Annotated in this window: 110 protein-coding genes and 2 tRNA genes (2 of these 112 cut by a window edge); 49 read left to right on the plus strand and 63 right to left on the minus strand. The window is 68.7% G+C overall.

Translation table 11 applies throughout. The features are described from left to right. The 6 genes from trpB to pyk form a co-directional block, all read left to right on the plus strand. Nucleotides 1-141 carry the final stretch of a tryptophan synthase subunit beta gene (gene trpB, locus ACT53O_RS07740; protein WP_476151695.1) on the plus strand. Its footprint begins 1,068 nt before the window's first position, so 141 of the gene's 1,209 nt are visible here — the last part of the coding sequence; its start codon lies beyond the left edge, outside the window; the stop codon is at nt 139-141. After that, entirely contained in the window at nt 138-923 is a 786-nt protein-coding gene (gene trpA / locus ACT53O_RS07745; protein ID WP_036314909.1) for a tryptophan synthase subunit alpha, read from the plus strand. The genes trpB and trpA overlap by 4 nt, the downstream gene beginning before the upstream one ends. Before the next feature lie 51 nt (nt 924-974). Further along, nucleotides 975-1,955, plus strand: a complete 981-nt coding sequence (lgt, locus tag ACT53O_RS07750) for a prolipoprotein diacylglyceryl transferase (RefSeq protein ID WP_036289488.1) — start codon at nt 975-977, stop codon at nt 1,953-1,955. A 110-nt stretch (nt 1,956-2,065) separates the two neighbouring features. Then, entirely contained in the window at nt 2,066-6,667 is a 4,602-nt protein-coding gene (gltB, locus tag ACT53O_RS07755) for a glutamate synthase large subunit (RefSeq protein WP_476151696.1), read from the plus strand. Further along, complete coding sequence (locus ACT53O_RS07760; RefSeq protein WP_204946977.1) at nt 6,660-8,129, plus strand: glutamate synthase subunit beta; 1,470 nt, start codon at nt 6,660-6,662, stop codon at nt 8,127-8,129. The genes gltB and ACT53O_RS07760 overlap by 8 nt, the downstream gene beginning before the upstream one ends. A 45-nt stretch (nt 8,130-8,174) precedes the next feature. Continuing rightward, nucleotides 8,175-9,623 carry a pyruvate kinase gene (gene pyk / locus ACT53O_RS07765; protein ID WP_112931578.1) on the plus strand — a complete coding sequence of 483 codons (1,449 nt, stop codon included), beginning with the start codon at nt 8,175-8,177 and terminating at the stop codon, nt 9,621-9,623. A gap of 212 nt (nt 9,624-9,835) precedes the next feature. Here the strand turns inward: pyk and ACT53O_RS07770 are convergent. After that, nucleotides 9,836-9,916: transfer RNA gene (locus ACT53O_RS07770), tRNA-Leu, on the minus strand. 56 nt (nt 9,917-9,972) lie between these two features. Here ACT53O_RS07770 and ACT53O_RS07775 point away from each other — a divergent pair. Continuing rightward, on the plus strand, nt 9,973-10,593 hold the full coding sequence (locus tag ACT53O_RS07775; RefSeq protein ID WP_036315320.1) for an ANTAR domain-containing response regulator: 621 nt from the start codon (nt 9,973-9,975) through the stop codon (nt 10,591-10,593). Between the two features lie 29 nt (nt 10,594-10,622). Here the strand turns inward: ACT53O_RS07775 and ACT53O_RS07780 are convergent, their stop codons facing one another. After that, complete coding sequence (locus ACT53O_RS07780) at nt 10,623-11,054, minus strand: hotdog fold thioesterase (RefSeq protein ID WP_036315323.1); 432 nt, start codon at nt 11,052-11,054, stop codon at nt 10,623-10,625. A gap of 65 nt (nt 11,055-11,119) precedes the next feature. Here ACT53O_RS07780 and polA point away from each other — a divergent pair, with 65 nt between their 5' ends. The 6 genes from polA to ACT53O_RS07810 all read left to right on the plus strand — a co-directional run bounded on the left by polA (nt 11,120) and on the right by ACT53O_RS07810 (nt 19,268). After that, a complete protein-coding gene (gene polA, locus ACT53O_RS07785; protein ID WP_476151697.1) occupies nt 11,120-13,792 on the plus strand; it encodes a DNA polymerase I in 2,673 nt (890 codons plus the stop codon). A gap of 109 nt (nt 13,793-13,901) precedes the next feature. Beyond that, nucleotides 13,902-15,578, plus strand: coding sequence for a DUF885 domain-containing protein (locus ACT53O_RS07790; RefSeq protein ID WP_061683438.1), 1,677 nt, complete (start codon nt 13,902-13,904; stop codon nt 15,576-15,578). A 54-nt stretch (nt 15,579-15,632) separates the two neighbouring features. Continuing rightward, nucleotides 15,633-16,667 carry an LLM class flavin-dependent oxidoreductase gene (locus ACT53O_RS07795; RefSeq protein ID WP_295778560.1) on the plus strand — a complete coding sequence of 345 codons (1,035 nt, stop codon included), beginning with the start codon at nt 15,633-15,635 and terminating at the stop codon, nt 16,665-16,667. A 13-nt stretch (nt 16,668-16,680) separates the two neighbouring features. Further along, a complete protein-coding gene (locus ACT53O_RS07800) occupies nt 16,681-18,051 on the plus strand; it encodes an MFS transporter (protein WP_112931584.1) in 1,371 nt (456 codons plus the stop codon). 105 nt (nt 18,052-18,156) lie between these two features. Further along, on the plus strand, nt 18,157-18,918 hold the full coding sequence (locus ACT53O_RS07805) for an SGNH/GDSL hydrolase family protein (protein WP_112931585.1): 762 nt from the start codon (nt 18,157-18,159) through the stop codon (nt 18,916-18,918). Nucleotides 18,919-19,010: 92 nt separating this feature from the next. Continuing rightward, the gene (locus tag ACT53O_RS07810) at nt 19,011-19,268 is read left to right on the plus strand and encodes a DUF6458 family protein (RefSeq protein ID WP_036317737.1); all 258 of its coding nucleotides are present in this window, start codon (nt 19,011-19,013) and stop codon (nt 19,266-19,268) included. 27 nt (nt 19,269-19,295) lie between these two features. Here the strand turns inward: ACT53O_RS07810 and ACT53O_RS07815 are convergent, their stop codons facing one another. Beyond that, entirely contained in the window at nt 19,296-20,549 is a 1,254-nt protein-coding gene (locus ACT53O_RS07815) for an MFS transporter (protein ID WP_476151971.1), read from the minus strand. A gap of 93 nt (nt 20,550-20,642) precedes the next feature. Next, on the minus strand, nt 20,643-21,125 hold the full coding sequence (locus ACT53O_RS07820; RefSeq protein ID WP_239498596.1) for a DUF2087 domain-containing protein: 483 nt from the start codon (nt 21,123-21,125) through the stop codon (nt 20,643-20,645). A gap of 236 nt (nt 21,126-21,361) precedes the next feature. Between ACT53O_RS07820 and ACT53O_RS07825 the strand changes: the two genes are divergently transcribed. The 5 genes from ACT53O_RS07825 (at nt 21,362) to ACT53O_RS07845 (ending at nt 24,704) form a co-directional block, all read left to right on the plus strand. Then, nucleotides 21,362-21,856 (plus strand): hypothetical protein, encoded by a 495-nt coding sequence (locus ACT53O_RS07825; RefSeq protein ID WP_112931587.1) that lies wholly within the window; start codon nt 21,362-21,364, stop codon nt 21,854-21,856. Nucleotides 21,857-21,976: 120 nt separating this feature from the next. Next, entirely contained in the window at nt 21,977-22,807 is an 831-nt protein-coding gene (locus tag ACT53O_RS07830) for a hypothetical protein (RefSeq protein ID WP_476151698.1), read from the plus strand. 43 nt (nt 22,808-22,850) lie between these two features. Next, the gene (locus ACT53O_RS07835) at nt 22,851-23,195 is read left to right on the plus strand and encodes an ArsR/SmtB family transcription factor (RefSeq protein WP_476151700.1); all 345 of its coding nucleotides are present in this window, start codon (nt 22,851-22,853) and stop codon (nt 23,193-23,195) included. After that, the gene (locus tag ACT53O_RS07840; RefSeq protein ID WP_476151973.1) at nt 23,186-23,884 is read left to right on the plus strand and encodes a cation diffusion facilitator family transporter; all 699 of its coding nucleotides are present in this window, start codon (nt 23,186-23,188) and stop codon (nt 23,882-23,884) included. The genes ACT53O_RS07835 and ACT53O_RS07840 overlap by 10 nt, the downstream gene beginning before the upstream one ends. A gap of 268 nt (nt 23,885-24,152) precedes the next feature. Further along, nucleotides 24,153-24,704, plus strand: a complete 552-nt coding sequence (locus ACT53O_RS07845) for an HdeD family acid-resistance protein (protein ID WP_347417082.1) — start codon at nt 24,153-24,155, stop codon at nt 24,702-24,704. A gap of 65 nt (nt 24,705-24,769) precedes the next feature. Here the strand turns inward: ACT53O_RS07845 and ACT53O_RS07850 are convergent, their stop codons facing one another. Beyond that, nucleotides 24,770-26,752: a S9 family peptidase gene (locus tag ACT53O_RS07850; protein WP_476151702.1), complete on the minus strand. Its 1,983-nt coding sequence runs from the start codon at nt 26,750-26,752 to the stop codon at nt 24,770-24,772. Nucleotides 26,753-26,754: 2 nt separating this feature from the next. After that, nucleotides 26,755-27,519, minus strand: a complete 765-nt coding sequence (locus tag ACT53O_RS07855; RefSeq protein ID WP_039416052.1) for an SDR family oxidoreductase — start codon at nt 27,517-27,519, stop codon at nt 26,755-26,757. Between the two features lie 151 nt (nt 27,520-27,670). On the opposite strand from ACT53O_RS07855, the gene ACT53O_RS07860 reads away from it, so the two are divergent. From ACT53O_RS07860 to ACT53O_RS07875, 4 genes are all read left to right on the plus strand, one after another. Beyond that, nucleotides 27,671-28,186, plus strand: a complete 516-nt coding sequence (locus ACT53O_RS07860; protein ID WP_036316504.1) for an NfeD family protein — start codon at nt 27,671-27,673, stop codon at nt 28,184-28,186. Beyond that, on the plus strand, nt 28,186-29,145 hold the full coding sequence (locus ACT53O_RS07865) for an SPFH domain-containing protein (protein ID WP_112931589.1): 960 nt from the start codon (nt 28,186-28,188) through the stop codon (nt 29,143-29,145). The genes ACT53O_RS07860 and ACT53O_RS07865 overlap by 1 nt, the downstream gene beginning before the upstream one ends. Beyond that, nucleotides 29,142-29,915, plus strand: coding sequence for a glycerophosphodiester phosphodiesterase family protein (locus tag ACT53O_RS07870; RefSeq protein ID WP_476151705.1), 774 nt, complete (start codon nt 29,142-29,144; stop codon nt 29,913-29,915). Before ACT53O_RS07865 ends, ACT53O_RS07870 begins: the two co-directional genes overlap by 4 nt. Before the next feature lie 101 nt (nt 29,916-30,016). Further along, nucleotides 30,017-30,391 (plus strand): RNA polymerase-binding protein RbpA, encoded by a 375-nt coding sequence (locus tag ACT53O_RS07875; protein ID WP_036316509.1) that lies wholly within the window; start codon nt 30,017-30,019, stop codon nt 30,389-30,391. A gap of 3 nt (nt 30,392-30,394) precedes the next feature. Here ACT53O_RS07875 and lnt read toward each other — a convergent pair whose 3' ends face one another. From lnt to ACT53O_RS07920, 9 genes are all read right to left on the minus strand, one after another. After that, on the minus strand, nt 30,395-31,996 hold the full coding sequence (gene lnt / locus ACT53O_RS07880; protein WP_476151708.1) for an apolipoprotein N-acyltransferase: 1,602 nt from the start codon (nt 31,994-31,996) through the stop codon (nt 30,395-30,397). A 23-nt stretch (nt 31,997-32,019) separates the two neighbouring features. Continuing rightward, nucleotides 32,020-34,500: a DEAD/DEAH box helicase gene (locus ACT53O_RS07885; protein WP_112931592.1), complete on the minus strand. Its 2,481-nt coding sequence runs from the start codon at nt 34,498-34,500 to the stop codon at nt 32,020-32,022. Next, nucleotides 34,497-35,249 (minus strand): twin-arginine translocase subunit TatC, encoded by a 753-nt coding sequence (gene tatC / locus ACT53O_RS07890; protein ID WP_036320888.1) that lies wholly within the window; start codon nt 35,247-35,249, stop codon nt 34,497-34,499. The genes ACT53O_RS07885 and tatC overlap by 4 nt, the downstream gene beginning before the upstream one ends. A 65-nt stretch (nt 35,250-35,314) precedes the next feature. Further along, on the minus strand, nt 35,315-35,563 hold the full coding sequence (locus ACT53O_RS07895) for a twin-arginine translocase TatA/TatE family subunit (RefSeq protein WP_036320886.1): 249 nt from the start codon (nt 35,561-35,563) through the stop codon (nt 35,315-35,317). A gap of 59 nt (nt 35,564-35,622) precedes the next feature. Continuing rightward, a complete protein-coding gene (locus ACT53O_RS07900) occupies nt 35,623-36,591 on the minus strand; it encodes a helix-turn-helix transcriptional regulator (protein ID WP_294943494.1) in 969 nt (322 codons plus the stop codon). Continuing rightward, entirely contained in the window at nt 36,588-37,592 is a 1,005-nt protein-coding gene (locus ACT53O_RS07905; protein WP_135949254.1) for a helix-turn-helix transcriptional regulator, read from the minus strand. Before ACT53O_RS07905 ends, ACT53O_RS07900 begins: the two co-directional genes overlap by 4 nt. 49 nt (nt 37,593-37,641) lie before the next feature. Further along, the gene (locus tag ACT53O_RS07910; protein ID WP_036287765.1) at nt 37,642-38,592 is read right to left on the minus strand and encodes an FKBP-type peptidyl-prolyl cis-trans isomerase; all 951 of its coding nucleotides are present in this window, start codon (nt 38,590-38,592) and stop codon (nt 37,642-37,644) included. A 4-nt stretch (nt 38,593-38,596) separates the two neighbouring features. Continuing rightward, on the minus strand, nt 38,597-39,643 hold the full coding sequence (locus ACT53O_RS07915; protein WP_039416061.1) for a tRNA (adenine-N1)-methyltransferase: 1,047 nt from the start codon (nt 39,641-39,643) through the stop codon (nt 38,597-38,599). Next, a complete protein-coding gene (locus tag ACT53O_RS07920; RefSeq protein WP_112931596.1) occupies nt 39,640-40,326 on the minus strand; it encodes an HAD family hydrolase in 687 nt (228 codons plus the stop codon). Before ACT53O_RS07920 ends, ACT53O_RS07915 begins: the two co-directional genes overlap by 4 nt. A 113-nt stretch (nt 40,327-40,439) precedes the next feature. Here ACT53O_RS07920 and ACT53O_RS07925 point away from each other — a divergent pair, with 113 nt between their 5' ends. Next, nucleotides 40,440-41,306, plus strand: a complete 867-nt coding sequence (locus tag ACT53O_RS07925; RefSeq protein WP_112931597.1) for a PAC2 family protein — start codon at nt 40,440-40,442, stop codon at nt 41,304-41,306. On the opposite strand, the gene ACT53O_RS07930 is transcribed toward ACT53O_RS07925, so the two are convergent. From ACT53O_RS07930 to ACT53O_RS07955, 6 genes are all read right to left on the minus strand, one after another. After that, the gene (locus ACT53O_RS07930) at nt 41,307-42,140 is read right to left on the minus strand and encodes an undecaprenyl-diphosphate phosphatase (RefSeq protein WP_039416063.1); all 834 of its coding nucleotides are present in this window, start codon (nt 42,138-42,140) and stop codon (nt 41,307-41,309) included. 10 nt (nt 42,141-42,150) lie between these two features. Continuing rightward, nucleotides 42,151-43,446 carry a M20/M25/M40 family metallo-hydrolase gene (locus ACT53O_RS07935; protein ID WP_476151713.1) on the minus strand — a complete coding sequence of 432 codons (1,296 nt, stop codon included), beginning with the start codon at nt 43,444-43,446 and terminating at the stop codon, nt 42,151-42,153. Between the two features lie 96 nt (nt 43,447-43,542). After that, nucleotides 43,543-43,627: transfer RNA gene (locus ACT53O_RS07940), tRNA-Leu, on the minus strand. A 73-nt stretch (nt 43,628-43,700) separates the two neighbouring features. Next, on the minus strand, nt 43,701-44,789 hold the full coding sequence (locus ACT53O_RS07945) for a VIT1/CCC1 transporter family protein (RefSeq protein ID WP_112931599.1): 1,089 nt from the start codon (nt 44,787-44,789) through the stop codon (nt 43,701-43,703). Nucleotides 44,790-44,800: 11 nt separating this feature from the next. Beyond that, complete coding sequence (locus ACT53O_RS07950) at nt 44,801-45,328, minus strand: SRPBCC family protein (protein ID WP_112931600.1); 528 nt, start codon at nt 45,326-45,328, stop codon at nt 44,801-44,803. Between the two features lie 31 nt (nt 45,329-45,359). Continuing rightward, nucleotides 45,360-47,198: a DEAD/DEAH box helicase gene (locus ACT53O_RS07955; protein ID WP_039416067.1), complete on the minus strand. Its 1,839-nt coding sequence runs from the start codon at nt 47,196-47,198 to the stop codon at nt 45,360-45,362. Between the two features lie 95 nt (nt 47,199-47,293). Between ACT53O_RS07955 and ACT53O_RS07960 the strand changes: the two genes are divergently transcribed. Further along, nucleotides 47,294-48,166, plus strand: coding sequence for an SGNH/GDSL hydrolase family protein (locus tag ACT53O_RS07960; protein ID WP_476151716.1), 873 nt, complete (start codon nt 47,294-47,296; stop codon nt 48,164-48,166). Here the strand turns inward: ACT53O_RS07960 and ACT53O_RS07965 are convergent. Further along, nucleotides 48,163-48,969, minus strand: a complete 807-nt coding sequence (locus ACT53O_RS07965) for a TrmH family RNA methyltransferase (protein ID WP_476151718.1) — start codon at nt 48,967-48,969, stop codon at nt 48,163-48,165. The genes ACT53O_RS07960 and ACT53O_RS07965 overlap by 4 nt on opposite strands. A gap of 107 nt (nt 48,970-49,076) precedes the next feature. Between ACT53O_RS07965 and ACT53O_RS07970 the strand changes: the two genes are divergently transcribed. Together ACT53O_RS07970 and ACT53O_RS07975 are read left to right on the plus strand one after the other, a co-directional pair. Next, nucleotides 49,077-49,952 carry a Sir2 family NAD-dependent protein deacetylase gene (locus ACT53O_RS07970; protein WP_112931603.1) on the plus strand — a complete coding sequence of 292 codons (876 nt, stop codon included), beginning with the start codon at nt 49,077-49,079 and terminating at the stop codon, nt 49,950-49,952. Nucleotides 49,953-49,982: 30 nt separating this feature from the next. Beyond that, nucleotides 49,983-50,591 (plus strand): histidine phosphatase family protein, encoded by a 609-nt coding sequence (locus ACT53O_RS07975; protein ID WP_112931604.1) that lies wholly within the window; start codon nt 49,983-49,985, stop codon nt 50,589-50,591. A gap of 33 nt (nt 50,592-50,624) precedes the next feature. On the opposite strand, the gene ACT53O_RS07980 is transcribed toward ACT53O_RS07975, so the two are convergent. Together ACT53O_RS07980 and ACT53O_RS07985 are read right to left on the minus strand one after the other, a co-directional pair. Then, nucleotides 50,625-51,437, minus strand: coding sequence for an HpcH/HpaI aldolase/citrate lyase family protein (locus tag ACT53O_RS07980; RefSeq protein ID WP_476151721.1), 813 nt, complete (start codon nt 51,435-51,437; stop codon nt 50,625-50,627). 9 nt (nt 51,438-51,446) lie between these two features. Further along, nucleotides 51,447-52,643, minus strand: coding sequence for an acyl-CoA dehydrogenase family protein (locus ACT53O_RS07985; protein ID WP_112931606.1), 1,197 nt, complete (start codon nt 52,641-52,643; stop codon nt 51,447-51,449). A 117-nt stretch (nt 52,644-52,760) separates the two neighbouring features. On the opposite strand from ACT53O_RS07985, the gene ACT53O_RS07990 reads away from it, so the two are divergent. After that, on the plus strand, nt 52,761-53,384 hold the full coding sequence (locus tag ACT53O_RS07990) for a TetR/AcrR family transcriptional regulator (protein ID WP_476151724.1): 624 nt from the start codon (nt 52,761-52,763) through the stop codon (nt 53,382-53,384). 16 nt (nt 53,385-53,400) lie between these two features. Here the strand turns inward: ACT53O_RS07990 and ACT53O_RS07995 are convergent, their stop codons facing one another. The 3 genes from ACT53O_RS07995 to ACT53O_RS08005 are packed head-to-tail and all read right to left on the minus strand — an operon-like array spanning nt 53,401 to nt 56,932. Next, nucleotides 53,401-54,798: a dihydrolipoamide acetyltransferase family protein gene (locus ACT53O_RS07995; RefSeq protein ID WP_135949267.1), complete on the minus strand. Its 1,398-nt coding sequence runs from the start codon at nt 54,796-54,798 to the stop codon at nt 53,401-53,403. Then, the gene (locus ACT53O_RS08000) at nt 54,795-55,814 is read right to left on the minus strand and encodes an alpha-ketoacid dehydrogenase subunit beta (RefSeq protein WP_112931608.1); all 1,020 of its coding nucleotides are present in this window, start codon (nt 55,812-55,814) and stop codon (nt 54,795-54,797) included. The genes ACT53O_RS07995 and ACT53O_RS08000 overlap by 4 nt, the downstream gene beginning before the upstream one ends. Further along, nucleotides 55,811-56,932, minus strand: coding sequence for a thiamine pyrophosphate-dependent dehydrogenase E1 component subunit alpha (locus ACT53O_RS08005; protein ID WP_135949356.1), 1,122 nt, complete (start codon nt 56,930-56,932; stop codon nt 55,811-55,813). The genes ACT53O_RS08000 and ACT53O_RS08005 overlap by 4 nt, the downstream gene beginning before the upstream one ends. Nucleotides 56,933-57,109: 177 nt before the next feature. On the opposite strand from ACT53O_RS08005, the gene ACT53O_RS08010 reads away from it, so the two are divergent. Further along, nucleotides 57,110-57,589 (plus strand): Lrp/AsnC family transcriptional regulator, encoded by a 480-nt coding sequence (locus ACT53O_RS08010; RefSeq protein ID WP_039416182.1) that lies wholly within the window; start codon nt 57,110-57,112, stop codon nt 57,587-57,589. On the opposite strand, the gene ACT53O_RS08015 is transcribed toward ACT53O_RS08010, so the two are convergent. After that, a complete protein-coding gene (locus ACT53O_RS08015) occupies nt 57,519-58,526 on the minus strand; it encodes a DMT family transporter (RefSeq protein ID WP_476151976.1) in 1,008 nt (335 codons plus the stop codon). The genes ACT53O_RS08010 and ACT53O_RS08015 overlap by 71 nt on opposite strands. A 130-nt stretch (nt 58,527-58,656) precedes the next feature. Here ACT53O_RS08015 and ACT53O_RS08020 point away from each other — a divergent pair, with 130 nt between their 5' ends. Next, entirely contained in the window at nt 58,657-59,217 is a 561-nt protein-coding gene (locus tag ACT53O_RS08020; protein WP_039416078.1) for a CGNR zinc finger domain-containing protein, read from the plus strand. On the opposite strand, the gene ACT53O_RS08025 is transcribed toward ACT53O_RS08020, so the two are convergent. After that, entirely contained in the window at nt 59,177-60,076 is a 900-nt protein-coding gene (locus tag ACT53O_RS08025; RefSeq protein ID WP_039416079.1) for an alpha/beta fold hydrolase, read from the minus strand. The genes ACT53O_RS08020 and ACT53O_RS08025 overlap by 41 nt on opposite strands. A gap of 59 nt (nt 60,077-60,135) precedes the next feature. Here ACT53O_RS08025 and ACT53O_RS08030 point away from each other — a divergent pair, with 59 nt between their 5' ends. Beyond that, nucleotides 60,136-60,924: an exonuclease domain-containing protein gene (locus ACT53O_RS08030; RefSeq protein WP_476151727.1), complete on the plus strand. Its 789-nt coding sequence runs from the start codon at nt 60,136-60,138 to the stop codon at nt 60,922-60,924. 81 nt (nt 60,925-61,005) lie between these two features. On the opposite strand, the gene ACT53O_RS08035 is transcribed toward ACT53O_RS08030, so the two are convergent. From ACT53O_RS08035 to glgA, 3 genes are all read right to left on the minus strand, one after another. Next, on the minus strand, nt 61,006-61,263 hold the full coding sequence (locus tag ACT53O_RS08035; protein WP_036289266.1) for a type B 50S ribosomal protein L31: 258 nt from the start codon (nt 61,261-61,263) through the stop codon (nt 61,006-61,008). A gap of 122 nt (nt 61,264-61,385) precedes the next feature. Further along, entirely contained in the window at nt 61,386-62,177 is a 792-nt protein-coding gene (locus tag ACT53O_RS08040; protein ID WP_039416081.1) for an ABC transporter ATP-binding protein, read from the minus strand. Between the two features lie 70 nt (nt 62,178-62,247). Beyond that, a complete protein-coding gene (gene glgA, locus ACT53O_RS08045; protein WP_476151730.1) occupies nt 62,248-63,441 on the minus strand; it encodes a glycogen synthase in 1,194 nt (397 codons plus the stop codon). Between the two features lie 46 nt (nt 63,442-63,487). Here glgA and glgC point away from each other — a divergent pair, with 46 nt between their 5' ends. The 3 genes from glgC (at nt 63,488) to ACT53O_RS08060 (ending at nt 66,172) form a co-directional block, all read left to right on the plus strand. Further along, the gene (glgC, locus tag ACT53O_RS08050; RefSeq protein ID WP_039416083.1) at nt 63,488-64,732 is read left to right on the plus strand and encodes a glucose-1-phosphate adenylyltransferase; all 1,245 of its coding nucleotides are present in this window, start codon (nt 63,488-63,490) and stop codon (nt 64,730-64,732) included. A gap of 19 nt (nt 64,733-64,751) precedes the next feature. Beyond that, nucleotides 64,752-65,387 carry a phosphoserine phosphatase SerB gene (gene serB, locus ACT53O_RS08055; protein ID WP_476151732.1) on the plus strand — a complete coding sequence of 212 codons (636 nt, stop codon included), beginning with the start codon at nt 64,752-64,754 and terminating at the stop codon, nt 65,385-65,387. A 65-nt stretch (nt 65,388-65,452) separates the two neighbouring features. Further along, complete coding sequence (locus ACT53O_RS08060) at nt 65,453-66,172, plus strand: alpha/beta fold hydrolase (RefSeq protein WP_239498599.1); 720 nt, start codon at nt 65,453-65,455, stop codon at nt 66,170-66,172. A 63-nt stretch (nt 66,173-66,235) separates the two neighbouring features. Here the strand turns inward: ACT53O_RS08060 and ACT53O_RS08065 are convergent, their stop codons facing one another. After that, nucleotides 66,236-66,946, minus strand: a complete 711-nt coding sequence (locus ACT53O_RS08065) for a beta-ketoacyl-ACP reductase (protein ID WP_039416086.1) — start codon at nt 66,944-66,946, stop codon at nt 66,236-66,238. Nucleotides 66,947-67,056: 110 nt separating this feature from the next. On the opposite strand from ACT53O_RS08065, the gene ACT53O_RS08070 reads away from it, so the two are divergent. From ACT53O_RS08070 to ACT53O_RS08085, 4 genes are read left to right on the plus strand one after another with little or no spacing between them, the layout of a single operon-like run. Then, complete coding sequence (locus tag ACT53O_RS08070) at nt 67,057-67,581, plus strand: DUF4190 domain-containing protein (protein ID WP_476151735.1); 525 nt, start codon at nt 67,057-67,059, stop codon at nt 67,579-67,581. 50 nt (nt 67,582-67,631) lie between these two features. Beyond that, the gene (locus ACT53O_RS08075; protein ID WP_036318107.1) at nt 67,632-68,021 is read left to right on the plus strand and encodes a DUF3099 domain-containing protein; all 390 of its coding nucleotides are present in this window, start codon (nt 67,632-67,634) and stop codon (nt 68,019-68,021) included. After that, nucleotides 68,018-68,221 (plus strand): hypothetical protein, encoded by a 204-nt coding sequence (locus tag ACT53O_RS08080; RefSeq protein WP_036318109.1) that lies wholly within the window; start codon nt 68,018-68,020, stop codon nt 68,219-68,221. Before ACT53O_RS08075 ends, ACT53O_RS08080 begins: the two co-directional genes overlap by 4 nt. Beyond that, nucleotides 68,218-69,126 (plus strand): SURF1 family cytochrome oxidase biogenesis protein, encoded by a 909-nt coding sequence (locus tag ACT53O_RS08085; protein WP_036318110.1) that lies wholly within the window; start codon nt 68,218-68,220, stop codon nt 69,124-69,126. The genes ACT53O_RS08080 and ACT53O_RS08085 overlap by 4 nt, the downstream gene beginning before the upstream one ends. 22 nt (nt 69,127-69,148) lie before the next feature. Here the strand turns inward: ACT53O_RS08085 and abc-f are convergent, their stop codons facing one another. After that, a complete protein-coding gene (gene abc-f / locus ACT53O_RS08090; protein WP_476151738.1) occupies nt 69,149-70,747 on the minus strand; it encodes a ribosomal protection-like ABC-F family protein in 1,599 nt (532 codons plus the stop codon). 117 nt (nt 70,748-70,864) lie between these two features. Between abc-f and ACT53O_RS08095 the strand changes: the two genes are divergently transcribed. Beyond that, nucleotides 70,865-71,704, plus strand: a complete 840-nt coding sequence (locus ACT53O_RS08095) for a GNAT family N-acetyltransferase (protein WP_135949274.1) — start codon at nt 70,865-70,867, stop codon at nt 71,702-71,704. On the opposite strand, the gene ACT53O_RS08100 is transcribed toward ACT53O_RS08095, so the two are convergent. Next, nucleotides 71,651-72,214: an N-acetyltransferase family protein gene (locus ACT53O_RS08100; protein ID WP_476151740.1), complete on the minus strand. Its 564-nt coding sequence runs from the start codon at nt 72,212-72,214 to the stop codon at nt 71,651-71,653. The genes ACT53O_RS08095 and ACT53O_RS08100 overlap by 54 nt on opposite strands. 169 nt (nt 72,215-72,383) lie before the next feature. Here ACT53O_RS08100 and ACT53O_RS08105 point away from each other — a divergent pair, with 169 nt between their 5' ends. Beyond that, entirely contained in the window at nt 72,384-73,016 is a 633-nt protein-coding gene (locus ACT53O_RS08105; protein WP_135949360.1) for a biotin transporter BioY, read from the plus strand. Nucleotides 73,017-73,086: 70 nt separating this feature from the next. Here the strand turns inward: ACT53O_RS08105 and ACT53O_RS08110 are convergent, their stop codons facing one another. The 11 genes from ACT53O_RS08110 to sufB form a co-directional block, all read right to left on the minus strand. Next, nucleotides 73,087-74,112, minus strand: a complete 1,026-nt coding sequence (locus ACT53O_RS08110) for an iron-siderophore ABC transporter substrate-binding protein (protein ID WP_036318094.1) — start codon at nt 74,110-74,112, stop codon at nt 73,087-73,089. Between the two features lie 13 nt (nt 74,113-74,125). Beyond that, nucleotides 74,126-74,968, minus strand: a complete 843-nt coding sequence (locus ACT53O_RS08115; protein WP_476151743.1) for an ABC transporter ATP-binding protein — start codon at nt 74,966-74,968, stop codon at nt 74,126-74,128. Beyond that, nucleotides 74,965-75,981 (minus strand): FecCD family ABC transporter permease, encoded by a 1,017-nt coding sequence (locus tag ACT53O_RS08120; RefSeq protein WP_476151745.1) that lies wholly within the window; start codon nt 75,979-75,981, stop codon nt 74,965-74,967. Before ACT53O_RS08120 ends, ACT53O_RS08115 begins: the two co-directional genes overlap by 4 nt. Beyond that, nucleotides 75,978-76,988, minus strand: a complete 1,011-nt coding sequence (locus ACT53O_RS08125; protein ID WP_476151747.1) for a FecCD family ABC transporter permease — start codon at nt 76,986-76,988, stop codon at nt 75,978-75,980. Before ACT53O_RS08125 ends, ACT53O_RS08120 begins: the two co-directional genes overlap by 4 nt. Continuing rightward, nucleotides 76,988-77,926: a siderophore-interacting protein gene (locus ACT53O_RS08130; protein WP_476151749.1), complete on the minus strand. Its 939-nt coding sequence runs from the start codon at nt 77,924-77,926 to the stop codon at nt 76,988-76,990. The genes ACT53O_RS08125 and ACT53O_RS08130 overlap by 1 nt, the downstream gene beginning before the upstream one ends. A gap of 72 nt (nt 77,927-77,998) precedes the next feature. After that, nucleotides 77,999-79,159, minus strand: a complete 1,161-nt coding sequence (locus ACT53O_RS08135; protein ID WP_476151751.1) for a MalY/PatB family protein — start codon at nt 79,157-79,159, stop codon at nt 77,999-78,001. 58 nt (nt 79,160-79,217) lie between these two features. Beyond that, nucleotides 79,218-79,547: a metal-sulfur cluster assembly factor gene (locus tag ACT53O_RS08140; RefSeq protein WP_036318394.1), complete on the minus strand. Its 330-nt coding sequence runs from the start codon at nt 79,545-79,547 to the stop codon at nt 79,218-79,220. A 10-nt stretch (nt 79,548-79,557) separates the two neighbouring features. Next, nucleotides 79,558-80,328, minus strand: a complete 771-nt coding sequence (gene sufC, locus ACT53O_RS08145; RefSeq protein WP_039416096.1) for a Fe-S cluster assembly ATPase SufC — start codon at nt 80,326-80,328, stop codon at nt 79,558-79,560. A 14-nt stretch (nt 80,329-80,342) separates the two neighbouring features. After that, nucleotides 80,343-80,672 carry a non-heme iron oxygenase ferredoxin subunit gene (locus ACT53O_RS08150; RefSeq protein WP_061681565.1) on the minus strand — a complete coding sequence of 110 codons (330 nt, stop codon included), beginning with the start codon at nt 80,670-80,672 and terminating at the stop codon, nt 80,343-80,345. Then, nucleotides 80,669-81,889: a Fe-S cluster assembly protein SufD gene (gene sufD, locus ACT53O_RS08155; protein WP_476151754.1), complete on the minus strand. Its 1,221-nt coding sequence runs from the start codon at nt 81,887-81,889 to the stop codon at nt 80,669-80,671. The genes ACT53O_RS08150 and sufD overlap by 4 nt, the downstream gene beginning before the upstream one ends. After that, on the minus strand, nt 81,889-83,307 hold the full coding sequence (gene sufB / locus ACT53O_RS08160; RefSeq protein WP_112931624.1) for a Fe-S cluster assembly protein SufB: 1,419 nt from the start codon (nt 83,305-83,307) through the stop codon (nt 81,889-81,891). The genes sufD and sufB overlap by 1 nt, the downstream gene beginning before the upstream one ends. 292 nt (nt 83,308-83,599) lie before the next feature. Here sufB and ACT53O_RS08165 point away from each other — a divergent pair, with 292 nt between their 5' ends. Continuing rightward, a complete protein-coding gene (locus ACT53O_RS08165) occupies nt 83,600-84,595 on the plus strand; it encodes a COX15/CtaA family protein (RefSeq protein WP_295778695.1) in 996 nt (331 codons plus the stop codon). An 84-nt stretch (nt 84,596-84,679) separates the two neighbouring features. Continuing rightward, nucleotides 84,680-85,093 carry a dinucleotide-utilizing enzyme gene (locus tag ACT53O_RS08170; protein ID WP_295778698.1) on the plus strand — a complete coding sequence of 138 codons (414 nt, stop codon included), beginning with the start codon at nt 84,680-84,682 and terminating at the stop codon, nt 85,091-85,093. A gap of 61 nt (nt 85,094-85,154) precedes the next feature. Here the strand turns inward: ACT53O_RS08170 and ACT53O_RS08175 are convergent, their stop codons facing one another. Next, a complete protein-coding gene (locus ACT53O_RS08175; protein WP_295778700.1) occupies nt 85,155-86,081 on the minus strand; it encodes a heme o synthase in 927 nt (308 codons plus the stop codon). A gap of 265 nt (nt 86,082-86,346) precedes the next feature. Here ACT53O_RS08175 and tkt point away from each other — a divergent pair, with 265 nt between their 5' ends. Genes tkt through pgl form a run of 6 tightly spaced genes read left to right on the plus strand, consistent with a single transcriptional unit; the run spans nt 86,347 to nt 94,481 of the window. After that, complete coding sequence (gene tkt / locus ACT53O_RS08180) at nt 86,347-88,425, plus strand: transketolase (protein ID WP_476151757.1); 2,079 nt, start codon at nt 86,347-86,349, stop codon at nt 88,423-88,425. Further along, on the plus strand, nt 88,422-89,564 hold the full coding sequence (gene tal, locus ACT53O_RS08185) for a transaldolase (RefSeq protein ID WP_476151759.1): 1,143 nt from the start codon (nt 88,422-88,424) through the stop codon (nt 89,562-89,564). Before tkt ends, tal begins: the two co-directional genes overlap by 4 nt. Continuing rightward, the gene (locus ACT53O_RS08190) at nt 89,561-91,180 is read left to right on the plus strand and encodes a glucose-6-phosphate isomerase (protein WP_476151761.1); all 1,620 of its coding nucleotides are present in this window, start codon (nt 89,561-89,563) and stop codon (nt 91,178-91,180) included. The genes tal and ACT53O_RS08190 overlap by 4 nt, the downstream gene beginning before the upstream one ends. Nucleotides 91,181-91,204: 24 nt before the next feature. Then, a complete protein-coding gene (gene zwf, locus ACT53O_RS08195; protein WP_036287896.1) occupies nt 91,205-92,755 on the plus strand; it encodes a glucose-6-phosphate dehydrogenase in 1,551 nt (516 codons plus the stop codon). Then, nucleotides 92,752-93,693: a glucose-6-phosphate dehydrogenase assembly protein OpcA gene (locus ACT53O_RS08200; RefSeq protein WP_039416105.1), complete on the plus strand. Its 942-nt coding sequence runs from the start codon at nt 92,752-92,754 to the stop codon at nt 93,691-93,693. Before zwf ends, ACT53O_RS08200 begins: the two co-directional genes overlap by 4 nt. An 8-nt stretch (nt 93,694-93,701) precedes the next feature. After that, the gene (gene pgl, locus ACT53O_RS08205) at nt 93,702-94,481 is read left to right on the plus strand and encodes a 6-phosphogluconolactonase (protein WP_061681588.1); all 780 of its coding nucleotides are present in this window, start codon (nt 93,702-93,704) and stop codon (nt 94,479-94,481) included. A gap of 88 nt (nt 94,482-94,569) precedes the next feature. On the opposite strand, the gene ACT53O_RS08210 is transcribed toward pgl, so the two are convergent. The 11 genes from ACT53O_RS08210 to ACT53O_RS08260 form a co-directional block, all read right to left on the minus strand. Further along, nucleotides 94,570-94,926: an RNA polymerase-binding protein RbpA gene (locus tag ACT53O_RS08210; protein WP_036287901.1), complete on the minus strand. Its 357-nt coding sequence runs from the start codon at nt 94,924-94,926 to the stop codon at nt 94,570-94,572. Beyond that, entirely contained in the window at nt 94,926-95,174 is a 249-nt protein-coding gene (gene secG / locus ACT53O_RS08215; protein WP_036283588.1) for a preprotein translocase subunit SecG, read from the minus strand. Before secG ends, ACT53O_RS08210 begins: the two co-directional genes overlap by 1 nt. A gap of 169 nt (nt 95,175-95,343) precedes the next feature. Then, complete coding sequence (gene tpiA, locus ACT53O_RS08220) at nt 95,344-96,126, minus strand: triose-phosphate isomerase (protein WP_082013795.1); 783 nt, start codon at nt 96,124-96,126, stop codon at nt 95,344-95,346. Next, nucleotides 96,126-97,343, minus strand: coding sequence for a phosphoglycerate kinase (locus tag ACT53O_RS08225; RefSeq protein ID WP_476151765.1), 1,218 nt, complete (start codon nt 97,341-97,343; stop codon nt 96,126-96,128). Before ACT53O_RS08225 ends, tpiA begins: the two co-directional genes overlap by 1 nt. A 9-nt stretch (nt 97,344-97,352) precedes the next feature. Then, nucleotides 97,353-98,363, minus strand: a complete 1,011-nt coding sequence (gene gap, locus ACT53O_RS08230) for a type I glyceraldehyde-3-phosphate dehydrogenase (RefSeq protein WP_036321523.1) — start codon at nt 98,361-98,363, stop codon at nt 97,353-97,355. A gap of 138 nt (nt 98,364-98,501) precedes the next feature. Beyond that, on the minus strand, nt 98,502-99,131 hold the full coding sequence (locus ACT53O_RS08235) for a superoxide dismutase (RefSeq protein WP_036287922.1): 630 nt from the start codon (nt 99,129-99,131) through the stop codon (nt 98,502-98,504). 130 nt (nt 99,132-99,261) lie between these two features. Beyond that, on the minus strand, nt 99,262-100,239 hold the full coding sequence (gene whiA, locus ACT53O_RS08240; protein WP_036287924.1) for a DNA-binding protein WhiA: 978 nt from the start codon (nt 100,237-100,239) through the stop codon (nt 99,262-99,264). A gap of 40 nt (nt 100,240-100,279) precedes the next feature. Further along, the gene (rapZ, locus tag ACT53O_RS08245) at nt 100,280-101,155 is read right to left on the minus strand and encodes an RNase adapter RapZ (protein WP_036321514.1); all 876 of its coding nucleotides are present in this window, start codon (nt 101,153-101,155) and stop codon (nt 100,280-100,282) included. A 44-nt stretch (nt 101,156-101,199) separates the two neighbouring features. Continuing rightward, entirely contained in the window at nt 101,200-103,119 is a 1,920-nt protein-coding gene (gene uvrC / locus ACT53O_RS08250; protein WP_476151769.1) for an excinuclease ABC subunit UvrC, read from the minus strand. 2 nt (nt 103,120-103,121) lie between these two features. Continuing rightward, entirely contained in the window at nt 103,122-106,034 is a 2,913-nt protein-coding gene (gene uvrA, locus ACT53O_RS08255; protein WP_112931634.1) for an excinuclease ABC subunit UvrA, read from the minus strand. 61 nt (nt 106,035-106,095) lie between these two features. Then, a complete protein-coding gene (locus ACT53O_RS08260) occupies nt 106,096-106,533 on the minus strand; it encodes a MarR family winged helix-turn-helix transcriptional regulator (RefSeq protein WP_036320963.1) in 438 nt (145 codons plus the stop codon). Nucleotides 106,534-106,565: 32 nt separating this feature from the next. On the opposite strand from ACT53O_RS08260, the gene ACT53O_RS08265 reads away from it, so the two are divergent. After that, entirely contained in the window at nt 106,566-106,808 is a 243-nt protein-coding gene (locus ACT53O_RS08265; RefSeq protein ID WP_036287935.1) for a hypothetical protein, read from the plus strand. Nucleotides 106,809-106,838: 30 nt separating this feature from the next. On the opposite strand, the gene ACT53O_RS08270 is transcribed toward ACT53O_RS08265, so the two are convergent. Continuing rightward, nucleotides 106,839-108,413: a UDP-N-acetylmuramoyl-L-alanyl-D-glutamate--2,6-diaminopimelate ligase gene (locus tag ACT53O_RS08270; protein WP_476151772.1), complete on the minus strand. Its 1,575-nt coding sequence runs from the start codon at nt 108,411-108,413 to the stop codon at nt 106,839-106,841. A 120-nt stretch (nt 108,414-108,533) separates the two neighbouring features. Further along, on the minus strand, nt 108,534-110,603 hold the full coding sequence (gene uvrB, locus ACT53O_RS08275) for an excinuclease ABC subunit UvrB (protein ID WP_036287941.1): 2,070 nt from the start codon (nt 110,601-110,603) through the stop codon (nt 108,534-108,536). A gap of 113 nt (nt 110,604-110,716) precedes the next feature. Here uvrB and ACT53O_RS08280 point away from each other — a divergent pair, with 113 nt between their 5' ends. Continuing rightward, a complete protein-coding gene (locus ACT53O_RS08280; RefSeq protein ID WP_476151774.1) occupies nt 110,717-111,328 on the plus strand; it encodes a DUF4126 domain-containing protein in 612 nt (203 codons plus the stop codon). A gap of 9 nt (nt 111,329-111,337) precedes the next feature. On the opposite strand, the gene coaE is transcribed toward ACT53O_RS08280, so the two are convergent. The 3 genes in view from coaE to ACT53O_RS08295 are tightly spaced (at most 2 nt apart) and all read right to left on the minus strand, a layout consistent with a single transcriptional unit that may run on beyond the window. After that, on the minus strand, nt 111,338-111,940 hold the full coding sequence (gene coaE, locus ACT53O_RS08285) for a dephospho-CoA kinase (RefSeq protein WP_476151776.1): 603 nt from the start codon (nt 111,938-111,940) through the stop codon (nt 111,338-111,340). Between the two features lie 2 nt (nt 111,941-111,942). Continuing rightward, the gene (locus ACT53O_RS08290) at nt 111,943-113,142 is read right to left on the minus strand and encodes a nucleotidyl cyclase domain-containing protein (RefSeq protein ID WP_476151778.1); all 1,200 of its coding nucleotides are present in this window, start codon (nt 113,140-113,142) and stop codon (nt 111,943-111,945) included. Next, on the minus strand, nt 113,139-113,905 hold the 3' portion of the coding sequence (locus tag ACT53O_RS08295; RefSeq protein WP_476151780.1) for a sensor histidine kinase. The gene runs 928 nt beyond the window's last position; only the last 767 of its 1,695 coding nucleotides appear in the window; its start codon lies off the right edge, out of view — the gene reads right to left on this strand; it ends in the stop codon at nt 113,139-113,141. Before ACT53O_RS08295 ends, ACT53O_RS08290 begins: the two co-directional genes overlap by 4 nt.

Below are 113,905 nucleotides of genomic sequence, written 5' to 3' on the forward strand. Positions count from 1 at the left end.
GCGCTGGCCGGCGCCCTGCGGTTGGGCCGCGAGCTCGGACCCGACGCCCTCATCGCCGTCAGCCTGTCGGGACGCGGCGACAAGGACATGGACACGGCTGCGCGCTGGTTCGGCCTCTACGACGAGGGGGCAACGTCATGACCTCTCGCGTGGCCGCCGCCATCGATGCGGCGAAGGCGGAGGGGCGCGGCGCGTTCGTCGGCTACCTGCCGCTCGGCTATCCCGACCTGCAGACGAGCATCGATGCGGCCGTGGCGCTGGCGGAGAACGGCGCCGACATCCTCGAGCTCGGCCCGCCCTACTCCGACCCCGTCATGGACGGACTCGTGATCCAGGAGGCCACGCAGGCCGCGCTCGCGGCAGGTTTCCGGCTTCGCGACACCTTCACCGCCGTGCGCGCGATCGCCGACCGGGTGGATGTTCCCATCCTCGTGATGACGTACTGGAACCCCGTGCTGCAGTACGGCGTGGACCGGTTCGCCGACGACCTCGTCGCCGCGGGCGGGGCGGGACTGATCACTCCCGACATCACACCCGACGCCGCCCCCGACTGGATCGCCGCCTCCGAGCGCACCGGGCTCGATCGGGTCTTCCTGGCGGCGCCGACCTCTACCGACGAGCGTCTGCGGATGATCGCCGCGGCGTCGACCGGCTTCGTCTACACGGTGTCGACGATGGGTATCACGGGCGAACGCGCGGAGCTGGATGCCGCGGCGCGCACGCTCGTGGCGCGACTGCGCACCTTCGGTGTCGACCACGCCTGCGTCGGCATCGGTATCTCCACGCCCGAGCAGGTCAGCGGCGTCCTGGAGTACGCGGACGGCGCGATCGTGGGGACGGCCCTCGTCCGGGCGCTGCGCGACGGGGGCGTGGAGGCCCTCGCCGCAGAGACCCGCGCCCTGACGGCGGGCGCCGGGCGCTGACGCCTCCGCGGCGACACGTGACGGCGCCGGCGGCGAAGTAGACTGCCCCTCGTGCTTTCCTCCGCCTCCGTCGTCGCCAGCATCCCGAGCCCGCCGATCAGTTCCTTCCAGGTCGGCCCGCTGACGATCCACTTCTACGCCCTGTGCATCCTCGCGGGCATCGTCGTCGCGGCTTTCATGACCAACCACCGTCTCACCAAGCGTGGCGCGGAATCGTGGGTCGTCATCGACATCTGCCTGCTCGCCGTGCCCCTGGCGATCATCGGCGCACGCGCCTTCCACGTCGTGACCCACTGGGGGTTCTACTTCGAGCAGGGACGCGAGTGGTGGAACCCGTTCGTGCGCGATGCGATCTGGAACGTGTGGGACGGCGGCATCGCGATCTTCGGCGCGCTCATCGGCGGCGCGATCGGCGCGTGGCTCGGCTGCAAGTGGACCGGCATCCGGTTCTGGACCTTCGCCGACGCGCTCGCTCCGGGCCTGCTGCTCGCGCAGGCGCTGGGCCGCTTCGGAAACTGGTTCAACCAGGAGCTGTACGGGCTTCCCACCGATCTGCCCTGGGGCCTGCAGATCGACTACCCGAACCCGGCCTGGCCGGTCGGCCTGCCTGCCGGAACGCTCTTCCACCCCACTTTCCTTTACGAGGTGATCTGGAACACGATGGGCGTGATCGTGCTGCTGTGGGCCGGTCACCGCTTCCGCCTGCAGTGGGGTCGCCTGTTCGCGTTCTACCTCGTCTGGTACAGCGCCGGTCGCATCGTGTGGGAGAGCATCCGCATCGACCCGAGCGAAGTGTTCTTCGGTCTGCGCACCAACGTCTGGGCGGCGATCTTCGGCGTGCTGGTGGGAATCGTCATCTTCGCCGTGCAGACCCGCCGCCACCCGGGCTTCGAGCCGTCGCCGTACATGCGCGGTCGTGAGCGGGGCGGGGCTGTACAATCGCAGAACACCGATGAATTCGTGGACGTCAGCGCACCCCCGACAGCCGAATCCATCGCGGACGCAGCCACAAGCACTGTCACGTCGAAGTAGCACCGCGCCGATGCGCACGATGCTTCGACTTCTCCTCCGCTGAATACACCTCCGCTGAATGCCCAGGGCCGACGTCGTCCCCGATCAGTTTGACCATGAGGACGGTTGCCATGGCTTCGAGCCCCCGTCGTGAAGAGACCCACGAACAGCCCCGGATGCGCCCCGCATCGGGATTTCCCGCCAAGCAGGGTATGTACAACCCGGCCTTCGAGAAGGACGCCTGTGGTCTGGCGATGGTGGCCACGCTCCGTGGCGAGCCGGGCCACGACATCGTCGAGCTCGCGCTGACGGCGCTGCGCAACCTCGAGCACCGCGGGGCCATCGGCTCCGACGCCGGTACCGGTGATGGCGCCGGCATCCTGACGCAGATGCCCGACGCGTTCCTGCGCGCCGTGGTGGACTTCGAGCTGCCCCCGGTCGGGCAGTACGCCGCCGGCATGGCGTTCCTTCCGCTCGACGAGGCCACACGCGCCGAGACGAAGGCGGGTGTGGAGGCCGTCGCCGCCGCGGAAGGTCTCACGGTTCTCGGCTGGCGCGAGGTCCCGACCGAGCAGGAGCACCTCGGCAAGCTCGCCTTCGAGGCGCGACCCCACTTCGAGCAGCTGTTCGTGTCACGCCCCGCCGTCGGCGACGCTCCCGCCCTGAGCGGGATCGACCTCGACCGCCGCGTCTACCGGCTGCGCAAGCGCGCCCGCCGCGAGCACGACGCCTACTTCGTATCGCTCAGCGCGCGCACGCTCGGCTACAAGGGCATGGTCACGACGCTCCAGCTCGAGCCGTTCTATCCCGATCTGCAGGACGCGCGCTTCCAGAGCGAGCTCGCCGTCGTGCACTCCCGCTACTCGACCAACACGTTCCCGTCGTGGCCGCTCGCCCAGCCGCTGCGGATGCTCGCGCACAACGGCGAGATCAACACGGTCGGCGCCAACCGCAACTGGATGCGCGCCCGCCAGTCCCAGCTCGAGTCCGAGCTGATCGGCGACATCCGCCCGCTGCTGCCGATCTGCACGGAAGGCGCAAGCGACTCGGCATCCTTCGACGAGGTGCTCGAGCTGCTGACGCTGACGGGTCGCAGCCTGCCGCACGCGGTGATGATGATGGTGCCGGAAGCCTACGAGAAGCAGGCCGACATCGCGCCGGACCTTCGCGCGTTCTACGAGTACCACTCGATGCAGATGGAGCCCTGGGACGGCCCCGCCGCCCTCATCTTCACCGACGGCACCCTCGTCGGCGCGACGCTGGACCGCAACGGTCTGCGCCCGGGTCGCTGGACGGAGACCACCGACGGACTCGTCGTCATCGGCAGCGAGACCGGTGTGCTGGACTTCGCACCGGAGCGCATCAAGCGCCGGGGGCGTCTGCGCCCCGGACGCATGTTCGTGGTCGACACCGCCCAGCGTCGCATCATCGAGGACGACGAGGTCAAGGCTGAGCTGGCCGCACTGCAGCCGTGGCAGGAATGGCTGGATGCCGGTCGCGTGCGCCTGAAGGAGCTGCCCGAGCGCGAGCACATCGTGCACCCGATCGCCTCGATCACCCGCCGTCAGCGCACCTTCGGATACACCGAGGAGGAGGTGCGCATCCTTCTCACGCCCATGGGTCAGACCGGCGCCGAGCCGCTCGGCGCCATGGGATCGGACACGCCCATCGCGGTGCTCAGCGAGCGTCCGCGCCTGCTGTTCGACTACTTCGTGCAGCAGTTCGCGCAGGTGACCAACCCGCCGCTGGACTCGATCCGTGAAGAGGTCGTGACCTCGCTCGCCCTCGGGCTCGGCCCCGAGCGCAACCTCCTGGAGTGGGGCCCCGAGCACACGCGCACGATCACCCTCGACTTCCCGGTGATCGACAACGACGAACTGGCGAAGCTGCAGAACATCGACAAGGCACTGCCCGGGCGTCGCTCCGCGACCATCCGCGGCCTGTATCACCTGGAGCACGGCGAGGATGCCCTCGAGCGCCGCCTCGAGGAGATCTCCGCCGAGGTGGACGCCGCGATCGCCGACGGCGCCGAGTTCATCATCCTGAGCGACCGCGACTCCAACAAGGACCTGGTGCCGATTCCGTCGCTGCTCATGCTCTCGGCCGTTCACCACCACCTCATCCGCCAGGAGAACCGGATGAAGGTGGGCCTGGTGGTCGAGGCCGGTGATGTGCGCGAGGTGCACCACGTGGCCACGCTCATCGGCTACGGCGCTTCGGCCGTCAACCCGTACCTGGCGATGGAAACCGTCGAGTACCTCGTTCGGGCCGGGTTCATCACGGGGATCACCCCCGAGAAGGCCGTCAAGAACCTCATCTACGCGCTCGGCAAGGGCGTGCTGAAGATCATGTCGAAGATGGGCATCTCCACGGTGTCGTCGTATGCCGGGTCGCAGGTCTTCGAGGCCGTGGGCCTGTCGGAGGAGTTCGTCCGCAAGTACTTCACGGGTACCGAGACGAAACTCGGCGGCGTCGGGGTGCGCGAGATCGCGGTCGAGAACCAGGCCCGCCACGACTACGCGTATCCCGAGGACGGCGCCGCACGCGCACACGAGCGGCTGTGGACCGGCGGCGAGTACCAGTGGCGCCGCGACGGTGCACCGCACCTGTTCACGCCCGACACGGTCTTCCGCCTGCAGCACTCGACGCGCACGCGGCGCTACGACATCTTCCGGGAGTACACGAAGCTCGTCGACGACCAGGCGGCAGAGCTAAAGACGCTCCGCGGGATGTTCCGCCTGAAGACCGGCGTGCGTCCGCCCGTGCCGATCGACGAGGTGGAGCCCGTCTCCTCGATCGTCAAGCGTTTCTCCACGGGTGCGATGAGCTACGGCTCGATCTCGAAGGAAGCGCACGAGACCCTCGCCATCGCGATGAACTCGATCGGGGCGAAGTCGAACACGGGTGAGGGCGGCGAGGATGTCGAGCGCCTCCTCGACCCGCAGCGTCGCAGCGCCATCAAGCAGGTCGCCTCGGGGCGTTTCGGTGTCACGAGCATGTACCTCACGCACGCCGACGACATCCAGATCAAGCTCGCCCAGGGGGCGAAGCCGGGCGAAGGAGGCCAGCTGCCTCCCGGAAAGGTCTACCCGTGGATCGCGCGCACGCGCGGCGGCACCCCCGGCGTCGGCCTCATCTCGCCCCCGCCGCACCACGACATCTACTCGATCGAAGACCTCAAGCAGCTCATCTTCGACGTCAAGCGTGCGAACCCGAAGGCGCGCGTTCACGTCAAGCTCGTGAGCCAGTCGGGCATCGGGGCCGTCGCGGCGGGAACCGCGAAGGCTCTCGCCGACGTCATCCTCGTCTCGGGACACGACGGCGGCACGGGCGCAAGCCCGCTGAACTCGCTGAAGCACGCCGGCACGCCGTGGGAGCTGGGTCTGGCCGAGACGCAGCAGACGCTCATGCTCAACGACATGCGCGACCGTGTCGTCGTTCAGGCCGACGGTCAGCTCAAGACCGGCCGCGATGTCGTGATCGCCGCGCTGCTGGGCGCCGAGGAGTTCGGGTTCGCCACCACCGCGCTCGTGGTAGAGGGCTGCATCATGATGCGCGTCTGCCACCTCGACACCTGCCCGGTCGGTGTGGCGACGCAGAACCCGGTGCTGCGCAGCCGCTTCACCGGCAAGCCCGAGTTCGTCGTCAACTTCATGGAGTTCCTCGCCCAGGAAGTGCGCGAGTACCTCGCCGAGCTGGGCTTCCGCTCGATCGAAGAGGCGGTCGGCCACTCCGAGATGCTCGACATGAACGGCGCGATCGACCACTGGAAGGCCAGCGGACTCGATCTGACGCCGATCCTGGAGGGCCCGGCGTTCGCCCAGGACGTGCCGCGTCGCCACCTGCGCAACCAGGAGCACGAGCTGGATCACCACTTCGATGTACCGCTGATCGAGCACGCTCAGGACGTCATCGCCCACGGCGGGCACTTCTCCATCGACCTGCCGATCCGCAACACCGAACGGGCCGTGGGCACGATGCTCGGCAACCGGGTCACCCTCGCTCACGGCGAGCACGGCCTGCCGGCGGGCACCATCGAGATCAATCTCACCGGCTCGGCCGGTCAGTCCTTCGGCGCCTTCCTGCCGTCGGGCATCACCCTGCGACTCGAGGGCGACTCGAACGACTACGTCGGCAAGGGACTGTCGGGAGGCGAGATCATCGTCCGCCCGCCCCGCGGCGCGACCTTCGATGCGGCGCAGAACGTCATCGCGGGCAACGTGATCGGCTACGGCGCCACGCAGGGCACGCTGTTCCTGCGCGGAGTGGTGGGGGAGCGCTTCCTCGTGCGCAACTCGGGGGCGACCGCCGTCGTCGAAGGTGTCGGCGACCACGCGCTCGAGTACATGACCGGCGGCCTGGCCGTCATCCTCGGACCGACCGGGCGCAACCTCGGAGCCGGCATGTCGGGCGGCACCGCGTACATCTACAAGCTCGACCGCGCTCTCGTGAACCGCGAGGCGCTCGCCAGCGGCGAACTCGAGCTGCTGGAGATGGGTTCGGGTGACGTCGAGATCCTGCGCGATCTCCTTCAACGGCACGTGACCGAGACCGACTCGGTGCTCGCAGCCGCTCTCTTGGACGATCTCGAGGCCGAGGCCGCGAACTTCGTCCGTGTCCTGCCGCGCGACTACGCCGCGGTACTGCAGACCCGCCAGGAGGCGGCCGCCGAGGGGCTCGACCCCGACAGCGACGTCGTCTGGACCCGCATCCTGGAGGTGACCGGTGGCTGACCCGAAGGGCTTCCTGAAGACCACCGAGCGCGAGCTCCCGGCGCGCCGGCCGGTTCCCGTGCGCATCATGGACTGGAAAGAGGTCTACGAGCCGGGCGACACCGCCGTCCTGCGTCGTCAGGCCGGCCGCTGCATGGACTGCGGCATCCCGTTCTGCCACAAGGGCTGCCCGCTGGGCAACCTGATCCCGGAGTGGAACGACCTCACCTGGCGCGGCGAAGGTCGCGCGGCGATCGAGCGCCTGCACGCCACGAACAACTTCCCGGAGTTCACGGGACGGCTCTGCCCCGCTCCGTGCGAGAGCTCGTGCGTGCTGGGCATCAACCAGCCGGCGGTGACGATCAAGCAGATCGAGGTCTCGACGATCGACGAGGCCTTCGCCAACGGCTGGGTAGAGCCCGAGCCGCCGGCGCGGCTGACCGGCAAGACCGTCGCGGTCGTCGGCTCCGGTCCGGCCGGACTCGCCGCAGCCCAGCAACTGACACGCGCGGGCCACACCGTCGCGGTGTACGAGCGCGACGACCGCATCGGAGGCCTGCTGCGCTACGGCATCCCCGACTTCAAGATGGAGAAGCGTCACCTCGAGTCGCGCCTGCGTCAGATGCAGGACGAGGGCACGCGTTTCCGCGCGGGCGTCGAGATCGGCAAGGACATCTCGTGGAGCGATCTGCGCGCCCGCTACGACGCGGTCGTCATCGCGACCGGAGCCACCCTGCCCCGAGAGCTCGCCATCCCCGGACGTGACCTCGCCGGTGTGCACTTCGCGATGGAGTACCTCATCGAGTCGAACAAGGCCGTCGCCGGCGACCAGGTGCCGCAGCAGATCCACGCGGAGGGCAAGCACGTCATCGTCATCGGCGGGGGTGACACCGGTGCGGACTGCATCGGGACCGCACACCGCCAGGGTGCGCTGAGCGTCACGAACCTCGCGATCGGCAAGCAGCCGCCGGCCAGCCGGCCCGATCACCAGCCGTGGCCGATGACACCGACCGTCTTCGAAGTCTCGTCGGCACACGAGGAGGGCGGGGAGCGCAGCTTCCTGGCCTCGACGGTGGAGTTCCTGGGCAACGAGGCGGGAGAGGTGCGCGCTCTCCGCGTTGCGGAGACGGAATACCTCCCCGACGGCCGCCGGGTTCCGCGCAGCGGCACCGAGCGCGAGATCCCCGCTGACCTCATCCTCATCGCGATGGGTTTTACCGGCCCCGAACGCGCCGAACTCGAATCGCAGCTCGGTACCGTGTTCACGGGCCGCGGCAACGTCGAGCGCGGCGATGACTACCAGACGACCGCGCCCGGCGTGTTCGTCGCCGGAGACGCCGGGCGTGGCCAATCCCTGATCGTCTGGGCGATCGCGGAGGGTCGCGCCGCGGCGGCGGCCGTCGACGAGTACCTCATGGGACGCACGAGCCTGCCGTCACCGGTGCGCCCGACCGACGTCGCGATCGGCCTTCAGCCCGCGTAGGCTGAAATCACCCCCGAACAACCCATAGAGACCGGAGAGTCTTCAGTGAGACGCGCGAAGATCGTCGCAACCCTGGGTCCGGCCACCGAATCGTATGAGATGATCCGCGCGATCATCGATGCGGGCGTGGACGTCACCCGAATGAACCTGAGCCACGGCTCCTACGCCGAGCACGAAGTCCGCTTCGCGAACGTGCGCAAGGCCGCTGACGACGCGGGCCGCGCCGTCGCCATCCTCGTCGACCTCCAGGGCCCAAAGATCCGCCTCGGCAAGTTCAGCGACGGACCCCACGACCTCGCTGTCGGCGACACGTTCCGCATCACCACGGAGGACGTCGTCGGCACGCGCGACCTCGTCGGCACCACCTTCAAGGGCCTCGCCGGCGACGTGAAGCCCGGTGACTTCCTCCTCATCGACGACGGCAAGGTGCGCGTCCAGGTAGAGAGCGTCGACGGCCCCGTCGTCACGACCAAGGTCATCGTGGCGGGCACCGTCTCCAACAACAAGGGCATCAACCTTCCGGGCGTCGCCGTCAGCGTCCCGGCTCTCTCCGAGAAGGACGAGTCGGACCTGCGCTGGGGTCTCCAGGCCGGCGCCGACCTCATCGCGCTGTCGTTCGTGCGCGACGCCGCCGACATCACCCGCGTGCACGAGATCATGGCGGAGGAGGGACGCAAAGTCCCCGTCATCGCCAAGATCGAGAAGCCGCAGGCCGTCGACAACCTCGAGGAGATCATCGATGCCTTCGACGGCATCATGGTCGCGCGCGGCGACCTCGCAGTCGAGCTGCCGCTGGAAGCCGTGCCGGTCGTCCAGAAGCGCGCCGTCGAGATGTGCCGCCGCATGGCCAAGCCCGTCATCGTCGCGACGCAGATGCTCGAGTCGATGACCCACGCTCCGGTGCCCACGCGCGCCGAGGCCTCGGACGTCGCCAACGCCGTCCTCGACGGCGCGGACGCCGTCATGCTCTCCGGCGAGACGAGCGTCGGCGACTACCCGGTCGTCACCGTGCAGACGATGGCCCGCATCGTCGAGTCGACCGAGGAGCACGGACTCGAGCGGATCCGCCCCTTCAGCGCCAAGCCGCGCACACAGGGCGGCATCCTGACCCTCGCCGCGAACGAGGTCGCCGAGTTCATCGAGGCGAAGTACATCGCCATCTTCACGGAGTCCGGGGACACCGCCCGTCGCATGTCGCGGCTGCGCCCCGGCATCCCGATGATGGCCTTCGCCGTCGACCCGGCCATCCGTCGCCGCATGGCGCTCACGTGGGGCGTGCAGTCGACCCTCGTGGAGCACGTTGCGCACACCGACATGATGTTCATGCAGGTCGATGAGTTCTTCCTCGGCCAGGGCCTCGCCCAGGAAGGGGACAAGGTCGTCGTGATCTCGGGTTCCCCTCCCGGAATCATCGGCTCGACCAACGACATCCGGGTGCACCGGATCGGCGACGCCGTTCACGGCAAGGCGCCGATCTACCAGTCGGAGAAGTAGGTCGCAGAGACGCCAGAGGGCGGATGCCGGGATTGCCGGCATCCGCCCTCTGCGTATCGTGCCGGTGGTGGGAGTCGTCCCCACGGCCCCTCCACACGCCGCTGCGCGGCGAGCGGAGCCTCCGGCCGCCTGGGCCCACCCACACGCGCGCCCGCCCGCCCGCAACACCATCGCAACGCAAGATGCGGCGCCCACAGGCACCGCATCTTCCGTGCCGGTGGTGGGAGTCGAACCCACACGTCCGAAGACAACCGAGTTTGAGTCGGTCGCGTCTGCCATTCCGCCACACCGGCGCACGCGGACGTTCATCAGCGCACGTCCGGGATTGACGATACCGTAGGATTCAAAGGTGACTGAGCAGGAACCGAGCACGACTCCCACGGCATCCTCCCCGCGACGCGTCGTCGTCGCCGAGGACGAATCGCTGATCCGCCTCGACATCGTCGAGATTCTCCGCGACAACGGCTTCGACGTCGTGGGGGAGGCCGGTGACGGGGAGACCGCCGTGCAGCTGGCGACCGAGCTGCGCCCGGACCTCGTCATCATGGACGTGAAGATGCCCGTCCTCGACGGCATCAGCGCCGCCGAGAAGCTCAGCAAGAACCACATCGCCCCCGTCGTGCTGCTGACCGCGTTCAGCCAGAAGGAGCTCGTCGAGCGGGCCAGCGAGGCCGGCGCCCTGGCCTACGTGGTCAAGCCCTTCACCCCCAACGACCTGCTCCCGGCGATCGAGATCGCCCTCGCGCGGTACGAGCAGATCATCACCCTCGAGGCCGAGGTCGCCGACATGGTCGAGCGCTTCGAGACCCGTAAGCTCGTCGACCGCGCCAAGGGTCTGCTCAACGAGAAGATGGGCCTGAGCGAGCCCGAGGCGTTCCGCTGGATCCAGAAGGCCTCGATGGACCGCCGCCTGACGATGCAGGACGTCGCCAAGGCGATCATCGAGCAGCTCTCGCCAAAGAAGGGCTGACCCTCGCCTCGAGGCGCGGACGCGCCAGCTCAGGACGGCGTGCGCTCCCTGATCATGTTCGTGATGCGGATCGTCGAGCAGCGCCGCCCCTGATCGTCGGTCACGACGATCTCGTGGACCGTGAGGCTGCGGCCGAGATGCACAGGGGTGCAGACCCCGGTGACGACGCCGCTCGTGGCCGATCGCGTGTGGGTCGCGTTGATGTCGACGCCGACGGCGAGTCGACCGGGGCCGGCGTGGAGATTGGCCGCCATGGAGCCGAGGGACTCCCCGAGAACGACGTACGCGCCGCCGTGCAGCAGTCCGACAGGTTGGGTGTTGCCCTCGACCGGCATCGTCGCGACGGAGCGCTGGATGCTGAACTCCGTGAACTCGATGCCCATCTTCTCGGCGAGGGCTCCCATTCCGCGCTGACGCGCCCAGTCCATGCCGTCGTCGACAGGGGAGTTCTCAGCGGTCATCGTCCACCTTCGGAAGTGATCGGGTCGGGAGTTCCAGTGACCGTCCCCGCGTCTAGAGTTGCAGGGTGACGGACTCCGCAAAGCCTACTCTCCTCGTCGTAGACGGCCATTCGCTGGCGTACCGCGCCTTCTTCGCCCTTCCCGTGGACAACTTCACGACGCGCGACGGTCAGCACACGAACGGCATCTACGGCTTCCTGTCGATGTTCGTCAACCTCGTCAAAGCGGAGCAGCCGACGCATCTCGCCGTCGCCTTCGACACGTCCCGTCACTCCTTCCGCACCGACGAGTACCCCGAGTACAAGGCGAACCGCTCCGAGTCGCCGGCGGAGTTCAAGGGCCAGATTCCTCTGCTGCAGGACTGCCTCGCCGCGATGAACGTGACGGTGCTCACCAAGGAGGGCATCGAGGCCGACGACATCCTCGCGACCCTCGCCACGCGCGGTGCGGCCGAGGGCTACGACGTCCTCGTCTGCTCCGGCGACCGTGACACCATCCAACTCGTCACCGACGATGTGACGCTGCTGTACCCGAGCGTGCAGGGCGTGTCGCAGCTCAAGCGCTACACGCCGGATGCCGTCGTCGAGAAGTACGGCCTGCCGCCGGCCAACTACCCCGACATCGCCGCGCTCGTGGGCGAGACCAGCGACAACCTGCCGGGGGTGCCGAAGGTGGGCGAGAAGACGGCCGTCAAGTGGCTCACGCAGTGGGGGAGCCTGGACGCTCTGCTCGAGAACGCCGACAAGATCACGGGTGTCGTGGGGGGCAACCTGCGCGACCACCTCGACGACGTGCGCCGCAACAGGAACCTGAACGCGCTGCTGCGCGATGTCGAGCTGGGCGTCGGACCGGCCGACCTTGCGGTGCAGCCGATCGACGCGCAGGCCGTTCGCGATATCTTCGCTCGACTGGAGTTCCGCACCCTTCTGCCGCGCGTTTTCGAGGCCGTCGGCGCCGACCTCGACGACGGCGCCGACCACGCGGCGAACACGATCGCAGCGCCCCAGCCCGTCGAGGTCGACGCGGCCGCGCTCGAGGCATGGGTCGCCGCCCGCACGGCGGCCGACGACGCCGAGGAGGTGGCGCTCACGCTCACGACGGAGGGCGGCCTTCCCGCACGACTGGGCCTCGCCACCGGCGATGAGGCCATCGAGACGACCTGGTCGACGGACGTTTCCGCGACTCTCGGGCCCTGGTTGAGCAGTGATGCGCCGAAGGTCATCGCCGATGCCAAGGCGCAGGTGAAGGCCCTCCGACGTGCCGGAGTGCGACTGCGGGGCCTGGTTTTCGACCCGATCCTCGCCGGGTGGCTGCTGCGCCCCAGCTTTCCCGACAAGGGGCTCGGTGACCTCGTCGACCGCTATCTCGACGAGAAGCTGCCCGAGGCCGATCCGACGCAGCTGGTACCCGAGACCGAAGGCGCCACCCCGGGTCAACTGTCGTGGTACGCGCTGCGCGTCGCCGACGCCATGCGGGCACAGATGCCTGCGTCGGTCGCCCGTGTGATGACCGAGATCGAACTGCCCACTCTCGACACCCTGGCCGACATGGAGGTGGCCGGCGTCGCCGTCTCGCACGAGAAGCTCTCGGGGTTCTCTGCGGAGCTGGGCGCGCGCGCCGAGGCCGTTGCCCAGCTCGCCTACGCCGAGATCGGGCGGGAGGTGAACCTGGGCTCACCCAAGCAGCTGCAGGAAGTGCTGTTCGAACAGCTCGAGCTGCCGAAGACACGCAAAACGAAGACGGGCTATTCCACCGACGCCGCGGTGCTCGCCGACCTGCAGGAGTCGAACCCGCACCCGTTCCTCGATCTGCTTCTGCAGCACCGCGAGGCGACGAAGCTCCGTCAGATCATCGAGTCGCTCGATGCATCGATCGGCAATGATCGCACCACCGCCGGCGACGGGCGCATCCACACCACGTACGTGCAGACGGGAAGCCAGACCGGGCGCCTGTCCAGCACCGACCCGAACCTGCAGAACATCCCGATCCGTACCGAGGAGTCTCGACGCATTCGTGCCGCGTTCGAAGTGGGCGAAGGCTATGAGACGCTCCTGACCGCGGACTACTCGCAGATCGAGATGCGGATCATGGCGCACTTGTCCGGTGACGAAGGTCTCATCGAGGCGTTCAACTCCGGCGAGGACCTCCACCGGTTCGTCGGTGCACGCGTGTTCGGCGTCGAACCGGCCGATGTGACCCCGGCCATGCGGACGAAGGTCAAGGCCATGAGCTACGGACTCGTCTACGGCCTCAGTGCCTTCGGCCTGTCGAAGCAGCTGCGCATCGAACAGTCCGAGGCCAAGCTCTTGATGACGGAGTACTTCGCCCGCTTCGGCGCGGTCCGCGACTACCTGCGCTCCTCCGTCGAACAGGCCCGCATCGACGGGTACACCGAGACGATCTTCGGTCGGCGTCGACCGTTCCCGGATCTGGCCAGCCCCAATCGGGTGCTGCGCGAGAACGCGGAGCGTGCGGCACTGAACGCACCGATCCAGGGCAGCGCGGCCGACATCATGAAGATCGCCCTCTTCCGCATCCACGACGAGTTCCGAGCCCAGGGTGTCGCTTCGCGGGTGCTGCTGCAGATCCACGACGAACTCGTCGTCGAGGTGGCCCCGGGGGAGTGGGACCTCGTCGAGCAGATCGTCCACGACCGCATGGGTGATGCCGCAGAGCTGTCCGTGCCCCTGGACGTACAGATCGGTCGCGGGGAGAACTGGGACGTCGCCGGCCACTGAGCTCGCCCGAGGAGGATCGCAGGCCGCGGGGGAGCACGGCTGAGATCGCGTGCCGTCCGCCCCGGCATCCGAGCCCACGCCAGTGCCGCGTCGGGATTAGGCTCGAAGAATGACTGACTCCCCACGTACCCCCACGCCTATCGACGCGATCGCCGAGGCATGGGTCGACACCTCTGCCGAGCTTTCTCCGGGACTGGCCACCTACATCGGGCGCTTCGAGCACAACGGCCGTCTCGATGACCTCTCACCCGCGGGCACAGCGGCGCGCATCGACGCCACGCGTGCCACGCTGTCGGCCTTGCAGGCGGCCGAGCCGGTCGACGACGTGGACGTGGTCACCAAGGCCGACCTCGCCGGCGACCTCGAGCTCTCGCTCGCGCTGCACGAGGCCGGTGCGCACCTGCGCGACCTCAACGTGATCGCCTCGCCTGCGCAGGAGCTGCGCAACGTGTTCGACCTGATGCCCACCGACACGGTCGAGGACTGGTCGGTGATCGCTGCGCGACTGTCGGCCATCCCCGACGCGATCGGCGGGTACATCGAAACACTGCGCGAGGGCATCGCGACGGGCGTCGTTCCCGCCCGCCGTCAGGTCACGGAGGTCGTGGGGCAGATCGCCCGCTATACCGCCGACAACGGCTTCTTCGCGACGTTCGCGGCTGACGCGGCCCCGGCGGAGGGACAGCTCCCCGCCTCTCTCGCGAAGACCCTCTCCGGCCACGCGGGCGCCGCCCGCGTCGCGTACGACGAACTCGCGAACTTCCTGCGCACCGAGCTGGCGCCCGCGGCATCCGAGAACGATGCGGTCGGACGCGAGCTGTACGCGCTGCACTCGCGCGGCTTCCTCGGGGCCGTGATCGACCTCGACGAGACCTACGAGTGGGGTCTCGAGGAGCTCGCCCGCATGGTGGCGGAGCAGGAGTCGATCGCCAACGAGATTCTGCCGGGCGCGACCGTCGAAGAGGCCGTGGCGTTCCTCGAGAACGACGAGGCGCGCAAGCTGCGCGGCACGCGGGCCCTTCAGGAGTGGATGCAGGCCACGAGCGATCGTGCCGTCGAGGAGCTCGGCAAGACGCACTTCGACATCCCGGAGGAGATCCGTCGGCTCGAGTGCATGATCGCGCCGACCAACGAAGGCGGCATCTACTACACCGGACCGACCGACGACTTCTCGCGTCCCGGCCGGATGTGGTGGTCGGTGCCCGAGGGCGTCGACTCGTTCGACACGTGGCGCGAGCTCACCACGGTCTACCACGAGGGCGTTCCCGGCCACCACCTGCAGATCGCCCAGGCGGTCTACAACCGCGCGGAACTCAACTCGTGGCGGCGTCTGCTTGCCGGCTCCAGCGGACACGCGGAGGGCTGGGCCCTTTACGCCGAGCGCTTGATGGAGCAGCTCGGCTACCTCGACGACCCGGCCGACCGGCTCGGCATGCTGGACGGCCAGCGGATGCGGGCCGCCCGCGTCGTGCTCGACATCGGCGTGCACCTGGGCAAGCCTCGTCCCGACGGCGAGGGCATCTGGGACGCCGACTTCGCCCTTGAGTTCATGCGTCGAAACGTCAACATGTCGGACGAGTTCATCCAGTTCGAGGTCAACCGCTACCTCGGCTGGCCGGGGCAGGCACCGTCCTACAAGGTCGGCCAGCGCATCTGGGAACAGATCCGCGAAGAGACCGCCGATCGCGAGGGCGCCGACTTCGACATCAAGCGCTTCCACATGCGCGCGCTGCGTCTCGGTGGGGTCGGTCTCGACACGCTGCGCATGGCCCTCGCACAGGGCTGAGCACGACCACACCGCGCACGGAATGATCACGGCACAGGGAGGGTTCTCATTCGTATGAATGTAGAACTGGGACTGGACACCTTCGGCGACGTCACCGTGGGCGAGGACGGCGAGCGCCTGAGCGACGCTCAGACGATCCGCGACATCGTGGATCAGGCGGTGCTCGCCGACCAGGTGGGGCTCTCCTTCTTCGGGGTAGGGGAGCACCACCGCCACGAATTCGCGGTGTCCAGTCCGGAACTGGTGCTGGCTGCGGCGGCGGCCCGTACCGAGAAGATTCATCTCGGTACGGCCGTCACCGTGCTCTCCAGCGACGACCCGGTGCGTGTCTACGAGCGCTTCGCGACGCTGGACGCGCTGTCGTCGGGGCGTGCCGAGGTGATCCTCGGTCGGGGTTCCTTCATCGAGTCCTTCCCGCTGTTCGGCTACGACCTCGGCGACTACGAGGTGCTCTTCGAGGAGAAGCTCGACCTCTTCTCGCAGCTGCTCACCGAGAAGCCCGTGACCTGGCAGGGCACGACGCGGGCAGCACTGAACAACGCCGACGTCTTTCCGAAGACGGAGAACGGCATTCGCGCGTGGGTAGGAGTCGGTGGCTCGCCCGAGTCGGTCGTGCGCACGGCCCGCTACGGCTACGGACTCATGCTGGCCATCATCGGCGGCTCGGCCGATCGCTTCCGTCCCTACGTCGATCTCTACCACCGCTCACTCGCGTCGTTCGGGCACAGCGAGGCGATGCCCGTCGGCGTGCACTCACCCGGCCACATCGCGGACAGCGACGCTCAGGCGTGGGATGAGCTGTACCCGGCGATGGAGGCCAACCGCAACGCGATCGGCGCCGAGCGCGGGTGGCCGCCGTACAGCCGGCTGCAGTTCCAACATGACATCGGCCCGGAGGGCGCCGTCTACGCGGGATCGCCCGAGACCGTCGCACGCAAGATCGCCGCCACCATGAAGACCCTCGGGGCGACGCGCTTCGACCTCAAGTACGCCAACGGCACCCTCTCGCACGCGAAGCTCATGCGCTCGATCGAGCTGTACGGTACGAAGGTCGCCCCCCTCGTGTCGGAGATGCTCTCGGCATCCTGAGTAGCATTCAGCCATGACGGATGCCGCTGCCTTTCCCTCTGCGCCGACGCCGACAGGTATCGACGTGGGGGAGCGGCTGGACGCTCTCCCGTTCACCCGCCGGCACCTGCGGGTCTTGACCGGTTCGGGTCTCGGCTGGGCGCTGGACGCGATGGACGTCGGCCTCGTCTCCTTCGTGCTGACCGCGTTGATCGCACAGTGGTCGTTGACCGGCGAGCAGGCGTCGTGGATCGCGTCGGCCGGTTTCGTCGGCATGGCGGTGGGCGCGAGCCTGGGCGGTCTGCTGGCGGATCGTTTCGGCCGCCGCTCCGTGTTCGCCGTCACACTGCTCGTCTACGGTCTGGCAACCGGCGCAAGCGCTCTGGCCGGAGGACTCGCGGCTCTCATCGCCCTCCGCGTCATCGTCGGGCTCGGTCTGGGAGCCGAGCTGCCGGTGGCGAGCACGTACGTCAGCGAGGTCGCGCCGGCGCGCATGAGGGGCCGGCTCATCGTCATCCTCGAGGCGTTCTGGGCCCTGGGATGGACGGCGGCGGCGCTGATCGGCTTCTTCGTGATCCCGGCCTCCGCCGACGGATGGCGCTGGGCCTTCGCGCTGGGGGCGATCCCCGCGATCTACGCGCTCATCGTCCGCTGGTCGCTGCCGGAGTCGCCGCGATGGCTCGCGCGACGCGGACGCCACCGCGAGGCGGACGCGGTCACCCGCACGTTCGAGTCGTCGCCGGCGCTGCAGGGAACGCCTCGTCGCCATGCCCCGGTGGGCACCGCGGCCGGCGCACAGCTGGCGGACCGCGGCCTGCGCGCACTGTGGTCGGGCGAGTTCCGCGTGCGCACGGGGGCGCTGTGGATCGTCTGGTTCTGCGTCAACTTCTCGTATTACGGCGCGTTCATCTGGATGCCGACGATCCTCTTCGCGCAGGGGTACGGGCTGGTGAAATCGTTCGGCTTCACCCTGATCATCACGCTCGCACAGTTGCCGGGCTACGCCGTGGCGGCCTGGCTCATCGAGGCATGGGGGCGGCGCGTGACGTTGTCCGTCTTTCTGGCGGGATCCGCGGTCGCCGCGCTGTTCTTCGGCACCGCATCGACGGAAGGCGTGATCATCGCGGCCGGGATGGCGCTGTCGTTCTTCAACCTCGGTGCCTGGGGCGCACTGTACGCCGTCACGCCGGAGAACTACCCCACGTCGCTGCGTGCGACCGGGGCGGGTTGGGCCGCGGGTGTCGGGCGCATCGCGTCCATCGTCGCGCCGTTGAGCGTGCCACCGCTGCTCGCCACCGGCGGCGCGGCGCTGCTGTTCATCGTGTTCGCCGCCTTCTTCGTGCTGGCGGCAGCGGCGGCGTGGGCCCTCTCCGACCACCGCGGCGCGGCTCTCGACGACCGCTGAGGTCGCGGCATCCGCGGCATCCGCCCGCATCTGCCGCTTTCGCTGCGCCGCAGCGACCGAAGGGGACCGGTGAGCCCGCGGCAGAGCGCGGCGTAGGCTGATCGGATGGCAGAGGTGCGGTTCGTGGCGATCGGGGACTCGTTCACGGAGGGCGTCGGCGACGAGCGGCCCGACGGCAGCGTACGCGGGTGGGCCGATCTGACCGCGCAGGGTTGGGCGGACTCCCGGGGCGAATCCATCCAGTACGCGAACCTTGCGATCCGCGGCAAGCTCATCTGGCCGATCGTCGCGCAGCAGCTCGAACCGGCTCTCGCACTCACACCCACCCACCTGTCCTTCAACGGGGGCGGCAACGACATGCTGCGGCCGCGCACCTCGATCGGCCACATCGCCGACGCGTTCAGCCAGGTACTCCGGCGGTGCGACGAGGAGGGCGTCACACTCATCCTGCTGTCGGGCGCGAATCCGTCGGCGCAGTTGCCGATGAGCCGCCTCATCCAACGACGCGGCGATCTCATGTCGGATGCCGTGGTGCAGCGCATTGCCGAACGTCCCGACGTCGTCCGCGCGCTGAACTGGCCGGATGCCGAGTTGTCGAACCCGTCGTTCTGGTCTCAGGACCGCCTGCACATGAACAGCCGCGGTCACCATCGGGTCGCCGCCCGCGTTCTGGCGTCGCTAGGAGAGCGGGTGCCGGAAGGCTGGTGGTCGATGCCCGAGATCACCGACGTCGCGCGTCTCGCGCAACGCGAGTACATGCGCGAACACCTCGGTCCGTGGGTGCGTCGGCGTCTCACCGGCACCTCGTCGGGCGACGGTCGACAGCCGAAGTTCGGCGGGACGTGGATGCAGGTCGACCCGAGCTAGCCGTCCGCCCTCGCCTCTGTCAAGGGCATAGGCGAGCGTCGTGGGTTCCGCCACCATGAGGACGTCCCATCCCCGAACAAGGAGACGCACTCATGAGCATCGGAGCCGGAATCGCACTGTTCGTCATCGGAGCGATCCTCGTGTTCGCCGTCAACGTCGACGTCCCCTACGTGAACCTCGACATGATCGGGTACATCCTGATGGGCGCGGGCGTGCTCGTGTTCCTCATCGGCCTGATCTTGATGCTGCGACGTCGCTCCACGCAGCAGGTCACGCGGACCGTCGAGCCCGGTGTGGGCGAGCGGATCACCCAGACCGAGTCGCGCACTTCCGGCGACGGAACGGTCTGATTCCCGCGCGCCGGCCGCGCACGCCGATCACTCGGCGCGCGGTCGGCGCGGCGGGTCCATCCCCAGCAGGACCCGCGTCCTGCGCCGCTCGATCACGATGAATGTCCAGCCGAGCGCCCAGAGCGGAACCTGTGCGAGGAACGCCAACCGGAACGCATCGAGTCGGTAGGTCTCCGGCGTGCCGGCGCCCTGTAGGTCGAGGGCGATCCCGATCGCGAAGATCGCCACGAGCGCGGCGAGGAAGCCGCCGACATTCGTGATTCCCGTCGCGGTGCTCAGGCGGTGGGCGGGGTTGTGGGTGCGCGCATGGTCGAAAGCGATCATCGAGGCGGGTCCGCCCATCGCCAGCGCCACGGCAAGTCCATAGAGCAGCCACAGCGGGGCGGGCCCCGGCCACGCGATCACCACCGTCCACGCGACGAACTGGGTGCCCACCGCCGGGAGCACGAGTGCGCGCGAACGCAGATGGGGAATGCGCCGTGAGATGTCACCCATGATCGGACCGAGGGCCATGCCCACCACGACGTAGGTCGACAAGACGCCCGCGGCCTGCGCGAGCGTGAGTCCCTCGCCTGCGGTGAGGAACGGCGTTCCCCACAGCAGCACGAATGCCGTCCCGGCGAACGGCGTGGTGAAGTGCGACCAGAAGGCGAGGCGGGTGCCCGGGTGTGCCCACGCGGCGCGGATGCCGACGCCGGTGTCCATCGAAGAGCGCACAACACGGATCGCCCCGGTGTTCGTATCGACCGAGACGTCCGCTCTCATCGCCGGCGGACGGTTGCGGATGACGGCCCACACCAGGATGCCGAAGAGCACGCAGAGCCCGGCGATGCCGCCGAAGACGATCTCCCAGCTGGTCGCGTGGAGCATCGCGGCGAGCGGCGCAAGCGCGAGGAGCTGCCCGGCTTGGCCGACGAGCCCCGTGAGCTGGCTCATCAATGGTCCGCGCTGGGCAGGAAACCAGACGGCGACAAGGCGCAGAACTCCTGGGAAGATCGCCGCATCGCCGGCGCCGAGCAGCATGCGGGCGAAGATCGCGACGCCGACGCTGGGGGAGAACGCGAGCGTCAGCTGTCCGGCCGCCATCAGGAACATGCCGATGGTCATGATCGGACGGGCACCGTAGCGATCCAGCAGGAGGCCGATCGGAATCTGCATGCCGCCGTAGACCGCGAGCTGGACGACCGCGAACATCGACAGCGTCGCGGCATCCGCTCCGAAGCGCTGGGCGGTATCGACTCCCACGGCCGAGAGCGAGCTGCGATTGATCACCGCGAGCATGTAGGCCGCGACACCGACTCCCCAGATGATCCATGCCCGGTAGTCCGGTCCGGCTGACGCAGGGGAGGGGCGGGCCGTAGTCACCCCTCCACGCTACTCGTGCGTTCGCACGTATTCGGACCCGGATGCCGTGCGGCGAAGGAGCCCGTGATCGACCAGGTAACGCCGAAGCACGGCGACGTCGCCGTTCGGCGCGTACGCATCGAGCCGCTCGTTGACATCACGCTCGTTCATGACGGAATCGGGGGAGAAGGCGCGTTCGGATACGAACCGCAGCAGCGCGACGCGCTCAGCGGCCTGTGCGGGGTAACGATCGATCCGGCCGTCACGATCGAGGAAGCGCTCAGGACCGCGCGGGCGCGGCGGCGCGGCCAGCAGGGCGGTCAGCGGCGCCGCGTCGAAGCGGATCCGGTCGCCGTCCACGGAGACGACACCCAGCGCCTGCAATCGCTGTAGAGCGCGCGCACGCCGCCGCGCGGTGAGGGGAGCGGATGCCGTCTCGCCCAGAACCGCGCGCACATCGTCGTCGCGCAGTGCGGCGATGATCGCACGCCAGGCATCGGGGGAGTCGGTCACGCTTTCAGGGTAGCCGCGCGGAAGTCCCACGAGGTTGCGGTTTCTGAGTGCGGCGCAGCTGGGCGAGCAGTCCCGAGATCATCAGCCCAACGAGCTGGTTGACCGCGAAAAACAGTCCGATCAGGGTGATGGCGCCACAGATCCCCGCGAGGAGAATCAGGGGAGGGAGGAGGACACCAGCCAGCCATGACCCATTGTCCATGACGTCAGAATAGACCTTGTCCTATGCTCCGTACATGACCTCTGAGGCGAACTGGGAGTCCCCCCTCTTCCCGAAGAGATACCGAGGGCGTGTCGGAGTCTTCGCTCTCACGGTGATCCACTTCTTCGCCGGCGGCGCGGTGCTCTTCGTGGCGGCGCTCGCGCTCATCTTTGGCTCCGCGATGTCGTACGACGGGATACTGAGCTTGATCGGGTGGCCTATTCTGGCGCTCATCGTTGCGGTGGTATCAATCATCGCAGCCATGGTGCTCGGACTCCCGATCCGCCTCATACCGAGCCTCCGGTCGTGGTGGCGATCGCACGGCACAGTGACGCTCATCGGCGCGGTGCTCGGGTTTATGACGTGCGTCGTCGTGCTCGCCACAGCGCCGATCGTCCTCGTCCACGACGAGAGCGGCGACTACCTCGCGCGCAACCCCGATGAGTGGGCACTGCTCGCAGCGTGGTCCATCTTCTCGATCTCGGTCGCGCACTTCGTGTGGCCCACCCGCGGCGCACGCATTGCATGATCCTCATTTCTGACATAATGTGCATTATCGGCAAATGAACTGCCCAAGTCGCATTAGATGCAATCACTGAGTATCTGAACGTGCCAGTGAGGAAGTCCCGGTCGGGATCACCTGCGAAAGATGCATCAGAAGACCAACATCTCACGCCGAATGTTCCTGCGCAGCAAGCAGAGCATCACCGTCGGAGTCGAGTTCCTCAACTGGCTCGCCGAGCGGGAAGTCGACCTCCAGGATCTGTCGCAGAGCGACCTCGACGACTGGGTCGCCGGCGGAAACACCACGCGCCTCGTCGCACACCGATTCCTCAACTGGGCCCGCCGCAGCCGGCTCGTCAACACCGACCTCAAGATGGCCCGACACCGCCGCGGGACAGCGTCCAGGATGAGCCTCGCAGAGCAGCGTCAGGCCAACGCCGACCTCTCTGACGCCGAGGCGATGGATCTCCGGGACCGCGCCGCGGGCGTCCTCGTCCTCGTATTCGGCCAGCGCGTCGAGGACATCGTTCGACTTACCTGGTCGGACGTCACCATTACCCCGGCGAGCGTCACCATCAGGCTCGCCGGAATGTCGCTGCCAATCCCGAGCCCGTTCGACGACCTTTGGCGACAGCTCCGTCAGACACCACGACATCAGCAGACCGCGGCACACCCGAACAGCACCTGGATCTTCCCCGGCCAGAAGCCGGGACAACCCGTCAACCCAGACCATCTCGCCAACCGACTACGACAGCATCTTCAAGTCCGCGCCGCGCGACTCGGCGCGCTCAACGAACTCACCAAGCTCGCCCCGGTCACTATCGCCGCGGAAGCGCTCGGCTACGCGCCGCCTACCCTCGAACGACACACTGTCGGCTCCGGCGCCACCTACGCCCGATACATCGCCAACGTGAAGGCGATGGGGCAACCACCCCTCCCCCGCCAAGCCGCAGCAAGTTCACCCAACGGTAGTTAGTACACGGTTCCGTTTATTCAGCAAACGCTGTATTGTCGACCGCATGTCGACCCTCACGGCAACCGCGACGGCCACCCACACCGCAGCCTTGGCACGCCTCGGGCACGCACTCTCCGACAGCACGCGCACGGGTGTTTTGCTCGCTCTCCGCGAGGCGCCCGCCTACCCCTCTGATCTGGCCGACGCTCTCGGCGTCTCACGCCAGGTGATGTCAAACCAGCTCGCATGCCTTCGCGGTTGCGGGCTCGTGGAGGTAGTGCCCGATGGGCGCCGCACCTGGTATCGGCTCGCCGACCCGCACCTCGCCCCCGCCCTCGACGAGCTGCTGCGCGTCGTCCTCTACGTCGAGCCCGGCTGCTGCGCCGGAGAGAGCTGCAGCTGCGCGTGACAACGGCGGCTCCCCGACTGGCAGATGACCGGCGCCACATCCTCCAGCGACGCATTCGCTGGATCGTCACCGCGACCATCGGCTACAACCTGGTCGAGGCGATAGTCGCGATAACCGCGGGCAGCGTCGCCTCTTCCGCCGCGCTCATCGGGTTCAGCCTCGACTCCACCATCGAGGTCCTCTCCGCCGCCGCGGTCGCCTGGCAGTTCACCCGACGCGACCCCGAACGCTGGGAGAAGGGCACCCTGCGAGTCATCGCAGTCGCCTTCTTCGCCCTCGCCGCCTATGTCACAGCGACGTCCGTGCTCGCACTCGTGGGTCAGGTCAACGTCGAGCACTCCACCCTGGGCATCGTCATCACCGCGCTCAGCGTCATCATCATGCCGTTCCTCTCCCTCGCCGAACGCCGGGCCGGCCGCGAACTCGGATCGGCCACCGCGGTCGCCGACTCGAAGCAGACCCTCATCTGCACCTACCTGTCCGCCGCAGTGCTCATCGGACTCGTCCTCAACAGCCTGTTCGGATGGTGGTGGGCAGACGCAATCGCCGGCCTGGTCATCGCGGCCTTCGCCATCCGCGAAGGCCTCGAAGCGTGGAGGGGCGACGCCTGCGCGACCTCGGTCGGAATGCTCCTCGAGGACGAAGACGACGATGAGCACCAGCACTCAACGATCCCCGAGGCAGGCTGACCAAGCGACGGAAAGGCTCCCTCTCTCGGGCTCATCCGGCGCCCCACTCAGTACTGGGCGACACGAGCGTCTGCCAGTCGCCTCTACGGGCGCGACGCCGGTCGAGCAGCATCACTGCTCATCCGGCGCGAACGGGCGGATTCCGCACCGCCGAGCGACAGACTGGGCCCGATGACGCGTGCGGCGCGTCTTGGATCGCACGACCGAGCTGTCAGCGCTAACCTGAGAGCATCTCCACTCACAGGAGATTTTCAGAAAGGGCTTCGCCATGACTGCTGAACCTACCCTCGAGAAGACGGCGACCAACGGCATCCGGACCGCTCTCGGTCTGGGCGGTGCGCTGTCCGTCATCCTCGGCATCGTCATTCTCGTCTGGCCAGGGAAGACCGCGATGGTCGTGACCGCGATCATCGCGATCTACGCCATCGTCACCGGACTCGTGTACGCGGGAATGGGAATCTTCGCAACCGGAAAGGGCGGGTGGTCGCGCGTCGGTCACGTGCTCCTCGGCGTGCTCTACGTCGTCGCCGGTATCGTCGCGTTCTCCAACCTCGGCCTGGCCGCACTCTCGCTGGCCGTCTTCCTCGGCATCCTCGTCGGCATCATGTGGGTCATCGAGGGCGTCGTGGCGCTCTCGACGCTCGATCTGGCGCCCTCCCGGGGATGGACGATCTTCTACGCGATCATCTCGATCATCGCCGGTGTCACGCTGCTCTTCTCGCCGCTGTGGGGCGCCGTCGTGCTGTGGTGGCTCATCGGAATCTCCGCGGTCGTCATGGGCATCATCCAGATCGGACGCGCCTTCTCGTTCGGCAAGTGACACGACACGAAGCGCCCCGCTCGCCGTGAGGCAGCGGGGCGCTTCGTCGTGGCGGATGCCGTGACTCAGTCGGCCGGGAGGTGACGCGACCACCAGTCGAGGACCGCGTCGAATCTCTCCACGCGATGGCGAGGGCGTCCCGAGCGCGTCAGTTCGTGGTTCTCCCCCGGGAAGATGAGCATCTCGGCATCCGTCCCCTGTCGCTTCAGCGCTGCGTAGTAACGCGTCGCCTGCTCGAGGGGGCAGCGGAAGTCCAGCTCGGAGTGCAGGACGAGAGTCGGCGTGCGCACGTCGTGCACGACGGCCATCGGGCTTTGCCGTGCCATGTCCTCCGCATCGGTGCCGACGTATTCGTCTCCGAAGAACGATCCGATATCGCTGGTGCCCTGGAAACTGACCGGGTCGAGGAAGCCGCGCTCGACGATGGCACCGGCGAACCGGTGGTCGTGTGCGATGGTCCACGCGGTGAGATAGCCGCCGTACGACCCGCCCTGGATGCCGACGCGCGCGCCGTCCAGACGAGCATCGCCGGCGACGACACCGTCGAGGAAATCGAGGACGTCCGTCATGTCGACGGTGCCCATGGCGCCGCGAATGCTCCGACCGTGCGCCCGACCGTATCCGGCGCTTCCCCGCGGGTTGCAGTAGACGACGGCGTAGCCGGCATCGACGAGAACCTGCGTCTCATCGAACAGATGTATGCCGTACGACGCATACGGCCCGCCGTGGATCTGCAAGATCACCGGGAAGGGGCCCTCCCCCGCAGGGACGGCGACCCAGCCGTGCACGGGATAACCGTCACGGGCGACGATCTCCCGTTCCTCAGGCCGCACGATGGCCCGGGCCGCGGCGGCCGCACCGAAGGTCGTCAGCGCGCCGGACCCGAGCAGTGACACCTCGCCGAGACTGGACGGCGTCGCGTGGGAGAAGACGATGCGCTCCCCCGCCGCCGCGTGACCGACGACCTCGACATCGCCGTCGACGAGCACCGAGACATCCCCGGCACGCGTCACGCGCAGGAGCTCGACGCGGCCACGCGTGCGGTTCTGGACGAGGAAATCTCCTCCGAGCGGGGTGATGTGGGAGCCCACCTCGCCGAGGTCGACGGCGTCGGGGTCGGTGAGCGCGCGCGGCGCGGACGCCGACAGCGGTCCCTCGAGGACGTAGAGCGCGACGTCCGGAGCGATGAAATCGATGCCGGACTCCCCCGGTCGTGACGCCAGGACAGCGATCGTGCCGTCGTCGGCAACGCCCACGTCGTCGACGGAGTAGCCCGCATCGCGAGAGAGCACCTCGATCGCGCCCGAGCCGTCGACGGCCACGGCGACCAGCGGCGTCCGCAGATCGCGACGATCGTCCTCGATCTCGTCGACGACCGTCAGCAGATGAGCGCCGTCGGCCGTGAACACGACGCCGTGATGCGAAGCGGCGCCCGAGGTCAGCGCGGTCGCCTGTGCCCCGACTCGCCGTTCCTTGCCCGCCTCGCCCGCAGCCGTCGGCGCGGGCGCATAGAACGGCTCCGCACCGGTGTCGGGGGCATCGATGATGAAGAGATGCGACGGACGGTCGGCGAGGTAGCCAAGACCGTTGGCATGCCAGCGCACACCCGTGATGCGGCGCGGCGATTCCGCCTCTGCCGAGCGGCCCTCGACGGTGCCGTAGCGCCCCTGCTCGGGGACCCGCGCCGTGAACGCGATGCGTCCTGCGTCGGGCGACCACGCGAAGGAGCCCACGCCACCGCGGGCCTCGGTCGTCTGCACCGGCTCGCCACCGGATGCCGGGATCACGAAGATCTGCGGGATTCCGTCGGCATCGGCGCGCACGAAAGCGACGTGCTGCCCGTCGGGCGAGACCTGCGGCGACGAGTCCGACACTCCGCGCGTGAGGCGCCGCGGCGCGCCGTGCGGCAGGTCGATCCGCCAGATCTGACCCACGTTGCGGTCGGCATCGAGGTCGGGACGCGAAGTGGCGAAGACGGTGAAGGATCCGTCCGGGGCGAGGCTGGGGCGCCCGACGCTGACGAGGGAGGCGATATCTGCGGCGCGCATGCTCACTCTCCGCCGAACGAGCTCACGTCTCCGACGAGACGCGTGTTGTCGGCCGGAACCGGCTCGACGGCCGCGAGGGCGACCTCCGCGGCGAACTCCGACACGTTGTACAGCTTGCCGGCCGACTCGCGGCGATCGGCGATGGCGCCCGGGTTGGCGCGCTCGAGAAGCGTGGCGGTGATCGTGCCCTCGATCATGTCACCCGACACGACGACGAAGTCGATGCCCTGTTCGGCGAGGGCGGGGATCCGCTCGCGCAGCGCGTCTTCACCGGCACGCTTGGACAAGGCGACCGGCTCGTACTCGGGCATCGTCGGTGTCGTGCGGATGAAGTGGGCCTGGTGGCTCGTGACGAAGACCACCCGAGAGCCGTCGTGCAGCAGGGGCAGCGCGGCCTCGAGCACTCCCAGCTGGGCGTCGCGGTTGAGGACGAGCGCATAGTCGGCGCCCATTCCGCTCTCCATTCCGCCCGACGCGTTGAGCACGAGCAGATCGAGAGTTCCGAACGTCTCCTTGACGGCTTCCATCATCGCCGCCACCGAACCGGCATCGGTCAGATCGGCGCCGACGACCAGCACCTCGACGCCGAGTTCCCGCAGCTCGGCAGCGAGCTTCTCGGCTCGCGGTGCCTTGTTGCGGAAGTTGATGACGACGTTCGCGCCCCCCTCGGCGAGGTAGCGAGCCGTGTCGGCACCGATGCCGCGCGAAGATCCGGTGACGAGGGCCGTCCGTCCGGCGAGCGAGCCGGCGGGGATGGGCTGGGACATGATTGCTCCTGCAAGAAGACGGATGCCGGGCGGGTGTCGCCGCAGCCCTCTCGACACTATCAACCGGTGCCACACGAACACCCGGCGGGAGGCCACCGCGTCGAGACGGGCGGGTGTTAGGGTTCGAACAAGGCCCACGAAGGGAGCGCACATGCTGCCCGATCTCACGCAGTATCTCTGGATCGCCTGGCTCGTGCTCGCCGTGGCTTTCGTGATCATCGAGCTGCTGACCCTCGAGTTCACCTTTCTCATGCTGGCCGCAGGCTCGGTCATCGGCGGCCTCGGAACGAACCTGCTCGGGGGCCCCTGGTGGCTGCAGGTGCTCCTCGCCGCCGCGGTCTCGGCATTGCTGCTGTTCACGATCCGCCCGCTGCTGCTGAAGGCGTTGCACAGATCGAGCCAGCCGCATCCGACGAACGTCGACGCGCTCTACGGCATGGCCGCGCGCGTCACGACGCCCTTTGTCGACGGGCGCGGATTCGTCCGCCTCGACAACGGAGAACTGTGGACGGCAGAGCTCGCCCCGGCGTCGCCGGCGTTCTCTGCCGGCGACCGAGTGGTGGTCACAGCGATCCGTGGTGCCACGGTCGAGGTGGCGCCACTTCCCTCCTCCCCCGCCGCCGGCTCCTCGGCGGCATCCGACTCTCCCGAAAGGAGTGCCGACTGATGGTCGACGTCGGAGCGTTCGTGGGTCAGATCTTCGTGATCGTCCTGCTCGTCGTGATCGCGATCTTCGTGATCGTGGTTCTCTTCCGATCCATTCGGATCATCCCGCAGGCCTACTCCGGTGTCGTCGAGCGCCTGGGCCGCTACCAACGCACCCTCTCCCCCGGGCTGAACCTCCTGGTGCCGTTCATCGACCGCCTGCGACCCCTCGTCGACATGCGCGAACAGGTCGTGTCCTTCCCGCCGCAGCCGGTCATCACCGAGGACAACCTCGTGGTCTCCATCGACACCGTCGTCTACTTCCAGGTCACCGACGCGCGCGCCGCGACGTACGAGATCGCAAACTACCTGTCGGCCGTCGAACAGCTCACCACGACAACGCTGCGAAACGTCGTCGGCGGGCTCAATCTCGAAGAAGCCCTCACCAGCCGCGACAACATCAACGGTCAACTGCGCGTCGTTCTCGACGAGGCCACCGGAAAGTGGGGGCTGCGGGTTTCGCGCGTCGAGCTGAAGGCGATCGATCCGCCGCACTCGATCCAGGACTCCATGGAGAAGCAGATGCGCGCCGAGCGTGACCGACGCGCCGCGATCCTCACCGCCGAAGGCTCCAAGCAGTCCCAGATCCTCGAGGCCGAGGGCCGCCGGCAGGCGGAGATCCTCAAAGCCGAGGGCGACAAGCAGGCGGCGATCCTTCGCGCCGAGGGTGAGGCCGCCGCCATCGAGAACGTCTTTTCGGCGATCCACGCGGGCCGCCCCGACGACAAGCTGCTCGCCTACCAGTATCTGCAGACGCTGCCCAAGATCAGCGACAGCTCATCCAGCAAGCTGTGGATCATCCCGAGCGAGTTCACGGAGGCGATGAAGGGCCTCGGAAGCGCGTTCGCCGCACGCACGGATGCCGGAGGCGCACCCGCGTCGACCGCGACGACGGGCGCGCCTCCCACCGAGCCCTCGTGAGCCACCCGTGGTTCGCCGCCAGCGCCGCTCCGCGTGTGCTGGCTCATCGCGGCTTCGTCCCGACGGACGCCGAGGGCATCGTGGAGAACACGGTCGCCGCTTTCGCCGCCGCGCACGCGATCGGTGCGAAGTACGTGGAGTCGGACTGCCATCTGACCGCTGACGGCGTCGTGGTCTTCTTCCACGATGACGATCTGCTCCGGGTGACCGGTGATCCGCGAAAGATCGCGGCCGTGCGCCACGACGAGCTCGTGGAGATCATGGCCGACCGTGGGGGGCTCGCGAGCGCTGCCGACACGATCGAGGCGTTTCCGACGCTGCGCTTCAACATCGACGTCAAGTCCCCCGATGCCGCCCTTCCGCTGGGGCGCATCGTCGCCGGTCACGCGGATCGCGTGCTGATCACGAGCTTCACGGATGCGCGTCGGCGGCGCGCACTCGAGGCGGCGCGTCATCTCGGCGGCGAGCCGGCGACGTCCGCCGGCCGTGAGACCGTCGCAAGGCTGCTCGCCGCCGTGTCGACCGGATCGAGCGCTCTGGTCAGACGCGTACTTCGTGGGGTGGATGCCGTGCAGATCCCCGAGCGCCAGGGACCGATGCGCATCGTGACGCCACGCCTGCTGCGCCTCGTTCACGACGCCGACGTCGAGGTGCACGTCTGGACGGTCAACGACCGCCACGACATGGATCGACTGCTGGCTCTCGGCGTCGACGGTCTCGTCACCGATCGCGCCGACCTCGCACTGAACGCCACCGCCTCGCGCCCCTGATCAGGGCTGGGGATCCCCTGTGAAAGGGCGATTTGGCACGGCCGTTCGGATGAGGCACACAGGTCCGCACGTTATACCTGACACGACGAGAGGACCACACAATGGCAGATCGCAGCCTGCGCGGCATCCGACTCGGCGCCTCGAGCCTACAGAGCGAAGAAGGCGTCGTGTTCCATGAGCGCGCCAACCACACCTATGTCTGCACGCAGTGCGGACGCGAGACCGTGATGACCTTCGCGGCCGACGCCGAGCTTCCCGAGGCCTGGGAATGCCGCACCTGCGGCGCCGAGGCCGTGCTCCGCGTGGGCGACTCGGTCGTCGAGGTCGACCACTCCGGCGACAAGGCTCCCCGTACCCACTGGGACATGCTGCTGGAGCGTCGCACCGTTCCCGAGCTGGAGGAGCTGCTCGAAGAGCGCCTCTCCCTGCTGCGCGCCCGTCGCGGCGCCGCGGACGACTCGCGCCTGAGCGCCTGACGCTCACTCCCCCGCTTCGACGCCGGCCCCTTCGGGGGTCGGCGTCTTCGGCGTGCGCGCGCGAGCACGGACGATGAGACCGACCAGCGCGAGCGCCACCACACTGCCCCATCCGAGCAGGGTCTGCACGGCATCGCCGAGGAGGATGCCGGGGGTCAGCCCGGTGCGCAAGGGCACATCGGTGACCATCGCCCCCGGCTCGTCGGCGGGCAGTGCGTCGATCGTGCGGCCATCGGGCCCGATGACTTGACTGGTGCCGACGGTGGACAGGTTGACGACGGCACGACCGCTCTCCACCGCGCGGATGCGGGCGAACGCGAGCTGCTGCAGGTTCTCGTCAGTACCGCGGAAGTCGGCGTTGTTGGTCTGGAACATGTAGACCTGGGCGCCGGCGAGAGCACCCTCGCGGATCACGTCGTCGTAGATCACGTCGAAGCAGATGGCGAGCCCGACCCCCACCCCGTCGACATCGAACATCGGCGTCGTCGTTCCCGGGGTGTATTCGCGCTGGATGAGGCCGATGAGATCCGGCGCGAGCATGTTGTAGAACCAGCGGTCCGGCACGTACTCACCGAAAGGAACAGGGTGGCGCTTGTCGTACAGGGCGGTCAGGTTCTGAGCGCCCGCCTGCCACAGCAGCGAGGAATTGAAGTACTGCTCACCGCGCTGGGTGACCCCACTGACCAGTAAGGGTGCGCCCACACGGGCGGCCAGAGCGTCCAACGCCGTTCGGACCGACGTGTTCGACAGCGGGTCGGCGTCGATCCCGCCCTCCGGCCACAGCAGCAGATCGATGTCGCGGTCTTCGATGGGTCGCGTCGCCGCCAGCTGCGCACGGAACACGTCGTAAGCCGCATGCTGATCGAAGTAGCCGGCGGGCCCGTTGCCCTGCACCGCGCCCACGCGGATGCGGCCGGCATCCGTTGTCGGAAAGGCGGGAAGAAGAAAAAGCACGAGGACGGTGACCGCCGCCGGCAGTACGTGCAGCACTGCGAGCGGTCGACTGCCGGCCCGTCCACGGCGCGCCACCTCGATCGCCGCCGCACAGGCGAAGACAATGAGGAACGACAGACCGCTCATTCCCGTCCACGACGTGACGTGCGCGAGCGGCGAGTCCGCCTGCGTCACGGCGATGCGGGTCCAGGGAAAGCCTCCGTAGGGGAAGGTGCCCTGGAGCTCCTCCCGCGACACCCACAACCCGGCCACGAGAGCAGGCAGCGCGATGAGTCTTCCCGCGGTACCGGGGGCCCAACGAGGCATCCAGCGATACGCCCAGGCGATGGGGATTGCCATGACCGCCGTCAGCACCGACTCCAGCGCCGACAGGGCGATCCACGGCACCGGTCCGAGGTAACGTGCGGTGAAGGAGAAGTTCACGAAGAACAGCCCCGCGCCGAAAAGGAGCCCGACCACGAACGCGCCTCCGGTGCGCCGTCCGACGAGCGTCAGCAGCGCCAGCGGCACAGCGACGAAGACCACCGGCCACCACGACAGAGCGGGAAACGCGAGCGTGAGCACCAACCCCGCGGCGGTCGCCACGACAGCGGCGGCCCACAGCGGAAGTAGCGGTCGCGCCGACGCGGCAGGGCGAAGTCGTTCGGACACAGATCGAGCCTAGGCGAGCAGATTCAGTACGAGCCGTATGCAACGATCCCGCGCCGGACGGCGTCGAGGGCCGCCCGGGCCGTCGTGGCGAGCGGAGCGTCAGCGACCATCGACAGCTGATCGAGCAGGTCGATGGTCTGCTTCGTCCAGCGTACGAAGTCGCCGGCGGCGAGATCCGCCTCCTGCAGCACGCGGTCGAGCGAAGCCCCCCGCGCCCAGGAGTGCATCGCCTGGGCAAGACCGGTGGCGACCGGTGACGACCCGGGCAGACGATGGTCCTGCTCCAGATCGTCCAGACGCGCCCACAGCTCCTGCGTCGCCGTCAATGCCCCGCGGAATGCGCCGCGTGGAAGTCCGTGCTCTCCGGGGCCGCTCTCGTCGCGACGCGGCTCGTAGACGAGGCAGCAGGCAAGAGCGGCAAGACCCGCCGGGTCGAGGTCTTTCCAGATACGGGTGCGCAACGACTCCGCGACGAGGAGATCACGTTCGCCGTAGATCCGCTTCATCGTCGCGCCGGCGGCGGTCAAGGCGGTGGCGCCGTGAGGATCGAGATGCACGTAGTCCAGCGCGGTGAGCACATCGACGACCCGGTCGAAGATGCGGGCGACGGTGCCGGTGCGCATGTCGATCTGCTGACGCAGTTTGTCGGTATGGCGCCGGAGTTTGCCGTACCGCTCGGCCCACCGGGCGTGCTTCTCACGATCGGGACAGCTCTGGCACGGGTGCCGCTTGAGGCTGCGCCGCAGCGACTCGATCCGCTCCTGGCGCTGCTGGCGCACCTTCGGCGGTCCGGACCGGTCGCCCTTGCGTTCGAGATCGCCCAGCTCGCGCCTCATCCGCGCGAACTCGGCGAAATCGCCCCTCTCACATGCCATCGACGCCGCATAGCCGGCGAGGGACTCCTCGGCATCCTTGACCTCGCGCGCCAGCCCCACCACGGCCCGGTCGGCCTGGAACTGGGCGAACGACGACTCGAGGATCTCGCGCGCCCGGGCCCGACCGAACTGGTCGATGAGGTTGACCGCCATGTTGTACGTCGGACGGAAGCTCGAGTTGAGCGGGTAGGTGCGCCGCGAGGCGAGGGCCGCGACGGCCTGGGGATCGAGACTCTCGCTCCACTGGATGACCGCGTGACCTTCGACATCGATGCCGCGGCGTCCCGCACGTCCCGTCAGCTGCGTGTACTCGCCGGAGGTGATGGCGACCCGCGCCTCGCCATTGAACTTCTCCAGCTTCTCGAGGACGACGGTGCGTGCCGGCATGTTGATGCCGAGCGCGAGCGTCTCGGTCGCGAAGACGACTTTGACGAGCTTTCGCTGGAAGAGCTCCTCGACGATCTCCTTGAATGCGGGGAGCAGGCCCGCATGGTGGGCGGCGACACCGCGTTCGAGGTTCTCCCGCCACTCCCAGAAGCCGAGGACGGCAAGATCCTCGTCGGGAAGCGTCAGCGTGCGCTCGTCGACGATGCGACGGATCTCATCGCGCTCGTCGCGGTCGGTCAAACGAACACCGGAGCGTCGGAGCTGCTGCACCGCTGCCTCGCACCCCGCGCGACTGAAGATGAAGAAGATCGCCGGCAGGAGGTTCGCCCGCGCGAGCAGTTCCACCACCTGCGGGCGGTCGATGCGCTCGATGCGCTGCGCGTTGGCGGAGCGCAGGGGGCGCACTCCCCCCTTCGGAGGCCGTGGACCGCCCGATCGATCGCCCTGCATCCGATGACGCTGCGAGCGATAGTCCTGCGCCCGCCGATTGCTCTCGAAGGTGGAGCCGCGCACCGATCGCAGGCGCATGAGCTCCTGATTGACCTGCGCGGTCGCGATTCCGGCCCGGTCGTCGAACAGCGGCAGCAGGTCACCGCGCACCAGAACATGCTGCTCCAGCGGAACAGGGCGGGTCTCGGAGACGATCACCGCGGTGTCACCGCGCACGGTGTCGAGCCAGTCGCCGAACTCCTCTGCGTTCGACACGGTCGCCGACAGCGATACCAGCTTCACGCGCGCGGGCAGATGGATGATGACCTCCTCCCACACCGCCCCGCGGAACCGATCGGCGAGGTAGTGGACTTCGTCCATCACCACGTACCGCAAGCCGCGCAGTGCCGGCGAATCGGCGTAGAGCATGTTGCGAAGAACCTCGGTGGTCATCACGACGACGCGGGCGTTGCCGTTGATGTTGGTGTCCCCCGTGAGCAGGCCCACCTCGTCCTCGCCGTAGACCTGCTGCAGCTCGCGGAACTTCTGGTTCGACAGCGCCTTCATCGGGGTCGTGTAGAACGCCTTCTCATCGGGTTCGCGCATGGCCAGATGCACGGCGAACTCGCCGACGATGGTCTTTCCCGCGCCGGTGGGCGCTGCCACCAGGACGCTGCGTCCGTCCTCCAGGGCATGACAGCCCGCGATCTGGAAGGGGTCGAGGTCGAAGCGCTGCTCGTCGGCGAAGGAGGCCGTGATCGGATGCGCCTGACGGGCCTGCGCCTGCGCGTAGCGGCTGGCGGGATCCGTCACAGGTCGAGCCCGAGCGCCTTCTCGCGTTTGGCGCGTCGGCGATCGAAGATCACCGAGAGCCCGGCGGCGGCGAAATAGAGCACCGTCAGGATGCCGGCCAGCAGCAGCATGCTGACGATGTCGGCGGCGGGCGTGGCGAGGGCTGCGAACAGCGACGCCACGAGAACGGCCACTCGCCAGCCCTTCAGGATCGCCATGCCGCTCATCACCCCCGCAAGGTTCAACGCGACCAGGAACACCGGGAGCACGAAAGAGACGCCGACGACGAGCAGCAGCTTGAAGACGAAGTCGTAGTAGTACTTCGAGTCGTAGATGTTCGACGCGCCCTGCGGAGTGAACGAGGCCATGAGCTCCACGATGTGGGGCATGATCAGCCACCCGACGAACACCCCGGCGGCGAACAGCGGCACGGCGGCGCTCACGAACCCGATGGTGTAGCGGATCTCCTTCCGGGTCAGACCCGGAACGAGAAACGCCCAGATCTGCCATACCCACACCGGTGCGGAGAAGATGACGCCGACCGCCAACGCGATGCGCAACCGCATATCGAACGGACCCGTGATGCTCTGGTACATCAGCGTCACGACGTCGCCGTCGCCGCGCTGGGCGGCGACGACCCGGATCGGCTCGGTCATGGCCCAGATGATGGCGTCGGTGAAGATCCAGGCGATGATCATGCCGACCACGAGCGCGATGATGCCGATGATGAAGCGTCGGCGCAGCTCCGTGAGGTGCTGCGCCAGCGACATCCGTCGATCACGACGGGGCACGTCGTCCTCGCCGAGACGAGCGGACTCGACCGTGGCCACCGACGTCAGGGCTTGGTGTCGGGTCCGGGCTCGGCGCTCGAAGCGGCCGTCCCGGCTGCGCTTCCCGTCACCGGCGGCGCGGGCGGCGTCGCGGTGGCGGCGTCATCTTCCTTCATCGCCTTCATCTCGCCCTTGAAGACGCGAGCGGACTGACCGACGCTCTTGGCCAGCGCAGGGAGCTTCGCCGCCCCGAACAGGAGCAGGATGATGACGACAAGGGCCAGCAGGTGCCAGCCGGTCAAGCCTCCGAGCATGAGGGTCTCCTCGGGTCTGGGGATATCGCCCAGTCTACCTGCCGGCCCCGCCGCAGGGCTCAGGCGTACTGGGCGAGCCCTGCCTCGGCCCACGCGGCGGCCGCGCGACGCGCGGCGTCGGGACTGACGATCTCCAGATCGCCGCCGAGCTTGGCCGCCACACGTTTCAGACTGCGGGCGTCGCCCACGCGCACCCGCGCTGAGCGCACCGTTGCGTCCGTGTCGGCCGGGTCGTCGATCACGACGTAGTCGGCCAGCAGCGATGCCGCAGACGCCCGGTAGCGGACCGCGACCTCGACGTCGCGGGCGGCGCCCTCGAACAGTCCCGGAACGCTGTCGTCACCGTGGGTGCTCACGATGTCGGTGAGACGCACGTCGGAAACGCGGTCGAGGTGGAAGGTGCGCATCGCCTGACGCAGGTGGCACCATCCCTGCAGGTACCACTGACCGCCCGCGATGTGGACCTTGACCGGGTCGACCGTGCGTGTGGTGGGCGCGGCATCCGGGGCCTGGTAGGTGAAGGCCACGGCGACACCGTCACGCAGGGCGCGATCGACGGTCAAGCGCACCTCGTCCACCTCACCGGGCGCGACGATGACGTCGGCGGGCACGCCGGAGGCGCCGCGTGCCAGCTTGGCCAGCAGACCCTGGATGACTCCGCTCTCGCCGACACCGGGCAGCGACGCCGCAACGCGAAGTCCGGCGAGCAGGGCCGCCGCCTCCGGGGCGGTCAGACGCGGGGTGCGCTCGAGCCCGACGCTATTGGTGATGACGACCAGGTCCTGCTGATCCAGAAGATCCCAGTCGATGTCGAACAGATCGTTCGCCATCTGCCAGAAGCCGCCGTCGCCGGGCAGCCCGATGACGGTCAACTTCTCCACCATCGCCCGCATCTGTTCGACGGTGACATCGAACTCCTCCGCCGCCTCGGTGAGCGACACCTCGCCCTTCCCGATCAGATACGGCACGAGCTGCAGGATCAGGGCCGCGCGATCGGTGGCCAGCAGAGGTTTGCGTCGCGCACTCATGACCGCTCCCCCAGCGCACCGCCGTGTATCTGCACGGTGCGTTGCAGACGTGCGATCACCTGATCGCGCAGGTCTTCCGGTTCGACCACGCGCACCTCCGGGCCGTACGACGCGAGCTCGTCGGCGAAGATGTGCACGTCGACGTAGGGAACGCGGATCCCCTGGCCGGCGGGCGTCGCCCGCCGCGTGAGACGCAGAGCGGCCTCCGTGCCGGGGGCGATCTCCAGCAGTGCCTGCTGACGGGCGGCGAGTTGCGCCAATCCGGTCAGGGCACGCTCGCCCGCCTCCTCGCGGAGGGCGAGGTCGAACGTGGTCCGCGTGATCGCGACGTCCGACACGATCCGGGACAGCAAGAAGGTGCGCACATCTCCCTGCGCCAGATCGAAGCCGTACACGTGCCACCTCGCCTCGTACTCGACCAGCGCGTAGGGCTGAACGCGTCGCACCCGTGCGTTCGCCTCGCCCGCCTTCAGGTAGGAGAACTCGACGACACGTCCCTGTTCGATCGCACGCTGCATCGGCGAGAAGGCAGGCTCGCGCAGATTGACACGCGGAGAGTAGCCGATGATCGGCGCGTCGACCTCGATGCCCAGCGCGCGGATCTTCCGCAGGCCGCTGCGGGCGTCGGCCGACATGGAGCTCTCGCTCCAGACACCACCGGCGAGATTCAGCACGGCGAGCTCGGCCGGCGTGAACTCGATGTCGGCGGGAAGCTCGTACTCCGCGGTGGGAATGCGGTACCGCGCCTCGCGGAGGTCATCGGGATCGGCATAGTCACCGATGGTCTCCACGGGGATGCCGAGCGAGCGGAGATTCTCCTTGTCGCGCTCGAACATCTTCTCCAGCGCGTCCTTGGAAGCCCCCGCGGAACCCTGCTCGCGGTAGCCGGCCACCGACGACAGGATCGTGTCCTTCGTCAGCCCCTGCTCCGTCGCCATGAGTGCGACCACCAGGTTGACGAGGCGCTCCTCGGGCGCGCTGCGGCTGGTCTCGGTGGGCACCCGTCAATCTTAGGCGCCGCCTGTGGAGCGGCGGCGGTGCCGCGCGGGGTCAGGGGGCGGCGGGAGTGTCCACGCCCAGCACGTCGATGACGAACACGAGCGTCGAGCCCGCGGGGATCGATGAGGTGGTCTTGTCCCCATAGCCGAGGGACGGCGGGATCACCACGAGGATCTGCGACCCGACCGTCTGCCCCTTCAGAGCCTGCGCGAAGCCCGGCACGACGGCATCCAGCGTGACCGCCGTCGATGCCCCCTTGTCCCACGTCGAGTCGAACACTTTACGATCGGCCCACGTGAGGCCCGTGTAGTTGATCCGGATCTGATCGCCGTCTCCGACGGCGGGGCCGTCGCCCTTCTTCAGCACCTCCACGGCGAGGTCGGACGGCGGCGCGGTGTCCGGGATGATGATGCCCGGCGTGCCGTTGGGAGCCAGCACGACCGAGGGCATCCCCCGTCGATCGTTGTACTGAGGCGTGCCGTCCGCCGCGGCGAGGTAGACCTTCTGCAGGTCGATCGCCACGACGATCGAGTCTGCGCCGGTGAGGCCCCACCCCTGCGCGGCCTCGGCCGACAGCGCGCTGGCCGGAACGGCGCCGAGGATGCGGGAGCCCTCGGTCGCGCAGGTCATCAGCTCGGCGAAGCCGGCGTACTGCTCACGCCACTTCGACAGCGGCGTCACCTGCGTGCCCGACGTCAGGATCTTCTGACCGGTCGACCCGCTCATGATCGTGATGGTGAACTGCACATCCTGCATGTCGGAGGTGACCCGCAGGCCGGAGCCGACGGTCTCGTCGACGGCGACCGTGTGATCGACGTAGACCGGAGCGCTCAAGGTCACGTTGGGGGCGCCCTCCGCCCCGGAGACGCTCACCGTGTTGAGCACACCCGAGCTGTCGGTGGGGCGGTCGCACGATGCCGCCGATCCGGGCGTCGAAGCGCATCCGACGAGGGTCAGAGCAGACAGGCCGATGACGGCGAGGGCAGCAGGGATCCGGCGCACCGGATCAGTCTACGTCGTCCGGTGCACCGCGCCCGGCCGTGACGGCGTCGGCCGTCGCCTGCCGAGCGCCGTCCGCTGCGCGCTGTGCCTCGCGCACGCGCTTGCGGAGGTTCTTGTCGGTGATCTGACGGTCGCCGACGGCCCCGGGCGTCCAGAGTTCGACGTCCTCATCGGCATAACTGGGCTTCTTCAGTGCGCGCTTGCGCACGTCCGGGGGCATCGCACCCGGTGCCAGGCGACGCGCCGTGATGAGAAACCCCGTGTGTGCGACCATCCGATGGTCCGGTCGCACGGCGAGCCCTTCGACATGCCATCCACGTACCATCGTCTCGGTCGCTTCGGGCTCGGTGAACAGACCGGTGGCGCGGATGTACTCCGCGACACGACTGAGTTGGGTCGCGGTGGCGATGTAGCAGAGCACCACACCACCGGGCGTGAGAGCGTCGGCAACCGCGTCGATGCACTCCCACGGGGCCAGCATGTCCAGAACGACGCGATCCACGGATGCCGGGCCGACCGCACCGGGAAGCTCTTCCACGAGGTCACCCACGACGACTTCCCAGCTGTCGGGCGTGTGCCCGAAGAAGGTCTCCACGTTGGCACGAGCCACCTCCGCGAACTCGTCACGGCGCTCGAAGGAGATCAGGCGCCCCGCCGGACCGATCGTGCGCAGCAGCCACATCGACAGCGCGCCCGAGCCCACACCCGCCTCGACCACCGTCGCGCCGGGGAAGATGTCGGCGGACGCCAGAATCTGCGCGGCATCCTTCGGGTACACGATGGCAGCACCGCGCGGCATCGACATCACGAAGTCGCGCAGCAGCGGCCGCAGTGCCAGGTACTCGTGACCACCGGAGTTGGTCACCACCGACCCGTCGGGCTGACCGAGCAGCTGTTCGTGTTTGAGCACGCCGTGGTGGGTGTGCAACTCGCCGCCCTCCCGCAGGGTGACGGTGTGGAGGCGGCCCTTGGGTCCGGTCAGCTGCACGCGGTCGCCCAAGCGGAACGGGCCGCTCGGGCGCAGGTCGACGAGGGATGTCGGGGTGGTCATGCGTGCTCTCCTGTGCGGTGGGTCCGGTGCGCCGCGTGGACCGCGGCGATGTCCTCGGGCGTACGGCCTGCGAGTGTCGGCCACACGGTGTGGGCGCCCGTCCCGACGAGCGAGACCATCAGCGGCACCCCGATCGTCGTGACGCCCGCGGCGACGGCGGCGCGCACGCCCGTCGGCGAGTCCTCGATCGCGACGGCGTCGGCGGGGTCGATGCCGAGGGCACGGCACGCCTGCAGATATGCGTCCGGGAACGGCTTGGGACGCGTGACGTCATCGCCCGCGACGATGATCTCGAACAGCTCGGGAAAGGGCGCGACGACCTGTGATGCCATCCGCCGCATCGACATCGTCACCAGCGCACAGCGGATGCCGGCGCCGCGCAGCGCGGTCAGCAGCTCGTGCGCCCCGGGACGCAGAGGGTTCCCCCGCTCCGAAAGCAGGCGCGTCACCTCTGCGGTGAGGTGGGCGATGATGTCGGCGACGGACATCCGCACGCCGGCCTCCTGAAGGATCGCCCCGGAGGTCTCGAGTCCCTGACCCACTAGAGTCAGGGCCTGTTCGTGCGTCCAGGTGCCGCCGAAGCTCTCGACGAGGGCCGTCTCGGCCTCCATCCAGTAGGGCTCGGTGTCCACGAGTGTGCCGTCCATGTCCCAGAGAACGGCGGCGGGGAGGGCGGAGCTCATCGGTCCATGCTACCGACGCCCCTCGGCGCCGCTGTCGCGCGCGTTACGGCCGCCCTCGCGACGGCGTCGGCGCGTATCGTGGAGGAATCGATGGACCGTGCGAGAGGGGCGGAGTGGACGAACTGGGTAACCGCGTGCTGATCGTGGCCTTCGACGGCTGGAATGACGCGGGTGAGGCCGCCTCCGCCGCCGCGGCGCACATCCGCGAGTCCGGCGCGTACCGGGAGGTCTTCGCCGTCGACCCGGAGCTGTACTTCGACTACCAGTACACCCGCCCTCAGATCACGCTCGACGCCGACGGCTCGCGCACGCTCACCTGGCCGGACGCCACGCTGTGGCGACCGCTCCATCCCGCCGACGGCACACGCCTGTGGGTGCTGTCCGGGGTCGAGCCCGCACGCGCCTGGCAGTCGTTCGCCGCCGAGCTCGTGGACGCCGCGCTCACGGAGGGCATCACCGGCATCGTCGCGCTGGGCTCGATGATGTCCGACGTCCCGCATACGCGACCGATCTCGGTGTTCGCCGGCAGCGAGAACGACACCCTCCGCGGCGCGCTCGGCCTCGAGAAGCCCACCTACGAGGGCCCGGCGGGCATCCTCAGCGTGCTCACTGCGGCCGCCGAGGCGGCCGGCATCCCGACGGCGGCGCTGTGGGCGAACGTTCCGCATTACGTCGCCGGCCATACCCCGTCACCGAAGGCCACGCTCGCGCTGCTGGACCGCGTCACCGATCTGACGGGCGCGGTCGTGGCGCGTGGGGAGCTCCCCGCTCAGGCACTGGCCTGGGAGGCATCGATCGACGCGGCCGCGGCCGACGACGAGGAGATGACCGAGTACATCCACCAGCTGGAGCAGACGCGCGACACGTGGGACTCGCCCGAGGCGTCCGGCGACGCCATCGCGCAGGAGTTCGAGCGGTACCTGCGCCGGGGCGGCGAGGGTCCCGGCAAACCCGGTCCGCCCGACCCTCGCCGCTCCTGATCAGTACGCCTGCAGCACGCCGAAGCTGAGCAGGATGATCAACAGGATGCCGAGCGCAAGCCGGTAGAGCACGAACGGCAGGAAGCTGCCGCGCTTGAGGTAGCGCATCAGGAACGCGATCACGGCGAGGCCCACCCCGAACGCGACGGCGGTCGCGACGCCGGTCTCGACCATCGTGTAGACCTGGTCGCCCGGATCCTTGATGGCCTGGATCAGCTCGTACAGGCCACTGCCGAAGACAGCGGGCACGGCGAGCAGGAAGGCCACTTCCGCCGCCGCGGGCCGGGTGTAGCCGAGCGCCAGCCCCATCGTCGTGGTCGCCCCCGAGCGGGAGACGCCGGGGATGAGCGCCAGCATCTGCGCGAGGCCGAGGGAGAGGCCGTGTCCGTAGGTCAGGTCTTCCTCCGTGCGGGTGCGCCGTCCGAGAGCGTCGGCGGCCCCCAGTAGGAGACCGAAGACGATGAGAACGGTGGCCACGAGCCAGAGGTTTCGGAACGTGTCGCGGATCACGTCCTGGAAGAGGTAGCCGGCGATGCCGATCGGGATGGTGCCGATGATGACGATCCATCCCATGCGCGCATCGGGGTCGTTGCGCGGCACGCGGCCGGTCAGCGACTTCGCCCACTGGGAGATGATCCGCACGATCTTGCCCCAGAAGTAGACGAGCACCGCGAGTTCGGTGCCGATCTGGGTGATGGCGGTGAAGGTCGCGCCGGGGTCTTCGGCGGACGGGAGGAACTCGCCCATGATGCGCAGGTGGGCACTGGAGGAGACGGGGAGAAACTCGGTGAGTCCCTGGACCAGGCCCAGGATGATCGCCTCGAACAGGTGCATGGGGGGCCTTTCAGTACGTGCGGATCAGATCGGTGAGCACGCGCTGCCCGAAGACCAACGCGTCGATGGGGACGCGTTCGTCCACACCGTGGAACATACCGGTGAAATCGAGATCCGTGGGAAGCCGCAGCGGCGCGAACCCGTATCCGGCGATGCCGAGCTCGGCGAGCGCCTTGTTGTCGGTCCCGCCGCCCATGAGATACGGCAGAACGGGGACGCTCGGGTCATGACGCTCGAGGGCCCCGACCATCGCGTCCACGAGCTCCCCCGCGAAGGGCACCTCCAGCCCGACGTCGCGATGCGAGACCTCGACGACGACGTCCTCGCCCACGATCCGCTGGATCTCGGCGAGCACGCGTTCTTCCTGCCCCGGAAGGGTGCGCACATCGATCGTGGCGACCGCGGCATCCGGGATCACGTTGTGCTTGTAGCCGGCGGCGAGACCGGTCGGGTTGGTCGTCGTGCGGAACGTGGAGCGGAGGAAGCCGGATGCCGGTCCGGTCGCGTCCGCCACGGCATCCGGATCCCGCGGGTCGGCGCCGCACAGCGCCGCCAGGCCGTCGACCGTCTGACGCGTCGTCGCGGTCAGCTCCAACGGCCACGACGAGCGGCCGAGCGCGGCCACCGCCTCCGCGAGACGCGTGACCGCGTTGTCCGGGTGGAATCGACTGCCGTGCCCGGCTGCGCCGCGAGCACGAAGGCGCAGCCAGACCAGCGCCTTCTCCCCCACCTGCAGAAGGTAGGCCCGCCGCTCGCCCACCGGGATCGAGTATCCCCCGACCTCGCTGATGGCCTCGGTCGCGCCGGCGAACCACTCCGGTCGGTCGCGGACGACCAGCTGCGACCCCTCGACACCGCCGTTCTCCTCGTCGGCGAAGAACGTGACGATGAGATCGCGGGCGGGCTGCTCCCCCGCCCGCAGCAGATCGGCGACGGAGGTGAGGATCATGGCATCCATGTCCTTCATGTCCACCGCACCGCGTCCCCACAGCATCCCGTCCTTCACGACGCCGCCGAAGGGATCGACGCTCCAGTCCTCGGCGACGGCCGGAACCACGTCGAGGTGGCCGTGCAGGACGAGGGCGGGCTTGTCGCGGTCGCGGCCGGGCACGCGGACGCTCAGGTTCGTGCGTCGCGGGATGGGCTCGTAGTACTCGGGACGCAGGCCGAGCGCCTCGAGGTAGGCGCCCACGTACTCAGCGGCCTCTCGCTCCCCGTGCGCGCGCCCCTCGCCGAAGTTGGTGGTGTCGAAGCGGATCAGGTCGCGCGCGACGCGGGCGACCTCGGGCAGTTCGGAGGAGGGCATGCCTCCACGCTAGCGCTCCCGATGCCACGATCCGAGAGCGGAGGACACGTCTGGAGATAAAAGAAAAAGGCCCCTGACGGGACCTTTTTCCTTCTGTGCGCGAGGGGGGACTTGAACCCCCACGCCCTATACGGGCACTAGCACCTCAAGCTAGCGCGTCTACCTATTCCGCCACCCGCGCAGGTGGTTTTCGGTTTCGCAACCGAAGATCGACAGTACCAGATTCCGAGCCAGACGCGGAATCGGTGCCGGGCTCAGCCCGCCGAGACGCCGAAGAGCAGACCGAGGACGTACGTCACCGCAGCGGCCCCGAAACCGATCGCCAGCTGCCGCAGCCCTCGTCGCAGGGGCGGCGCCCCCGAGAGCAGTCCCACCATGGCTCCCGTGCCCAGCAGCGCCGTCCCGACGAGCACGAGGGCCAGGACGACGGCGGGGAGCCCGCTGAGCCCGAAGATCCAGGGCAGCACCGGGATGATCGCGCCGGACGCGAAGAAGAGGAAACTCGACCCGGCGGCGCCCAGAGCGCTGCCGACCACTTCGTGATCGGCGCCGGCGGCGCGATGCAACCGGTATGGCTGGCTGCGGTCGGCGGCCTGAGCGGCTGCGATGATCTGGCGCGCACGCTCGTGCGCATCGCGTTCACCCAGACCGCGCGCTCGATAGACCAAGGCGAGCTCGTTCGCATCAAGATCGAGGTCCGGCAGCACATGGTCGGCGTAGTCGCTCGGCTCGGTCGCATCCAGCAGTTCCCGCTGCGAGCGCACCGACACGTACTCCCCTGCGCCCATGGACAGAGCACCGGCGAGAAGACCGGCGACGCCGCTGAACAACACGAACTGCGCCCCCACGCCGGTGGCGCCGATACCCATCACCAGAGCGAGGTTGGAGACGAGGCCGTCGTTGGCGCCGAAGACGGCCGCGCGGAACGTGCCCGACAGCCGCCGCCGTCCTCGCGCCGCCAGGCCGCGCACGACCTCGCGGTGGATCTTCTCGTCGGCGACCATGCGTGCGGTGGCGAACGGTTCACTGTCGTACGGCGAGCGTCCTTCCGCGTTCTGCGCCAGAGCGAGCACGAAGATCGAGCCGAACCTCCGGGCCATCCAACCCAGAAACACCGAGCCGATGCCCGGAGACGGCAACCGCGACGGTTCGCCGCCCAGCAGCTCGAGCCAGTGCGCCTCGTGGCGCCCCTCGGCTTCGGCAAGGGCCAGCAGGATCTCGCGCTCCTCGCCCTCCCGACGCTGGGCGAGGTCGCGGTAGACCTGGGCCTCCGCGCGCTCGTCGGCGAGATAGCGCGCCCAGCGGCGGCGGTCACGGGAGGTGGGCTCCGAACGCGTGGTCACGGGATCCCACGCTAGCCGCGGCGGCGGCGGCGCAGAGCGCGGCCGCCGCGATTGCCAGCTTTTCGGACGTCCGAACCGCGCGTGAGATGCGCGATGAGCCCGCGCTCACCACGGCGCATGATCAGTGTGTGCGCCGCCGCGAAGACCGGTCGCAGCACGGGAGCGGTCAGACGCATCCAACGACGCGTCGCGGACACCTCCCAGACCCAGGTCAGACGCGCGCCGGTCGCGGGAGCCGACGCAGGGGCGAGGTGAACACTGCCCTTCCCGACCAGGTCTCCCTCGCTCACCGCCGCCAGCCGCCGCGCCGGCACGAGATCGGTGACGGTGAGCACGACGCGCAGGCGGTAGCCCCAGGGACTGCGAACGCGCAGATGCACGATGTCCCCCGGCGCGAGGGCGGTCCTCCGCGGCTCGAGGCGCACCGCCGGCCACCACGGCACCTCGCCCGCCATCAGGGCGGCCTCGCACCGCGCCCAGCACTCCTCCACCGAGACCGGCAGGAGCCAGTGCGACGTGAAGGAGTATTCCTGCGGCATGCGCGCGAGTGTACGCGCCGGCGGCGGGAGCTCAGGAGCGCACGCGCGAGCGCAGCACCTCGATCCGCGCCTGCAGCTGAGCGACCGTCGCTCGCGCGACCTCCGGGCCGCCGCAGATGCGGCGCAGCTCGGCATGCACGGCTCCGTGCGGCTCTCCGCTCTGGCGGGCATAGAGTCCGACGAGGCTGTTGAGCAGCTGACGCTGTTCGCGCAGGGTGCGGTGCAGCGCCGGCGGGAGCGCGCCGTCGGCGTCCACCGCCTCCGTGGCGACCGTTCCTTCTTTCGCTTCTCGGGCACGACGGTGCCGGCTCTGACGCGACTGGCGCTGCATGAGAAGTTCGTGCACATGCTCGGGTTCGAGCAGCCCCGGCAACCCCAGGAACTCCTCCTCCTCCGGGGTGCCCGGCACCGCCAGCTGGCCGAACTCCTTGCCGTCGTAGAGCACACGGTCGAAGTGGGCGACCGAGCCGAGCGCCTGGTAGGAGAACTCCTGTTCCAGCTCGTCCGAGGCTTTGTCTTCGCGCTCCGCCTCGGCGAGCAGAGTGTCTTCGAGCCCGTCGTCGTCGCCGCCCTCGCGGTCGAGAGCGTGGTCGCGCTCGCGCTCCATCTCCCCGGCGAGCGTGAGCAGCACCGGCACGTTGGGAAGGAAGACGGATGCCGACTCGCCCCGGCGCCTGGCCCGCACGAAGCGGCCGATCGCCTGCGCGAAGAACAGCGGCGTCGACGCGCTCGTGGCGTAGACACCGACCGCGAGGCGAGGAACGTCGACGCCTTCTGACACCATGCGCACGGCCACCATCCAGCGGGTCGTCGCCGTGCCGAACGTCTCGATGCGGCCCGAGGCGGCCTTGTCGTCGGAGAGCACGACGGTCGGCGCCTCGCCGGTGATCTCGCGCAGGATCGCGGCGTACGCGCGCGCCGCCGTCTGATCCGTGGCGATCACCAGTCCCCCGGCATCCGGGACGTCCTGGCGCACCTCGCTCAGCCGGCGGTCGGCGCTGCGCAGCACCGCGGGGATCCAGTCGCCCTCCGGATCGAGGGCGGTGCGCCAGGCCTGGGCGGTCACGTCCTTGGTGTTGTCCTGACCGAGGTGGGCTTCCAGCTCGTCGCCGGCCTTCGTGCGCCAGCGCATCTTGCCGGCGTAGACGAGGAACAGCACGGGACGCACGACGCCGTCCGCGAGCGCGCGCCCGTAGCCGTAATTGTAGTCGGTGCGCGAGAGGCGGATGCCCTTCTCGTTCGGGTGGTACTCGACGAACGGGATCGGTGCCGTGTCGCTGCGAAACGGTGTGCCCGACAGCAGGAGGCGGCGCGTCGCGCGACCGTATGCCTCGCGCAGCGCATCGCCCCAGCTGAGCGCGTCACCGCCGTGGTGCACCTCGTCGAGGATCACGAGCGTGCGCGCGTCCATCGTCAGACGTTGATGCACCGACGCCTTCACGGCAACCTGAGCGTAGGTGACGGCGACGCCGTGGAAATGACGAGCGGGCGCGCTCTGACGGTTGGTGAACCGCGGGTCGAGTCGGATGCCGACACGAGCTGCCGCATCTGCCCACTGGGTCTTCAGGTGCTCGGTGGGCGCGACCACGACGAGGCGGTCCACGATGCCGCGGCGCAGCAGTTCACTCGCCAGACGCAGGGCGAAGGTCGTCTTGCCGGCGCCCGGGGTCGCGGCGGCGAGGAAGTCGCGCGGGCCGGAACCCACGCCGTCCGGTCCGTCGGCGGAGAAGTACGCCTCGAGCGCTTCGGCCTGCCACGCGCGGAGATTCTGCGCCGTTCCCCAGGGGGCGCGCTGCGGGAAGGCGGGCGAAAGGTGCTCGGCGGCGAAGCTGCCGAAGTGCTCCTGTCCTCGCTCGTCCGTCCCGTCCACGACTGACCACCCTAAACGACGCCTCCCCCACGGCGGCTCTCTGCGGGAAGGCCTCTGGCCGGTAGCCTCGAAGAAGACCACGAGTCAGGAGAGTCATGCGCAGGAACGAAGCCACCCCCGACGAGCACCGTTCGCCGTACATCCCCAACGAGAGCGCGCACCCCTGGCGTCGCATGGTCTCGATCGGCGACTCCTTCACCGAAGGCATCGGCGACCCCATTCCCGGCACGGCCGACGACCATCGGGGGTGGGCCGACCGCGTCGCCGAGGTGCTCGCCGCCCAGGTGGACGATTTCGCCTACGCCAACCTCGCCGTCCGGGGCAAGCTGATCGCGCAGATCATGGCCGATCAGGTCGAGCCCGCGCTCGCACTCACCCCCGACCTCATCACGTTCTCCGCCGGCGGAAACGACGTCCTGCGTCCCAACGGAGACCCGGACGCCGTGGCGCAGCAGTTCGAGGATGCCGTCGCCCGGCTGAGTTCGCAGGGTGCGACGCTTCTCGTCTTCACCGGTGTGGACACCGAGTTCACGCCGGTGTTCCGCGGCATCCGCGGGCGCGTCGCCATCTACAACGAGAACATCCGGGCGATCGCCGACCGCTACGACTGCATCGTGGCCGACCAGTGGGCGCTGAAGGAGGTTCAAGACATGCGGTTCTTCGACGACGACCGCCTGCACTACAACGCTCTCGGACACCACGAGATCGCCCGCATGGTGTTGCGCGCGCTCAACGTGCCGAACGATCTGCAGCCGATGCAGCCCGACCCCCTGCCGCAGCTCACCTGGCGCGAGGCGCGCACCAACGACCTCGTCTGGGCGCGCACGCACTTCGTTCCCTGGGTGCTGCGTCGCCTTCGCCATCAGTCCTCGGGCGACAACATCACCGCGAAGCGCCCCGAGCCGCTTCCGGTCCTGGTGGAGGCCCCGGGCCGCGATCGCGCCGCGGGGCCGGACCGGCAGGCCTAACGCAACGCCCAGAGCGCGACCGCCGCCGCGGCGGCGACGTTCAGCGAGTCGACGCCGCCCGCCATCGGGATCGTGACGACGGTGTCGGCCGCGGCCAGCGCCCGACGCGACAGCCCGTCGCCTTCGGCACCCAGAAGCAGCGCGACCTGCGGCGGGCGCGCAGCGGCGAACGCGTCGAGGGCCACCGCGTCGTCGGCGAGCGCGAGGGCGGCCAGGTGCAGCCCGGCATCGTGCAGCAGGTCGCGGCCGGCGCCCCATCCCCCGGCCGCGTCATCGGGAAGGCGGGTCCACGGCACCTGGAAGACCGTCCCCATGCTCACCCGGACGCTCCGACGGTAGAGAGGGTCCGCGCAGCGTTGCGTGACCAGGACGGCGTCCGCACCGAGGCCGGCGGCGGCGCGGAAGGCGGCTCCGACATTGGTGTGGTCGACGATGTCCTCCAGCACCAGCACCAGCCGCGCCCCGGCGACGACCTCGCCGACGGACGGCAGCGCCGGCCGGTGCATCGCCGCGAGAGCTCCGCGGTGCACGGCGTAGCCGGTGACACGCTCGGCCACGTCGTCATCGACCAGGTAGACGGGGGCGTCACCGGCGAGGGGCGCCGTGTCGTCGAGCCACTTCTGCTGCACCAGCACGGATCGTGGCCGATGACCGGCGGCGACGGCGCGGGCGATCACCTTCGACGACTCGGCGATGTAGAGACCGCCCGCCGGCTCCAGCACACGCCGCAGAGCGACGTCGGTGAGGTCGCGGTAGTCCGCGAGACGGTCGTCGGCAGGATCGTCGATGCGCACCACAGGCATCCGTCCATGCTGGCACGCCCCGGACGCCGCGGCGACGGACCAGCGTGTAACCTCCGCGAAAAGCGGGACGCGTAGTCTCGAAGAGGGAGTGTGGGAGGGAGGACGCCATGTCGACGCTGCTGGATCACTCGTTCGAGGCCGGGCCGCACCTCGACCGTCAGGCGGCCGACGCGGTTGAGCGCGCCCTGGACGCCCTGTCCGGGCGGCGGATCGCGGTGCTCACCGGCGCGGGTGTGTCGACGGACTCCGGCATTCCCGACTATCGGGGCAAGGGTGCCCCCACGCGCACCCCGATGACGGCGCAGCAGTTTCTCTCCAGCGCCTCCTCGCGCCGACGCTACTGGGTCGGCAGCCACCTGGGATGGCGGGCTTTCGCCGCCGCGCAGCCGAACGACGGCCATGTCGCCCTCGCCGAGCTGGAGAGCCGGGGCATCGCGAGCGGGGTCATCACCCAGAACGTGGACGGCCTGCACGTGCGCGCGGGCAGCCGCCGTGTCGTCGAACTGCACGGCACGATGCGCCGCGTGCTCTGCACGCACTGCGGGCAGGTGTTCGATCGCCGCGACCTGGCGGCGCGCGTCGAGGCGGACAACCCCTGGATCACGGTGCCGGACGCGGTCGAGCTGGGCCCCGACGGCGACGTCCTCCCCTCTTCCAGCGACGGCTTCGTCGTGCCGGATTGCAGCGTGTGCCACGGGATGCTCAAGCCCGACGTCGTCTTCTTCGGCGAGTACATCCCCGTCGCCAAGTTCACCGAGGCCGAGCAGCTGGTACAGACCAGCGAGGCCCTCGTCATCGCCGGCTCGTCTCTCGTCGTCAACTCCGGCATCCGACTGCTCGAGCGCGCCCGACGTCGCAAGCTCCCGGTCGTGATCGTCAACCGCGGCCAGACACGCGGCGATGCGCGGGCGACGGTCAAGATCGACGCGGGCACGACCGAGGTGCTGCGCGCGTTCGCCCGCGCGCTGCCGGCGGCGCGCTGAACCCACGCCGACCTCGCCTAGGCTCGAAGCGTGACGACCCTCATCCTCGTGCGCCACGGCGAGACGGACTGGAACGCGATGCGACGCATCCAGGGCTCCACCGACATCCCCCTCAACGACACCGGCCGCGCTCAGGCGCGAGAGGTCGCCGAGCGACTTCAGCAGGAGCTCTCGGCGGTCGGGCCCGTGGTCGTCGCCTCGAGCGATCTGTCGCGCGCCGTCGAGACCGCTCGGATCATCGCCGCCACTCTGGCAGTGCCGGCGCCACGAACCTACCGGCAGCTGCGCGAACGTTCGTACGGCATCGCCGAAGGCGCGAGCGTCGAGGAGTTCCGCGATCGGTGGGGATCGTGGGCCGAGGCAGAGGTGCCGGAGGCGGAGACCTGGCCGCAGGTGCGCCGCCGCGCGCTCGCGGGTCTCCAGCGCGCCGTCCGAGACGCCCGCCGCGACGCCGCACCGCAGGCGCCCACCGTGGTCGTCGTCTCCCACGGCGCCCTCATCCGCGAGGTCATCCGGCACGCGTCTGCCGGTGCGTTCCCGCTCGAGGGCGAGCGTCTGGCCAACGCGTCCACGCATCGCTTCCTCGTGGAGCGCGACCGTCTCAGCGTGCAGTCCTACGCCGCGATCCCGATGACCTGACCTCCGCGCGATCCCTCCGTGGATGCCGCGGCATCACATTCCGCGGGCGAGGAGGGTGCGGGCGTGACGCAGCACCGGTTCGTCGATCATCCGACCACGGAACGCGAAGACGCCGCGCTCGCCGACGGCGGCATCCAGCACGTCGCGGGCCCAGGTGAGCGTATCGGGGTCGGGCCGGTAGGCGGCCCGGATCGTCGCGACCTGCGCCGGATGAATGCACGCGGTGGCCCGAAAGCCGCTCGCGGCGGCATCCCGCGCCTCCTTCGCCAGCCCCTTCTCGTCGGCGATGTCGAGGTGCACCGCGTCGATCGCCGCGATACCCGCCGCTCCCGCCGCGAGCAGAAGACGCGAACGGGCGGCACGTGCGACATCGCGGTAGCGCCCCTTCGGCGTGCGACTCGATGTCCCTCCGAGCGAAGCGACGAGGTCCTCCGCGCCCCACATGAGGGCGACGACGTTGTCCTGGGCGGCGATCTTCTCGGCCGCGACGATGCCGCGAGCGGTCTCGCACAGCGCGATGACGTCGAACCGCGGGTCGATGCGGGAGATCGCTTTCGCCGATTCCGCCTTGGCGACCATCACGCGGCGGTAATCGGTCTGCGAGAGCGAGGCGAGGTCGGAGACGATCTCGGCGGACCCGAGGGCATTCACTCGGACGATGACGCGCTCGGGGTCGAGCTGTGAGTCGATCAGCGCGACCCTCGCCGCCACCTTGTGGGCGGGTGCGACAGCGTCTTCGAGGTCGAGGATGACGCCATCGGCGCGATCGAGGGCCTTCTCGTAGCGTTCCGGACGATCAGCCGGGCAGAACAGCAGGGCGGGTCCGAGCGTGAAATCGGCGGTCATGCGTTCACGCTACCGGGCCGGTCGCGCGCCCGATCCGAGGCTGGTCAGTCCGAGGGCGCGAGCGATCAGGAGGAGCTGCACCTCGGTGGTCCCCTCGCCGATCTCGAGAATCTTCGCGTCTCGATAGTGACGCGCGACAGGGTACTCGTTCATGAATCCGTTGCCGCCGAAGATCTGCGTCGCATCCCGCGCATTGTCCATCGCCGCCTCCCCCGCCGTGAGCTTGGCCAGCGCGGCAGCGGTCGCGAAAGGCCGTCCGGCATCACGCAGGCGCGCGGCGTGCAGCCACGCCAGGCGCGACAGATGCACGCGCTGCTGCATCCGTGCCAGCAGGAACTGGATCGACTGGCGCGAACCCAGCGGTTCGGCGAACACGATGCGACTGCCGGCGTAGTCCAGCGCCGCTTCCAGACAGCCTTCCGCCGCGCCGGTGGCGAGGGCCGCGATCGCGATCCTGCCCTCGTCGAGGATGCTGAGGAAGTTGGCGAAGCCACGGCCGCGCTCGCCGAGCAGGTTCTCCGCCGGAACGCGGGCGCCCGAGAAGCTCAGTGGATGGGTGTCGGACGCGTGCCAGCCCACCTTGTCGTACGACGGCCCGACGGTGAAGCCGGGCGTGCCGGAGGGCACGATGATCGTCGAGATCTCCTTGCGCGCACCGCTCTCACCGGTCACCGCCGTCACGGTCACGAATCGCGTGATGGCCGTGCCCGAGTTCGTGATGAACTGCTTGCTGCCGTCGATGACCCACTCGCCTGCCTCCAGGCGAGCGGTCGTGCGCGTCGCGCCGGCATCCGATCCCGCTTCGGGTTCGGTGAGACCGAAGCCGGCGAGCGCGCGCCCCGCGAGCAGGTCGGGAAGAAGTGCCTCCCGCTGCGCGTCGCTGCCGAATCGGTACACGGGCATGGCACCGAGACTGACGGCGGCCTCCAGCGTGATGGCGATCGACTGGTCGACGCGGGCCAGAGCCTCGATCGCGAGTCCGAGCGTCGCGCAATCGCCACCTTGCCCGCCCACGTCCTCGGGGAAGGGCAGGCCGAACAGCCCCATCTCCCCCATCTCGGAGACGATGTCCAGCGGCAGCGTCCTGGTGCGGTCGGCCTCGTACGCCTGCGGCGCGATCCGCTCGTCGGCGAAGGCGCGGACCATGGCCGCCAGTTCGCGCTCCTCGTCGTTCAATCCGTAGTCGTGGGGGTCGAGGATCGCCATGCCATCTCCTTCGATGTCGCGGTCGCGTAACGGCTGACGCGCACGCATGGCGCGCGGACGAGCCAGTGGGTTAGTGTTCGTTAACCCACCAGCTCAGGTTATCGAGGATTAACTGGAATGACAACGCACTCCCGGGCAGCGCGCACCACCCGCGAGCGCGCCAAGGCGGAGCGTGCGGACGCGCTCGTGGAGGCGGCGGCGCGCCTGTTCGCCCAGCACGGGTTCGACGGGGTGAGCCTCGAGGATCTCGGATCCGCCGTCGGGGTCAGCGGCCCGGCCGTCTACCGTCACTTCGACAGCAAGCGCGCGCTCCTCGGCGCGATTCTCCTGCGAGCCAGCACGGACCTGCTCGAGGGCGGACGTCGCGTGACGTCCACCGGGCACGACGCCCGACGCTCCCTGCGCGAACTCGTCGATTTCCACGTCGATTTCGCGGTGCGAAGCGCCGATGTCATCCGCGTGCAGGACCGCGACCTCACGCGGTTGAGCGACCAGGACCGCCGTACCGTGCGGCGGCTGCAGCGCGAGTACGTGGAGCTGTGGGTGGACGTCCTGCGCGCCGTGCACCCGGAGCGCGGCGACACCGACCTGCGCGTGCGGGCTCACGCCGGCTTCGGGCTGATCAACTCCACCCCGTACGTCGTGCGCACGCGCCGGGAAGTGGCGGTGGATGCCGAGACGGACACCCTTCTGCGCAGGCTCCTCTCCGACATGGCTTACGCGGCCCTCGCCGCCCCCTGACCCGCGCGACGGCGCGTCACCCGAACAGCAGCGCACGGCCCGGCTCGCGCAGGATGTCACCGACCGTCGTCAGAAAGCGCGATGCCTGCTCGCCGTCGACGAGTCGGTGGTCGAACGACAGGCTCAGCGTCATCACGTCACGCAGCGCGATGTCGCCCTCGTGCTCCCAGGGCCGACGCCGGACCGAGCCCAGCCCGAGAATCCCCGCCTCGCCGGGATTCAGAATGGGCGTACCCGCGTCGATCCCGAAGACGCCGAAGTTGGTGATCGAGAACGTGCCACCGCTGAGCGCGGCCGGGCTCGTGCGTCCCGCGCGCGCCGTCTGGGCGAGACGGCCGATCTCGTCGGCGAGATCGACCAGACCGAGCCGGTCGGCGTCGGCGACATGCGGGACGATGAGGCCACGCTCGGTCGCAGCCGCGATGCCGAGGTTCACGTAGTGGTACTGCACGATCTCCCCGGCGTCTTCGTCCCACGCCGCATTCAGGGTCGGCTCGACGCGCAACGCGAGACACACGGCTTTCGCGGCCACCGCCATGATGCCGATGCGATGTCCGTCGAGTCGGCGGTCGGCGCGCAGGTTCGCCACGAAGCGCGTGGTCTCGGTGACGTCGACCTCCAGGAAGGTCGTGACGTGAGGCGCTGTGAAGGCGCTGCGCACCATCGCCGCCGCCGTGTGCTTGCGGACGCCGCGGATCGGCACCCGCGTCTCCCGCTCGGCGCCGTCCCGCCCGGTGCCCGCCGGCGACACCCGTCCCGCATCCGCGGGCGACGCACCCGATGCGGCGGGAGTGCGGTCGGCGAGAAAGCGGTCGACGTCTTCGCGTCGGATGATTCCCGTGACTCCGGAGGCCTCGATGAGTGCGAGATCGACGCCGTGCGCACGCGCGTAGGCGCGCACGGGCGGGGTCGAGCGGGGACGCTCGTCCCGCACATCGTCTCGCAGCGGTGTCACCGCATCGTGCGGGGCGTCGTGCAGGACCTGCGCGGCGATCGTCGGAGTGGCCTCACGATCTTCGTCGGTGCCCGCGAGCACACGAGCGCGGCGTCGGGGGCGCCCCGCCGCGCGTGGCGCCGCGCCGTAACCGACGAGATTCGGCAACGAGGGCTCCGGCTCCACGTGCCCGGCCGGCGCGGACGTCGCCTCGGGCACGTCGCCGGACGGGGAGTCGGCGGCCTCGACCTCGAACGCGATCAGGGGCGACCCCACCTCCACGACGTCACCGGCTGCCGCGTGCAGCGCGCTGACCGTCCCCGCGAAGGGCGAGGGCAGCTCCACGATGGCCTTGGCGGTCTCGACCTCCGCGATGGGCTGGTTCAGATGCACGTCGTCGCCTTGGGCGACGAGCCACTGGACGATCTCCGCCTCGGGCAGCCCCTCGCCGAGGTCGGGAAGGAGGAACTCCGCGATCATCGTTCCACCCCCGCCGCCGACGTGAGGCTGTTCGGCCGGTCGAGAACGCGATCGACGGCGTCGAGGATCCGATCGAGGTCGGGCAGGTGGTGCTTTTCCAGCTTGGCCGGCGGATACGGGATGTCGTGTCCCGTCACACGCTGCGGGGGTGCTTCGAGATAGTGGAAGCACTGTTCGGTGATGCTGGCGACCACCTCGGCACCGACGCCGGCCTCCCCCGCCGCCTCATGCGTGACCACGACGCGACCCGTCTTGCGGACGGATGCCGCGACCGTGCGGTAGTCGACGGGTGAGAGCGAACGCAGGTCGATGACCTCGATGGAGATTCCGTCGTCCTCGGCGGCGAGCGCGGCATCCAGCGCCGTCGTGACCTGCGCGCCGTAGGCGATCAGCGTGACGTCGGAACCTTCTCGCTCGACGCGCGCGAGACCCATCGGAGCCGCATCGGCCACGTCGCCGTCGAGATCGACCTCGCCCTTCGTGTGATACAGCCGCTTGGGCTCGAAGAAGACCACCGGATCGTCACTCGCGATCGCCTGCTGCAGCATGGTGTACGCATCCTGGGGGTTCGAGACGGCCACCACGCGCAGCCCCGCCGTGTGCACGAAGTACGCCTCGGGCGACTCCGAGTGGTGCTCGACGGCACCGACGCCTCCCGCCCAGGGGATGCGGATGGTCAGCGGCATGCGAACGCGCCCGCGCGTGCGGTAGTGCAGCTTGGCCACCTGACAGACGATCTGGTCGAAGGCCGGGTACACGAACCCGTCGAACTGGATCTCCACGACGGGGCGGAACCCGCGCATCGCGAGTCCGACCGCCGTGCCGACGATGCCGGACTCTGCGAGCGGGGTGTCGATGACGCGCGTGGGGCCGAACTCATCGAGGAGGCCGTCGGTGATGCGGAACACGCCGCCGAGGCGGCCGATGTCCTCGCCCATCACGATCACGCGCTCATCGGCTGCCATGGCCCGGTGCAGGCCCGCCGTCAGCGCCGCGCCCATCGTCAGCGACGTCATCGCGCACTCCCCGCCTCGGCGGCGAACGAGTCCAGATACGCCGCAAAACGCGCCCGCTGATGCTCGAGGCCGGTGTGCGGTTCGCAGTACACGTCATCGAAAACCTCGATCGCCGGCCGGGTGCGCGCCGTCAGCACCGCCTCACGCATCTGCGCGGCGAGCCCGTCGGCCTCCCTCCCGATCGCGGCGATCGTCTCATCGTCGAGGTCACCGGCGGCGCGCAGGAACGCCTCCACGCGCGTCAGCGGGTCGCGCGCCCGCCACGCCTCGAGTTCTTCGCGATCCCGGTAGCGCGTGGGGTCGTCCGAGGTGGTGTGGGGACCCATGCGATACGTCACGGCCTCGAGGAACACAGGACCTCCACCGCGACGGGCGTGCTCCAGCGCCCAGCGCATCGCCGCGGTGCACGCCAGCACATCGTTGCCATCCACCCGCATGCTGGGGATGCCGAAGCCGGGGGCGCGACCCGCGATCGGGAAGCGCGACTGCACCGCGACCGGCTCGGAGATCGCCCACTGGTTGTTCGAGCAGACGAAGACGACGGGGGCCGTGAACGACGACGCGAACACCATCGCCTCGTTGACATCGCCCTGGCTTGACGCTCCGTCGCCGAAGTAGGTCACCGCCACCTGATCGCCACCATCGCGCTGGATACCCATCGCGTATCCGACGGCATGGAGGGTCTGGGCGCCGATGATGATCTGCGGAGATGCCAGGCGGAGCTCGAAGGGGTCGTATGTGGAGTGCACCTCGCCGCGCCAGGCGAGAACGAGGTCGGCGGGCACTCCGCCGCGAAGGATCGCGATGCTCAGCTCGCGGTAGCTCGGAAAGAGGAAGTCGTCGGCGCGGCAGGCGCGCGCCGTCCCGACGGCGATCGCCTCCTGTCCCTGAGCAGGCGCCCACAGTCCGAGGTGACCCTGGCGCTGGAGCGCCACACCCTCGGCATCCATCCGGCGCGCGATCGCCATATCGCGGTACAGACCGCGCAGCGCGGCGCCGTCCAGGTCCTCGACCCAGGGGTCCAGCCGCGCGTCCGCGATGCGGCACCCGTCGGGGGTCAGCAGTCGCGCCGTGTCGTCGAGCGCGGTCATCGCTTCGTCTGTCGTCAGGGTGTACATCGTCGTCATCCCTCTCTGGCTCAGCCGCTGTCTTGTGGACCGCGGCGGCCGCCCGGGCCGGCCTCGTCGCCGGTTGCGTGGAAGATTACGTCGAACTGGCACCTAGCTCAAGCATCTTTGCTCGCGCTGAGCATGTTGCCCATGCGGCACCGGCTGCTGCTAGTACAGTTGGGCAGTATGGGACCTCTTGACCGCGTCGACCTCGACTTGTTGAACGCGCTCGCCGACGATCACCGCGCCACGGTCGTGGCGCTCGCCGAACGGCTCGGCCTGTCCCGCAACACCGTCCAGGCGCGGCTGGCGCGCCTGGAGCGCGGCGGCGTCTTCCAGTCGTTCGAGCGGGCCATCCCCCCGCTCGCACTGGGCCTGCCCATCGAAGCGATGGTGAGCGTCACCGTGCGCCAGGCGGAGTTGCCTCGCATCACGCAGGCGATCGCGACGCTCCCCGAGGTGGTGCAGGCCTACGGCATGAGCGGGCAGGTCGACCTGCTGGTGCGCGTCGCTGCGCGCGACACCCAGCACCTGTTCGACGTCGACGCCCGAATCCTGGCGATCGACGGCGTCGAACGCACCGAAACGTCGTTGGTCATGGGCGAAGTGATCGGATATCGGATCCGACCACTCCTGGAGTCGGCACGGGAGGACGCGATCCGCTGACCTCGCCGGGCGAGAACTCGGGCGTCGGCGGCAGCACGGCATCCGCCGCAAGCGGGGCGAGAGGTGCGGCGCCGACATCCATTCGCACGAGCACGACCCCCGCCAACAGCACCGCACCGCCGATGATCTGGACCGGCGATGGGGCCTCGCCGAGGAGGAGCCAGGCGAAGCCGAGCGCGAAGAGCACTTCGCTGAGGCCGATGAACGACGCCAATCGAGCGCCTACGCGAGGCACGGCCATGACCCCGAAGGCATAGCCGAGGGTCGTTCCGACGGCTCCGACCCACCCGAGGGCGAGGATGCCGGGAACATCGATCCCTCGGAACGTGAGCGTGACGGCCGGCGCGGACAGGGGCATCGCACCGACGACCGCCAGCAGGAGCATGAGACCGGCCCCGACCATCAACCCGCCGGCGGCCAGGGCGAGCGGAGGCAGGTCATCGCCGGTGCGCTCGCTCATCACGAAATAGACACAGACGCAGAGTGCCGCACCCAGCGCCAGCAGCGTGCCCAGCAGGTCGAATCGGGCGCCGGTGACGTCGACGACGAGCACGAGTCCCACGATCGCGACGACGGATCCGATCATCACGAGTCGCGACGGGGCGCGTCGCGTACGGATCCAGACGAATCCGACGAGCATCACCGGCGCGAGGTACTGGATGAGAAGCGCGACGGCGACGGGCATGCGCTGCATCGCGGAGAAGAACAGCAGCTGACAGCCCAGCACCGGGATGAGCCCGAACGCGACGAGCGAGAGCGCGTGCCGGCGGAGGAATCCGCGCTCACGCCGCGCCGCACGCACGAGAGCGGGCGACAGGATCAGCGCGGCGAGTCCCATGCGCACGACCAGCGCTGCCGAGAGCGACCACCCGGCCTCGAGCAGCGGCTTGACCAGCGGTCCGCTCGAAGAGAAGGCGAGGGCCGAGACGACGGCCATGACGATCCCCGTCGTGCGGGCGGATGAAGCGGTGCGAGACACCGGCGGTCCTCGGGTTCGAGTGCGGGCTGTCATGACTGAACAGCGAATACACTGGTGACACTATCGCCCGGCGAGGTCAGGAGTCAACGTGGTCTTCATCCATGACACCGAAATGTCTCTGCGTGCCGCCGCAGCCCTGGTCAACACCCTGCCGGACACCGACACATCCGGCGTCGACCGCCTCCAGACGCAGGCGGATCTGGCAGCCTACCTCGCCGAGTTCTCCTACACCGGAGCCTTCCGCCGAGATGCCGCCGAGCTCACCGCCGTCCGCGCGAACCGCTCGCGCCTTCGGGCGCTGTGGGACGTCGATCGCGACCGCGCCGTGCCGCTCGTCAACGCGATGCTGCGCGATGGTCGGGCACTGCCCCAACTCGTCATCCACGATCAGTTCGATTGGCACATCCATGCCACGGCGCCCGACGCCCCCCTGGCGATGCGGATGCTCGTGGAATCGGCGATGGCGTTCGTCGACGTGATCCGCTCCGATGCGTGGGATCGCGTCCGCGTCTGCGCGGCGGACGACTGCGAGTCGGTCTATGTCGACTTCTCGAAGAACGGTTCGAAGCGCTACTGCGACACCGGAAACTGCGGCAACCGCATGAACGTCAACGCGTACCGTCGCCGGAAGGCGCGAGAAAACGCCTGACCGCCTCTGCGGCCGCCTGCGGAGTCTCGTAGTGAATGAGGTGGCCGACGGCGGGGATCTCGACCAGCTCGGCGTCGGGGAACATCCCTTGCAGCCGCCGCTCGGCCTCGATCGGCGTGATGTCGTCCTTCTCCGCGGCGATCAGCAGCGTCGGCTGCGCGATCGCCGGTGCGAAGCGGCGGACGTCGTTCGAGACGGAGGTGACGAAACCCTCGTACAGCACGTCACGATCGTGGAAGAGGGAGAAGTAGGTGTCGTGCTGGTCGTGGATGAAGCGGCGCAGCAGCGGGTCACGGGTCTTGGCCATCGAGACGCTCATCACGCGGACGATCATGCGGTTTCGCAGGAGCGCGTCACCGATCCGCTTCGGCAGCTTCGCGCCGAGGCGGTAGTAGAGCACCGCCAGTCGCGTGAGGACGCCGCGCGGCCCCTCCAGTGCCGGGGCACCGATCGGGTTGACGAGGATCACGCGCGGGGTCTGCAGTCCTGCGGCGACCGCCGCGGCGACGACGATCGACCCGAAGGAGTGCCCCAGCACGACGGCTCCCGGCGCCACGGCATCCACGAAGGCGCGCAGCCACTGCGCGTAGGCGTCGAGCGTGTGCTCCACTCCCGGAAGCGGTGGCGTCTCACCGAAGCCGGGGAGGTCGGGCGAGATGACGCGGATGCCGTCGAGGTAGGCCACGACCGGCTCCAGTCCGTGGTGGTCACCGCGGTATCCGTGCACGGCGACGAGCGTGATCGGCGCCGCGGGATCTCCGTACACCCAGTACGCCGTCCGCGTCCCGGAGATCTCGATCTCGTCGCGCCCCACGGCGATGGCGGCCAGGCGGTCGGCGTAGGGCGAGGCGACGGTCATCCCAGAAGTCTAGAAGGCTGCCCCCTCGCCGGCGGTCGCGCCCGCGCGCCTGCGCCGCGATGTCGGCGCCCCCACATAACCTCGGGGGCATGCAGACGTGGCAGACGATTCCCCTGTGGGAGGAGGATCCGGCCGCCCCGATCGCTCCCACCCGGCCTGCCCGCCTCGGCTGGGCGGATGCCGTGGGCGTCTTCGATCTGGAGACGACCGGCGTCGACGTGACCTCCGACCGTATCGTCACGGCCCATGTCGGCCTCCTCGACGCCAGCGGCACGGCCGTTCGGGCGCAGTCGTGGCTCGCCGATCCGGGTATCGACATCCCCGAGGGCGCCACCGCCGTCCACGGCATCACGACGGCACACGCCCGCGCGCACGGCTCCGCCGCGCCCTCCGTGATCGCGGAGGTCGTGTCTGCACTGCGCGATCTGCTGGACGCCGGCATCCCGGTGGTGGCCTACAACGCCCCGTTCGACTTCTCGCTGCTCAAATACGAGGCGCTCCGACACGGCATCCCGCCGATCCTGGAGCCCTCGCCGGTCATCGATCCCCTCGTGCTGGACAAAGCACACGACCGCTTCCGCCGCGGCAAGCGCACCCTCGAAGCCGTCGCGGCGCATTACGCCGTGCCGCTCGTCGGCGCGCACGACGCGGCCGCCGACGCGATCGCGGCGGGCCGGGTCGCACAGGCGCTGGCACGACGGTTCGAGCTCGATGCACCCGTCCACGAGCTGCACACCCGTCAGATCGGGTGGGCACGCGCGCAGGCCGACAGCCTCACCGAATACTTCATCCGCATCGGCCGGCTCGACCCCGACGACCGCCTCGACGGCAGCTGGCCGATCCGCTGATCGACCGCTCGCGTCGTGGTGGGCGTTCGACGCCCACCACGACGAAAGCCCCGCCGGAGCGGGGCTTTCGCGGGATTCGGATTACTTGCTCGAACCGCCGAAGTTCTTGAAGCGCTGGTTGAACTTCTCGACGCGTCCGGCCGAGTCCATGATGCGCTGCTTGCCCGTGTAGAACGGGTGCGAGGCCGAGGAGATTTCGACGTCGATGACCGGGTAGGTCTCACCGTCGAGCTCGATCGTCTTGTCGCTCGTGACCGTCGAACGGGTCAGGAAGGTCTCGCCGGAGCCGAGGTCGCGGAACACGACCGCCTGGTACTCGGGGTGGATGTCAGTCTTCATGGGGTTCCTAACGTGGTGCCCTGGATTTTGCCAGGGCGAGGGAAGTCTGTGATGCGGGCGCGGGCGCGCATGCACCAAGGGTCGATCATACCAGCCTGAGGCCGCTCGGAAGAATCCGGATCTCAGTCGCCGTGCGTAGCCCGCGCGGCGTAGCGCCCGCCCTCCTCGGTCAGGGCGATCGGCATGCCGAAGGTGGCCGAGAGAGTGTCAGCGGTGAGGGTCTGCGCGATCGGTCCGGCAGCGACGAGGGCGCCCTCGCGAAGGAGCAGCACGTGGGTGAAGCCGACCGGGATCTCCTCCACGTGGTGGGTCACCATCACCATCGCCGGCGTCGTCGGCGCCTGAGCGTACCCGCTGAGCAGTTCGAGGAGTTCTTCGCGCGCGCCGAGGTCGAGGCTCGCCGTCGGCTCGTCCAGCAGCAGCAGCTCCGGATCCGTCATCACCGCGCGCGCGATCTGCACCCGCTTCTGCTCGCCGTCGGAGAGCGTCCCGAACGTGCGCTCGGCGAGATGGTCCAACTTCCACTCGGCCAGCACCCGGCGCGCACGCCGCTCGTCGATCGTCTCGTAAGTCTCGTTCCAGCGCCCCAGCACGGAGAATGCGGCGGTCAGGACGACGTCGAGCACCGTCTCCTCCGGCGGAACCCGGCGGGCCATCGCCGACGACGCGAACCCGATGCGCGGCCGCAGATCGAACACGTCGGTGCGTCCGAGACGCTCGTCCAGGATCGTGACCTCACCCGATGTCGGGTGGATCAGCGTCGCCGCGAGCTGCAGGATGGTGGTCTTGCCGGCACCGTTGGGTCCGAGGACCACCCAGCGCTCATCGTCGGCGACGTGCCAGTCGATGCGATCGATGATGTTGCGAGCATTGCGGCGGACGACGACATCGACGAATTCGAGCACCTGAGGCATGCGCCCAGCCTATCGGGGGCATCCCGGCCATCCCGGCGGTACGCGCCGGACGCGCACGCAGTCCGCGCACTCAGTCCGCGCGCTCGGCGACCTCACGGTAGAGAGCCTCCGTGGCGTCGGCGATCGCCTGCCAGCTGAAGGCCGTGGCGGCGCGTTCCCGGCCGGCCGCGCCGTACGCGCGCGCTCTCTCGGGGTCGGACACCACTTCGGTGAGCACGGCCGCGAGATCGGCGACGAAGCGGTCGGGGTCGACGGGCGTCCCGGTCCCGTCCTGCACCTGCTCGATCGGAACCAACCGCCCGGTGACCCCGTCGACGACGACCTCGGGGATGCCGCCGGTCGCGGTGCCCACGACGGCGGCACCGCACGCCATGGCTTCGAGGTTCACGATGCCGAGCGGCTCGTAGACGCTCGGGCACACGAAGGTGGTGGCCGACGTCAGGATCGCGCAGAGCTGGTCGCGCTGCAGGAACTCGTCGATCCACACCACGCCGTCCCGGCGCGCCTGGAGGTCGCGGACGAGACCTTCGACCTCGGCCATGATCTGCGGCGTGTCCGGAGCGCCGGCGCAGAGGACGATCTGCACGTCTGCGGGCAGCTCAGCGGCGGCCCGAAGGAAATAGGGCAGGCCCTTCTGCCGGGTGATACGACCGACGAACACCACCGACGGGCGGTTCGGATCGATGCCGTAGCGCTTGAGAAGCGCATGGTCCTCCCGCGGATGCCACGCCTCGACGTCGATGCCGTTGTAGATCACACGCACCTTCGCGGGATCGAGCGAGGGATAGCTGCGCAGGATGTCGCGGCGCATTCCGTCGCTGACCGCGATCACGGCGGCGGCGTTCTCGTACGCGGTCTTCTCGATGTAGCTCGACACGGCATACCCGCCTCCGAGCTGCTCCGCCTTCCAGGGTCGCAGCGGCTCGAGTGAGTGGGCGGTGACCACGTGCGGGATGCCGTGCAACAGCGAGGCGAGGTGCCCCGCGAAGTTCGCGTACCACGTGTGCGAGTGCACCACATCGGCTCCCGCGACATCGCCGACGATCTCCAGGTCCGTGCCGAGCGTCTGCAGCGCGGGGTTGGCGCCGGCGAGCTCGACCGGCACGCCGTAGGACGTCGTGTCGGCCTCCTCGCGGTCGCCGCCGAACGCACGCACCTGCACGTCGATGCTCCGTCGCAGGGCAGCGACGAGTTCGGTGACGTGGACGCCGGCGCCGCCGTAGATCTCGGGTGGGTACTCCTTGGTGACGATGTCGACGCGCATGTCACGAACGCTAGTACACGGTCGAACGGGGGCCTAGTGTGGTGACATGCCTGCAGCGCCGAAGGTCTTCGGAATCATCCTCGCCGGCGGCGAGGGAAAGCGCCTCATGCCTCTGACGGAGGACAGAGCCAAACCCGCGGTGCCCTTCGGCGGCCAGTACCGGCTGATCGACTTCGCGATCTCGAACCTGATCAATTCGGGACTTCGGCAGATCGTGGTGCTGACGCAGTACAAGTCACACAGCCTCGACCGGCACGTGTCCCAGACCTGGCGGATGTCCGCTCTGTTGAACTCCTACGTGGCCTCGGTGCCGGCGCAGCAGCGTCTGGGCAAGCGCTGGTTCTCCGGCTCGGCAGACGCCATCCTGCAGTCGTTGAACCTCATCCACGACGAGAAGCCCGACATCGTGGTGGTGATCGGCGCCGACCACGTGTACCGGATGGACTTCGAGCAGATGCTGGCCGCGCACATCGAGTCGGGAGCCAAGGCGACGGTCGCCGGCATCCGCCAGCCCATCGGGCTCGCCAACCAGTTCGGGGTGATCGATCTCGACCCGAGCGACAACGTCACGATCCGCGACTTCCTCGAAAAGCCCCAGAACCCGACCGGACTGGCCGATGCGCCGCACGAGGTGCTGGCATCGATGGGCAACTACATCTTCGATGCCGACGCCCTGATCGCGGCTGTGGAAGCGGACGGCGAGCTGCCGGGCTCGAACCACGACATGGGCGGCGACATCATCCCCTATTTCGTGGGGCGCGGCGAGGCGGCGGTGTATGACTTCAAGCGCAACGACGTGCCGGGCTCGACCGATCGCGACCGCGACTACTGGCGGGATGTGGGCACGATCGACTCGTTCTTCGACGCGCACATGGATCTCATCTCGACGCTGCCGATCTTCAACCTCTACAACGTCGACTGGCCGATCCACTCGCAGTCGGTGAACTCGCCGCCCGCCAAGTTCGTGCGCGACGGCGTCGGCCGTATGGGCAACGCGATCGACTCGATCGTGTCACTGGGCTCGGTGCTGTCGGGAACCCATCTGGAGCGCTCCGTGGTCGGCCCGTGGACGTTGTCGGGCGGAGGCTCGACCATCACCGATTCCGTGCTCTTCGATCACGTCCAGGTCGGTGCCGGCGCGCGGGTGCATCGCGCGATCCTCGACAAGAACGTCGTGCTGGAGCCGGGGGCGACGGTCGGCGTCGATCGCGCCTTCGATCTCGCGCGCGGCTTCACCGTGACCGACAGCGGCATCACCGTGGTGGGGAAGAACGCCTACGTCGCACGCTGACGGCCGATAGGTTGGACGGGTGCCTGACGCCCGCTTCCTCGTCGTGTTCGACGCCGACTCCACTCTGCTGCGCAACGAAGTCATCGAGCTCATCGCCGACGAGGCCGGCCGTGGCCCCGAAGTCGCGGCGGCCACCGAGGCGGCGATGCGCGGTGAAGTGGATTTCGCGACGAGTCTGCGCTCGCGCGTGGCCGAGCTGCGCGGAGTCCCGCTGAGCGCCTTCGACCGCGTGCGGGCGCGCGTAGAGCCCACCCCGGGAGCGGCCGAGCTCGTCGCCGCCATTCACGCCCGCGGCGGGAGGGCCGCCGTCGTATCCGGCGGATTCCACGAGATCCTGGACGTCATCGCACCCCCGCTCGGAATCGACGAGTGGCGCGCGAATCGACTGGCCGTCGACGGCGGCGTGCTGTCCGGCCTCGTCGATGGCGAGATCGTGGATGCCGCCGGCAAAGCCGCAGCACTGCGCGAGTGGGCCGCGGCATCCGGTGTTCCGCTCTCCCGCACGATCGCCGTGGGCGACGGCGCGAACGACCTGCAGATGATGGCCGTCGCCGGGCTCGGCGTCGCGTTCAACGCGAAGCCCGCGGTGCGACGGCACGCCGACCTCGTCATCGGCCCGGTCGACCTGCGCGAACTCATCCCGATGCTCCCCTGACCTTCCGCGACCGCATCGCGCGTCGTGGCCGCACGGATGTCGGTGGCCCGGCGTACCGTGAGCGCATGGACGTCATCATGATTCCCGGTCTCTGGCTCGACGCATCGTCGTGGGACGACGTGCTTCCTGCGCTGCGCAGTGCAGGGTTGACCCCACGACCGTTGACGATGCCGGGCCTGGGGGCGCCCGGCGTCGAGAGCGCCGGCATCGGCATCGCCGACTGGGTCGCGGCGGCCGTCGCCGCGATCGACGAGTCCGTCGGACCCGTTGCGGTCGTCGGCCACAGCGGAGGCGGCAACGTCGCCTGGGGAGCAGCGGATGCCCGCCCCGAACGCGTGGCCCGGGTCGTCCTGGTCGATACTGCGGTGCCGCACGACGGGGGCATGATCTCGGAGTTCGACGTCGTCGACGGCGTCGTGCCGTTCCCCGGCTGGGACTTCTTCGACGAGGACGACGTGGCTGATCTCGACGCGCAGACGCGGGCGCGCACCGCACCGCTGACCCGCTCGGTGCCGGCTCGGGTCCCCACCGACGCGATCGCGCTGCACGACGAACGTCGCTACGAGCTTCCCGTCACCGTGCTCTCCGGATCACTGGGCGAAGAGGAGTTCCGCGGCTTCCTCGCACAGTGGGGCCGGTACGCCGACGAGTTCTCGGCGATCCGCGACACCGAGATCGTCCGTCTGGGCAGCGGCCACTGGCCGCAGTTCTCCCAGCCACAGCGGCTGGGCGACGCGATCGCCGCCGCCATCACGCGAGCGCCGCTCCCTTCGTCGCCGCGCTGAGCGGGCCAAGACCCACCGGTCACGGCGAGAGGGTCTCCGCAGCGAGCCGAGATGCCGAGGGGCTCAGTGCCCCATCCCGAGACCGCCGTCGACGGGGATGACGGCACCCGAGATGTAGGCGGCATCCTCCGACGCCAGCCACGTGACGACGCCGGCGACCTCGTCGGGGGTCGCGAAGCGACCAACGGGAATGTTCCGCTTGTACTCGTTCTGCGTGTCTTCGGGCAGTTCGGCGGTCATGTCGGTCTCGATGAATCCGGGCGCGACGACGTTGGTCGTGATCCCGCGACCGCCGAGCTCTCGAGTCAGCGAGCGCGCAAAGCCGACGAGTGCCGCCTTCGACGACGAGTAGTTGATCTGGCCGGGCGAACCGTACAGGCCCACGACGCTGGAGATGAGGATGACCCGTCCCCACTTGGCGCGCAGCATGCCCTTGGACGCACGCTTGACGACGCGGAACGTTCCGCCAAGGTTCGTGGCCACGACGGAGTCGAAATCGTCCTCGGTCATCCGCAGCAGCAGCGTGTCCTTCGTGATCCCGGCGTTCGCGACCACGACCTCCACGGGACCGAGCTGCTTCTCGACCTCGGCGAACGCGGCATCCAACGACGCGGCATCCGTCACGTCGGCCCGCACCGTGAGCGTGCCCTCCGGGCCCTCGCCGGAGCGGGCGGTGACCGCGGTGCGATACCCCTCCGCGACGAAGCGGGCGGCGATGGCGCGGCCGATGCCGCGGTTTCCGCCGGTGACGAGGACGACACGGTCGTGCGACATAGGGGCTCCGTTTCGCTCGGGAGGAACCGCCCCAGCCTACCCGTCGCGCACGACGGATCCCCTCTCGCGCGCGGCGCCCGATAGGCTGGCACGGCGAGACAGGAGAGATCATGACCGACGCGACGAACCCTCAGTCCCCGGATGCCGCGGTCACCCCGCCCGTGACGCCTCCGACTCCGGCACCTGCGGCCGATGCGACCTATGCACCGCCGGCGGCACCCGCCTACCAGCCTCCGGCATATCAGCAGCCGTCCTATCCCTCCGCACCCCCGGCGTACGGCGCGAGCACCGGTGCCCCGGTGCAGCCCGCTCCGGGCGCACCGCCCGTGTACGGGTCCGCTCCCTACTACGGGGCGCCCGCCGCGAAGACGAACGTGCTCGCCGTCATCTCGATGATCGCGTCGATTCTGGGCTTCGTGTGGATCCTTCCGCTGATCGGCTCGGTCGGTGGTGCCATCATGGGCCACATCTCGCTGAACCAGATCAAGCGCACGGGTGAAGGCGGCCGCGCAATGGCGCTTGCGGGCGTGATCGTGGGATGGGTCGGCACCGCGATCTCGCTCTTGATCATCGGCTTCTTCGTCTTCTTCATCATCCTCGGGGCCGCCGCCAGCTCGCGTTACGGCTCGTACTGATCGGGCGCCGCCGCGCCCGCGACGCCCACGCGGCGTAGGCTGAGGGGACCGTGAAAAGCTCCCGTGCTCAGTCCGCCACGTCGTTGCCGCGCGCGCCGCGCGACGACGCGAGCGCGCGCATGACGAAGTACTTCACGATGATGGTCATCCGGGTGATCTGCTTCGTCCTCATGGTGGCCGTCACCCCCTACAGCTGGTACACGTGGCTGTTCGGAGCCGGAGCGATGTTCCTTCCGTACTTCGCCGTGGTGATCGCCAACGTCGCCTCCGGATCGGCCGAACGTGCCATCGCCCCCGAGCGCGCGATCGAGGCCTCTCCGACCCTGCGTCCACCGTCGGACGCCCCGAACGCCGCGGTCGACGAGACGCCCCGCGTGATCAGACTGAGCGAGTCCTCGCGGCAGCCGCCCGCACCCCGGACGCCGTCGGACGACGAATGACCGAGGCCATCTGCTCGAGGACCGGCTGCCGCGCGCCCGCGACGTGGCAGGTGCAGTGGCGCAATCCGCGCATCCACGCGCCCGAACGACGCAAGATCTGGGCCGCGTGCGGCGATCACGTCGACTATCTGCGCGACTATCTCGCCGCCCGCGACTTCCCGGTGGACGTGGTCGCCTTCGATACGGAGGCGACCAGATGAGAGAACGCACGGCTCGGCAGCAGACGGCGCTGCGCTGGGCAGGATACGTCGCGATCGCGATCGTCTTCGCGATCGTCTGCGCCTTCCTGTCGAACTGGCAGTTCACGCGCAACGCGGAGCGAAGCAGCCAACTCGCCCTGATCGCCGCGAACTACGACGCCGCGCCGGTGCCGCTGGGGCAGGTGATCGGCGCCGACGGCGCGTTCCGACCCGGCGACCAATGGCGCCCGGTCTCCCTGACCGGTCAGTATCTGACCGACCACACGCTGTTGGCTCGTAATCGCGCGCACGGTGGGACGAGCGCCTTCGAGGTGCTCGTCCCATTCCGGACGGTCGACGGAGCGGTCTTCCTCGTCGACCGCGGCTGGCTGCCGCCCGGCTCCTCCCAGCCCGAGCCGGACGCGATCCCCACTCCCCCCGCCGGCCAGGTACAGGTGATCGCGCGACTCAAGCCGGGCGAGCCGCTGCCGAACTCGGGACGCTCCGCGCCGGACGGCCAGGTGCCGACCATCAATCTCCCCCTGATCGCGGAGACCACCGCTCAGCCCGCGCTCATCACGAGCGCGTACGGACTGCTGGTGTCCGAACAGCCCAGTCCCGCGGAGACACCCAACGCGCTCGAGTCGCCATCGGACGACCCCGGCCCATACCTCTCGTACGCGATCCAGTGGATCCTCTTCGCGCTGATGGGATTCGTCTTCATCTGGTACATGATCCGCACCGAGATCCGTCACCGGCGAGAGGATGCGGAAGACGCAGCCGCGGAACGGGCAGGCGAGACCCCGACGCCGGACGAGGAGGAGGCGTCTCCCGCCGCTCGTCGGCGCCGACAGCGAGAAGCCCGGCGACCGGATCGCGACATGCAGGAAGAAGACGCCCTTCTCGACGAGCTGACGTCCCGCTGAGCAGTCCGACGCGGAATCGGCGTCAGGCGAGGGTGATCAGGTCGACGTAGTCGCGACCCCAGATGTCCTCGACGCCGTCGGGCAGGATCAGCACCCGTTCGGGGTTGAGGGCCTGAACGGCGCCCTCGTCGTGGGAGACCAGCACGACCGCACCTTCGTAATGGGCCAGTGCGCCGAGGATCTCCTCGCGCGAGGCGGGGTCGAGGTTGTTGGTGGGTTCGTCCAGCAGCAGCATGTTCGCCGACGAGACGACGAGCGTCGCCAACGACAGACGGGTCTTCTCACCGCCGGAGAGCACACCGGCGGGCTTGAGGACGTCGTCACCGGTGAACAGGAACGAACCGAGCACCTTGCGCGCCTCGGTGGCGTTGATATCCGGCGCCGCCGACATCATGTTGTCGAGGACCGACCGGTTGACGTCGAGGTTCTCGTGCTCCTGCGCGTAGTAGCCGATCTTCAGGCCGTGGCCGGGTTCGATGATGCCGGTGTCGGCCTTGTCCACGCCGGCGAGGATCCTGAGCAACGTGGTCTTGCCGGCACCGTTGAGCCCGAGCACGACCACTTTCGATCCGCGATCGATGGCCAGGTCGACGTCCGTGAAGATCTCCAGCGATCCGTAGGACTTCGAGAGGTTCTTCGCCATGAGCGGCGTCTTGCCGCACGGCGCCGGCTTGGGGAAGCGCAGCTTCGCGACGCGGTCCTCTTGGCGGACCTCCTCGAGGCCGGAGAGCATCTTCTCGGCGCGAGCGACCATCTGGTGGGCAGCGGCGGCCTTGGACGCCTTCGCACCGAAGCGCGCGGCCTGCAACTGCAGCGCCGTCGCCTTCTTCTCGATGTTGACGCGCTCCTTCTTGCGTCGTTCCTCGTCGGCGACCCGCTGGCGCAGGTAGTTCTTCCAGTTCATGTTGTAGACGTCGATGACCTGACGCATCGCGTCGAGGTAGAAGACACGGTTGACCGTCTCGCCGACGAGTTCCACGTCGTGGCTGATGACGATGAGCCCGCCCTTGTAGTTCTTCAGGAACTCGCGCAGCCACACGACGCTGTCCGCGTCGAGGTGGTTCGTCGGCTCGTCGAGGATCATCGTCTGCGCGTCGGAGAAGAGGATGCGCGCAAGCTCGATGCGACGACGCTGCCCGCCCGACAGGGTCTTCAGGGGCTGGTCCAGGATGCGGTCCGGCAGCGACAGGTTGTGCGCGATGGATGCCGCTTCCGACTCGGCCGCGTACCCGCCGAGCGCCTCGAAGCGCTCCATGAGGTTGCCGTAGCGGCGCATCGCCTTCGCGGCCGCCTTTTCGTCGGCATCCCCCATCTGCAACGAGGCCTCGTGCATCTGCAGGGCGAGCGTGCCGAGCCCTCGCGCATCGAGGATGCGGGTGCGCGCCATCATCTCCGGATCGCCGGAGCGCGGGTCCTGCGGCAGGTAGCCGAGCTCGCCCGAGCGTTCGACCTTTCCGTCGGCCGGCAGCAGGTCGCCCGCGAGCACCTTCGTGAGCGTCGTCTTGCCGGCTCCATTGCGGCCGACGAGACCGATCTTGTCGCCGTCGGAGACGCGGAACGACACCTCCGACATGAGCGTGCGAGCGCCCACGCGGATCTCGAGGTCGTGCACGGCAAGCACAGCAGACGTCCGTTCGTCGGGGATGGGGAACGGCCCGGAGACGGACCAGCCTCCCATTCTACCGTCCACGTCCGGCGTCGGCCGCCGCTCGAGTCCAGAGGTGCCAGACTCGGGACCATGCGATTGCGCCCCTTCGCCGACGACGATCTGACGCTGCCCTTCCTCGGCACGATCGCGTTCCGCACCGATCGATGGCGTGATGCGCATACCCGCTCGACCGTGCTGGAGGTGGACGGGCACCCCGTGGCCGCCGGCATCATGTGGACCTCGCGCGTGCACGGGGACCGGTACTGGGTCGCCATCGTGGTCGAGCCCGCATCGCGTGGCCGCGGTTACGGGAAGGCCGTGTTCGCCCACTTGTCGACACTGCGAGATGCGCCACTGACCTTCATGACGCGCGGGTACGTCGACGACGATGCACTCGGCTTCGCCGACGCCCTGGGAGCACGGACCATACAGGTGGTGCCACCCGCGGACGTGCCGGCGGCGTCTCGCGCGGTTCTGCGGCCGCACCCGGCGGTGCAGAGCGTCCGCGATCTGCACTGGGACGACGTCCTCGATGCCAACGCGGCCGTCTACGCCTGGACGCACGAGGGCTGGTCGCCCGTCGCTCCGGATTTCGCGGCGGCTCTCTCGGAAGACCTCGAGGCCGAGGTCGACCGCGACGCGAGCAGCGCCGCCGTCGTCGACGGCGAGATCGTCGCGCTGGCGCTCGTCTATCACGACTCGACACCCCCGTGCCTCACGGCGGAGACCACGAGCAGGGAGACGGCCGACGGTGAGCGCTTGATCGAGGCCTGCGTCCGGCGCTCCCTCGACGTGCTGGCAGCTCGCGGCGTCGAGCGGGTCACCTTCGACGGCCATGTCAGCGATCCGCACTTCCTCCCCGTATGGGCGCGCCTCTCACCGAGGGGCCGCTGGTTCCGCCTCGTCGAGATCCCTCCGGCCGGCGGCTGACGAGCGAGCGGGACGGGTCATCCTCAGCTCGTGCACGCCCTCGTCGACACGCACGGTTCCGTCGAGCACGAATCCATGCTTGGCAGAGAAGGCCTGCGCGCGAGGATTGGGATCGGCCACCCACAGCATGTGCGCTGCGGATGCCGGGGCCACCGCGTCCAAGAGAGCGGCGCCGACGCCGGTGCCGTGGTGATCGGCAAGGACGTAGAGCACGTGGAGCGCACGATCCGGAGTGCCATCCGTCCGGTCCTCTTCCGGGGTGGGACCGGTCATCGCGATCCCCACGACCTCGTCGTCGACGAGGGCGACGGCCGCAGCGACCTGCGCGAAGCGGGGGTCGTCGCCCAGCACCGCGGTCCAGAAGCGCTCGCGACGGTCCACGAAGTCGGGCGCGTCGAGGATCTCGTCAGCCATGAGGCCGCGGTACGTCTGCCGCCACCCCTCCACGTGCACGCGCGCCATACCGGCGGCATCCGCGGGACGAGCGGAGCGAACGGTGAAAGTCATCATGCGGCGAGTGTCGTCAGCGAGGCGGGACCGGGATCGCGACGGGCTATCGCCGTCAGATTGTCTCGATGCGACAACGAATCGTCCTCTCTTCCATCGATCTCGGCCAGGTGGCCCGCGTGGCGAGACTTTAGGCTGAGCCATGAACCGTCCACCTCTCGAAGGAGACCGCATGTCCCTCGCCGCCGCCGGCCGCCGCCTCGTGCTCGCCGATCTCATCGCCCGCCCGACCGACCGGGCCCGCGCCGCCGCCCTGGACACAGCCCTCGTGATCGCGGGCGCCGCCGTGGTCGCGGTGCTCGCGCAGGTCGAGGTTCCGCTCTGGCCCGTGCCCATCACGGGACAGACTCTCGCCGTCGTCGTCGTGGGCGCCGCCCTCGGCGCCCGTCGCGGCGCCGCCGCTCTCCTCACCTACCTCGTCGCCGGCCTCGCGGGTCTGCCGGTCTTCGCGGGATTCACGGGAACCCTCGCAGCCGTCGCCAAGCCGAGCTTCGGGTTCATCATCGGCTTCGTCTTCGCCGCCTTCGTCGCGGGATGGTTCGCGGAGCGCGCGTGGGACCGACGTCCCGTCCTCGCGTTCGTCGGCTTCGTGGCGGCGAGCGTGATCCCGTTCCTGTTCGGTGTGCCCTACATGGCCTTCATCCTGAACACCGTCCTCGGCAAGGGACTCGGTATCGAGGCGATCCTCGCCGCCGGCGTCACTCCGTTCATCGTCGGCGGCATCGTCAAGGCCGCGCTGGCGGCGCTGCTGATCCCGGCGGCATGGGCGGGCGTGCGTGCCGTGGAGAACCGTTCCGGCCGCTGACTCCTCACCTCGCAACGACGACGGCCCCGACCGCAGTGGTCGGGGCCGTCGTCGTGAGGTGGAGGCCGCGTCAGCCCTTCGCGACGGCCACCGCGGCGGCCAGCTTCTGCGTGATCGTCGGCAGTGCCCAGGGCAGCGTCAACGCGGTCGGCGAGACCGCCGCCACGTTCTCCGCGCCCACCATCGCTGCGACGGCACCCTTCTTGACGGCGGGGATCAGCTGACCCCGCGCAGATGCGAGGAAGTCGTCGAGCGTCTTCTGATCCTCAGCCTGCGTGAAGATGACCTGAGCATCGATCTTGTCGAGGTTCTCCTGACTGACCGTGGTGTAGAAGGTCCCCTCGCCCTTGTCGAGCGCGGTCACACTCGACGGCGAGACGAAGCCGAGATCCTGCAGAACCTCCACGCGCGGGTCGGCCGGAAGATACATGTAGAACGTGTCCACGTCGTCGTCCACGTAGGCGATCGTGACGCCGGCGAACTCCGGATGCGCCGACGCCGCGTCCTTCACCTGCGCGTCGAGGCTCGTCAGCAGATCGGCGGCCTGCGTGCTCATCCCGAGAGCCTTGCCGGTGATCGTGATGACATCACGCCAGGGGGTCGCCCACGGCGCGGTCGGGTAGGCGACGACGGGGATGCCCGCCGCCGTGATGGCGTCGTAGTCCTTCTGCGTGAGCCCCGAGTAGGGTGCGAGCAGCACATCCGGGTTCGTCTTCAGCAACTCCTCGAGGGGGATGTCGTTCGAGCTGACGTCGAGGATGGTGGGCTTGGCGCCTCCGAGCTTGTCCACGGCGTCTGCGATCCACGGCGGCATCTTGTCGTCGCCGCCCGAGTAGTTGTCGGCGGGGATCGCAACGGGCTGGATGCCGAGAGCGAGGACGGCATCCGTCGCCCCCCACCCCCAGGTCGCGATGCGCTCGGGCTTCTTCGTGATCGTCGCGTCGCCGAGCGCGGAGGTGATGGTGACGGGGAAGCCGTCACCCGCCGCGCTCTCGGAGCTCGTGGGTGCGGCCGATCCGGCGGCGCAGCCCGACAGCAGGAGTGCGGTCACTCCGGCGATCGCGGCGAGCCCGAGTGCTGTGCGGAGTCGTCTCATGGGTCTTCCTTTCTCAGGGACGTGCAGGGGTGGCCTCGTCGACGAGCGCAGCAGAGCTCGTCGACGGGACGGGGATGACGATCGGGGTGGCCGTGAGGGGATCGGGGATCACCAGTGCGGACAGTCCGAAGGCACGGCGGATCGTCTCGGCGGTCATGACCTCGGCGGGAGCGCCATGGGCGATGATGGCGCCGGCGTGCATGACGACGAGGTCGTCGGCGTAGCGGGCCGCGAGGTTGAGGTCGTGCAGCACGGCGACGACCGTCGTCCCGCGCTCGCGGTTGAGTTCGCGCAGCAGGTCGAGCACCTCGAGCTGATGGCTGAGGTCGAGGAAGGTGGTGGGCTCGTCCAGCAGCAGGATGCGCGGATCCTGGGCCAGGGCCATCGCGATCCAGACGCGCTGACGCTGACCTCCCGACAGATCCCCCACTGGACGCTCGGCGAGCTCGGTGATGCCGGTCCACGCCATCGCCTCGTCGACCCGCGCCGTGTCCTGGGCGCTCCAGCGCTGCAGCAGCCCGCGATGGGGATGCCGCCCCCGACCGACCAGCTCGGCCACCGTGACGCCGTCAGGCGCGGTCGGATGCTGCGGAAGAAGACCCACCGTCTGGGCCAGCGAGCGGCGCGGGATGCCGCGAACGTCCGCCCCATCGATCTCCACCCGACCCGCGAGCGGAGCATGCAGCCGTGCGAGCGTGCCGAGCAGAGTGGACTTTCCCGAGGCGTTCGCGCCGATGATCATCGTGACCCGACCCGGGCCGATCTCGAGGTCGAGGCCGTCGATGACGCGACGCCCGGGATAGCCGGCGGCGAGGGCACGCGCGGTCAAGCGGGGGGAAGCGGAGTGCGAGGTCACAGCCGGCGTCCTTTCGAGGTGGCCAGAAGCCAGAGGAGGAAGAGAGCCCCGACCGCACCGGTGACGATGCCGACGGGCACGGCCATGCCGGGGAGGGCGTACTGGGCGACGAGGTCGGCCGCGAGCAGCAGCGCGGCGCCCACGACGGCGCTCGTGCCGAGGCCCACCGCTCCGTGGCGCAGGAGCGCTCGAGCGATCGCGGGGGCACAGAGCGCGATGAAAGAGATGGGCCCGACGAACGCACAGGTGACGGCGGTGAGCAGCACGGCGCTGGTGACGACCACGACACGCACCGGTCCGCTCGCCACACCCAGCCCGTGGGCGGCTTCGCGCCCGAGCTGCACGAGAGGCAGCCACCGCGACGCGACGATCAGCGCGGGGACGAGCGCGACGAAGACGACGAGCACGACGAGCACCTGCCACCACGGCGTCGAGGCGAGGCTTCCGGTGAGCCAGAGAAGCGCGACCTGGGCCTGTTCGACCTTGGCGCGCACCATCATGAGGTTGATGAGTGCCGAGGTGAGGAACGAGACACCGATACCGGCCAGGATCAACCGGAAGCCGCCGTCACGCAGCGATCGACCGGCGAGCATGAGCACGACCGCGACGGCGGAGCCGCCCACGAAGGCGAACACGGCGACGAGCGGTCCGGTGGTGCCGAGGAGGAGGATCGCGGACACCGCCGCCAGCCCGCTCCCCCCGGAGATGCCGAGCAGGTCGGGACTGGCGAGGGGGTTGCTGAGGAACGATTGCAGGAGCGCACCGGCGGCACCGAGCGCGGCGCCGGCGACGAGAGCCATGGCGGCGCGCGGCGCGCGCACCTGGAACACGACGTACTGTTCGATCCTCGTTCCCGACCCGGTCAGCGTCGCCCACAGGCGATCGGGGGTGATCGGGTAGTCGCCGACCGAGATCGCCACTGCCGCGGCCAGCACGACGGCGACGATGACCGCGACGACGACGACGCGACGACGACGCGTAGCCGCGCGCCGGACGGTCAGCGCGGCGCTCACAGCATGCTCCGACGCGGCTGGAGGACGAGCCCGATCAGAACGGGAGCGCCGATGATCGCGACGACGATGCCGGCCTGCACTTCGCCCGGCGGCGCGACGATGCGTCCCGCGACGTCGGCCAAGAGCAGGAACACTCCGCCGTAGAGCATTCCGAGCGGCAGCAGACGTGCGTAGCTGCCACCGACGACGGCGCGCAGCGCATGCGGGACGAGCAGTCCGAGGAAGACGATCGGGCCGGCGATCGCCGTCGCTCCGCCGCACAACAGCACCGTCGCGACGATGCCGAGCACCCGGCTGCGGCCGACATCGTGCCCGAGACCGGCGGCGGAGTCCGTGCCCAGGGCCACGAGGTCGAGGCCGCGGGCCGATATCAGGGCAAGCACGGCGCCGACGACGAGTGCGGGAAGCACGAGCGCGACGGCATCCAGACCACGTGTCGACAGGCCTCCGGCTGCCCAGTACCGATAGACGTCCAGCGCGTAAGAGTTCGTGTTGAGGATCAGGAAGGTGACCGCGCTGAGTCCGGCCGTCACGGCCGCGCCGGTGAGGGCGAGCCGCGCGGGTCCGCCGTCCGCTCCGCGGCCGCCGATCATCGCCACGATCACCGCCGCCAGGGCGGCACCGCCGAAGGCGAACCACACGAAGCCGTCCGGCGTCGACAGTCCGAACAGGGTGATCGCCGCCAGCACCGCGACGGAGGCACCCGCGTTCAGCCCGAGGAGTCCGGGATCGGCGAACGGGTTGCGTGTGAGCCCCTGCATGACCGTGCCCGCCAGCGCGAGCGCGGCGCCGGCACAGACGCCGATGACGGTGCGCGGCACGCGCTGCGTCACGACGACGATGTGGTCGGGATTGGAGCCGTCGAACGCCACGAGGGCCTGCCACACGTCGGCCGGGGCGATCTGCCGTGCGCCCACACCCAGCGAGAGCACGACGAACACCGCGAGGAGGGCGGCTCCGATCGCCGCGACGACCAGTGTTCGTCGCGGTCGTACCGGCGCGCTCATTAGAGGCGCTCGGACTGCCCGAGACGCCAGTAGCCCATGAAGGCCACGCGCTTACGGTCGACCCCGCACTCCGACACGAGCAGCCGCCGCAGCGTCTTGACCGTCGCCGACTCCCCCGCCATCCACGCGTAGAACTCGCCGTCGCCGTCCTCGGGGCTGTCCCACAGCAGCTCACGATCGACGTCGATCTCATCGAGGGCCTGAGGCCGGGGCGCCGCGGCGCGCGCGATCACCTCGGCGTGATCCCGCGTCCACCTGGTCACCGCTTCGACGAGCGCGACCCCGTGCGGACGGTCTGCCCGCACGATCCAGCTGAGCCGCGCGCCGGATACCGCCGGCAGCTGCGGTCGCAGCGCATCGTCGTCGTCGGGCACCTCGACGAACGCGTCGACCTCGCACCGCGGATCGAGTGACTCCAGGATGCTGCAGATCGCGGGAGCGGCGGTCTCGTCTCCGGCCAGCAGCAGCCGTCGGGCGGTGCCGGGATGCCAATCCAGGCCGATGCGCGACTGCGGGCTGCGCTCATCGGGACCGATGATGACGAGCTCGTCGCCGACGGCAGCGCGCTCGGCCCAGGATCCCGCCGGACCGGCATCGTGATGCACGACGAAATCGACGGCGAGCTCGCGAGCGGCGGCATCCACACGACGCACCGTGTACGTGCGGAACGGATTGCGGCGCGCAGACGGCAGCGCCCGCCATCTGTCGTACCAGTCGCCGGCATGCTCCGCCTGACCGAAGTCGGAGTATCCCCCCGCGACATCGGCCAGGGGCAGGACGATCTTGATCCGCTGATCGAGACCCGCGGTGCCGAACCACTCCAGCTCGGGACCGGTGAACCACACCCGCACGAAGTGCGCAGAGAGCCGCTCGACGGCGCGGACACGGACGGCATACGGGCGGTAGGCCGGGCGGACGGCGGTCGCAGATTCGGTCACACTCTAAGGGTAGCCTTACCTTCTTCAGATGTCACACCGGCGACGCGGAGCTGCGCTCGTGGGGCGCACGCCTCACGCGTCGACGAGACGCCCGATCCGCGCGATGGCTTCGGTGAGAACCTCCGGCCCGCAGCCGAAGTTCACGCGAACGTGGCCGGCGCCCTGCGGCCCGAACTGCGGTCCATGATGGACGGCCACTCGCGCCTCAGCGAGGATGCGGGTGGCCGGGTCGTCGCCCCAGCCGTAGGCGCTCAGATCGACCCAGGCGAGATAGCCCGCGTCCGGCACGCGATAGCGAGCGCGCGGGAGGTGCGCGGCCAGCAGATCGGCAAGCAGACGGCGGTTGAGATCGAGTCGGGCGCGCAGGGCGTCGAGCCACTCATCGGATGCCGCGTCCAGTGCCGCGACACTGGCGATCGCGCCCAACAGCCCCGTACGCCACTCCACCTCCGACGGCAGGCCGCGCACGACGGCGGCGGTCCGTTCGTCTCCCGTCACCATCACCGCGCACTTCAACCCCGCGAGGTTGAACGCCTTGGAAGGGCTGGTGACCGTATAGCCGACCGCGGCGGCTTCCACCGATGACGCGAGAAACGGGGTGAAGGTCGCATCGTCGTACACGAGCGGCGCATGGATCTCGTCACTGATGACCGCGGCACCGTGACGCGCCGCGATCCGGGCGAGAGCGGCCAGCGTCTCGCGCGAATGGACGGTACCGGTGGGGTTGTGGGGATTGCACAGCAGCACGGCGCGCGCACCGTCGGCCAGCGCCGCGTCGATGCCGTCCAGGTCGAGTTCCCAGGCCGCACCCGTATCGCGCAGCGGCACGGGTGCCACACGGCATCCGGCTTCTTCCACCGTCATCGTGAAGGGCGGATACACCGGTGGGGTGATCACGACCGCGTCACCGGGCGCGGTGACCGCGCGCAGGATCTCGACGACGCCCATCATGACGTCACCCGTCGTCCGCACGCGGTCGGCATCGACCACCCAGTCGAAGCGGCGAGCGGCGAACGATGCGAAGGCATCGCGCACGCCGGGATCGGGTGGTGTGTACCCGGTGTCGCCGAGCTCGACCGCCGTGCGCAAGGCGCTCGTGATCAGCGGCGCGAGGGGGAAATCCGTCTCAGCCACGAACAGGGGAAGGACATCGGAACCGTACGTCCGCCACTTCGTACTGGAGCGCCGTTGCAGGGTCTCCAGCGGAAGTGCTTCCAGAGGAATGATGCTCACCCCTCGAGCCTAGCGACGGCGACGCTGCGGCCGCGCAGCCGCCGACATCTGATGACGATCAGATGGCGAACCCCAGCGCGCGCATCATGTCGCGTCCGTCGTCGGTGATGCGTTCCGGTCCCCACGGCGGCATCCACACCCAGTTGATGCGGAAGCGATCGACCACGTTGTCCAGAGCCTGCGCGGTCTGCTCTTCGAGCACGTCGGTGAGCGGACAGCCGGCGGAGGTCAGCGTCATGTGAATGACGAGGGCGTCGTTCTCCTCGTCCCAGCTGAGATCGTAGATGAGACCGAGGTCGACGACGTTGATTCCGAGCTCGGGATCCATCACGTCCTTGAGCGCCTCGGTGACGTCGTCGTACTTCTCCGGACTGAGGGTCGCAGTCATGCGTTCGATCCTATGCCTCGACGATGTCGGAGGGCTCGAGGTAGCGGTCATAGCCCTCGTCCTCCAGACGCTCCGCGAGCTCCGGACCGCCCTCCTCGGCGACGCGGCCCTTCACGAGCACGTGCACGAAATCGGGCTTGATGTAGCGGAGGATGCGCGTGTAGTGGGTGATCAGCAGCACGCCGAGATCGGTCGCGTCCTTCGCACGGTTCACACCTTCGGAGACGATCTTCAGGGCGTCGACGTCGAGGCCGGAGTCGGTCTCGTCCAGCACGGCGATCGCCGGCTTGAGCAGTTCGAGCTGGAGGATCTCGTGGCGCTTCTTCTCACCGCCGGAGAATCCCTCGTTGACGTTGCGAGCGGCGAACTTCGGGTCCATGCGAAGGTTCTTCATCGCCTCCTTGACGTCCTTCGTCCATGTGCGGATCGCGGGCGCCTCACCGTCGATCGCCGTCTTCGCCGTACGCAGGAAGTTCGTGACGGTCACCCCGGGAATCTCGACCGGATACTGCATCGCGAGGAAGAGCCCCGCACGCGCACGCTCGTCGACCGACATCGCCAGCACGTCCTCGCCGTCCAGAGTGATCGTGCCCTGGGTCACGGTGTACTTGGGGTGACCGGCGATCGTGTAGGCGAGGGTCGACTTTCCGGAGCCGTTGGGACCCATGATCGCGTGGGTCTCGCCGGTACGCACCGTCAGGTCGACGCCATTGAGGATGGGGGTCTCCCCCGCGTCGGTCTCGACCGTCACGTGGAGGTCGCGGATCTCGAGAACAGCCATGTCAGTTACCTTCTTCAGTTCACGTCTTTGAGGACAGCGGGATCGATCAGGACGTCATTCCCGTCGATCGTGACCGCGTACACGGGCACCGGCTCATAGGCCGGAAGGTTCAGGGGGCGGCCGGTGCGCAGCGAGAAGGCCGAGCCGTGGGCCCAGCACTCCAGGGTCTCCCCTTCCACGAACCCGTCCGACAGCGAGATGTCGCCGTGCGTGCAGGTGTCGCCGATCGCATGGACCTCACCGTTCGAATCCAGGACGACGGCCATCGGAACGCCGTCGATCTCGACGCGCACCGCGGTGTCCTGGGTGAGGTCGCTCAGGCTGAGCGCCTTCTGCGCGGTCATGCGTGTTCTCCTTCGGCCGCCGTCGCCAGAGCCAGCTCGTCCTCGATCGCGGCGATGAGCTCGTCCTGCAGGACCGGCACATTGATCTTCTGGACGATCTCGGCGAGGAATCCCAGCACGACCAGACGTCGAGCCTCGTCCTCCGCGATTCCACGCGCCTGCAGGTAGAACAGCTGCTCATCGTCGAAGCGCCCGGTCGCGCTCGCGTGTCCCGCGCCGCGGATGTCGCCCGTCTCGATCTCGAGGTTGGGGATCGAGTCGGCGCGTGCACCGTCGGTGAGCACGAGGTTGCGGTTGGCCTCATACGAGTCGGTGCCCACGGCATCCGGTCCGATGAGCACGTCACCGACCCAGACGCTGCGCGCGGACTCGCCCTGCAGCGCTCCCTTGTAGAGCACGTCTCCGACCGTCTGCGCACCCTTGTGGTGCAGGTAGACCTGGCTCTCCAGGTGCTGACCGGCGTCGGCGAACGACAGACCGTAGAGTCTGCCCTCCGCACCTGCTCCCGCGAGCTCGACAGACGGGTTCACGCGAACGACGCGTCCGCCGAGACTGACCACGACGTGGGTCAGCGTCGCGTCGCGGTCGACCCGCGCCTGGTGAGATGCCAGGTGAATGGCGTCATCGTCCCAGCGCTGTACCGAGACGACCGTCAGCGCGGCGCCGTCACGAACGATGATCTCGACGTTCTGCGCCTGCTGTGCGGTACCGGCGTGGCGCAGCACGACCGTCGCCCGTGAGTGCGCCTGTGCCTCGATCACGACGTGCGCATGCGCGACACCGCCGCGTCCGGTCAGCTGCACGACGATCGGCTCGTCGAGTTCGACGCCCGAGGGGATGCGGATGAGCGGAGCCTCGTCCTCCTGCGCCCAGGCGATCGCACTGACACGGTCCTCGGGACGGAAGACCTCACCGCGTGGGGCCTCCCCGACGCGCAGACGGATCTGCTCGACGGACGAAGGCGCACTCACGTCGACGCCGATGACGTCGTGGGGGGCCGGCTCGTCCCGCAGCAGGTCGCCCAGGAGCGCCAACGGGGTGTGCTTCCAGTTGACCTCGCGACCGGTCGGCACGGCGAAATCGGCGGGATCGAACGACGTCGGCCGCTCCGATCGTGTCTGCACCGGTACGAAGCCGGAGACCAGCGTGGCCGCAGGGTCGATGTGACCCTCCGCCCGGATGCTCTCGCCGGCAGGGGTCTGAGTCGCTGTCGTCATCAGCCGACGGATCCTTCCATGCCCATCTCGATGAGCTTGTTGAGCTCGAGGGCGTACTCCATGGGCAGTTCGCGCGCGATGGGCTCGATGAAGCCGCGCACGATCATCGCCATCGCCTCGTCCTCCGGCATGCCGCGGCTCATCAAGTAGAAGAGCTGTTCTTCGCTCACCTTCGAGACCGTCGCCTCATGACCCAGCTGCACGTCGTCGACGCGGATGTCGATCGCGGGGTAGGTGTCCGAGCGCGAGATCGTGTCGACCAGGAGCGCGTCGCAGCGCACGGTGTTCGCGGAGTGGTGGGCGTTGGCGTCCACGCGCACCTCGCCGCGGTAGCCGGCCCGGCCGCCGCCACGGGCGATCGACTTGGAGACGATCGAGGACTGCGTGTAGGGAGCCATGTGGATCATCTTCGCGCCGGCGTCCTGGTGCTGTCCGGGACCGGCGAAGGCGACCGACAGCGTCTCACCCTTGGCATGCTCACCCATCAGGTAGATGGACGGGTACTTCATCGTGACCTTCGACCCGATGTTGCCGTCGATCCACTCCATCGTCGCGCCCTCGTGCGCGATCGCACGCTTGGTGACGAGGTTGTAGACGTTGTTCGACCAGTTCTGGATCGTCGTGTAGCGCACGCGCGCGTTCTTCTTCACGATGATCTCGACGACGGCCGAGTGCAGCGAGTCGCTCTTGTAGATCGGGGCCGTGCAGCCCTCGATGTAGTGGACGTAGCTGCCCTCGTCGGCGATGATCAGCGTCCGCTCGAACTGGCCCATGTTCTCCGTGTTGATGCGGAAGTAGGCCTGCAGCGGGATCTCGACGTGCACGCCCTTCGGGACGTAGACGAACGATCCCCCCGACCAGACGGCCGTGTTGAGGGCCGCGAACTTGTTGTCACCGGCGGGGATGACGGTGCCGAAGTACTCCTCGAAGAACTCGGGGTGCTCGCGCAGCGCCGTGTCGGTGTCCATGAAGATGACACCCTGATCCTCGAGCTCCTGCTGGATCTGGTGATAGACGACCTCGGACTCGTACTGAGCGGCGACGCCGGCGACGAGGCGGGCGCGCTCCGCCTCGGGGATGCCGAGCTTCTCGTACGTGTTCTTGATGTCCTCGGGCAGGTCCTCCCACGACTGGGCCTGCTTCTCGGTGGAGCGCACGAAGTATTTGATGTTGTCGAAGTCGATGTCCGACAGATCGGCACCCCAGGTCGGCATCGGCTTGCGGCCGAACAGCTGATATCCCTTGAGGCGGGTCTTCAGCATCCACTCGGGTTCGTTCTTGAGAGCCGAGATCCCGCGGACGACGTCCTCGTTGATCCCGCGCTGGGCGACGGCGCCGGCGGCGTCTTCGTCGTGCCAGCCGAATTCATAGACACCCAGTCCCTCGAGTTCGGGACGGTCGATGAGCACATCCGACATGGGGTTTGCCTCCTTCGTGCCCGGCGGTGTCATCCGCTCCGGCATTCCTGCGCCTGCGCCTGTCTCACGATCGGAGTGTCGTGGGCGAAGGTCGGATGCCGCTTCCAGGGCCGTTTTCGTGTCGTTTTCTCCGACGGGGTCTTCGTCGGGGCGCGCACCGCGCGCGCCTAGACTGTAGGGGGCGTGACGCGCTTCGCGCGCCGCTGTTCCCACCCCTTCAGTCTATAGGCAACACCCCGACGCGGGCGTGGCCGGCGCCCGTCCGGGCGCGCATCCGGGAGGCGACCCCACCATGTCCGCACCGCAGACCTCCAGCCCCGAGACCGACGCCGCGGCGTTCGACGCCCCGGTCGGGCGCGGACTCCTGACGCGACTTCCCGCGCGTGTCGGACGGCCGACGCGCGTGCTCGCGTGGCTCGTGCTGATCAGCAACATCGTGATCGTCGGCACCGGTGGTCTCGTGCGTCTGACCGGTTCGGGGATGGGCTGCGAGACGTGGCCGTACTGCACCCCGGATTCGCTCGTCCCGACGCAGGAACTCGGCATCCACGGGCTCATCGAGTTCGGCAACCGCACCCTCACGGGGGTTCTCGTGATCGTCGCACTGCTCGCGTTCCTGTCCGTCGTGCGACTGTGGCGCACGCGCCCGGAGCTGCCCCGCCTCGTCCTGGCCATCGGCATCGGCATCATCCTCCAGGCCGTCATCGGCGGTATCACGGTGTGGCTGCACCTGCACCCCAGCATCGTCGGGCTGCACTACCTGCTGTCGGCGGCGCTGGTCGCGATCGCCGCCGCCTACGTCGTCCGCGTCTACGCCCGACCCGGCGCGCGCGTCCTCGTCGTGCCGCGCGGGTATGCCGTCGTCGCGCACATGACGAGTGTCGTCGTGCTGGTCACCGTGATCATCGGCATCCTGCTGACCGGCTCCGGCCCGCACGCCGGCGACACGGCCGCCGCCCGTAACGGCCTGGATCCGATCTTCTGGCAGCACGTGCACAGCTGGCCCGCATACGTCCTCTTCGCGCTCACGCTGGTGCTGTTCGGATGGTCGTACCGGCTGAGCCCGGCGACCGGCATGAGGAGATGGACCGGTCTGCTGCTGGGCGTGGAACTCGTGCAGATCGCGATCGGGCTGTGGCAGGCGCGCACGGGCCTTCCGATCGCGCTCGTGAACATCCACATGATGCTCGCCGTGACGCTCGTGGCGGCGATGACCGCGGTGATCCTGCACATGAAGCAGCCGCGTGACATGCTGGATGCCGGCGACCGGTCCACAGCGATCTCATAGCCGGCGCATCACTGCTCCTCTGGTGGTTCGCAGATAGTCGAAGTGTCGTCGCGCGTGCGGCGACGTGACAGAAGGAGCTTCCCCATGCCCAACACCGCCCGTGTGATCCGCAGCATCCCGTTCTGGGTGCTCGTGGGCGGCTCGCTCGTCGCCGTCGGCGGCGGCGTCTACCTGCTCGTCGACAAGCTGACCGTCATGGCCAGCACTCTCGCCGATGGCACCGCCACCGGTGTCGAGGTCTACGCCGGTCAGATCTGGGCCGTTCTCGGCGCGATCCTCATCGGCGTCGGCCTCATCGGTCTGGCTCTGGCGCTCACCCTCGGTACCATCGGCTCGCTCGCGCGCGGCGCGACGCCGAGTGTCGTCGCCGAAGAGATCGACGTGGTCGAGATCGTCGAGCCGGCGGCGAACGCCGCACCGGTGGCCGAGACGGTCACCTCGCCGGTGTCGGAGACCGACGAGCCCGCTCAGGCGTCCGCCGAGCGTCCCACCGTCTGATCCCGCACCCGAAGACACGAAGGCGCCGATCCCCGCGGGGACCGGCGCCTTCGTCGTCCGATCAGAACGGCAGCAGCGGGTCGATCGCGATGGCGACGAACAGGAGCGTGAGGTACGTGATCGACGCGTGGAAGACACGCATCGGACGACTCTGCTCCCCGCGGACGGCGCGGTTGTAGAGCACATGGGACTCGACGATGAACCAGCCGCCGAAAACGAGTGCGGATGCCGTGTACATGAGTCCCATACCCGCGACCGGGATGAGCAGGAGCGAAGAGGCCACGGTGGCCCAGGCGTAGAGGATGACCTGCAGCCCGACCTGCCGACCGTTGCGGGTGGCGCCCAGCATCGGCACGTCTGCTTCTCGGTAGTCACCCTTGTACTTCATCGAGAGCGGCCAGTAGTGCGGCGGAGTCCAGAGGAAGACGAGGAGGAAGAGGACGAAGGGAGCCCAGGTCAGCGATCCCGTGACCGCAGACCACCCGATGAGCACGGGGAAGCACCCGGCGATCCCGCCCCAGACGATGTTCTGTTCGGTGCGGCGCTTGAGCAGCATCGTGTAGATGACCACATAGAAGAAGATGGCGACGGCGCTCAGCGCCGCGGCCAGCCAGTTGGTGGTCAGCAGAAGCCAGAGCGTGGACCCCACGGCCAGACTCCACGCGAACACCAGGGCGCCCCGCGGCGTCACCTCGCCCGTCACGAGTGGCCGATTCTCGGTGCGCCGCATATGCGCATCGATGTCGCGATCGAGGTACATGTTGAAGGTGGCAGCCGATCCCGCGCTCATCGCGCCGCCGATCACCGTCGCCAGCACGAGCCAGAGGCTCGGCATCCCACCTTGCGCCAGGATCATGACCGGAACGGTCGTCACCAGGAGCAGCTCCAAGACGCGCGGCTTCGTCAAGGCGACGTAGGCGCGGACCTTCTGACCGAGGGAACGAGCGACCGCGACGTCGGTCACCGCGGACACGCTCGACTGCACCATGTCCGCTGACCCCTTCCCCGGCTCACTCCAGATCCTCGTCCAGTCTAGGTCACGACCAATCGGGTGATCGCCCGGGCCATGGACGCCCTGCGACCGGCCGGCATCCACCGACGAATTGTCACGGACGACACATGCGGCCTGCGACCCGCGGCACTTCGCTAAGCTGAAAACACAGGCGTCGCCGAGCGCCGGCAGGCAGCGCTTCGACGCCGCCGCGGCCGGCTCGAGAGTCGGACGCACTCCCCTCTTTTCGAAAGGGCACCACGTGTCGGAACTGGTTTGGGATGAGATCGATCGGCGCGCGGTGGACACCGCTCGCGTGCTGGCCGCGGATGCCGTGGAGAAGGTGGGCAACGGACACCCCGGCACGGCGATGAGCCTGGCGCCGGCCGCGTACCTGCTCTACCAGCGCGTCCTGCGCCACGATCCCTCGGACACGCACTGGATCGGCCGCGACCGCTTCATCCTCTCGGCGGGACACTCGTCGCTGACCCAGTACGTCCAGCTCTATCTCGGCGGTTTCGGACTCGAGCTGTCCGACCTGGAATCCCTCCGCACGTGGGGCTCCTTGACCCCCGGACACCCCGAGTACGGGCACACGAAGGGCGTCGAGATCACCACGGGCCCGCTCGGTCAGGGTCTGTCCTCGGCCGTGGGCTTCGCCTACGCGGCCCGCTACGAGCGCGGCCTGTTCGACCCCGAGGCGGCCGCCGGCACGAGCCCGTTCGATCACTTCGTGTACGTGATCGCGGGCGACGGCGACCTCCAGGAAGGTGTCACGAGTGAGGCCTCGAGCCTGGCCGGACACCAGAACCTCGGAAACCTTATCGCCATCTACGACTCGAACCAGATCTCCATCGAGGACGACACCAACGTCGCCTTCACGGAAGACGTCGCGGCGCGTTACGAGGCGTACGGCTGGCAGGTGCAGACGGTCGACTGGAAGAAGTCCGGCGAGTACGTCGAGGACGTCGCCGAACTGTACGCGGCCATCGAAGCCGCGAAGGGTGAGACCGAGAAGCCGTCGCTCATCATCCTCAAGACGATCATCGGCTGGCCCTCGCCCGGCAAGCAGAACAGCGGCAAGATCCACGGCTCCGCCCTCGGCGCCGTGGAGCTCGCGGCGACCAAGAAGGTGCTCGGCTTCGACCCGGAGGCCTCGTTCGTCGTCGCCGATGACGTCATCGCCCACACCCGCGCTCTGAAGGACCGGGCCGCCGAGGCGCGTGCGGCCTGGCAGGCCGACTTCGATGCATGGGCGGCCGCGAACCCCGAGCGCAAGAGCCTGCTCGACCGCCTCGAGGCCGGCGAGCTGCCCGCCGATGTCTCCGTCCCGGAGTTCACGCCCGGTAAGGACGTGTCCACGCGTGCGGCATCCGGCCAGGTCATCAACGCGCTCGCCGCGCAGTTGCCCGAGCTCTGGGGTGGTTCTGCCGATCTCGCCGAGTCCAACCTCACCACGATCAAGGACGCCAAGTCGTTCATCCCCGCGGAATGGTCCACCCACGAGTGGTCGGGCGACCCCTACGGTCGTGTGCTGCACTTCGGCATCCGCGAGCACGCGATGGGTGCGATCGTCAACGGCATCAAGCTGCACGGACCGACGCGTCCGTTCGGCGGCACCTTCCTCATCTTCAGCGACTACATGCGCCCGCCGGTGCGTCTGGCCGCTCTGATGGACATCCCGTCGATCTTCGTGTGGACGCACGACTCGGTCGCCCTCGGCGAGGACGGACCCACGCATCAGCCGATCGAGCAGCTGTCGACGCTGCGCCTCATCCCGAACTTCACCGTGGTGCGCCCGGCGGATGCGAACGAGACATCCGCGGCCTGGCTGGAGATCGTCCGTCGCACGAGCGGCGGCCCGGTCGGCATCGCGTTGACGCGTCAGAACATCCCCGTGTTCCCCCGCGGCGAGGCGGGCTTCGCGACCACCGACGGGGTGGCCAAGGGTGCCTACGTCCTCATCGACGCCGAGGGCGGGGAGCCGGATGTGATCCTCATCGCGACCGGCTCCGAGGTGCAGCTCGCGGTCGCCGCGCGCGAGACGCTCGCCGGCGAGGGTATCAAGGCCCGCGTCGTGTCGGCGCCGTCGCTCGAGTGGTTCGCCGAGCAGGATGCCGCCTACCGCGAGAGCGTGCTGCCGGCGGCCGTCACGGCACGCGTGTCGGTGGAGGCCGGCTCGACGCCGCTCTGGCGCGGGATCGTGGGCGACAGCGGCCGCACGGTCGGCATCGATCACTTCGGCGCGTCCGCCGATTACAAGACCCTGTTCGAGAAGTTCGGTATCACCACCGATGCGGTCGTGGAAGCGGCCCGCGCAACCGTCAAGGAGAACGCATGAGCACCCCCACTTCGGGCTCGACCCCGACCCAGCAGCTCGTCGACGCCGGCGTCAGCATCTGGCTCGACGACCTCTCCCGCGCGCGCATCGCTTCGGGGAACCTCGCCGACCTGATCTCGTCGCGCAACGTCTCGGGCGTCACGACGAACCCGTCGATCTTCCAGGCTGCGATCGGCAACCAGAACGACGACTCGTACGACGCCCCCCTGGCCACCCTGGCCGAGAGCGGCGCCGATGTCGACTCCGCGATCTTCGAGCTCACGACCACCGACGTGCGCGACGCCGCAGACATCTTCCGCGGTGTGTTCGACGCCACGGGCGGCGTCGACGGCCGCGTGTCGATCGAGGTCTCCCCCGACCTCGCCCACGACACCGACGCGACCATCGCCGAGGCCGAGAAGCTGTGGGCCAAGGTCGATCGACCCAACACCCTCATCAAGATCCCCGCGACCAAGGCCGGGCTCCCCGCGATCACCGCCGTCATCGGTGCGGGCATCTCGGTCAACGTGACGCTGATCTTCTCTCTCGAGCGCTACGCCGAGGTCATCGACGCCTACCTGGCAGGCCTCGAGCAGGCACGGGCGGCCGGCCACGACCTGTCCGGCATCCACTCCGTCGCCTCGTTCTTCGTCTCGCGCGTGGACACCGAGGTCGACAAGCGTCTGTCGGCTTTCCAGAACGAGGATGCCGAGGCGCTCAAGAGCCGTGCGGGGCTGGCGAACGCGCGTCTGGCGTACGAACTCTTCGAGCAGCGGTTCGCGACCCCGCGCGCTCAGGAGCTCATCTCCGCCGGTGCGAACGTGCAGCGTCCGCTGTGGGCATCGACCGGCGTGAAGGACCCTGCGCTGCCCGACACGCTCTACGTCACCGAGCTCGTCGCGCCCGGCACCGTCAACACGATGCCGGAGAAGACGCTCGAAGCCACCTTCGACCACGGTGTCATCACCGGCGACACCGTCACCGGTGCCTACGATGACGCACACCTGGTCTTCTCTCAGCTCGCGGAACTCGGCGTCGACATCACCGATGTCACCCAGACGCTCGAGGACGAGGGTGTTGCGAAGTTCATCGCATCGTGGCAGGACCTGAAGAAGACTGTCGCCGAGGCGCTGGCGAAGGCCCCGGAGACCAGCCGGTGAGTTTCGAGATCCACGTCTCGGGTCACGTCAAGCAGGTCGTCGACCAGACCGTTCCTGGTCTGGTCGACAGCCTGGTCGCCAGCGGTATCACCGCCGGCGACCCCGACCTGTGGGGACCCGAGGCGGCATCCGAGGCGGCCGTCCGCCTCGGATGGGTGGACGCGGTGAGCGTGTCACGGCCCCTCGTCGACGAGATCCTCGCGTTGCGCGCAGATCTCGTCGCACGGGGTCTCACCCGCGTCGTGCTCGCGGGGATGGGAGGCTCATCCCTCGCGCCGGAGGTCATCACCCGCACGGCAGGTGTACCGCTGGTGATCCTCGACTCGACCGACCCGGCGCAGGTCCTGGCCGCGATCGACGGGGATGCCGAGTCCGGCAGCCTCGCACAGACGGTTCTCGTCGTCGCGTCGAAGTCGGGCTCGACCATCGAGACCGATTCTGCGCAGCGCGCCTTCACGGCCGCCTGGTCGGATCTCGGCATCGATCCGTCCGAGCGCATCGTCGTGGTCACCGACCCGGGATCCCCGCTCGAGCAGTCCGCCCGCGAGGCCGGCTACCGCGTGTTCACCGCCGACCCGAACGTGGGGGGACGCTATTCAGCGCTCACGGCCTTCGGGCTGGTGCCCTCGGGGCTCGCGGGCGTGGACATCGCTGAGCTCCTGGACGAGGCGGAGGCGACGCTTCTGGAGGTCGCCATCGACGACCCCCGCAACCCCGCGCTCACCCTCGCCGCGGCCATCGCCGGTGGCGACCCGCGGCGCGACAAGCTGGGCCTGATCAGCGATGGCACGCACATCGTGGGCCTGCCCGGCTGGATCGAGCAGCTCGTGGCGGAGTCGACGGGCAAGCACGGCACCGGCATCCTTCCCGTGGTGCTGCTGCCGCTGTCCCCGGAGGTCGACCGGACTCCGGCGGACATGCAGCTCGTACGCCTGGTGGACGACGCGGTGCATTTCCGGCTCATCGAGCAGCACCCCGACGAAGTACTCGTCAGCGGTTCGCTGGGCGCCCAGTTCGTCGTCTGGGAGTACGCGACGGCCATCGCGGGACGCATGCTGGGCATCAATCCGTTCGACCAGCCCGACGTCGAGTCCGCCAAGGCCGCCGCTCGCGCGCTGCTCGATTCTCGCCCCGCCCTCAGCGACCCCGCCTTCACAGCGAACGGCGTCGAGGTGCGCGTGTCCGATCCCGAGCTGGCCGCGTCCGGCACACTCGCCGGGGTGCTGGACGCCCTGTGGGCTCGTCTCGGTCCCGACGGCTACGTCGCCGTGCAGGCCTACGCCGATCGCACCTCGGTGCCTCAGCTTTCCGGCATCCGCGAACTCATCGCCGCCGACACGGGCCGTCCGACGACGTTCGGCTGGGGTCCCCGCTTCCTGCACTCGACAGGGCAGTTCCACAAGGGCGGACCGGCCAGCGGCGTGTTCTTGCAGATCATCGGAGCCGGAGAGGTCGATCTGGAAATACCCGGTCGCCCGTTCACGTTCCGTCAGTTGATCACCGCTCAGGCGGCCGGCGACGCGGATGTGCTCGTCGCGCACGGACGACCCGTGGTCACCCTCACCCTGACCGACCCTCAGGTCGAGGTGCTTTCCCTGTTCGAGGCCGCGCAGTAGCGCGACCAGGAGGAGTCTTTCTCGATGACTGCCGAGATTTCGCGCGACCACAATCCGTTGCGCGATCCCGATGACCGCCGCCTCAACCGCATCGCCGGTCCCAGCGCGCTGGTGATCTTCGGCGTGACAGGCGATCTGTCGCGCAAGAAGCTGATGCCGGCCGTGTACGACCTCGCCAACCGGGGACTTCTGCCTCCCGGTTTCGCCCTCGTGGGCTTCGCGCGTCGCGACTGGGAGGATCAGGACTTCGCGAACGTCGTCCACGATGCCGTTCGTCAGTACGCGCGCACGCCGTTCCGCGAGGAGACGTGGAAGCAGCTGCTGCAGGGCATCCGCTTCGTGTCGGGCGAGTTCGGCGATGACGACGCGTTCCGCCGTCTGCGCGAGACGGTGGAGAAGCTCGACGTCGAACGGGGAACGATGGGAAACCACGCGTTCTACCTGTCGATCCCGCCGCGCGATTTCCCGATCGTGGCCAAGCAGCTGAAGGCGTCCGGACTGGTCGACGACAAGTCGAACAACCCGGATGCGTGGCGTCGGGTGGTCATCGAGAAGCCGTTCGGCAGCGACCTGCAGACGGCTCGCGAACTCAACGCCACACTCGAGGTCGCCTTCCCGGCCGACTCGATCTTCCGCATCGACCACTACCTCGGCAAGGAGACGGTGCAGAACATCCTCGCACTGCGCTTCGCGAACGAGCTGTACGAGCCGCTGTGGAACGCCAATTACGTCGATCACGTGCAGATCACGATGGCCGAGGACATCGGTGTCGGCGGACGCGCGGGCTACTACGACGGAATCGGCGCGGCACGCGACGTGATCCAGAACCACCTTCTCCAGCTGCTCGCACTGACCGCGATGGAGGAGCCCATCTCGATGGACGCGAAGGACCTGCGGGCCGAGAAGGAGAAGGTCCTGGCGGCGGTTCGCCTGCCCGATGACCTGTCCACGGCCACGGCGCGCGGCCAGTACGGCGGCGGCTGGCAGGGCGGCGAGAAGGTCACGGGCTTCCTCGAAGAAGACGGCATGAACCCGGAGTCGACGACCGAGACGTACGCGGCCGTGAAGCTCGAGATCGCTACGCGACGCTGGGCGGGCGTGCCCTTCTACCTGCGCACCGGCAAACGCTTGGGACGACGGGTGACGGAGATCGCCGTCGTGTTCAAGCGCGCACCGCAGCTGCTGTTCCAGCGCAACCAGACGCTCGAGCTCGGACAGAACGCGCTCGTGATCCGCGTGCAGCCCGACGAAGGTGTGACGATCCGATTCGGCTCGAAGGTGCCCGGTGCGGGCAACGAGGTGCGCGACGTCACGATGGACTTCGGCTACGGCCACGCGTTCACCGAGTCGAGCCCCGAAGCTTACGAACGCCTCATCCTCGACGTGCTGCTGGGCGACCCGCCGCTGTTTCCCCGTCACGAGGAGGTCGAGCTCTCGTGGAAGATCCTCGACCCCGTAGAGGAGTACTGGAGCGCCCAGGGCGGACCGCTCGAACAATACTCCCCCGGCTCGTGGGGTCCTCCCTCGGCCGATGAACTTCTGGCCCGCGACGGCCGCGTCTGGAGGCGTCCATGATCGTCGACCTGCCCGACACCACGGTGTCGAAGATCGCGCGTTCGCTCGTGAGCGTGCGCGAAGAGGGCGGCGCCGTAGCCCTCGGTCGTGTGCTGACCCTGGTGATCGTCACGACCCACGGCCTGCACGAGGAAGCGATCGAGGCTGCCAACGACGCCTCTCGTGAGCACCCGATGCGCGTCATCGTGCTCATCGCGAATCCCGAAGGCGATGCCAAGCTCGACGCGCAGATCCGCGTCGGAGGCGACGCCGGCGCCAGCGAGGTCGTGGTGCTGCGCGCGCAGGGCGACGTCGCAACCAATCAGGAGGGCCTCGTGACCGGGCTCCTGCTGCCGGACGCCCCCGTCATCGCGTGGTGGCCCGACTTCCCTCCCACCGAGCCCGCGGCATCCGACATCGGCCGCATGGCGCAGCGCCGCATCACCGACGCGTCGACGAAGCCCTACGCCAAGGATCGCCTCTCGCGTCTCGGGCCGTCGTACGAGCCCGGCGACACCGACCTCGCGTGGACACGCCTGACGCACTGGCGGGAGCAGTTGGCGGCGGTGCTCGACCAGCCGCCCTACGAGCCGGTGACGGGCGTCGAGGTGGTCGGAGCCGGCAGCTCGCCCTCGACCGGTCTGCTCGCCGCATGGCTGCGACTCAAGCTCGACGTGCCGGTCACCTGGCGCTACTCGCCCCCGGAGGAATGGGAGCACGGCATCCAGAAGGTGCGGCTGACGCGTGCGAGCGGCGACATCGTACTCGAGCGGACGAACGACATCGACGCCACGCTCACGCAGCCCGGACAGCCGTCGCACGACATCGTCCTCCCCCGCCGGACACTGCGCGAATGCCTCGCGGAAGAACTGCGCAGGCTCGATCCGGACCTCCTGTATGGTCGAGTGATCACGGAGGGCTGGGAGCTTCTCGGCCCGGCGACCACGAGCGAGTCCTAGGAGTTCCGATGGCGCAGATGTGGACCGAGAAGCGCGTCGTGATCAGCCCTGACGCGCCGACGCTGGCGGCGGCGGTCGCCGAACGCCTGCTGTCCCGTCTCGCCCGTCGATCGGCCGCAGGCAAGACGACCCACATCGCTCTGGCGGGCGGCCAGATCGGCACTGCGGTGCTACGCGCCGCCGGCGACAGCCCTCGGCGTGCCGACATCGACTGGTCGCTCGTGCACATCTGGTGGGGCGACGAGGTGTTCACGACGCCGGACGACGTCGATCGCCACGACAGCGCCGCCCGCGCCGCGCTCTTGGACCGGGTCGCGCTGCCGGCGAGCAACATCCACGCGATCGCGGCCAGTGACGTCGCCGCCGATCCGGATGCCGCCGCGGCCGCGTACGCCGACGAGCTGTCGCGCTTCGGCACGCCGGAGCAGGCGTGGCCGGAGTTCTACGTCTGCTTCCTCGGCGTCGGCTCCGATGGACACGTCGCGTCGCTCTTCCCCGATCGGGTCGAGATCCAGCTGACGGACCGTACGGTGGTCGCCGTTCGTGACGCCCCGAAGCCGCCCCCCGTGCGCGTCACGATGACCCGCCCGGTGATCAACTCGGCGCGCTGCGTCTGGCTCGTCGTCTCTGGTACCGACAAGGCCGCCGCCCTCGGCCTGGCCCTGGCCGGCGCCAGCTATGAGACGGTGCCGGCCGCAGGCGCAAAGGGCCGCAAGAAGACGATGTTCTTCGTCGACGAGGCCGCCGCGGCGAACGTGCCGGCGGAGCTCATCGACCAAGACTTCTGATCGACGCCGCTATCACGCCAGAAGCCCTCGTACGAAACGATCGTTCGTCGCACGAGGGCTTCTTCGTCGGCCGTGAGGCCGGTGAAACTCAGGCTTGGCCGCGGCGTTCGCGCAGCTGCTGCAGTGCATCGTCGAGGAGGGCGTCGGCCTCTTCGTCGGTGCGGCGCTCCTTCACGTAAGCCAGGTGTGTCTTGTAGGGTTCCGTCTTCGCGAGCGCAGGGGGATTGTCCTTGTCGCGTCCCGCCGGCAGACCCGAGTGCGGCGAATCGATGACGTCGGGGATCTCCTCCTCCGCGATACCCGCGGCGAAGTAGCGGACGGTCTCGTTGCCCAGCGCATCCCAGTACGACACGGCGATGCGGTCGGCGTGATGGCCGTGATCCTGCTCGCCCATGGGTCCGGCACCCACTCGGGTGCCACGAATCGCGTTTCCGCCGGTTGCCATCAGAGCCCCTGGAATTTGGTGATGAGTCCGAGCGCGACGATCGCGACGAACCAGACGAGTGCGAGGACGACCGTGAAACGGTTGAGGTTGCGTTCCGCGAGACCCGACGATCCGAGCGCTGAACTCATGCCGCCGCCGAACATGTCGGACAGACCGCCACCGCGCCCCTTGTGCAGGAGGATCAGGAGGGTCAGCAGGAGGCTGGTGATGCCCAGCACCACCTGCAGTACGAACTCGAGGATATCCACAGTCGAAAATGCCTTTCGCGGCGCCCGCGTCATCGAGCGCACAAAGGTCGAGTATACCGACGTTTCGGCTCGCACCCGCGGTGCTGCTCAACGACCGGGCCTTGGATCCCGGTCGTTGAGCGAGCGAAGCGAGTCAACCGCAGGCCGACGCGCGCGGAACCGCAGCGTGTCAGACGCCGACGTGCTTCTGGTAGCGGATGATGGCGGCGAACTCGTCGGCCACCAGGCTCGCGCCGCCGACGAGCGCGCCGTCGACATCGGGCTCACGCATGAAGCTGGCGATGTTGCCCGACTTCACCGAACCGCCGTAGAGCACACGGGTACGCGCCGCGGCGTCCGCACCGAGAGTCTCGGAGAGCACCTCGCGCAGGGCCGTGCATACCTCCTGAGCCTGCTCGGGAGAGGCCACCTGACCGGTGCCGATGGCCCAGACGGGCTCGTAAGCGACCACGATGTCCGCGTCGGCTGCGACTCCGGCGAGAGCCGCCTGGAGCTGAGCGACCGAGACCGCCGTGGGCCCCGACTGTTCGCGCTGCTCCAGGGTCTCGCCGACGCAGATCACCGGGACCAGGCCGTGCCGCAGCGCGGCCTGGACCTTGTCGGCGACGATCGCGTCGGACTCGTGGTGGTAGTCACGACGCTCGGAGTGACCGATGATCACGTAGCGGCAGGCCAGCTTGCTCAGGAAGGCTCCCGAGACCTCGCCGGTGTACGCGCCGCTGTCGTGCGTCGACAGGTCCTGCGCCCCGAGTGCGAAGGGGATCTTGTCGGCGTCCAGCAGCGTCTGGACGGTGCGCAGATCGGTGAACGGCGGGAAGACGGCCACCTCGACCGAGCCCTCGTCGTGCCCGGCATCCTTGAGCGTCCAGTGCAGCTTCTGCACGAAGGCGACCGCCTGCAGGTGGTCGAGGTTCATCTTCCAGTTGCCGGCGATGAGCGGTGTGCGCGACATCAGGCCTCCCATCCCAGGATCTCCAGCCCGGGGAGCTTCTTGCCCTCCAGGAACTCCAGGCTCGCGCCACCACCGGTCGAGATGTGACCGAACTGGTCGTCCGCGAAACCGAGCTGACGAACGGCTGCCGCCGAGTCACCGCCACCGACGACCGACAGACCGTCGACCTCGGTGAGCGCCTGCGCGACCGTCTTCGTCCCGGCCGCGAAGGCCGGCATCTCGAACACACCCATCGGGCCGTTCCAGAACACCGTCTTCGCGCCGCGAATCGCGTCGGCGAAGATCTCCGCCGTACGCGGACCGATGTCCAGACCCATGCCGTCGGCGCCGAAGGGAGTGTCCTCCAGCGCGTCGGCGGCGGCGACGACGTGATCGGCGTCGGCGGCGAAGCCGGATGCCATGACCGCGTCGACGGGGAGGATCAGCTCGACCCCGCGCGCCGCGGCATCCGCGATGTAGCCCTTGACGGTCTCGATCTGGTCGGTCTCGAGGAGGCTCTTGCCCACCGGGTGGCCCTGAGCGGCCAGGAAGGTGAAGAGCATGCCGCCGCCGACGAGGATCTTGTCCGCGCGAGGCAGCAGATGGGCGATGACACCCAGCTTGTCGCTCACCTTCGACCCGCCGAGGACGACGGCGTAGGGACGCTCGGGGTTCTCCGTGAGGCGATCGAGGACGTCGACCTCCTTCTCGATCAGATATCCCGCGGCCGACGGCAGAAGCTCGGCGAGGTCGTAGACCGACGCCTGCTTGCGGTGCACGACGCCGAAGCCATCGGAGACGAGCACATCGCCGAGGTCGGCCAGCTGCTCCGCGAAAGCGCGACGCTCGGCGTCGTCCTTCGCGGTCTCACCGGCGTTGAAGCGCAGGTTCTCGATGACGGTCACATCGCCGTCCTCGAGGGCTGCGACGGCCTCCTGCGCGGACTCCCCCACCGTGTCGCGGGCGAAGACGAGGGGCTTGCCGAGCAGCTCGGAGAGGCGCTGAGCGACCGGCTCGAGGCTGTACTTCGGATCGGGCGCGCCGTCCGGGCGTCCGAGGTGGGAGCACGCGATGACGCGCGCGCCCTGGTTGATGAGCTCGTTGAGGGTCGGAAGAGCCGCCCGGATACGGCCATCGTCCGTGATGACGCCGTCCTTCAGAGGGACGTTGAAGTCAACACGGACGATGACACGCTTACCGGCCAGCGACCCGAGGGATGCAAGGGTGCGCAAAGCCATGGTGAAACCTCAGAGCTTGTCGGCGACGAGCTCGGTGAGGTCGACGAGGCGGTTCGAGTAGCCCCACTCGTTGTCGTACCAGGACGACACCTTCACGAGGTTGCCGGAGACATTCGTCTGACCCGCGTCGAAGACCGACGAGTGGGGGTCGAGCTGGATGTCGCTGGAGACGATGGCGTCCTCGTTGTACTTGAGGTAGCCGACGAGCTCACCTTCCGCCGCAGCCTTCTTGTACGCCGCGTTGATGACCTCGGCCGTGAGGCCCTCGGTCGGGGTGATGATCGTGAGGTCGACGATAGAGCCGGTGGGAACGGGCACGCGGTACGACGAACCGCTCAGCTTGCCGTTGAGCTCGGGCAGCACGAGACCGATCGCCTTGGCCGCACCGGTGGAGGCCGGGACGATGTTGATCGCGGCGGCGCGGGCGCGGTGCAGGTCGCTGTGCGGGCCGTCCTGCAGGTTCTGGTCGGCCGTGTAGGCGTGCGCCGTCATCATGAAGCCGCGCTCGATGCCGAAGTTGTCGTTGAAGACCTTGGCGAGGGGGGCGAGGCAGTTCGTGGTGCAGGAGGCGTTGGAGATGATGTTCATCGTCGCCGAGTCGTACTCGCCGTCGTTGACGCCCATGACGAAGGTGCCGTCGACGTCGGTGCCGGGAGCGGAGATGATGACCTTCTTGGCACCGCCTTCGATGTGCTTCTTCGCGTCGGCGGCCTTGGTGAAGCGACCGGTCGACTCGATGACGATGTCGACACCGAGCTCGCCCCACGGGAGGTTGGCCGGGTCGCGCTCTTCGAAGACCTTGATGGACTTGCCGTTGACGGTGATGGAGTCGGCGTCGTACGAGACCTCGGCGTCGAGGCGGCCGCCGACGGAGTCGTACTTCAGCAGGTGGGCGAGGGTCTTGTTGTCGGTGAGGTCGTTCACCGCCACGATGTCGAGGTCAGCTCCCTGCTCGAGCGCGGCACGGAGGAAGTTGCGGCCGATACGGCCGAAGCCGTTGATTCCGATCTTGACAGACACGTTGTCTCCCGGTTCATGTCGCGACGGCGACGGCGTTTCACCGCGCCACTCGCGAACTTGGTGTGTGAAGGAAAAAGGATGCCGGGTCACCGCCCGTCGCCGGGAGGGACCCGGCATCCTCACCTGGTCTTGAGACTACTACTTGAGCAGTCCGGCCGTCTTCTCGCGCGCCGTCGAAAAGCGCTCGGCGACGTTGCCCCAGTTGGCGATGTTCCAGACCGCCTTCACGTAGTCCGCCTTGACGTTGAGGTAGTCGAGGTAGAACGCGTGCTCCCACATGTCGAGCTGGAAGATGGGAACGGTGCCCTGAGCGGTGTTCGACTGCTGGTCGAACAGCTGCTGGATGATGAGCTGCTCGCCGATCGGGTCCCAGCTCAGCACGGCCCAGCCCGAGCCCTGGATGCCGGTCGCGGCAGCCGTGAAGTGCGCCTGGAACTTGTCGAAGCCGCCGAAGAACTCGTCGATGGCCGCCTTCAGCTCGCCCTCGGGCTGTCCGCCGCCGCCGTCGGTGGCCGGCGCGAGGTTGGTCCAGAAGATCGAGTGGTTGACGTGCCCGCCGAGGTTGAAGGCGAGGTCCTTCTCGAGCTTGTTGACATTGGCGAGGTTGCCGCTCTCGCGGGCCTCGGCGAGCTGCTCGAGCGCGGTGTTCGCGCCGGTGACGTACGCCTGGTGGTGCTTGTCGTGGTGAAGCTCCATGATCTTGCCGCTGATGTGCGGCTCAAGAGCTGCGAAGTCGTAGGGGAGGTCGGGCAGCGTGTAGATCGCCATGTTCTCTTCTTCCTGTCGTCGGCGCCGCAACTGCGCTGCGGCGATGGGACATTGCCATCCTATTGAGGTGCAACGCGAGGGCGAGGGGGTTGTTCCCTCTGAGAACGAGATGTAACGGCCTCCGACGACCTCAGTCCTCGAGACCCTCCGGTACCGCCGCGTCGGTGCCGGGGATGCCGTCGGCGACGGCCTTCTTGTCGGCCATGGCGAGCAGCCGTCGGATGCGGCCGGCGACGGCATCCTTGGTCAACGGCGGATCGGCGTGGTGGCCGAGCTCGTCGAGGCTGGCGTCGCGGTGCGAGAGGCGCAGTTCGCCCGCTTCGCGCAGGTGATCGGGAACCTCCTCGCCGAGGATCTCCAGGGCGCGTTCGACGCGCGCGCATGCCGCGACGGCCGCCTGGGCCGAGCGACGCAGGTTGGCGTCGTCGAAGTTGACGAGGCGGTTGACGCCGGCGCGCACCTCACGACGCTGCCGCATCTCCTCCCAGGCCTGAGCCGTGCGCACCGCACCCATCTCGGCGAGGGCGACGCGGATGGCCTCGCCATCGCGAACGACGACCCGGGGCACCCCGCGCACCTCGCGGGCCTTGGCGGCGATGCCGATCCGATGGCCGGCGCCCACGAGCGCCATGGCCGCCTCGCCGGACGGGCAGGAGATCTCCAGCGCCGCCGACCGACCGGGGTCGGACAGCGTACCGCTCGCAAGGAACGCACCGCGCCAGACCGCGGCGAGATCGTGGCGGGCGCCGGTGGTGAGCTTGTTCGGGAGCCCACGCACCGGACGGCGACGCGCATCGAGCAGACCGGTCTGACGCGCGAGGGTCTCGCCGCCTTCGATGACGCGGACGGCGAAGTGGCCGCCGGCGCGTCCGCCGGACGCCTGGACGCGGTGCAGCTCCGGGCGCACCCCGTAGATCTCCATGATGTCGCGGGCGACACGACGCGCAAGCGGGTCGGTCTCCAGTTCGGCCTCGACGGCGACGCGCCCGGCGATCGAGTGCAATCCACCGGAGAAGCGGAGGATGGCGGTGAGTTCGGCCACCCGCGCCGTGGGACGAGGGTCGCGCACCGCGGCCAGCTCTGACTTCACGTCAACGGTTGGCGACACAGCGATCCTTCGTTCGGGGGGTGCGGGACAAAGGGATAGCCTACTCGCGACCGAGGTCGCGATGCTTCACACGAACGGCGACACCGGGGATCTCTGCCAGCCGGTCGGCGAGTTCCCGCGCGGTGACCACCGAACGGTGCTTGCCCCCGGTGCAGCCGACCGCCAGCACGGAATGACGCTTGTTCTCACGCTGATAGCCCGCCAGCACGGGGTGCAGAGCCTGGGCGTACGCGTCGATGAACTCGCGCGCGCCCTCTTGAGCCAGGACGAAGTCGCGCACGGGTTCTTCTTCACCCGTGTGTCCCTTCAACTCGGGGATCCAATACGGATTCGGCAGAAAACGCATGTCGGCGACGAGATCGACGTCGGTCGGCAGACCGTATTTGAAGCCGAAGCTCATCACCGTGAGGGTGTGGCGCGCCTCTCCCGCGTCGCTGAAGAGGTCGACGACGCGCGAGGCGAGCTGATGGATGTTCATCTCACTCGTGTCGATGATGACGTCGGCGCTCTCGCGGATCACCCGGAGGCGATCGCGCTCGCGCAGGATGCCATCGAGAATCGTGCCCTCGCCCTGCAACGGATGCGGCCGCCGCACAGACTCGAACCGTCGCACGAGCACATCGTCTCCGGCGTCGAGGAACAGCACGCGCAGCTGGCGTCCCGCCCGCAGCGCATTGGTGACCGCCGGCAGCGCCTGAAAGAGATCGCGGCCGCGGACATCGACGACTGCGGCGAGCTTGGGAAGCGCTCCCCCGGCCATCTCGGTGAGTTCGAGGAGATGCCCGAGCATCTGCGGCGGCAGATTGTCGACGACGTACCACCCCAGGTCCTCGAGGGCGTTTGCCGCCGTGGTGCGCCCCGCTCCCGACATCCCCGTGACGATGAGCACCTCGCCGGCGCGCTGCTCGTCGGTCACGTGCTCTCCCTGGGTGTTCGGAAGCCGGTGCGGATGACCACAGCCTAGCGATGTGCGAGGCGCTGCTCGATCGCGGCCGCCAGTTTGGGGCCGATTCCGGGCAGCGCCGTCATCTCGTCCGCGGACGCATTGCTGAGCGCGGCGACGGAGCCGAAGTGCCGTAGCAGGGCCTTGATCCGTGCATCACCGAGCCCCGGAACCTCACCCAGCACGGTGGAGATGTCGCGCTTGCGGCGCTTTCGTTGATGGGTGATCGCGAAGCGGTGCGCTTCGTCGCGCAGGCGCTGGATCAGGTAGAGCGCCTCGGAGGTGCGGGGAAGGATCACCGGGAAGTCCTCCCCCGGCAGCCAGATCTCCTCCAAGCGCTTGGCGATGCCGCACAGTGCGATCTCGACGTGCCCGGCATCCTCGAGGGCGCGTGCGGCAGCCGCGACCTGTGGCGCACCGCCGTCGACGACCAGCAGCTGCGGACGGTATGCGAACCGCGGTCGTTTGCGCTCGGTGACCACCGGCGACTCGCCATCGGCGGGATCGACCGCCGCCACCGCCGTTTCCGCAGCGGCGGCAGCGGCCTCGTCGCGGTCGACGTGGGCCAGGCGACGCGTCAGCACCTGATAGAGCGAGTCGGTGTCGTCGGTCGTCTCCGCGATGCTGAAGGAGCGGTACTGATCCTTGCGCGGCAGCCCGTCTTCGAAGACCACCATGGAGGCCACGACGTTGGTTCCCGACAGATGCGACACGTCGTAGCATTCGATCCGCAGCGGCGCCTCGTCCATGCCGAGGGCGAGTTGCAGGTCGGTGAGAGCTTTCGTGCGCGACGTGTAGTCGGACGTGCGGCGCGTCTTGTGCAGCAAGAGCGCCTGCTGCGCGTTGACGGTGGCGGTGCGCATCAGGTCGGCCTTGCGCCCGCGTTGGGCGACCTGCAGGCTCACGCGCTTGCCGCGCCGCTCCTGCAGCCACTGCTCCAGCTCCGCGGCATCATCCGGCAGGCGCGGCACCAGGACCTGGCGAGGGATGTCGGATGACTCAGCGTCACCGTACGTGCGCTGGAGCACCTGATCCACCAAGTCGGCGGAGGAGATGTCGAGCTCCTTGTCGATGGTCGTCGCACGGACACCGCGTACGCGACCGCCCCGGACGACGAAATGCTGCACCGCCGCCGAGAGTTCATCCTCCGCGATGCCGAACAGATCGGCATCCGTGTCCTCGGCCAGCACCAGAGAACTGCGACTGAGCACCGCATCGATCGCCTGCAGCCTGTCGCGGTAGACCGCGGCCGATTCGTAGTCCATCGCCGCCGCCGCCTCGCGCATGCGCGCGGTGAGGTCACGCGCGAAGCGCTGGTCTCCGCCCGCCATGAAAGCGACGAAGTCGTCGACGATGGCGCGGTGCTCCTCGATCGTGACCTTCATCGAACACGGTCCGCCGCATCGACCGATCTGTCCCGGAAAGCACGGCCGTCCGGTCGCCATGGCCTTCTTGTACGACGCGTCGGAGCAGGTGCGGATGGGGAAGACCTTGATCATCAGGTCGATCGTGTCGTGCACCGCCCACACCTTCGGGTACGGGCCGAAATAGCGCGCTCCGGGAATGCGCCGATTGCGGGTCACGATGACGCGCGGCGCCTCGTCGGCCAAGGTGATCGCCATGTAGGGGTAGGACTTGTCGTCCTTGTAGCGCACGTTGAACGGCGGCGAGAACTCTTGGATCCACATGTACTCCAGCTGCAGCGACTCGACATCGCTGCCGACCACCGTCCACTCCACGGATGCCGCCGTGAGCACCATCCGGCGGGTGCGCTCGTGCAGGGTGTGCAGCGGCGCGAAGTAGTTCGACAACCGGGCGCGCAGATTCTTGGCCTTGCCGACGTAGAGGACGCGGCCGTCCGCGTCACGGAAGCGGTAGACCCCGGGCTGCGTGGGGATCTCCCCCGGCTTCGGCTTGTAAGGAAGCGCGTCGGCCATCGTCAGCCGGCCTTCCGCACCGGCCCCCGCGCCGTCGCTGTCGCATCAGACGGCCCTGCCGCGAGGATCTCGGCCAGGAAAGCGCCGGTGTGGCTCTCTTCGACGCGCGCCACCTGCTCGGGCGTCCCCGTCGCGACGATGCGGCCTCCGCCCGAACCACCCTCGGGCCCCAGGTCGATGATCCAGTCGGCTGACTTAATCACGTCGAGATTGTGCTCGATGACAACGACCGTGTTCCCCTTGTCGACGAGGCCGCCCAGCACTTTCAGCAGCAGAGAGACGTCTTCGAAGTGCAGCCCGGTCGTGGGCTCGTCGAGCACGTAGATGCTGCGCCCATTCGAGCGGCGCTGCAGCTCGGTCGCGAGCTTGACGCGCTGAGCCTCGCCGCCGGAAAGCGTCGTCGCCGACTGTCCGAGTCGGACATACCCGAGCCCGACGTCGACGAGGGTCTTCAGGAAACGGTGGATCGCTTGGATCGGCTCGAAGAAGTCGGCCGCCTCGGAGATCGGCATCTCCAGCACCTCGGCGATGTTCTTGCCCTTGTAGTGCACGGCGAGCGTGTCACGGTTGTAGCGCTTGCCGTGACAGACCTCGCAGTCGACGTAGACGTCGGGCAGGAAGTTCATCTCGATCTTGATCGTGCCGTCGCCCGAGCAGGCCTCGCAACGGCCGCCCTTGACGTTGAAGCTGAACCGACCCGGCTGATAGCCGCGCACCTTCGCCTCGGGCGTCTCGCTGAACAGGGTGCGGATGCGATCGAACACGCCCGTGTAGGTCGCGGGGTTGGATCGCGGTGTCCGCCCGATCGGGGCCTGATCGACGTGCACGACCTTGTCGAGGTTGTCGAGTCCGGTGATCCGGGTGTGCTTGCCCGCCACGCGGCGCGCTCCGTTGAGCTTGGTCGCGAGGACTTCGTAGAGGATGCCGTTGACCAGAGTCGACTTGCCCGAGCCGCTGACGCCCGTCACGGCGGTGAGCACCCCGAGGGGGAATTCGGCGGTGACGTTCTGCAGGTTGTTCTCGCGGGCGCCGACGACGGTCAGCATGCGCTTCTTGTCGATCTTGCGCCGCTTCTTGGGTGCCTCGATCGACCGCCGCCCGCTGAGATAGGCGCCCGTCAACGAGCGCTCTTCCTCGAGCAGCGACGACAGCGGACCCGAATGCACGACTTCGCCTCCGTCGACACCCGCGCGGGGCCCGATGTCCACGATCCAGTCCGACGCCTGCACGGTCTCCTCGTCGTGCTCGACGACGATGAGGGTGTTGCCCAGATCCTTCAGCCGGACGAGGGTCTCGATCAGCCGGCGGTTGTCTCGTTGGTGCAGCCCGATGGAGGGTTCGTCGAGCACGTACAGCACGCCCGTCAGCCCGGAGCCGATCTGCGTCGCGAGCCGGATGCGCTGGGCCTCCCCACCGGAGAGCGAGCCCGCGGAGCGTCCGAGGCTCAGATAGTTGAGTCCGACCTGCACGAGGAAGTCCAAGCGCGCGCGGATCTCCCTGAGGACGGCGGCGGCGATCTTGGCTTCGCGGTCGGTCAGCTCGAGCTGCGCGAAGTACTGCTGCGCGTCGGCCAGACTCATGCGCGACGCATCGGCGATCGAATGGTCGTGCACCAGGACGGCCAGCACCTCGGGCTTCAGACGGTCGCCGTGGCACACGGGACACGGGACCTCACGAAGGTACTCCGCCCATCGCTGGCGCTGCGCGTCGGTCTCGGCCTGGGTGTACTGACGCTCGATGTAGGGCACCACCCCCTCGAACCCGGACGAGTAGCGCATCTCCCGGCCGTAGCGGTTGCGCCACTTCACCGTGACCTTGTAGTTCTCGCCGCGAAGGATCGCATCCTGGACGTCGGTGGACAGGTCCCGCCACGGTGTGTCGAGCGAGAAGTCGAGGTCATCGGCCAGGCCCACCAGGAGGCGCTCGTAGTACTGGTACAGCCCCTTGCCCTGTGTCGTCCATGGGATGATGACGCCGTCGTTGATCGACAGCTCTTCATCGCCCAGCATCAGCTCGACATCGACCGACATCCGCGTGCCCAGACCGGAACAGGTGGGGCACGCGCCGAAGGGAGCGTTGAACGAGAAGGTACGCGGCTCGATTTCGGTCAGCTGCAGCGGATGCCCGTTCGGACAGGCGAGCTTCTCGCTGAAACTCACCCACGCGTCGTCGCCTTCTTCGTCGACGAAGTTGATCTGCACGATGCCGTCGGCGAGGCCGAGCGCGGTCTCGACCGAGTCGGTGACGCGGCCGAGGATGTCGCCACTTGCCACGAGCCGGTCGACCACGACCGCGATGTCATGCTTGTAGCTCTTCTTGAGCGTCGGGGGCTCCGCGAGCTGAATCAGGTCGCCGTCCACGACGGCGCGGGCGTATCCCTTGGCCGACAGCTCCTTGAAGAGGTCGACGAACTCGCCCTTCTTCTGCGTCACGACCGGCGCCACGATCTGATAGCGCGTGCGCTCGGGCAGCTCCATGAGCTGATCGGCGATCTGCTGCACGGTCTGCCGCTGGATCTGGGCGCCGCACTCGGGACAGTGCGGAACACCGATGCGCGCCCACAGCAGACGCATGTAGTCGTGGATCTCGGTGATCGTGCCGACCGTCGAACGCGGGTTGCGGTTCGTCGACTTCTGATCGATCGAGACGGCGGGACTCAATCCCTCGATGAAGTCGACGTCCGGGCGATCGACCTGACCGAGGAACTGCCGCGCGTACGCGCTCAGCGACTCCACGTAACGACGCTGACCTTCGGCGAAGATCGTGTCGAAAGCGAGGCTGGACTTGCCCGAACCGGAGAGGCCGGTGAAGACGACGAGGGAGTCGCGCGGGATGTCGAGATCCACGTTCTTGAGGTTGTGGACGCGGGCTCCGCGCACGCTGAGTTTCGACGAGGCAACAGGGACGATGGGCACCGGACAAGTCTAGGTGTGGCCTCCGACACCGGATCCGAGGTGCGCTCTCGGCGTACCCTCCTCAGTCCGGCCGACGGCCGGCGAAGGGGGCGAGACCGTCGCGCAGTGCCGCAAGTTGGTCGGCATCCATCCCGACTCTCGCCATGATCTGCGCCGGCACGTCGAGAGCCCGTGCCCGTAGAGACGTGCCGTCGGCGGTGAGCGCGATATCCAGCACCCGCTCGTCGTCAGTGCGGCGCGTGCGACTGACCCGCCCCTGCACCTCGAGGCGCTTGACGAGCGGCGACAGGGTGGCCGGTTCCATCGCAAGCTCCTCCGCGAGCTCACCCAGCGAGCGCGGCGAGTGCTCCCAGAGGGCGAGCATCACGAGGTACTGCGGGTGCGTCAGGCCGAGGGGATCGAGGACAGGACGATAGATGGAGACGACGTTGCGCGCGGCCGTCACGAGAGCGAAGCACAGCTGGTTCTCGAGCTTCAGCAGATCGTCACGCGCATCCATGCCTCTACTGTACTCATTTCGTTAGTACACTAATGTTCATGACACGAAACGATGCCGAGCGGCCGCCGCTGCGTCAACGGGTGCGCGACGCCGGCGGGTGGTACACGTACCTCAACACGCGGCTCATCCGCCTGGCCGGTCCCGCGTCGGTCGGTCCGTACGAGAGCGAGCCCGAGCCGGCCCGCGCCGAGCGCGCCTGCCCGCTCTGCGGCCACGCGATGTCCCAGCACACGTTCGACCGCAGCGGCCCGAAGCCGCTCATGCACTGCCCCTGATCAGGATCGCCCGTCAGGCGCGCTCGAACGTCATGATCGCGCACGCTGCCGCAGCGCCCACTCCACCTCGTCGGGGTCGCTGTGCGGAACGATCACGCCGTCTCGCATGATCTGGTGACGCTCGTCGCCCTTACCCACGATGGCGATGAGGTCGCCCTCCCGGGCGAGTTCGACGGCCTTGTGGATCGCCTCGGCTCGGCCGCCCACGTCGAAGACCTCTGCGCGCGAGCCGCGCGTACCGGCGACGACGGCTCGCCTGATGGTCGCGGGGTCCTCGTCGGCGGGATTGTCGTCGGTGACGATCACGATGTCCGAGGCCATCGCGGAGAAGCGGCCCATGAGCGGGCGCTTGTGCGCATCGCGATTGCCGTTGGATCCGATCACCGTGATGATGCGCCCCGGCGTCAGAGGCCGCATCGCGCGCAGCAGCGCGTTGATCGCCTCGGGCTTGTGGCCGGCGTCGATGACGACCTGGAACTCGGCATCCACCGGGACGAACTGGACCCGCCCCTCGACGCCCGCGAAGTTCGCAATCCCCGCCACGGATGCCGAGAGAGGATGACCCACGATGTCGAGGGCCGCGACCGCGGCCAGGATGTTGCTGACGTTGAACTCTCCCACCAGGGGTGTGGTGAAACGCTCCGTCTGGCCATCGGGTCCGATCACGGTGAACGAGGAGCCGTCCAGCCGCAGGTCGATGTCGACGGCGCGCCAGTGCGCGTCGCGACCCGTCACCGAGAACGACTGCGTGTTCAGGTCGGCATCGGCATGCAGGCGCCGCCCGGCCCGGTCGTCGACGTTCACGAGCGCGACACAGGACATCGCCGGCGTCAGCAGCTCGCGCTTGGCCAGCAGATAGGCCTCCTGCGTGCCGTGGAAGTCGCGATGGTCGTGGCCGAGGTTGAGGAAGATGCCGACGTCGAAGCGGAGGCCTTCCACGCGACCCATCGTGATGGCATGGCTCGACACCTCGGAAGAGACCACCTCGACACCGCGCTCGCGCATGAGCGCCAGCAGCGCGTGCATCTGCGGGGCTTCCGGAGTGGTGAGAGTGGACGGAACGGCGACGCCGTCGATGCGCGTTCCCATCGAACCGATCACCCCGGTGTGCCGGGATTGACGCGCTGCATCGACGAGATAGGTCGTCGAGGTCTTGCCCTGCGTGCCCGTGATGCCGATCGTCTTCAGCGCACGCGCAGGCTGGTCGTAGAACCAGGCGGCGAGCCCACCCAACACCCGACGGGGGTGCCCATCGACGACGATCCGTGGGAGCGCGGAGAGTCCTGTCGTGGCGTCGATGATGTCGGCGCCGGCGGCGTCGGTGAGCACCGCGACCGCCCCGGCTTCCACGGCGTCGGCAAGATAGCGCGCGCCGTGAGTCCGGGCCCCCGGCTGGGCGAAGAACAGATCACCCGGCTGCGTCGAGGCCGCGCTGAGAGCGATACCCGTGACGAACGCGTCACCGGCGACGAGAGACGCACCGACCTGATCGGCGATGTCGGCGAGTGAGCGAGCAACGACGTTCTGCGGACGGTTCGCGGCGGGCTGCGCAACCCCCATTCCGGCCTCCGAAGGATCCGACGGGGAGGACTGCTCGATGCTCACTCGGCGACGATAGCAAAACAGTGCGAACCCGGCTGTCAGCATCGCCGTGCGAAGCCCGAGTCCACCCTGCCGGCGACACCGCCTGCACGTCGTTCAGGTGGTGCGGCGCGCTGGACCTGCTTACGCGTGGCCGGCATTCACCATGGCCCGCAGCTCCTTCTTGAGATCCTGCACCTCGTCGCGGAGCCGCGCGGCCAGCTCGAACTTCAGCTCACCGGCCGCGGCGAGCATCTGCTGCGAGAGATCCTCGATGGTCGCCTCGAGCTGCATGGCACCCTCTGCCGCGATGCCCTCCCGCCGCAGGCGCGGCGTCGGCGAGCCTGCGCGACCCGAGCCGCCGCCACGAGCCAGAAGCGCCTTGGTATCGGACGCCTCGCGTGCCAGCACGTCGGTGATGTCGGCGATCTTCTTGCGCAGGGGCTGCGGATCGATGCCGTGCGCCGTGTTGTACGCGATCTGCTTCTCCCGGCGACGCTCGGTCTCCTCGATCGCTGATCGCATCGAGTCGGTCATGTTGTCGGCGTACATGTGGACTTCACCGGAGACGTTTCGCGCCGCTCGACCGATCGTCTGAATCAGTGACGTCCCGCTGCGCAGGAACCCTTCCTTGTCGGCGTCGAGAATGGCGACGAGCGAGACCTCGGGCAGGTCGAGCCCCTCACGCAGCAGGTTGATTCCAACCAGCACGTCGTAGACACCCTGTCGAAGCTCGGTGAGCAGCTCGACGCGACGCAGCGTGTCGACGTCGGAGTGCAGGTATCGCACGCGCACACCGTGCTCGCCGAGGAAGTCCGTCAGCTCTTCGGCCATCTTCTTGGTCAGGGTGGTGACGAGCACGCGCTCGTCTCGCTCGACCCGCACCCGGATCTCCTCCAGCAGGTCGTCGATCTGCCCCTTGGACGGCTTGATCACGATCTGCGGATCGACCAGACCCGTCGGTCGGATGATCTGCTCGACGACGCCGTCGGCGATACCCATCTCGTAGCGGCCCGGCGTCGCGGACAGATACACCGTCTGACCGATGCGGTTCTTGAACTCGTCGAAACGCAGCGGGCGGTTGTCGAGCGCGCTCGGAAGCCGGAAGCCGTGGTCGACCAGCGTGCGCTTGCGCGACGCGTCGCCTTCGTACATGGCGCCGATCTGCGGCACCGTGACGTGCGACTCGTCGATGACGAGCAGGAAGTCGTCGGGGAAGAAGTCGAGCAGCGTGTGCGGCGGCTCGCCGGGCTCGCGACCGTCCATGTGTCGGGAGTAGTTCTCGATGCCGGAGCAGAAACCGAGCTGCTGCAGCATCTCGAGATCGAACGTCGTGCGCATCCGCAGGCGCTGTGCCTCCAGCAGCTTGCCCTGGCCCTCCAGCTCCGCCAGCCTCTCGGCCAACTCGGTCTCGATCGTGCCAATGGCGCGGTGGACGGTATCGGTGCCCGCGACGTAGTGCGACGCCGGGAAGATGGGCACACTGTCGAGCTTCTGGACGACGTCTCCGGTGAGGGGATGGAGCATGTAGAGCGCTTCGATCTCGTCGCCGAACAGCTCGATGCGGACGGCGTACTCCTCGTAGACGGGAATGATCTCGATCGTGTCGCCGCGCACACGGAAGTTGCCGCGCGAGAAGTCGACGTCGTTGCGGTTGTACTGCATCGCTATGAACTTGCGGATGAGGGCATCGCGGTCGTACCGCTCGCCCACCTGCAGGGCGACCATCGCGCGGAGGTACTCTTCGGGCGCACCGAGACCGTAGATGCACGACACCGTGCTGACCACGACCACATCGCGACGGCTCAGCAGCGAGTTCGTCGTCGAGTGACGCAAGCGTTCGACCTCGGCGTTGACGGACGAGTCCTTCTCGATGAAGGTGTCCGTCTGCGGCACATAAGCCTCGGGCTGGTAGTAGTCGTAGTAGCTGACGAAGTATTCGACGGCGTTGTGCGGCATCAGCTCACGGAACTCGTTGGCCAGCTGCGCCGCGAGGGTCTTGTTGTGGGCCAGCACCAGCGTGGGACGCTGTACCTGTTCGATCAGCCACGCCGTCGTCGCCGACTTGCCGGTACCGGTCGCGCCGAGCAGGACGACGTCGGTCTCCCCCGCGTTGATACGGGCCGCGAGCTCGGAGATCGCCTGCGGCTGATCACCGCTGGGCGCATACTCGCTGACGACCTCGAACGGCCGGACGGATCGCGTGGTCTGCATGCCTCCAGCGTAGGCTCGGCCTCCGACATCGGCCGCGTCGTTCGCCCTCGGCGTCCTCGTTCACCCAGGCCCTCCCGAGGCGCTCGGCCCGCTCGGCCCCGTACTGTGGAACCATGCTGGAGTTCCTCGTCGGGTCCGGCCTCGCCGCGGCCGCGGGGCTGAACGCGTGGATGCCGCTGTTCGCACTGGGGCTGTTGGACCGTTTCGTGCCGGTGATCGATCTGCCCGCCTCCTGGTCGTGGCTCTCCAGCGACGTCGCCCTCTGGATCACCGGTGTGCTGCTGGTCGTGGAGATCGTGGCCGACAAGATCCCCGCGGTCGATTCCGTGAACGACGTCCTGCAGACCGTGGTGCGCCCGGCATCCGGGGGCATCGCCTTCGGCGCCGGTGCGAGCGCGCAGACGGTGCGCGTCGACGACCCGAGCCTCTTCGCGGGCGCCGCGTGGGTGCCGATCGTCGTCGGCGTCGTGATCGCCCTCGCGCTGCATGCCCTCAAAGCGTCGGTGCGCCCCCTCGCCAATGTCGCAACCGCGGGCGTCGCCGCCCCCGTCCTGTCGGCGGCGGAGGATGTATCTGCGGGAGCACTCATCGTGGCCGCGATCTTCGCGCCCGTTCTGGCCGGAGCGCTCGTGGTCGCCCTCATCGTGTCGGCCGTGATTCTGCTGCGTCGTCGTCGACGCCGCCACCGCTCAGGGACGTCCGTCGCCTCCGTACCGCGACCGTGAGCGCGTACCTCAGCGCGAGGGGTGCAAGCGCCTCCACAGCGCCTCGACCTGCGCACTGGTCTCGGCCAGCGACCCGGCTGTGTCGATGATGACGTCGGCGACGGCCAACCGCGTGTCATCGTCGACCTGCGACGCCAGCCGCGCGCGGGCGTCGGCGGGGGTGAGCCCGCGCAGCGCGACGAGGCGCTCCTCGCGCAGGGATGCCGGGGCGTGCGCCACGACGATCAGATCCCACGGGTCGTCGGCCCGCGCCTCGACCAGCAGCGGCACGTCGTAGACGACGACCGCATCGGGATCGGCGGCGAACGCCGCGGCGAAGCGCCGGCCCGACTCTGCCGCCACGGCCGGATGGATGAGGGCGTTGAGGCGGCGACGGGCGTCGTCGTCGGAGAAGACGACCGCTCCCAGCGCTGCGCGGTCGAGGTTGCCGTCACCGGCGATCACGCCCGGACCGAACGCGGCGGTGATCTGGTCGAGCACCGGAGACCCGGGAGCCTGCAGCTCGCGGACGATGGCGTCGGCGTCGACGATGACCGCACCGTGCTGGGCGAGGAGGCGCGCGATGGTCGATTTGCCGGAGGCGATGCCACCGGTGAGCGCGAGAAGGGGCATGCCTACGAGGATGCCACGTCGGCGTCGGCCGGAGCCGTCGACGGCGGCGCCACGAAGACGGAGGCCTCTGCGATGCGCGCCGCGCGCAGAGCCGCCGAGCGCGCAGCACTCATGAGGATTCCCGGGTCGTACCCGAGCGACGAGGTGAGTCCCACTCCGACGCCCACCGACGCGAGACGGCCGTGTGCGACCGCGGTGAGCTCGTCGATGGCGCCCCGGAACAGCGCGCTGCCGACGCGGCGGGCATCGGCGGTCGATTCGGCGAGAGTGCAGATGACGAGCTGCCCGTCACCGTCCTCGCCGACCAGAGCCGCGGCCGGCGCGAAGGACCGAGCCGCATGACGGCAGGCGGCCGAGATCGTATCGACCACGTCACCGCCGAAGGCGTCGCCGATCTCGTCGAGGCCGTCTGCGCGAAGCACGATGACGGCGATGCCCTCCTGCCGCCACGAGGCTCGCTCCACGATGTCGGCGAGGGCTCCGGCGAAGGTTCGCGGCAGCATGACACCGTCGGCGGCGACACCATTGGAGGTCAGCCACTCGTAGCGCTGCCGCGTCGTGCGCTGCGAGCGCAGCACCGACATGACGATCGCCGCCACCATCGTCAGGATCACCGTGACGATGTTCGCACTGATGGAACCGAGCCACCGGGAGAACAGCTCGCTCTGCGGCCCGAGCGCCACGAAGACGACAAGGCGCACGGCGTAGAACACCCCCGCGGCCGAGAGCACGGTCGACAAGGCCCAGGCGCTGCGCAGTCCGCGCATCGGGCTGCGCAGCGATTCGGCGGCACCGGCTCCGAAGAACACCACGAGCGATGCCGCCATCGCCCACCAGCCACCCCAGCTGCCCCGCGTCGGGTACTCGATGAGCGCGGCGACGAAGGTGATGACCGCAAGCGTCCCGACCGCCACCGACGAGACGAGGACGGAGCGGTCGTTGAACCGTCGGCATCCCAGAAGCATGAATCCCGGCACCGAGACGAACAAAGCGTTGCCGACCGCGACCGAGACCGCACCGCCTACACCCGCAGACCACGCCATGTAGGCGAGCGTTGTCGCCAGTCCGCAGAAGAACGCCACCGCCCACAGCCGTCCGGGGCCGGTATCGCGGCGCAGCAGGGTGTCGATGATGAAGGTCAGACTGGCGACTGACGCCACGATGGCCGTCATGACCGTGACGCTGAACAGATCGAGATTCATGCCCCGTCCTTGTCGGTGAGCTCGGCCGATCCGGGCGGGAGTCCGGTGGACGCCTCCCGGTCGAAGACCTCGCGGGTCGCCGGCAGCACGACGGTGAAGACGCTGCCCTCCCCCGCGGTCGATTCGACGGCGATGGACCCGCCGTGAGCGGCGACCAGATCACGTGTGATCGTCAACCCCAAACCGTTGCCCGGCACGGACGGCACGGCTCGGAAGAACCGCTCGAACACTCGCGCGGCCGCATCGGGGGCCATGCCGATACCGGTGTCGGCGACCCGAACCGTCGTGTGAACGCCGTCGGTCGAGGTGGATGCCGTCACCCGGCCACCGTCGCGATTGAACTTCACCGCGTTCGCCACCAGATTGTCGACCACCTGCCGGATGCGGGCCGGATCGGCGTACGCCTCGGCCGCGCCCGACTCCTCCACGCGAAGGTCGACGAAGCGCCCCTCTGCGACCGGCTCGAGCCCTGCCGCTGCAGCGCGGACGATCTCCGTCATGTCGACGACGCGAGGGTGCAGGCGCGTATCGATCGACGACCCCGACCGCGACGACGCCGACAGGATGTCGGTGACGATCCCCAGCAGCCGCTCACTGTTGCGGTACGCGGTGTCGACCTGTCTGCGAGCGTCATCCGAGAGCCCACCGCCGTCGAGCGCCAGCTCGAGATACCCGAGGATCGACGTCAGCGGGGTGCGAAGCTCGTGGGAGATCGAGGCGACGAGGTCGTCGCGCACCCGCTGCGCGTCCCGCTCCGCCGTGA

This window comes from Microbacterium sp. DMC48, from assembly GCF_056313825.1.

Bases quoted from the DNA above. Each gene is read 5' to 3' on its own strand.
- trpA (WP_036314909.1), top strand. From the start codon at position 138: ATGACCTCTCGCGTGGCCGCCGCCATCGATGCGGCGAAGGCGGAGGGG.
- gltB (WP_476151696.1), top strand. From the start codon at position 2,066: ATGGCTTCGAGCCCCCGTCGTGAAGAGACCCACGAACAGCCCCGGATG.
- ACT53O_RS07780 (WP_036315323.1), bottom strand. From the start codon at position 11,054: ATGACCGCTGAGAACTCCCCTGTCGACGACGGCATGGACTGGGCGCGT.
- ACT53O_RS07790 (WP_061683438.1), top strand. From the start codon at position 13,902: ATGACTGACTCCCCACGTACCCCCACGCCTATCGACGCGATCGCCGAG.
- ACT53O_RS07795 (WP_295778560.1), top strand. From the start codon at position 15,633: ATGAATGTAGAACTGGGACTGGACACCTTCGGCGACGTCACCGTGGGC.
- ACT53O_RS07800 (WP_112931584.1), top strand. From the start codon at position 16,681: ATGACGGATGCCGCTGCCTTTCCCTCTGCGCCGACGCCGACAGGTATC.
- ACT53O_RS07805 (WP_112931585.1), top strand. From the start codon at position 18,157: ATGGCAGAGGTGCGGTTCGTGGCGATCGGGGACTCGTTCACGGAGGGC.
- ACT53O_RS07810 (WP_036317737.1), top strand. From the start codon at position 19,011: ATGAGCATCGGAGCCGGAATCGCACTGTTCGTCATCGGAGCGATCCTC.
- ACT53O_RS07815 (WP_476151971.1), bottom strand. From the start codon at position 20,549: ATGCTCGCGGTGATCAATCGCAGCTCGCTCTCGGCCGTGGGAGTCGAT.
- ACT53O_RS07825 (WP_112931587.1), top strand. From the start codon at position 21,362: ATGACCTCTGAGGCGAACTGGGAGTCCCCCCTCTTCCCGAAGAGATAC.
- ACT53O_RS07830 (WP_476151698.1), top strand. From the start codon at position 21,977: ATGCATCAGAAGACCAACATCTCACGCCGAATGTTCCTGCGCAGCAAG.
- ACT53O_RS07835 (WP_476151700.1), top strand. From the start codon at position 22,851: ATGTCGACCCTCACGGCAACCGCGACGGCCACCCACACCGCAGCCTTG.
- ACT53O_RS07845 (WP_347417082.1), top strand. From the start codon at position 24,153: ATGACTGCTGAACCTACCCTCGAGAAGACGGCGACCAACGGCATCCGG.
- ACT53O_RS07850 (WP_476151702.1), bottom strand. From the start codon at position 26,752: ATGCGCGCCGCAGATATCGCCTCCCTCGTCAGCGTCGGGCGCCCCAGC.
- ACT53O_RS07855 (WP_039416052.1), bottom strand. From the start codon at position 27,519: ATGTCCCAGCCCATCCCCGCCGGCTCGCTCGCCGGACGGACGGCCCTC.
- ACT53O_RS07860 (WP_036316504.1), top strand. From the start codon at position 27,671: ATGCTGCCCGATCTCACGCAGTATCTCTGGATCGCCTGGCTCGTGCTC.
- ACT53O_RS07865 (WP_112931589.1), top strand. From the start codon at position 28,186: ATGGTCGACGTCGGAGCGTTCGTGGGTCAGATCTTCGTGATCGTCCTG.
- ACT53O_RS07875 (WP_036316509.1), top strand. From the start codon at position 30,017: ATGGCAGATCGCAGCCTGCGCGGCATCCGACTCGGCGCCTCGAGCCTA.
- tatC (WP_036320888.1), bottom strand. From the start codon at position 35,249: ATGTCGCTGGCGCAGCACCTCACGGAGCTGCGCCGACGCTTCATCATC.
- ACT53O_RS07895 (WP_036320886.1), bottom strand. From the start codon at position 35,563: ATGCTCGGAGGCTTGACCGGCTGGCACCTGCTGGCCCTTGTCGTCATC.
- ACT53O_RS07900 (WP_294943494.1), bottom strand. From the start codon at position 36,591: ATGAGTGCGCGACGCAAACCTCTGCTGGCCACCGATCGCGCGGCCCTG.
- ACT53O_RS07915 (WP_039416061.1), bottom strand. From the start codon at position 39,643: ATGACCACCCCGACATCCCTCGTCGACCTGCGCCCGAGCGGCCCGTTC.
- ACT53O_RS07920 (WP_112931596.1), bottom strand. From the start codon at position 40,326: ATGAGCTCCGCCCTCCCCGCCGCCGTTCTCTGGGACATGGACGGCACA.
- ACT53O_RS07930 (WP_039416063.1), bottom strand. From the start codon at position 42,140: ATGCACCTGTTCGAGGCGATCATCCTGGGCCTGGTCCAGGGACTCACC.
- ACT53O_RS07935 (WP_476151713.1), bottom strand. From the start codon at position 43,446: ATGCCCTCCTCCGAACTGCCCGAGGTCGCCCGCGTCGCGCGCGACCTG.
- ACT53O_RS07950 (WP_112931600.1), bottom strand. From the start codon at position 45,328: ATGCCGCAGGAATACTCCTTCACGTCGCACTGGCTCCTGCCGGTCTCG.
- ACT53O_RS07960 (WP_476151716.1), top strand. From the start codon at position 47,294: ATGCGCAGGAACGAAGCCACCCCCGACGAGCACCGTTCGCCGTACATC.
- ACT53O_RS07965 (WP_476151718.1), bottom strand. From the start codon at position 48,969: ATGCCTGTGGTGCGCATCGACGATCCTGCCGACGACCGTCTCGCGGAC.
- ACT53O_RS07970 (WP_112931603.1), top strand. From the start codon at position 49,077: ATGTCGACGCTGCTGGATCACTCGTTCGAGGCCGGGCCGCACCTCGAC.
- ACT53O_RS07980 (WP_476151721.1), bottom strand. From the start codon at position 51,437: ATGACCGCCGATTTCACGCTCGGACCCGCCCTGCTGTTCTGCCCGGCT.
- ACT53O_RS07985 (WP_112931606.1), bottom strand. From the start codon at position 52,643: ATGGCGATCCTCGACCCCCACGACTACGGATTGAACGACGAGGAGCGC.
- ACT53O_RS07990 (WP_476151724.1), top strand. From the start codon at position 52,761: ATGACAACGCACTCCCGGGCAGCGCGCACCACCCGCGAGCGCGCCAAG.
- ACT53O_RS07995 (WP_135949267.1), bottom strand. From the start codon at position 54,798: ATGATCGCGGAGTTCCTCCTTCCCGACCTCGGCGAGGGGCTGCCCGAG.
- ACT53O_RS08000 (WP_112931608.1), bottom strand. From the start codon at position 55,814: ATGACGTCGCTGACGATGGGCGCGGCGCTGACGGCGGGCCTGCACCGG.
- ACT53O_RS08005 (WP_135949356.1), bottom strand. From the start codon at position 56,932: ATGTACACCCTGACGACAGACGAAGCGATGACCGCGCTCGACGACACG.
- ACT53O_RS08010 (WP_039416182.1), top strand. From the start codon at position 57,110: ATGGGACCTCTTGACCGCGTCGACCTCGACTTGTTGAACGCGCTCGCC.
- ACT53O_RS08015 (WP_476151976.1), bottom strand. From the start codon at position 58,526: ATGGCCGTCGTCTCGGCCCTCGCCTTCTCTTCGAGCGGACCGCTGGTC.
- ACT53O_RS08025 (WP_039416079.1), bottom strand. From the start codon at position 60,076: ATGACCGTCGCCTCGCCCTACGCCGACCGCCTGGCCGCCATCGCCGTG.
- ACT53O_RS08030 (WP_476151727.1), top strand. From the start codon at position 60,136: ATGTCGGCGCCCCCACATAACCTCGGGGGCATGCAGACGTGGCAGACG.
- ACT53O_RS08035 (WP_036289266.1), bottom strand. From the start codon at position 61,263: ATGAAGACTGACATCCACCCCGAGTACCAGGCGGTCGTGTTCCGCGAC.
- ACT53O_RS08040 (WP_039416081.1), bottom strand. From the start codon at position 62,177: ATGCCTCAGGTGCTCGAATTCGTCGATGTCGTCGTCCGCCGCAATGCT.
- glgA (WP_476151730.1), bottom strand. From the start codon at position 63,441: ATGCGCGTCGACATCGTCACCAAGGAGTACCCACCCGAGATCTACGGC.
- glgC (WP_039416083.1), top strand. From the start codon at position 63,488: ATGCCTGCAGCGCCGAAGGTCTTCGGAATCATCCTCGCCGGCGGCGAG.
- ACT53O_RS08060 (WP_239498599.1), top strand. From the start codon at position 65,453: ATGGACGTCATCATGATTCCCGGTCTCTGGCTCGACGCATCGTCGTGG.
- ACT53O_RS08065 (WP_039416086.1), bottom strand. From the start codon at position 66,946: ATGTCGCACGACCGTGTCGTCCTCGTCACCGGCGGAAACCGCGGCATC.
- ACT53O_RS08070 (WP_476151735.1), top strand. From the start codon at position 67,057: ATGACCGACGCGACGAACCCTCAGTCCCCGGATGCCGCGGTCACCCCG.
- ACT53O_RS08080 (WP_036318109.1), top strand. From the start codon at position 68,018: ATGACCGAGGCCATCTGCTCGAGGACCGGCTGCCGCGCGCCCGCGACG.
- ACT53O_RS08085 (WP_036318110.1), top strand. From the start codon at position 68,218: ATGAGAGAACGCACGGCTCGGCAGCAGACGGCGCTGCGCTGGGCAGGA.
- ACT53O_RS08095 (WP_135949274.1), top strand. From the start codon at position 70,865: ATGCGATTGCGCCCCTTCGCCGACGACGATCTGACGCTGCCCTTCCTC.
- ACT53O_RS08100 (WP_476151740.1), bottom strand. From the start codon at position 72,214: ATGATGACTTTCACCGTTCGCTCCGCTCGTCCCGCGGATGCCGCCGGT.
- ACT53O_RS08105 (WP_135949360.1), top strand. From the start codon at position 72,384: ATGTCCCTCGCCGCCGCCGGCCGCCGCCTCGTGCTCGCCGATCTCATC.
- ACT53O_RS08110 (WP_036318094.1), bottom strand. From the start codon at position 74,112: ATGAGACGACTCCGCACAGCACTCGGGCTCGCCGCGATCGCCGGAGTG.
- ACT53O_RS08125 (WP_476151747.1), bottom strand. From the start codon at position 76,988: ATGAGCGCGCCGGTACGACCGCGACGAACACTGGTCGTCGCGGCGATC.
- ACT53O_RS08140 (WP_036318394.1), bottom strand. From the start codon at position 79,547: ATGACTGCGACCCTCAGTCCGGAGAAGTACGACGACGTCACCGAGGCG.
- sufC (WP_039416096.1), bottom strand. From the start codon at position 80,328: ATGGCTGTTCTCGAGATCCGCGACCTCCACGTGACGGTCGAGACCGAC.
- ACT53O_RS08150 (WP_061681565.1), bottom strand. From the start codon at position 80,672: ATGACCGCGCAGAAGGCGCTCAGCCTGAGCGACCTCACCCAGGACACC.
- sufD (WP_476151754.1), bottom strand. From the start codon at position 81,889: ATGACGACAGCGACTCAGACCCCTGCCGGCGAGAGCATCCGGGCGGAG.
- sufB (WP_112931624.1), bottom strand. From the start codon at position 83,307: ATGTCGGATGTGCTCATCGACCGTCCCGAACTCGAGGGACTGGGTGTC.
- ACT53O_RS08165 (WP_295778695.1), top strand. From the start codon at position 83,600: ATGTCCGCACCGCAGACCTCCAGCCCCGAGACCGACGCCGCGGCGTTC.
- ACT53O_RS08170 (WP_295778698.1), top strand. From the start codon at position 84,680: ATGCCCAACACCGCCCGTGTGATCCGCAGCATCCCGTTCTGGGTGCTC.
- ACT53O_RS08175 (WP_295778700.1), bottom strand. From the start codon at position 86,081: ATGGTGCAGTCGAGCGTGTCCGCGGTGACCGACGTCGCGGTCGCTCGT.
- tal (WP_476151759.1), top strand. From the start codon at position 88,422: ATGAGCACCCCCACTTCGGGCTCGACCCCGACCCAGCAGCTCGTCGAC.
- zwf (WP_036287896.1), top strand. From the start codon at position 91,205: ATGACTGCCGAGATTTCGCGCGACCACAATCCGTTGCGCGATCCCGAT.
- ACT53O_RS08200 (WP_039416105.1), top strand. From the start codon at position 92,752: ATGATCGTCGACCTGCCCGACACCACGGTGTCGAAGATCGCGCGTTCG.
- pgl (WP_061681588.1), top strand. From the start codon at position 93,702: ATGGCGCAGATGTGGACCGAGAAGCGCGTCGTGATCAGCCCTGACGCG.
- ACT53O_RS08210 (WP_036287901.1), bottom strand. From the start codon at position 94,926: ATGGCAACCGGCGGAAACGCGATTCGTGGCACCCGAGTGGGTGCCGGA.
- tpiA (WP_082013795.1), bottom strand. From the start codon at position 96,126: ATGTCGCGCACACCGCTCATCGCCGGCAACTGGAAGATGAACCTCGAC.
- ACT53O_RS08225 (WP_476151765.1), bottom strand. From the start codon at position 97,343: ATGGCTTTGCGCACCCTTGCATCCCTCGGGTCGCTGGCCGGTAAGCGT.
- ACT53O_RS08235 (WP_036287922.1), bottom strand. From the start codon at position 99,131: ATGGCGATCTACACGCTGCCCGACCTCCCCTACGACTTCGCAGCTCTT.
- uvrC (WP_476151769.1), bottom strand. From the start codon at position 103,119: ATGGCCGACGCGCTTCCTTACAAGCCGAAGCCGGGGGAGATCCCCACG.
- ACT53O_RS08260 (WP_036320963.1), bottom strand. From the start codon at position 106,533: ATGGATGCGCGTGACGATCTGCTGAAGCTCGAGAACCAGCTGTGCTTC.
- ACT53O_RS08265 (WP_036287935.1), top strand. From the start codon at position 106,566: ATGTTCATGACACGAAACGATGCCGAGCGGCCGCCGCTGCGTCAACGG.
- uvrB (WP_036287941.1), bottom strand. From the start codon at position 110,603: ATGCAGACCACGCGATCCGTCCGGCCGTTCGAGGTCGTCAGCGAGTAT.
- ACT53O_RS08280 (WP_476151774.1), top strand. From the start codon at position 110,717: ATGCTGGAGTTCCTCGTCGGGTCCGGCCTCGCCGCGGCCGCGGGGCTG.
- coaE (WP_476151776.1), bottom strand. From the start codon at position 111,940: ATGCCCCTTCTCGCGCTCACCGGTGGCATCGCCTCCGGCAAATCGACC.
- ACT53O_RS08290 (WP_476151778.1), bottom strand. From the start codon at position 113,142: ATGAATCTCGATCTGTTCAGCGTCACGGTCATGACGGCCATCGTGGCG.